Annotated in this window: 110 protein-coding genes, 2 tRNA genes and 1 pseudogene (2 of these 113 cut by a window edge); 41 read left to right on the top strand and 72 right to left on the bottom strand. The window is 36.7% G+C overall.

The genetic code is table 11. The annotated features are described in order from the left end of the window. On the bottom strand, positions 1-529 hold the start of the coding sequence (locus GSB9_01655) for a tetratricopeptide repeat-containing sensor histidine kinase (protein ID UKM65093.2). Its footprint begins 1,541 nt before the window's first position; 529 of the gene's 2,070 nt are visible here — the first part of the coding sequence; it begins with the start codon at positions 527-529; its stop codon lies off the left edge, out of view. Positions 530-1,035: 506 nt separating this feature from the next. Between GSB9_01655 and argS the strand changes: the two genes are divergently transcribed. Continuing rightward, on the top strand, positions 1,036-2,820 hold the full coding sequence (gene argS, locus GSB9_01653) for an arginine--tRNA ligase (protein ID UKM65091.1): 1,785 nt from the start codon (positions 1,036-1,038) through the stop codon (positions 2,818-2,820). 382 nt (positions 2,821-3,202) lie between these two features. Here argS and GSB9_01652 read toward each other — a convergent pair whose 3' ends face one another. The 5 genes from GSB9_01652 to GSB9_01648 form a co-directional block, all read right to left on the bottom strand. Further along, on the bottom strand, positions 3,203-3,991 hold the full coding sequence (locus GSB9_01652; GenBank protein UKM65090.1) for an alpha/beta hydrolase: 789 nt from the start codon (positions 3,989-3,991) through the stop codon (positions 3,203-3,205). A 15-nt stretch (positions 3,992-4,006) separates the two neighbouring features. Next, on the bottom strand, positions 4,007-4,747 hold the full coding sequence (locus GSB9_01651; GenBank protein ID UKM65089.1) for a DUF2071 domain-containing protein: 741 nt from the start codon (positions 4,745-4,747) through the stop codon (positions 4,007-4,009). A 123-nt stretch (positions 4,748-4,870) separates the two neighbouring features. Beyond that, positions 4,871-7,225 (bottom strand): TonB-dependent receptor plug domain-containing protein, encoded by a 2,355-nt coding sequence (locus GSB9_01650; protein ID UKM65088.1) that lies wholly within the window; start codon positions 7,223-7,225, stop codon positions 4,871-4,873. Then, positions 7,218-8,114: a FecR family protein gene (locus tag GSB9_01649; protein ID UKM65087.1), complete on the bottom strand. Its 897-nt coding sequence runs from the start codon at positions 8,112-8,114 to the stop codon at positions 7,218-7,220. The genes GSB9_01650 and GSB9_01649 overlap by 8 nt, the downstream gene beginning before the upstream one ends. A 134-nt stretch (positions 8,115-8,248) precedes the next feature. Beyond that, positions 8,249-8,764 carry an RNA polymerase sigma factor gene (locus GSB9_01648; GenBank protein UKM65086.1) on the bottom strand — a complete coding sequence of 172 codons (516 nt, stop codon included), beginning with the start codon at positions 8,762-8,764 and terminating at the stop codon, positions 8,249-8,251. A gap of 148 nt (positions 8,765-8,912) precedes the next feature. On the opposite strand from GSB9_01648, the gene GSB9_01647 reads away from it, so the two are divergent. The 3 genes from GSB9_01647 to folD all read left to right on the top strand — a co-directional run bounded on the left by GSB9_01647 (position 8,913) and on the right by folD (position 13,163). Then, positions 8,913-10,664 carry a hypothetical protein gene (locus GSB9_01647; protein ID UKM65085.2) on the top strand — a complete coding sequence of 584 codons (1,752 nt, stop codon included), beginning with the start codon at positions 8,913-8,915 and terminating at the stop codon, positions 10,662-10,664. Positions 10,665-10,840: 176 nt separating this feature from the next. Then, positions 10,841-12,169: a signal recognition particle protein gene (gene ffh / locus GSB9_01646; GenBank protein UKM65084.1), complete on the top strand. Its 1,329-nt coding sequence runs from the start codon at positions 10,841-10,843 to the stop codon at positions 12,167-12,169. Between the two features lie 118 nt (positions 12,170-12,287). Continuing rightward, positions 12,288-13,163: a bifunctional methylenetetrahydrofolate dehydrogenase/methenyltetrahydrofolate cyclohydrolase FolD gene (gene folD / locus GSB9_01645; protein UKM65083.1), complete on the top strand. Its 876-nt coding sequence runs from the start codon at positions 12,288-12,290 to the stop codon at positions 13,161-13,163. Positions 13,164-13,229: 66 nt separating this feature from the next. On the opposite strand, the gene rluF is transcribed toward folD, so the two are convergent. The 6 genes from rluF to GSB9_01639 form a co-directional block, all read right to left on the bottom strand. After that, a complete protein-coding gene (rluF, locus tag GSB9_01644) occupies positions 13,230-13,982 on the bottom strand; it encodes a 23S rRNA pseudouridine(2604) synthase RluF (GenBank protein UKM65082.1) in 753 nt (250 codons plus the stop codon). A 20-nt stretch (positions 13,983-14,002) separates the two neighbouring features. After that, the gene (locus GSB9_01643) at positions 14,003-14,827 is read right to left on the bottom strand and encodes an alpha/beta hydrolase (GenBank protein UKM65081.1); all 825 of its coding nucleotides are present in this window, start codon (positions 14,825-14,827) and stop codon (positions 14,003-14,005) included. 3 nt (positions 14,828-14,830) lie between these two features. Beyond that, positions 14,831-15,196 (bottom strand): cupin domain-containing protein, encoded by a 366-nt coding sequence (locus GSB9_01642; protein UKM65080.1) that lies wholly within the window; start codon positions 15,194-15,196, stop codon positions 14,831-14,833. A 75-nt stretch (positions 15,197-15,271) separates the two neighbouring features. Beyond that, positions 15,272-16,249 (bottom strand): YitT family protein, encoded by a 978-nt coding sequence (locus tag GSB9_01641; GenBank protein ID UKM65079.1) that lies wholly within the window; start codon positions 16,247-16,249, stop codon positions 15,272-15,274. Between the two features lie 11 nt (positions 16,250-16,260). Next, positions 16,261-16,818 (bottom strand): hypothetical protein, encoded by a 558-nt coding sequence (locus GSB9_01640; GenBank protein ID UKM65078.1) that lies wholly within the window; start codon positions 16,816-16,818, stop codon positions 16,261-16,263. Positions 16,819-16,869: 51 nt separating this feature from the next. Next, positions 16,870-18,411: a DUF853 domain-containing protein gene (locus GSB9_01639; GenBank protein UKM65077.1), complete on the bottom strand. Its 1,542-nt coding sequence runs from the start codon at positions 18,409-18,411 to the stop codon at positions 16,870-16,872. Between the two features lie 125 nt (positions 18,412-18,536). Between GSB9_01639 and GSB9_01638 the strand changes: the two genes are divergently transcribed. Both GSB9_01638 and GSB9_01637 read left to right on the top strand, forming a co-directional pair. Continuing rightward, the gene (locus GSB9_01638; protein ID UKM65076.1) at positions 18,537-19,166 is read left to right on the top strand and encodes a 7-carboxy-7-deazaguanine synthase QueE; all 630 of its coding nucleotides are present in this window, start codon (positions 18,537-18,539) and stop codon (positions 19,164-19,166) included. Positions 19,167-19,210: 44 nt separating this feature from the next. Further along, positions 19,211-19,558 (top strand): DUF202 domain-containing protein, encoded by a 348-nt coding sequence (locus tag GSB9_01637; protein ID UKM65075.1) that lies wholly within the window; start codon positions 19,211-19,213, stop codon positions 19,556-19,558. 52 nt (positions 19,559-19,610) lie between these two features. Here the strand turns inward: GSB9_01637 and GSB9_01636 are convergent, their stop codons facing one another. The 6 genes from GSB9_01636 to GSB9_01631 form a co-directional block, all read right to left on the bottom strand. Beyond that, positions 19,611-20,141: a DUF2911 domain-containing protein gene (locus GSB9_01636; GenBank protein ID UKM65074.1), complete on the bottom strand. Its 531-nt coding sequence runs from the start codon at positions 20,139-20,141 to the stop codon at positions 19,611-19,613. A gap of 151 nt (positions 20,142-20,292) precedes the next feature. Continuing rightward, positions 20,293-21,810, bottom strand: coding sequence for a fibronectin type III domain-containing protein (locus tag GSB9_01635; GenBank protein UKM65073.1), 1,518 nt, complete (start codon positions 21,808-21,810; stop codon positions 20,293-20,295). A gap of 190 nt (positions 21,811-22,000) precedes the next feature. Further along, on the bottom strand, positions 22,001-25,333 hold the full coding sequence (gatB/aspS, locus tag GSB9_01634; protein UKM65072.1) for a bifunctional amidotransferase subunit GatB/aspartate--tRNA ligase AspS: 3,333 nt from the start codon (positions 25,331-25,333) through the stop codon (positions 22,001-22,003). Beyond that, on the bottom strand, positions 25,333-26,733 hold the full coding sequence (locus GSB9_01633; protein UKM65071.1) for an aspartyl/glutamyl-tRNA amidotransferase subunit A: 1,401 nt from the start codon (positions 26,731-26,733) through the stop codon (positions 25,333-25,335). The genes gatB/aspS and GSB9_01633 overlap by 1 nt, the downstream gene beginning before the upstream one ends. Positions 26,734-26,735: 2 nt before the next feature. Beyond that, positions 26,736-26,999, bottom strand: coding sequence for a hypothetical protein (locus GSB9_01632; GenBank protein ID UKM65070.1), 264 nt, complete (start codon positions 26,997-26,999; stop codon positions 26,736-26,738). Between the two features lie 291 nt (positions 27,000-27,290). After that, positions 27,291-28,553, bottom strand: a complete 1,263-nt coding sequence (locus GSB9_01631) for a porin (GenBank protein ID UKM65069.1) — start codon at positions 28,551-28,553, stop codon at positions 27,291-27,293. Between the two features lie 426 nt (positions 28,554-28,979). On the opposite strand from GSB9_01631, the gene gyrB reads away from it, so the two are divergent. Beyond that, entirely contained in the window at positions 28,980-30,929 is a 1,950-nt protein-coding gene (gyrB, locus tag GSB9_01630; GenBank protein UKM65068.1) for a DNA topoisomerase (ATP-hydrolyzing) subunit B, read from the top strand. A gap of 70 nt (positions 30,930-30,999) precedes the next feature. On the opposite strand, the gene GSB9_01629 is transcribed toward gyrB, so the two are convergent. The 4 genes from GSB9_01629 to GSB9_01626 all read right to left on the bottom strand — a co-directional run bounded on the left by GSB9_01629 (position 31,000) and on the right by GSB9_01626 (position 34,337). Further along, positions 31,000-31,500, bottom strand: coding sequence for a hypothetical protein (locus tag GSB9_01629; GenBank protein UKM65067.1), 501 nt, complete (start codon positions 31,498-31,500; stop codon positions 31,000-31,002). A gap of 288 nt (positions 31,501-31,788) precedes the next feature. Further along, entirely contained in the window at positions 31,789-32,379 is a 591-nt protein-coding gene (locus GSB9_01628) for a PorT family protein (protein ID UKM65066.1), read from the bottom strand. Between the two features lie 29 nt (positions 32,380-32,408). After that, complete coding sequence (locus GSB9_01627) at positions 32,409-33,185, bottom strand: membrane metalloprotease (GenBank protein UKM65065.1); 777 nt, start codon at positions 33,183-33,185, stop codon at positions 32,409-32,411. A gap of 93 nt (positions 33,186-33,278) precedes the next feature. Beyond that, a complete protein-coding gene (locus GSB9_01626) occupies positions 33,279-34,337 on the bottom strand; it encodes a hypothetical protein (GenBank protein ID UKM65064.1) in 1,059 nt (352 codons plus the stop codon). 305 nt (positions 34,338-34,642) lie between these two features. On the opposite strand from GSB9_01626, the gene GSB9_01625 reads away from it, so the two are divergent. The 5 genes from GSB9_01625 (at position 34,643) to GSB9_01621 (ending at position 40,927) form a co-directional block, all read left to right on the top strand. Then, positions 34,643-35,152, top strand: coding sequence for a sigma-70 family RNA polymerase sigma factor (locus tag GSB9_01625; GenBank protein UKM65063.1), 510 nt, complete (start codon positions 34,643-34,645; stop codon positions 35,150-35,152). A gap of 55 nt (positions 35,153-35,207) precedes the next feature. Further along, positions 35,208-36,122 carry a FecR family protein gene (locus tag GSB9_01624; GenBank protein UKM65062.1) on the top strand — a complete coding sequence of 305 codons (915 nt, stop codon included), beginning with the start codon at positions 35,208-35,210 and terminating at the stop codon, positions 36,120-36,122. 64 nt (positions 36,123-36,186) lie between these two features. Next, on the top strand, positions 36,187-38,655 hold the full coding sequence (locus GSB9_01623) for a TonB-dependent receptor (GenBank protein ID UKM65061.2): 2,469 nt from the start codon (positions 36,187-36,189) through the stop codon (positions 38,653-38,655). Positions 38,656-38,745: 90 nt separating this feature from the next. Then, complete coding sequence (locus GSB9_01622; protein ID UKM65060.1) at positions 38,746-39,792, top strand: hypothetical protein; 1,047 nt, start codon at positions 38,746-38,748, stop codon at positions 39,790-39,792. 208 nt (positions 39,793-40,000) lie between these two features. After that, positions 40,001-40,927: a malate dehydrogenase gene (locus GSB9_01621; GenBank protein ID UKM65059.1), complete on the top strand. Its 927-nt coding sequence runs from the start codon at positions 40,001-40,003 to the stop codon at positions 40,925-40,927. 128 nt (positions 40,928-41,055) lie between these two features. On the opposite strand, the gene GSB9_01620 is transcribed toward GSB9_01621, so the two are convergent. Together GSB9_01620 and GSB9_01619 are read right to left on the bottom strand one after the other, a co-directional pair. Continuing rightward, positions 41,056-41,679 carry a hypothetical protein gene (locus GSB9_01620; GenBank protein ID UKM65058.1) on the bottom strand — a complete coding sequence of 208 codons (624 nt, stop codon included), beginning with the start codon at positions 41,677-41,679 and terminating at the stop codon, positions 41,056-41,058. Between the two features lie 10 nt (positions 41,680-41,689). Next, positions 41,690-41,890, bottom strand: coding sequence for a hypothetical protein (locus tag GSB9_01619; GenBank protein ID UKM65057.1), 201 nt, complete (start codon positions 41,888-41,890; stop codon positions 41,690-41,692). Between the two features lie 177 nt (positions 41,891-42,067). Here GSB9_01619 and GSB9_01618 point away from each other — a divergent pair, with 177 nt between their 5' ends. From GSB9_01618 to GSB9_01615, 4 genes are all read left to right on the top strand, one after another. Next, positions 42,068-42,691: a hypothetical protein gene (locus tag GSB9_01618; protein UKM65056.1), complete on the top strand. Its 624-nt coding sequence runs from the start codon at positions 42,068-42,070 to the stop codon at positions 42,689-42,691. Positions 42,692-42,857: 166 nt separating this feature from the next. Then, a complete protein-coding gene (gene secDF, locus GSB9_01617) occupies positions 42,858-45,857 on the top strand; it encodes a protein translocase subunit SecDF (GenBank protein UKM65055.1) in 3,000 nt (999 codons plus the stop codon). A 325-nt stretch (positions 45,858-46,182) separates the two neighbouring features. Next, positions 46,183-48,555 (top strand): TonB-dependent receptor, encoded by a 2,373-nt coding sequence (locus tag GSB9_01616; protein ID UKM65054.1) that lies wholly within the window; start codon positions 46,183-46,185, stop codon positions 48,553-48,555. A gap of 68 nt (positions 48,556-48,623) precedes the next feature. Beyond that, positions 48,624-49,223 (top strand): MCP four helix bundle domain-containing protein, encoded by a 600-nt coding sequence (locus tag GSB9_01615; protein UKM65053.1) that lies wholly within the window; start codon positions 48,624-48,626, stop codon positions 49,221-49,223. A gap of 43 nt (positions 49,224-49,266) precedes the next feature. On the opposite strand, the gene GSB9_01614 is transcribed toward GSB9_01615, so the two are convergent. The 8 genes from GSB9_01614 to GSB9_01607 all read right to left on the bottom strand — a co-directional run bounded on the left by GSB9_01614 (position 49,267) and on the right by GSB9_01607 (position 55,534). Further along, entirely contained in the window at positions 49,267-49,737 is a 471-nt protein-coding gene (locus GSB9_01614) for a hypothetical protein (GenBank protein ID UKM65052.1), read from the bottom strand. Positions 49,738-49,818: 81 nt separating this feature from the next. Continuing rightward, positions 49,819-50,358, bottom strand: coding sequence for a lipocalin-like domain-containing protein (locus tag GSB9_01613; protein UKM65051.1), 540 nt, complete (start codon positions 50,356-50,358; stop codon positions 49,819-49,821). Between the two features lie 133 nt (positions 50,359-50,491). Continuing rightward, positions 50,492-51,256: a hypothetical protein gene (locus tag GSB9_01612; protein ID UKM65050.2), complete on the bottom strand. Its 765-nt coding sequence runs from the start codon at positions 51,254-51,256 to the stop codon at positions 50,492-50,494. A 122-nt stretch (positions 51,257-51,378) separates the two neighbouring features. Beyond that, a complete protein-coding gene (locus tag GSB9_01611) occupies positions 51,379-51,855 on the bottom strand; it encodes a DUF192 domain-containing protein (GenBank protein UKM65049.1) in 477 nt (158 codons plus the stop codon). Position 51,856: 1 nt separating this feature from the next. Continuing rightward, positions 51,857-52,780 (bottom strand): prolipoprotein diacylglyceryl transferase, encoded by a 924-nt coding sequence (gene lgt / locus GSB9_01610; GenBank protein UKM65048.1) that lies wholly within the window; start codon positions 52,778-52,780, stop codon positions 51,857-51,859. A gap of 55 nt (positions 52,781-52,835) precedes the next feature. Next, positions 52,836-53,978 carry a peptidylprolyl isomerase gene (locus GSB9_01609; protein UKM65047.1) on the bottom strand — a complete coding sequence of 381 codons (1,143 nt, stop codon included), beginning with the start codon at positions 53,976-53,978 and terminating at the stop codon, positions 52,836-52,838. Position 53,979: 1 nt separating this feature from the next. After that, on the bottom strand, positions 53,980-54,522 hold the full coding sequence (gene gldI, locus GSB9_01608; protein UKM65046.2) for a gliding motility-associated peptidyl-prolyl isomerase GldI: 543 nt from the start codon (positions 54,520-54,522) through the stop codon (positions 53,980-53,982). Beyond that, on the bottom strand, positions 54,515-55,534 hold the full coding sequence (locus GSB9_01607; protein UKM65045.1) for a bifunctional oligoribonuclease/PAP phosphatase NrnA: 1,020 nt from the start codon (positions 55,532-55,534) through the stop codon (positions 54,515-54,517). The genes gldI and GSB9_01607 overlap by 8 nt, the downstream gene beginning before the upstream one ends. An 87-nt stretch (positions 55,535-55,621) precedes the next feature. Between GSB9_01607 and GSB9_01606 the strand changes: the two genes are divergently transcribed. Further along, complete coding sequence (locus GSB9_01606) at positions 55,622-56,041, top strand: nucleoside-diphosphate kinase (GenBank protein UKM65044.1); 420 nt, start codon at positions 55,622-55,624, stop codon at positions 56,039-56,041. Between the two features lie 126 nt (positions 56,042-56,167). Here GSB9_01606 and GSB9_01605 read toward each other — a convergent pair whose 3' ends face one another. From GSB9_01605 to GSB9_01602, 4 genes are all read right to left on the bottom strand, one after another. Continuing rightward, complete coding sequence (locus tag GSB9_01605; protein ID UKM65043.1) at positions 56,168-56,359, bottom strand: cold shock domain-containing protein; 192 nt, start codon at positions 56,357-56,359, stop codon at positions 56,168-56,170. 98 nt (positions 56,360-56,457) lie between these two features. After that, positions 56,458-56,754, bottom strand: coding sequence for a DUF721 domain-containing protein (locus GSB9_01604; GenBank protein ID UKM65042.1), 297 nt, complete (start codon positions 56,752-56,754; stop codon positions 56,458-56,460). Positions 56,755-56,768: 14 nt separating this feature from the next. After that, on the bottom strand, positions 56,769-57,449 hold the full coding sequence (locus GSB9_01603) for an AKAP7 2'5' RNA ligase-like domain-containing protein (protein UKM65041.1): 681 nt from the start codon (positions 57,447-57,449) through the stop codon (positions 56,769-56,771). 6 nt (positions 57,450-57,455) lie between these two features. Then, positions 57,456-58,535 carry a DNA replication/repair protein RecF gene (locus tag GSB9_01602; protein UKM65040.1) on the bottom strand — a complete coding sequence of 360 codons (1,080 nt, stop codon included), beginning with the start codon at positions 58,533-58,535 and terminating at the stop codon, positions 57,456-57,458. 137 nt (positions 58,536-58,672) lie between these two features. Here GSB9_01602 and GSB9_01601 point away from each other — a divergent pair, with 137 nt between their 5' ends. The 7 genes from GSB9_01601 (at position 58,673) to GSB9_01594 (ending at position 65,307) form a co-directional block, all read left to right on the top strand. Next, the gene (locus GSB9_01601) at positions 58,673-59,443 is read left to right on the top strand and encodes a tetratricopeptide repeat protein (protein UKM65039.1); all 771 of its coding nucleotides are present in this window, start codon (positions 58,673-58,675) and stop codon (positions 59,441-59,443) included. A 2-nt stretch (positions 59,444-59,445) separates the two neighbouring features. Continuing rightward, positions 59,446-59,931, top strand: a complete 486-nt coding sequence (gene ribH, locus GSB9_01600; GenBank protein ID UKM65038.1) for a 6,7-dimethyl-8-ribityllumazine synthase — start codon at positions 59,446-59,448, stop codon at positions 59,929-59,931. A 427-nt stretch (positions 59,932-60,358) separates the two neighbouring features. Continuing rightward, the gene (locus GSB9_01598; GenBank protein ID UKM65036.1) at positions 60,359-60,643 is read left to right on the top strand and encodes a riboflavin synthase subunit beta; all 285 of its coding nucleotides are present in this window, start codon (positions 60,359-60,361) and stop codon (positions 60,641-60,643) included. A 4-nt stretch (positions 60,644-60,647) separates the two neighbouring features. Beyond that, complete coding sequence (gene mutL / locus GSB9_01597; GenBank protein ID UKM65035.1) at positions 60,648-62,498, top strand: DNA mismatch repair endonuclease MutL; 1,851 nt, start codon at positions 60,648-60,650, stop codon at positions 62,496-62,498. 3 nt (positions 62,499-62,501) lie between these two features. Then, entirely contained in the window at positions 62,502-63,338 is an 837-nt protein-coding gene (locus tag GSB9_01596; GenBank protein ID UKM65034.1) for a rhomboid family intramembrane serine protease, read from the top strand. Then, positions 63,338-64,189, top strand: coding sequence for a rhomboid family intramembrane serine protease (locus GSB9_01595; protein ID UKM65033.1), 852 nt, complete (start codon positions 63,338-63,340; stop codon positions 64,187-64,189). The genes GSB9_01596 and GSB9_01595 overlap by 1 nt, the downstream gene beginning before the upstream one ends. A 95-nt stretch (positions 64,190-64,284) precedes the next feature. Then, positions 64,285-65,307 (top strand): endonuclease/exonuclease/phosphatase family protein, encoded by a 1,023-nt coding sequence (locus GSB9_01594; GenBank protein ID UKM65032.1) that lies wholly within the window; start codon positions 64,285-64,287, stop codon positions 65,305-65,307. 19 nt (positions 65,308-65,326) lie between these two features. Here the strand turns inward: GSB9_01594 and GSB9_01593 are convergent, their stop codons facing one another. The 16 genes from GSB9_01593 to GSB9_01578 all read right to left on the bottom strand — a co-directional run bounded on the left by GSB9_01593 (position 65,327) and on the right by GSB9_01578 (position 80,537). Then, complete coding sequence (locus tag GSB9_01593) at positions 65,327-65,635, bottom strand: DUF6122 family protein (GenBank protein ID UKM65031.1); 309 nt, start codon at positions 65,633-65,635, stop codon at positions 65,327-65,329. Continuing rightward, entirely contained in the window at positions 65,635-66,258 is a 624-nt protein-coding gene (locus GSB9_01592; protein ID UKM65030.2) for a WbqC family protein, read from the bottom strand. The genes GSB9_01593 and GSB9_01592 overlap by 1 nt, the downstream gene beginning before the upstream one ends. 92 nt (positions 66,259-66,350) lie before the next feature. Further along, complete coding sequence (gene lepB / locus GSB9_01591) at positions 66,351-67,928, bottom strand: signal peptidase I (GenBank protein UKM65029.1); 1,578 nt, start codon at positions 67,926-67,928, stop codon at positions 66,351-66,353. Between the two features lie 35 nt (positions 67,929-67,963). Then, a complete protein-coding gene (locus GSB9_01590; protein ID UKM65028.1) occupies positions 67,964-68,320 on the bottom strand; it encodes a four helix bundle protein in 357 nt (118 codons plus the stop codon). A 20-nt stretch (positions 68,321-68,340) separates the two neighbouring features. After that, positions 68,341-69,042 carry a 4-hydroxy-tetrahydrodipicolinate reductase gene (gene dapB, locus GSB9_01589; GenBank protein ID UKM65027.1) on the bottom strand — a complete coding sequence of 234 codons (702 nt, stop codon included), beginning with the start codon at positions 69,040-69,042 and terminating at the stop codon, positions 68,341-68,343. A gap of 38 nt (positions 69,043-69,080) precedes the next feature. Continuing rightward, positions 69,081-69,641, bottom strand: coding sequence for a DUF5683 domain-containing protein (locus GSB9_01588; protein ID UKM65026.2), 561 nt, complete (start codon positions 69,639-69,641; stop codon positions 69,081-69,083). A 46-nt stretch (positions 69,642-69,687) separates the two neighbouring features. Next, positions 69,688-70,602 (bottom strand): ParB/RepB/Spo0J family partition protein, encoded by a 915-nt coding sequence (locus GSB9_01587; protein ID UKM65025.1) that lies wholly within the window; start codon positions 70,600-70,602, stop codon positions 69,688-69,690. 3 nt (positions 70,603-70,605) lie between these two features. Further along, positions 70,606-71,370, bottom strand: a complete 765-nt coding sequence (locus GSB9_01586) for an AAA family ATPase (protein UKM65024.1) — start codon at positions 71,368-71,370, stop codon at positions 70,606-70,608. A gap of 106 nt (positions 71,371-71,476) precedes the next feature. Continuing rightward, a complete protein-coding gene (gene scpA / locus GSB9_01585) occupies positions 71,477-73,597 on the bottom strand; it encodes a methylmalonyl-CoA mutase (GenBank protein ID UKM65023.1) in 2,121 nt (706 codons plus the stop codon). Positions 73,598-73,600: 3 nt separating this feature from the next. Beyond that, positions 73,601-74,296: a hypothetical protein gene (locus GSB9_01584; GenBank protein UKM65022.1), complete on the bottom strand. Its 696-nt coding sequence runs from the start codon at positions 74,294-74,296 to the stop codon at positions 73,601-73,603. Beyond that, a complete protein-coding gene (locus tag GSB9_01583) occupies positions 74,286-75,656 on the bottom strand; it encodes a methylmalonyl-CoA mutase subunit beta (protein ID UKM65021.1) in 1,371 nt (456 codons plus the stop codon). Before GSB9_01583 ends, GSB9_01584 begins: the two co-directional genes overlap by 11 nt. Next, positions 75,649-75,972 (bottom strand): septum formation initiator family protein, encoded by a 324-nt coding sequence (locus tag GSB9_01582; protein UKM65020.1) that lies wholly within the window; start codon positions 75,970-75,972, stop codon positions 75,649-75,651. Before GSB9_01582 ends, GSB9_01583 begins: the two co-directional genes overlap by 8 nt. 2 nt (positions 75,973-75,974) lie before the next feature. After that, positions 75,975-76,583 carry a uridine kinase gene (gene udk, locus GSB9_01581; protein ID UKM65019.1) on the bottom strand — a complete coding sequence of 203 codons (609 nt, stop codon included), beginning with the start codon at positions 76,581-76,583 and terminating at the stop codon, positions 75,975-75,977. Positions 76,584-76,647: 64 nt separating this feature from the next. Beyond that, complete coding sequence (locus GSB9_01580) at positions 76,648-77,067, bottom strand: cytochrome c (protein UKM65018.1); 420 nt, start codon at positions 77,065-77,067, stop codon at positions 76,648-76,650. Between the two features lie 13 nt (positions 77,068-77,080). Further along, a complete protein-coding gene (locus GSB9_01579; GenBank protein ID UKM65017.1) occupies positions 77,081-78,205 on the bottom strand; it encodes a PQQ-dependent sugar dehydrogenase in 1,125 nt (374 codons plus the stop codon). Between the two features lie 28 nt (positions 78,206-78,233). Then, on the bottom strand, positions 78,234-80,537 hold the full coding sequence (locus tag GSB9_01578) for a TonB-dependent receptor (protein ID UKM65016.1): 2,304 nt from the start codon (positions 80,535-80,537) through the stop codon (positions 78,234-78,236). A gap of 128 nt (positions 80,538-80,665) precedes the next feature. Here GSB9_01578 and GSB9_01577 point away from each other — a divergent pair. The 3 genes from GSB9_01577 (at position 80,666) to uxuA (ending at position 82,900) form a co-directional block, all read left to right on the top strand. Then, positions 80,666-80,740: transfer RNA gene (locus GSB9_01577), tRNA-Pro, on the top strand. A 170-nt stretch (positions 80,741-80,910) separates the two neighbouring features. Continuing rightward, complete coding sequence (locus GSB9_01576; GenBank protein UKM65015.2) at positions 80,911-81,723, top strand: SDR family oxidoreductase; 813 nt, start codon at positions 80,911-80,913, stop codon at positions 81,721-81,723. 19 nt (positions 81,724-81,742) lie between these two features. Further along, entirely contained in the window at positions 81,743-82,900 is a 1,158-nt protein-coding gene (uxuA, locus tag GSB9_01575) for a mannonate dehydratase (GenBank protein UKM65014.1), read from the top strand. 16 nt (positions 82,901-82,916) lie between these two features. Here uxuA and GSB9_01574 read toward each other — a convergent pair whose 3' ends face one another. Together GSB9_01574 and GSB9_01573 are read right to left on the bottom strand one after the other, a co-directional pair. Further along, positions 82,917-83,882 carry a D-2-hydroxyacid dehydrogenase gene (locus tag GSB9_01574; protein ID UKM65013.1) on the bottom strand — a complete coding sequence of 322 codons (966 nt, stop codon included), beginning with the start codon at positions 83,880-83,882 and terminating at the stop codon, positions 82,917-82,919. A gap of 63 nt (positions 83,883-83,945) precedes the next feature. Then, positions 83,946-84,413, bottom strand: a complete 468-nt coding sequence (locus tag GSB9_01573) for a hypothetical protein (GenBank protein UKM65012.2) — start codon at positions 84,411-84,413, stop codon at positions 83,946-83,948. Positions 84,414-84,575: 162 nt separating this feature from the next. Here GSB9_01573 and trxB point away from each other — a divergent pair, with 162 nt between their 5' ends. Further along, positions 84,576-85,556, top strand: coding sequence for a thioredoxin-disulfide reductase (gene trxB / locus GSB9_01572; GenBank protein ID UKM65011.1), 981 nt, complete (start codon positions 84,576-84,578; stop codon positions 85,554-85,556). 89 nt (positions 85,557-85,645) lie between these two features. After that, positions 85,646-85,720: transfer RNA gene (locus GSB9_01571), tRNA-Pro, on the top strand. Positions 85,721-85,826: 106 nt separating this feature from the next. On the opposite strand, the pseudogene GSB9_03305 reads toward GSB9_01571, so the two are convergent. The 9 genes and pseudogenes from GSB9_03305 to GSB9_01562 all read right to left on the bottom strand — a co-directional run bounded on the left by GSB9_03305 (position 85,827) and on the right by GSB9_01562 (position 95,394). Beyond that, positions 85,827-86,853: pseudogene (locus GSB9_03305) on the bottom strand (LacI family transcriptional regulator). Positions 86,854-87,092: 239 nt separating this feature from the next. Then, positions 87,093-87,872: a glutamate racemase gene (gene murI / locus GSB9_01569; protein ID UKM65009.1), complete on the bottom strand. Its 780-nt coding sequence runs from the start codon at positions 87,870-87,872 to the stop codon at positions 87,093-87,095. A gap of 70 nt (positions 87,873-87,942) precedes the next feature. Beyond that, on the bottom strand, positions 87,943-88,443 hold the full coding sequence (locus GSB9_01568; GenBank protein UKM65008.1) for an OmpH family outer membrane protein: 501 nt from the start codon (positions 88,441-88,443) through the stop codon (positions 87,943-87,945). A 39-nt stretch (positions 88,444-88,482) separates the two neighbouring features. Next, entirely contained in the window at positions 88,483-89,532 is a 1,050-nt protein-coding gene (locus GSB9_01567; protein UKM65007.1) for an OmpH family outer membrane protein, read from the bottom strand. Positions 89,533-89,704: 172 nt separating this feature from the next. Further along, the gene (gene bamA, locus GSB9_01566; GenBank protein ID UKM65006.2) at positions 89,705-92,425 is read right to left on the bottom strand and encodes an outer membrane protein assembly factor BamA; all 2,721 of its coding nucleotides are present in this window, start codon (positions 92,423-92,425) and stop codon (positions 89,705-89,707) included. After that, on the bottom strand, positions 92,322-93,062 hold the full coding sequence (locus tag GSB9_01565; protein ID UKM65005.1) for an isoprenyl transferase: 741 nt from the start codon (positions 93,060-93,062) through the stop codon (positions 92,322-92,324). The genes bamA and GSB9_01565 overlap by 104 nt, the downstream gene beginning before the upstream one ends. A 1-nt stretch (position 93,063) precedes the next feature. Beyond that, positions 93,064-93,750, bottom strand: a complete 687-nt coding sequence (locus GSB9_01564) for a DUF6089 family protein (protein ID UKM65004.2) — start codon at positions 93,748-93,750, stop codon at positions 93,064-93,066. A 100-nt stretch (positions 93,751-93,850) separates the two neighbouring features. Further along, the gene (locus GSB9_01563; protein UKM65003.2) at positions 93,851-94,735 is read right to left on the bottom strand and encodes an NAD kinase; all 885 of its coding nucleotides are present in this window, start codon (positions 94,733-94,735) and stop codon (positions 93,851-93,853) included. Beyond that, entirely contained in the window at positions 94,735-95,394 is a 660-nt protein-coding gene (locus GSB9_01562) for an acetoin utilization protein acuB (GenBank protein UKM65002.1), read from the bottom strand. Before GSB9_01562 ends, GSB9_01563 begins: the two co-directional genes overlap by 1 nt. Before the next feature lie 88 nt (positions 95,395-95,482). Here GSB9_01562 and GSB9_01561 point away from each other — a divergent pair, with 88 nt between their 5' ends. The 8 genes from GSB9_01561 (at position 95,483) to clpX (ending at position 103,523) form a co-directional block, all read left to right on the top strand. Beyond that, a complete protein-coding gene (locus tag GSB9_01561) occupies positions 95,483-96,196 on the top strand; it encodes a pyridoxine 5'-phosphate synthase (protein UKM65001.1) in 714 nt (237 codons plus the stop codon). A gap of 26 nt (positions 96,197-96,222) precedes the next feature. Further along, positions 96,223-96,999 (top strand): alpha/beta fold hydrolase, encoded by a 777-nt coding sequence (locus tag GSB9_01560; protein UKM65000.1) that lies wholly within the window; start codon positions 96,223-96,225, stop codon positions 96,997-96,999. Positions 97,000-97,069: 70 nt separating this feature from the next. Continuing rightward, positions 97,070-98,242 carry an energy transducer TonB gene (locus tag GSB9_01559; protein UKM64999.1) on the top strand — a complete coding sequence of 391 codons (1,173 nt, stop codon included), beginning with the start codon at positions 97,070-97,072 and terminating at the stop codon, positions 98,240-98,242. 78 nt (positions 98,243-98,320) lie between these two features. Continuing rightward, complete coding sequence (locus GSB9_01558; GenBank protein UKM64998.1) at positions 98,321-99,442, top strand: energy transducer TonB; 1,122 nt, start codon at positions 98,321-98,323, stop codon at positions 99,440-99,442. A gap of 44 nt (positions 99,443-99,486) precedes the next feature. Further along, on the top strand, positions 99,487-99,834 hold the full coding sequence (locus GSB9_01557; protein ID UKM64997.1) for a phage holin family protein: 348 nt from the start codon (positions 99,487-99,489) through the stop codon (positions 99,832-99,834). Between the two features lie 230 nt (positions 99,835-100,064). Beyond that, entirely contained in the window at positions 100,065-101,393 is a 1,329-nt protein-coding gene (gene tig, locus GSB9_01556; protein UKM64996.2) for a trigger factor, read from the top strand. 147 nt (positions 101,394-101,540) lie between these two features. After that, entirely contained in the window at positions 101,541-102,215 is a 675-nt protein-coding gene (clpP, locus tag GSB9_01555) for an ATP-dependent Clp endopeptidase proteolytic subunit ClpP (GenBank protein UKM64995.1), read from the top strand. Positions 102,216-102,290: 75 nt separating this feature from the next. Further along, complete coding sequence (clpX, locus tag GSB9_01554; protein ID UKM64994.2) at positions 102,291-103,523, top strand: ATP-dependent Clp protease ATP-binding subunit ClpX; 1,233 nt, start codon at positions 102,291-102,293, stop codon at positions 103,521-103,523. Between the two features lie 315 nt (positions 103,524-103,838). Here the strand turns inward: clpX and GSB9_01553 are convergent, their stop codons facing one another. Continuing rightward, positions 103,839-105,359 carry a GH3 auxin-responsive promoter family protein gene (locus tag GSB9_01553; protein UKM64993.1) on the bottom strand — a complete coding sequence of 507 codons (1,521 nt, stop codon included), beginning with the start codon at positions 105,357-105,359 and terminating at the stop codon, positions 103,839-103,841. 42 nt (positions 105,360-105,401) lie between these two features. On the opposite strand from GSB9_01553, the gene GSB9_01552 reads away from it, so the two are divergent. From GSB9_01552 to GSB9_01550, 3 genes are all read left to right on the top strand, one after another. Then, positions 105,402-106,196, top strand: a complete 795-nt coding sequence (locus GSB9_01552) for a DUF2797 domain-containing protein (protein ID UKM64992.1) — start codon at positions 105,402-105,404, stop codon at positions 106,194-106,196. A 14-nt stretch (positions 106,197-106,210) separates the two neighbouring features. Beyond that, positions 106,211-107,185: a M23 family metallopeptidase gene (locus GSB9_01551; protein ID UKM64991.1), complete on the top strand. Its 975-nt coding sequence runs from the start codon at positions 106,211-106,213 to the stop codon at positions 107,183-107,185. Between the two features lie 65 nt (positions 107,186-107,250). Then, positions 107,251-107,475 (top strand): hypothetical protein, encoded by a 225-nt coding sequence (locus GSB9_01550; GenBank protein ID UKM64990.1) that lies wholly within the window; start codon positions 107,251-107,253, stop codon positions 107,473-107,475. A gap of 38 nt (positions 107,476-107,513) precedes the next feature. Here GSB9_01550 and rpsU read toward each other — a convergent pair whose 3' ends face one another. The 3 genes from rpsU to GSB9_01547 all read right to left on the bottom strand — a co-directional run bounded on the left by rpsU (position 107,514) and on the right by GSB9_01547 (position 109,435). Further along, positions 107,514-107,708, bottom strand: coding sequence for a 30S ribosomal protein S21 (gene rpsU, locus GSB9_01549; GenBank protein UKM64989.1), 195 nt, complete (start codon positions 107,706-107,708; stop codon positions 107,514-107,516). A 32-nt stretch (positions 107,709-107,740) separates the two neighbouring features. After that, the gene (locus GSB9_01548; GenBank protein ID UKM64988.1) at positions 107,741-108,604 is read right to left on the bottom strand and encodes an RNA polymerase sigma factor RpoD/SigA; all 864 of its coding nucleotides are present in this window, start codon (positions 108,602-108,604) and stop codon (positions 107,741-107,743) included. A 315-nt stretch (positions 108,605-108,919) separates the two neighbouring features. Beyond that, the gene (locus tag GSB9_01547; GenBank protein UKM64987.2) at positions 108,920-109,435 is read right to left on the bottom strand and encodes a gamma carbonic anhydrase family protein; all 516 of its coding nucleotides are present in this window, start codon (positions 109,433-109,435) and stop codon (positions 108,920-108,922) included. Positions 109,436-109,508: 73 nt separating this feature from the next. On the opposite strand from GSB9_01547, the gene folK reads away from it, so the two are divergent. Continuing rightward, complete coding sequence (gene folK / locus GSB9_01546) at positions 109,509-110,642, top strand: 2-amino-4-hydroxy-6-hydroxymethyldihydropteridine diphosphokinase (protein UKM64986.1); 1,134 nt, start codon at positions 109,509-109,511, stop codon at positions 110,640-110,642. Positions 110,643-110,659: 17 nt separating this feature from the next. Here folK and GSB9_01545 read toward each other — a convergent pair whose 3' ends face one another. The 5 genes from GSB9_01545 to GSB9_01541 all read right to left on the bottom strand — a co-directional run. Then, positions 110,660-111,331, bottom strand: coding sequence for a hypothetical protein (locus GSB9_01545; GenBank protein UKM64985.1), 672 nt, complete (start codon positions 111,329-111,331; stop codon positions 110,660-110,662). Between the two features lie 508 nt (positions 111,332-111,839). Continuing rightward, positions 111,840-112,844, bottom strand: coding sequence for a sugar kinase (locus GSB9_01543; protein UKM64983.1), 1,005 nt, complete (start codon positions 112,842-112,844; stop codon positions 111,840-111,842). A gap of 182 nt (positions 112,845-113,026) precedes the next feature. After that, positions 113,027-114,085: a porin family protein gene (locus tag GSB9_01542; GenBank protein UKM64982.1), complete on the bottom strand. Its 1,059-nt coding sequence runs from the start codon at positions 114,083-114,085 to the stop codon at positions 113,027-113,029. Between the two features lie 137 nt (positions 114,086-114,222). Beyond that, positions 114,223-114,354 (bottom strand): DUF3365 domain-containing protein, encoded by a 132-nt coding sequence (locus GSB9_03300; GenBank protein UOR30064.1) that lies wholly within the window; start codon positions 114,352-114,354, stop codon positions 114,223-114,225. A gap of 60 nt (positions 114,355-114,414) precedes the next feature. Continuing rightward, a protein-coding gene (locus GSB9_01541) for a glycoside hydrolase family 28 protein (protein UKM64981.1) crosses the window boundary here: on the bottom strand, positions 114,415-115,343 show its 3' portion. It continues 613 nt past the right edge of the window; only the last 929 of its 1,542 coding nucleotides appear in the window; its start codon lies off the right edge, out of view — the gene reads right to left on this strand; the stop codon is at positions 114,415-114,417.

Below are 115,343 nucleotides of genomic sequence, written 5' to 3'. Positions count from 1 at the left end.
CATTGATATTGTAATAGGCTTTAGCTAAGTTGCTGTAGGCGAGGTTAAGATCTTTAGTTAGGTTGCGTCTTTCCAGTTCATTTATTGCAGAAAGTGAAAACTGTAATCCCTTAGCGTAGTTGCCTCGTTTTATTTCAATAAGGCCGATACTATTGTTCACTTTGGCAACCCCTAGTGTGTCTTTTAATTGGTTAAAAAGGCTTTTGGATTTATTATAGCCGCTAACCGCATTTATATAATCGCCTTTGTGAGCATAGATTAATGACTTGTAGTAGGTGATTTCTGCAATAGCTTCAGTATAGTTGAGTGCGTGCGAAAGCTTTTCACTTTCAATAATGTATTTTAACGCACGGTCAAAATCATTGATGTCGTAAAGCGACTTAATAAGTTTTAAGGAGGTATCAACCTTTAAGGAGTCTTGCTCTTGAAAAGCGAGTTTTATAGTCAAGCTATCTATATCATTGTCATTAGCCTGCGAAAAGCTAACAGATATAAACAATAACATAAATAAAGTAATTATTCTCCTCATATAATGGTTAAATCACAACAGAAATAAAGCCACGCTTAAAGGTGTCTTATATTTGAGGGAAAATAAGAAAGCTTTACTAAGCTGTAATTGTTTATTAATTAATTTCAATCCAACTAAAATGGAATAATAGCATTACTACACAAAAGTTGAAAAAAGAGATATAATATTCTAATTTCTGCGTTTTAATACCAATAAATTAGATGAAAGACCATTGGTAAAAAAGCATAAAAATCGACGAATAGACAAACGGCAAAAAACATAGAATAAAGGTATAAAAATCGATAAAAAGCCTACTTTCTCTTTTGGTGTATTTATTGTTTTTATAAGGTTTTGAAAATGTGCTTTTTATAAATTTTTAGAAAGAGCGGCTTTTAATTTAATATGCATTGTTGGTTTTTTAAAAAAAGTTACTTGACAAGTAAAAAGTCTAATGGGTTATCTCTTTTTAAAAGGGTTTAAATCTTTATCTAAAAAGTCTATCTTTGCACACCTAATAAATGCACAAAATGAGTTTGCAACAAACCCTTACCAACAAAGTAAAACAAGCCGTAAAATCCAATTTTGATGTAGAATTGGAAACTGTAGAATTTCAAGCCACCAGAAAGGAATTTGCTGGTGATATTACAGTAGTAGTTTTTCCTATGTTACGTTTTGTGAAAGGCAACCCTGTTCAAATCGGGGAAACCATTGGTAACTATTTAGTTGAACATTCTGAGAACGTAAAAGGGTTTAATGTTGTAAAAGGGTTTTTAAATATTGAAATAGCAGACTCGTATTACATCGATTTTTTCAATAGTATAAAGGCGAATGCCTCTTACGGATTGGTAGAGCCCAGTACTGAAGAAAAAGCTATTATGGTGGAGTATTCATCGCCAAATACCAACAAGCCCTTGCATTTGGGGCACATTCGTAATAACTTGCTGGGATATAGCGTTGCCGAAATTTTAAAGGCTTCAGGAAAAAAAGTATATAAAACCCAAATTATAAACGACCGCGGTATTCATATTTGTAAAAGTATGCTGGCTTGGGAGAAATTTGGTAATGGAGAAACACCAGAAAGTACTGGCTTGAAAGGCGATAAATTGGTTGGTAATTATTACGTAAAGTTTGATCAAGAATATAAAAACGAAATTCAGGAACTGATTGCTAACGGAAGCTCGGAAGAAGACGCCAAAAAGAATGCGCCTCTATTAATAGAAGCCCAAAATATGCTCCGTAAATGGGAAGCAGGCGACAAAGCTACCGTAGCCCTTTGGGAAAAAATGAACGGTTGGGTATACGATGGTTTTGATGAAACCTATAAAAACCTGGGCGTTGATTTCGATACCTTATATTACGAAAGTAATACCTATTTGTTAGGAAAGGAATTTGTGGCAGAAGGTTTAAAATCTGGCGTCTTTCATAAGGAGGAAGATGGTTCGGTGTGGTGCGATTTAACTGAAGAAGGTCTCGATAAAAAAATAGTACAACGTGCCGATGGTACTGCGGTTTATATGACCCAAGATATTGGTACGGCCATACAGCGAATTAAAGATTTTCCGGATGTGGGCGGTATGGTTTATACCGTCGGTAATGAACAAGACTACCACTTTCAGGTACTGTTTTTAATCTTAAAAAAGTTAGGTTTCGATTGGGCCAAAAACCTTTATCATTTAAGTTATGGTATGGTAGATTTGCCCAGTGGTAAAATGAAAAGCCGTGAAGGTACGGTAGTTGATGCCGATGACCTGATTGACGATATGGCCAAAACCGCTGAAGAGATTTCAGAGGAACTGGGCAAACTCGATGGCTATTCTGAAGAAGAAAAGCAAGAGTTGTACAAAATTATAGGTTTGGGTGCGCTGAAGTATTACATTTTAAAAGTAGATCCGAAGAAACGCATTTTATTCGACCCTAAAGAATCTATCGATTTTCAAGGGAATACAGGGCCATTTATTCAATACACCTACGCCCGAATTCAGTCTATTTTACGAAAAGCTAATGTCGATTCAACGGCTACACTAAACGCTATTAAAGTGTCGCTACACGACAAAGAACGCGAGCTTATCAAACAAGTACAATTATTCCCAGAAGTGGTGCAAAACGCTGCCGAAAACCACAGTCCGGCCTTAATTGCTAATTACACTTACGATTTGGTAAAGGAGTTCAATTCATTTTATCAAAATGTCTCCATTTTAGGAGCTGATTCAGAGATTGAAAAAATATTCAGAGTACAGTTATCCAAAACGGTAGCAAATACTATTAAAAATGCGTTTGGGCTTTTAGGTATTCAGGTACCCGAGCGAATGTAAGTGGTGAAATAGTTTAATGGCTAGTATAAGTGTTCGTTTTAGTACCGCTTGTAAAATGTTGTTTTTATTCATTATATAAATACACGGGTTATTCCTATAAATAAAAATGAAGTTATGTATATAAAAATAGTTTTATAAAGCTTATATCGCACATGAAGTTGGATTTTTTCTGAACTTGACACCAAGAATATAGAATAGCATAAACGGGATAAGCATAGCTGCATGAAAAATTCCAATATTATGTCTTCAGTGCCATCTTCATCTTAATTTTTTTTCAATCTATTAGAGTATAAAAAAAGGATATTTACAATCCTAATAGTGTTAATAGAATTTAAATGCGCTATAGTGGTGTATTGTTGGCAAACTTATTTTTTTGGGGGTATTATTTGTTAATCCAATCAACAACAAAGCCTAAAAGGTGCCTGGGGACAACATGGCCTCCATCAAAAGTTTTATAGGTTACATTGTATCCATTATTGCTTAGAAGGTCGCGAGCTGCTTCAGCGAGTTCAGGGGGTACAGCTTTGTCCTTTTTTCCTTGAATAATAAGGGTTCTCACACCATTAGCATCTCTAATATTGTCTGATCCCAGCCAATCTTTGTCTACAACAGATCCAAAAATAATCATACCATCGATTTTATCGTGATGATGAATACCCGTTAGGTAGGTAATAATGCCTCCTTGCGACATTCCTGCGAGATATATTTCTTCTATGTTATATTGTTCTTTTAAGTCCTTTATAACCTGTCCCATTTGGTTTTCTGAGGTCACGCGCATGGCAGCCTTTTCCATTTTAGAAGCAGGTCTTTCAAGCATAATATAGGTGGAAATATCATATAAGAACCATTCGTAGCCAATGGTTCCGTCCCTCCTTAAGTAACTGTAGAGTGCCTCCGGTGTGGCATAGATAAAACCGGCATCAGTAAAGGGTTTGCCTAAACTTTGAAAACTTTCTGCTGTGCCTCCAAATCCGTGAAGTCCAATAACTAGAGTGTGTTTTTTAGTTGAATCGTAATTATCTGGAAGTTTTACTATCGTAGGCGTAAAAGCCTCTACTTTACTCCATAAAACTGAATTGTCTTGTATCGTATCATTTTGGGCTTGGCCGGAATTGAAATTAGACAGGCATAGGCACAGCAATGAATAGATTAATAAATTTGCTTTAGTCATGTTACTATTTTTAATTTATGTGGTTATACGCTGTTGTAGCCAGTTTTTTATTTTACCCCAAGCTACTACTTTTACTCCTTTCGAGTAATGAATTATACTTGGTTTTTCGTTTATTAATTTTTTAAATCTCTGATAATTTAATTCCAACTTTTGCAAGTCAACTTCATTAATTGGCCATTCTAAATGATGTATTTCAAATTCATTAATCGACTCATTAGTATCTTGGAAAAGAGCATGCCTTTCGGTTAACCACTTATCCAATTCCGTTTTATCGGTCAATTCTATTCCAATTTTAAACTCTATGTTGAGTTTGTCATTGAATACTAAATTTTGCGATTGGTAATTTTCGTCTGTTCTTTTAATTTTTGAATATCTATACGGAAGTTCTGAAATTCCTTTTGCGAATTTGCATGATAAACTTTTTCCACCTTCAATGCTCAAAAAGTAAACCCCAGTTTTGTTGTTTGATTTAACATAAGTTCGAATATTTATCTCGTTAAAATCCGATATTGGTGGATAGGCAGGTAAATTTTTCGGTCTAACCTTTTTCATTGTAAAGGCGACAACAGAAACCCAAGGTTTTTCCTCAAAAAGGTCAATCTCTAATTCATTTGGTACGAACTTTTTTAATTCGGTCAAGTCAACTTGATAATGAAGAAATATTACATCATTCCACTCTTGATAAAACTTCCAGCCGTCAGTCGGAATTTCCCAAGGTCTGTGTTTAGTCGTATTTAATATTTCCCGAATTGTCATTTCTCAAATTGGCTACAACGTATAAATAAACACCATTGTGTTTATCGTCATAAAATCTGCACTTGTAAATATAACAACTACAAAATCAAACTAAAAATTTTTCGTACAATTGAAGAGCTGCTTTTAAAAATAAACCCTAAAGCTTACATTGGGTGTAATGCCCAACGATTCGTTTTCTACTTTATTGATGTTGTTGTCGCTGTCTAAAGTGTAGTATGTGTTGAGGATGTTCCTTTTGTTGAGGATATTCCAAATCGAGGTGCCAATAGTAGCCCGAGTGGCATCAGAAATATCAAAGGTGTAGGTAGCCGAGCAATCGGTGCGTAAATAATCATCTAAACGACTGCTATTGGGCGAAGCGTAGGTAATGTTGTCTTCATTGGGGCTGTCGTTAATATGCGGTTCAGTTTTGGGTTTTCCAGAATGCCAATTAACCCCTAAAGCCAATTTAATGTTGTTATTGGTATAAGTACCCGCAACGCTAACAGCATGGTTAATGTCGACATTGTTTGGGAAAGGGGTGCCGTTGTTTAAATCATCAAACTGGTAGTTGTTGGCGCTGTATGAATACGACACCCAACTACTTACTACCTTATTAAATTGCTTGTTAAGTAGTAGGTCAATGCCTTTAATATCATAGCTGCCTATGGCATTTACATATTGGTATTGGTTTTGAAAGCCTTGGCTACGGGTGGTAATACCGTTTACTTTTTTAAAATAGGTTTCGGCACTTACGAGAAATCTGTCTTTATTAAAATGAATGCCAGCAGATATTTGTTTGCTGCGCAAAATTGGGATGGGGTTTATGGTTTGATTGCCATTTACAATAACTTCGGTATTGTTGTTAGAGAGTGCCCAACGGCGTTTTTCAATGCCCAGAAAATCGTTCTGTAAATCGATAATCTGCGAAGTGGTCTGGCTTTTAAACTCGCCCAAAACCTCTAGCCTAAAATGATTTAAAAACCGCTGGCTGAAACTCAATCGGGGTTCGGCCAAAACTAAATCGAATTTCCCAAAATAATTTAAACGCGCGCCCAAATTTAAGCGGGTTTTAGCATCATTTGATAAATATTGTGTCTCAGCGTAGGCTGAATGTGTTCGCAGAACGTCTTTAATGTAACTTCTAAAAACAGGGTTGTTAACATCTTCTAAATTACTAATGCCCACTTCGGTAAATTGGTAACCACCGTTAATCTTAAAATTGAGATTGGGCGTATAGTTGAGGTCCAGTTTTACGGCACCGTCGAACACCTCGTTTTCTTGGATGAGCCGCTGATTGTTTAGAATGTCGAAATTTGTAGCATCCAAATCATAATTAGTTACGTAAACCTGTGTGGTGGTGGCTAGTTTGTTGTTCCAATCTCTGGTATATGTTACACCAAAAGCTAAGTTATTCTGAATTAAATTACTATTAAGTGCTTCGCTTTCATCATTAATAACTGATTGTTCATCATAGTTAAAGTGGTTGTTGACATTTAAAAAATGAAAACGGATTTTGTCTTTAGGAGTGACGTTGTATAGAAATTTGGCCTTGATGTCATAAAAATAGAAGTTTTCGTTCTGGGAGATGAAATTATCGTTTTGTTTGGCATCATTAAAATCAGAATCTTGAAAGATACGTTTAAAGTATTGCTCGTAAGTAACTGTGCTTATGAGGTCTGTTACAGAACGTCTTGCGGAAAATTGCAATTCGGTATTGTGCGATAACGGAATTTTAGCAAAACCATCGACGTTAATAAAATTGAAGCCCATTCCAGCTTTAAATTCATTATTGATTTCATTGGGCAATTGCATATCGATAATACTCGAAACACCGTCACCGTATTTGGCTTGCGAGCCATTTTTAAAGATGGAAACTTTCTTTGTGGTGTATGGGTTAAATGCAGAAATGAGCCCGAAAAAGTGCCCCGATTGATACATTTTTATACCGTCCCAAAGAAACAGGTTTTGGTCGTGTGTGCCACCGCGAATGTTTATGTTGGAGACCGTTTCGTCGGCACTCAAAACGCCCGGAATGGCTTGTATAGTTTGCAATACATCGGGTTCAATCAGCCCAGGTAAGATACCAAAAATTTTGGGTTTTATAGATAGTGAACCATCGTTTAGTTTGTTGATTCCCGTGGTTAAATAATTGGTAACAAAAACTTCTTTTAACTTTTGGGGTAAAAATTCAGCTTCAGTGGATTTCGGAGCTTTAATAACAATGAATTGGTTGTCCAATATTTCAAAATCAAGTTCGGTTTCCATCTCAAGGAATTCCAAAGCGGTTTCCAAAGAAAAATCAACGTTCGGTTTGTAAGCTACTTTGTCCTTTATGGTGTCGTCAATATACGAAAAACTAACACCGTATTGTTCTGAAAGAGTTTTTAAAATTGTGCTAAGCGGTTGCTTTTCTTTTTGAATGTTTTGTGCGCAAAGCGAGGCTACATTCAAAAAAAACAAGGAAAAAACAATAGAAATAATAAGGTTTCTATTCACGCTTTAATGTAATCGTATTGTTGGTTTTACTATAGGTTACATGTAAAGGTAGGGTAATTGATTTTAAGGCTATATCCAAATTGTTGTGGGTAAAGCTACCTGTAAACACTTGATCGGAGTTAATGCCCAAAAGCGTAATGTTGACTTGGTATTGGCGTTCAAACTCAGCAATTACCATTTTATAAGGTACACTTTTAAAGGTACTGGTGTTGTTTAACCACGAAGGCTCGCTGCGGTTTTCTTTTTCTTTAGCAATACTTTTCCCATCGATAATTAAAAAACTGTCACCAGGTTTTAATTTCGTTTCTTGAGAATTGTGGGTTACCCCAACAAGCCCTTCGTAGCAAATAACTTCAAAATAATGGTTCCGCTGTTTTACATTAAACTGCGTACCGTAAACGGTAACGGTACCTGCCGATGTTTTTACTTTAAACGAAGATCCTTTGGCTACTTTAAAAAAGGCTTCGCCTTCAAGCGCTACTTCACGCTCATTTTTCCAGTCTTTTTTGTTAAATACCAAGTACGATTTGGCATTTAGCGATACACTCGAGGCATCGGGCAGTTTTATGGTTGTTTTTTGTGCGTATTCTGTAGATATTCTTGTATCTAAAGTGGTTATATAATAATACATGCCAAAGCAAATGGCTAATACAGCAGCAATACGTAAAACAGGTTTTAACCAATGCGTATTGGACTGTTTTTTACTTTTAATAGTAGATAAAACGGTTTCCAGTTCTTTGGACGTATCGTAATCCTCGGCTTTAAAGGCTTGTAAATTGCTGTTTAACTTAACCAAATCGCCATAGTCTTCAAGCTGTTTAAAAGCTTCAAGTTCCTGCGGATTGAGGTTGTAATCCAGCCATTTTGATATGAGTACTTCTCGGTTCATCGTCGTATATTCAATTATATAACAATTGAGTTTTATTTTTTCCTACCCTGGAGCATTATTTTTTGAAAAAAAAATATTTTCAGAATAAAATAATAGTTTCCAACAACCAACAACCAACAACCAACAACCAACAACTATAACTCCTTGATGTCTTTGCGTAATTTTTCCAACGCACCGTAAATACGCTTTTCAACGGCTTTTGTTGAAATATCCAAAATCTCAGCAATTTCCTTAAACCTTTTGCCCTCAACGCGGTTCATCATAAAAGCTTCACGCTGGGCTTCGGTTAAATTAGCCAAGGCTCTTTGCAGTTTGTCGTTATATTGAGATAGCTGCATTAAAAATTCTGGACTTTCGTTGGTGCTTATTTTAGGTTTGGTCTGTTGATATTTTAAAACCACTTTCTGGTGGGCTGCTTCGTTTAGCATTAAATTATTAGCAGTGGTAAATAAAAAACTCTTGGCTTTATCAGGCGAGATCTTAGCACAGTTTTCCCATAATTTGATAAAAGCTTCCTGCATTTTGTCTTTTGGATTGAGCAATTCGCCAAATTTATAGTATAAAAAGTTGTATAAGTTTTTAGAGTGTTTTTTGAAAATGGAAGAAAATAAATGTTCCTCACAAATATGGTTATGCAGTTGTTTTCCCATTTTTATTGGTAGTTGGTGCCACTAAAATAAGGCTTTTCAAATTTTGAAACTTTGAAATTTTAAAACTTTTTTAGAGTCAAGGGTAGGAATTTTTAAAGTTATCCTGTTTTATAAATAAAAAGCTATGTTTTACCCAAAATCACTAACTATGAAAACTAACATGAAGACGCTATTATTGATTCCTTTTTTTGCCCTATTGATGCTAACGTCTTGTCAGGAGGAAGCCATAGAAATTACGCCTACTGACGAGACCGAAGCACTTGCCCCAGAATCAGAGTTGACCAGTTTAATGCTCTCAACTTCTACCATGGATGGATCTGCTGATAACATTATTGACGGTGCTAGCTGTTTGTCTGTTGAATTACCTATTACTGTTAAGGTAAAAGGGCTGGAAATTATCATCGATTCTAAAGAAGATTTTAAAATCATTGAAGCTATTTTCAAAGAGTTTGATGATGACGATGACGAGCTGGATATCATTTTTCCAATTACGGTTGTACTTTCAAACCATGAAGAAATTGTAATCGAAAACGAAGATGCTTTAGAAGATTTGGTGGCAGATTGTAAAGGAGAAAACGAAGAAGATGACGATATTGAGTGCATCGATTTTCAGTATCCTATTTCATTTTCGGTTTACGATACCGATTTTCAAATAATCGATGTCATTACGATTGAAAATGACACACAATTATACCGTTTTATTAAACGTGTTAAAAATGCAGAAGTATTTGCAAGCCTTAATTTTCCTGTAACTATGGTGTTGGCTGACGGAAGCGAAATAACGGTAAATAATAATATAGAATTGGCACGAACCATAAAGGAGGCCAAAGATTCTTGTGATGAAGATGATGATAACGATTACGGTGACGACGATTTTACTAAAGAGAAACTAGATGAGTATTTAAAATTGTGTCCGTGGGTAGTATACGAATACCAACGAAACAATCAGGATAATACCGAAGAATTTAAGGAGTACGCCTTAAACTTTAAAGAAGAAGGTGTGGTTGTTATGCGAGCCAGAGGCGGCGATATTTTAACCGGTACTTGGAGTACTCGTGTTACAGATAGTGGTGCACTTTTAAAAATGGAGTTTGAAAATCTGGCCGATTTTACGTTAGAGTGGTTTGTTTATGATATTGAATACGGAAAAATTAAGCTTTACGAAGAAGGTGGTAATCGAATCATTATGAAGAAAAATTGTGAAGTGGTTATCGATATTACCAAAGACCGCATTGAAAAATTTCTACAAGAATGTATGTGGCGTATTGCCCGCTTAAATGTTGATGGGGTTGATAACGACAACGAATACATAGGCACACCGTTGAAATTTTATGCCAATAACATTGTAAAATTAAGAATAAATGGCGAGTTGGTTGAAGGGACCTATGAAATTGGTGTGAGAAACATTGGTTTTACACTTAAAATTATGCTTGAAGGCAGGCCAAACCTAAAACTAGAATGGTTAATTACGTTCTTGCAAGAAGATTTAATCAAGCTTGAAAATGCAAGTAATAAAATGATTCTTGAAAGACATTGCCCAGATATTGATGACGATTTAAAGTATGTGGATGATGTGTTAACAAACGGTCTGTGGGAAGTAGCGGCCTATCACGTTGAAAACGAAAACAACCCAGAGCCTTTCTATATGTACACTTTAGATTTTAGAGCTTCTGGAAGAATCGTGGTAACCGATCCCAATAATGGCGTTTTTAGCGGCGCTTGGCTGTCTTACAGAAAAGAAGGCTTAAACTTGGGCTTATATTTTGGAAGCAACGAACCATTTGCACAATTAAATTATAGATGGAAAATAAAAGAAATTACACCAAACAGGATTGAAGTGAAAGATCTAAACGCCAGCGGTGGTATAGAACGCATTTTAGTTCTGGAAAAGAAAGCATAATTATGTTTTTGGTGAAAAGGAAATCTGCATTTTCGGTTGGTTAGGTTAATTATCAGGTTTCCTTTAAAGGCTGTCAATTTAAATTGACAGCCTTTTTTTATACACATTATAGCATGTTTCTTGTCATAATACGCTTCAAATCATTAAATTTGCAACTCTAAAAATTTAGAAGAAATATGTTTAACAATTTAAGTGAAAAATTAGATAAGGCCTTACATGTTTTAAAGGGGCACGGCAGTATTACTGAAGTAAACGTAGCAGAGACTTTAAAGGAAGTTAGGCGCGCACTCTTAGATGCCGATGTTAACTTTAAAATTGCTAAGGAATTTACTAATAAAGTTAAGGAAAAGGCACTTGGACAAAACGTATTAACTACGCTTCAGCCAGGGCAATTGATGGTTAAAATTGTTAAGGATGAATTAACACAACTGATGGGCGGCGATGCAGAAGGTATTGATCTTTCCGGAAACCCAAGTGTTATTCTAATGTCTGGTTTGCAAGGTTCTGGTAAAACTACGTTTTCTGGTAAGCTGGCCAATTATCTTAAAAATAAAAAAACCAAAAAACCTTTATTGGTAGCCTGTGATGTGTATCGTCCTGCGGCGATAAACCAGTTGCATGTTGTTGGAGACCAAATAGGTGTTGAGGTTTTTAGCGATAAAGGAAATAATGACCCTGTAGCTATCTCTCAAGCAGCAATCGCACATGCGAAATCCAATGGACATAACGTCGTTATTATAGATACCGCTGGTCGTTTGGCTGTAGATGAGGCTATGATGACCGAAATATCGAATATCCATAAGGCTATCAATCCAAATGAAACCCTATTCGTTGTCGATTCCATGACGGGTCAGGATGCTGTAAATACGGCCAAAGCCTTTAATGATGTTTTAAATTTCGATGGTGTTATCTTGACTAAGTTAGATGGTGACACGCGTGGTGGAGCAGCTATTTCTATTAAATCTGTTGTCAATAAGCCTATCAAGTTTATCGGTACAGGTGAAAAAATGGAAGCTATCGATGTGTTTTATCCATCTCGTATGGCCGATCGTATTCTGGGCATGGGAGATGTGGTATCGTTAGTTGAGCGTGCCCAAGAGCAGTTTGATGAGCAGGAAGCCAGAAAACTTCAAAAGAAAATAGCTAAAAACCAATTTGGTTTTGACGATTTCTTAAAGCAAATCCAGCAAATTAAAAAAATGGGGAATATGAAAGACCTTATGGGTATGATTCCCGGTGCTGGAAAAATGTTGAAAGATGTTGATATTGACGATGATGCTTTTAAAGGCATTGAAGCGATAATTCATTCCATGACACCCAAAGAGCGTACCAATCCTTCTATCTTAAATGCCAGTAGAAAAAGGCGTGTAGCTAAGGGTTCCGGTACATCGGTTCAGGAAGTAAATCAACTTTTAAAGCAGTTTAACCAAATGAGCAAGATGATGAAAATGATGCAAGGTGGTGGCGGTAAAAAGATGATGCAAATGATGAAGAATATGCGTTAATCTTGTTAAAAGTTAAAAGTGTCATGCTGAATATGTTTCAGCATCTTAAAAATAACCTTTACACCTTAAAGACTTTACGAGAATAAATTCGTGAATTGGTGGTGAAAACTTATATTAAATGACAATCTTAGACGGTAAAAAAGTAAGTAACGACATTAAAGAAGAAATAGCCGACCATGTTAAATCTATGGTGGCTAAAGGTGAAAAAGTGCCGCATTTGGCTGCTGTTTTGGTAGGCTCTGATGGTGCGAGTATGACCTATGTTAATGCCAAGGTAAAGGCTTGTGAACGCATCGGGTTTAAGTCTACACTAATTGAACTTCCAGAATACACTTCTGAAGCCAAACTTCTTGAAAAAATCAATGAATTAAATACCAATGACGATATTGATGGGTTTATTGTGCAATTACCATTGCCCGAACAAATTGATGAGCAAAAAGTGTTAATGGCTATTGACCCCGACAAGGACGTTGATGGTTTTCACCCTGTAAATGTTGGTAAAATGGCCTTAGATTTGCCTACCTTTTTACCTGCAACTCCTTATGGGATTTTAGAGTTGTTGGAGCGTTACCAAGTACAAACTTCGGGTAAAAATGTTGTGGTTATGGGAAGAAGCCATATTGTGGGCCGCCCCATGAGTATTTTAATGAGCCAAAAAAGAACTGCAGGCGATGCCACCGTAACTGTGGTGCACAGCCGAACCAAGAATTTGGCTGAAGTTACTAAAAAGGCCGACATTATTGTGGCTGCCATTGGTATTTCGGAGTTTTTAACTGGTGATATGGTTAAAGAGGACGTAGTGGTTATCGACGTGGGGATTACCCGAGTGCCAGATGCTACTAAGAAAAATGGTTACCGATTGGCTGGCGATGTTGAGTTTTCAAGTGTAAGCCAAAAAGCAAGTTATATTACACCAGTTCCTGGAGGTGTTGGGCCCATGACGATTGCTATGCTTCTAAAAAATACGCTTTTAGCAAGAGAAAGACACGGATAGAAAGAATCACATATATTATTTTGAAAAAGGATTTTAGACTATGTTTGAAATCCTTTTTTTAAGCTTTTATTTTCGGGGTTTACTTTTAAATGTTTTAGTAGAATCTTTTAAAAGTTGATTGAGTTCGGAAAACTCTTCTTTAGTTAATTCGCGGTATTTTCCAACGGGCACATCTAATTTTATATTCATTATTCTTACCCGTTTTAGCGTTTGTACTTCATAATTCAAGTAATCGCACATACGCCGAATTTGCCGGTTTAACCCTTGGGTTAAAACAATTTTGAATTTGTATGTTCCCAGTTTTTCAACCTTGCATTTCTTTGTGGTTTTTTTTAAATCTTCAATATAAATTCCGCCAGCCATGCGTTCAACAAAGGTCTGTGAAATGGGCTTATCGACCGTAACAATATATTCTTTTTCGTGGTTGTTGCTGGCGCGAAGAATTTTATTCACAATATCGCCATCATCAGTTAAAAGAATCAGGCCCTCACTGGGTTTGTCTAATCTACCGATTGGGAATATACGCTTATGGTAATTGATGAAATCAATAATATTATCCTTCTCAACCGATGTGTCGGTTGTGCAAACTATGCCCACAGGTTTGTTGAGCGCTAGATAGACAAATTTTTCCTTAGTGTTTTTTATTTCTTTCCCATCAATGGCAACAATATCATTTGGTGCAATTTTGGTGCCCATTTCAGGTATATTTCCATTAATGGTTACCCTGCCAGCATCAATAAGTTTATCGGCTTCTCTGCGCGAACAGTAGCCTACCTCACTTAAAAATTTGTTGATTCGTTTTAATCCTTCTTCTGCCATAATTCAAAAATACAATAAACTTAATCTTCAAGAAAGTCTAAAATGTGTTGATATACTTTTTCAGATTTAAGACCGTGCCCAAAACCAACGGTTTTTACAAGCTTTGAATTGTCATAGTGCTTATAGATTTGAAGGGCGTCTTTATAAGAAATAATTCGGTCTTTTTTATCGTGAATAATGAGTCCGTCAGCCTTTAGGTTAGACGAAAAATTTTCCACGGTATAGTGCTCAGGAAGGTAGCCAAAGTGTTTTAGATAATACTTGTCCATTGCTTTTACAACGCGTTTGTTATAACCCATCATATTAACGTAATTGGTAATTACTTCATCAAAATTTGAAGGTGCGCCCAACAATATAAGCTTTTCAATTGGCAGTTTGTATTTATTGGCTGCCAGGACCGATGAGGTACCACCAATAGAATGCCCAATAATGATATTGGCATTATGCTGTTTAGCGACAAGATTAATGCATTCTGAATATAAAACGGCATTAAAGATTTTGCTTCCAGAATTGCCATGCGCCGGAGCATCGATGGAAACAATATTGTAGTGTTTTGTTTTTAGTAGTTCAATGAGGTTTTTCCATCTAAAGGAGTTGCTTTCCCAGCCGTGGGCAAGTAAAATGGTGGCGTTTTTACCTTTCCAATGGTAGGTGCTTAGTACAAAATCGTTGTATTGAATAGACTGTTGCTTTGCCGATTTAAGATATTCATTTTCTTCGTTCGTGAGCCTTCCTTTTTGCGGTGTTGAAAAAATTTTTACAGCTAATTTTGCGGCGTAACTAGGTAAGAGGTAACTCAGAAAATTAATTGACTTTCCAATAGTTTTTATGATAATTTTGCCCATGTGCTATTCCTCTCTATTTGCTGAATCCATGGAGAACGCCGGTGTGCAAATAGCAATGTATTCGCATACTTCGGTAAAAGGGTTGGAATATTGAACTCTTGTGTTTTTTTCGATTTTTATAGATTGGCCAGCTTCTAAAACTATGGTTTCATCCTCAATAATAAATCGTTTTTTGCCTTTTATGATGAAGGTATACTCATCAAATTCTGGTGTTTGAAATGGTTCGCTCCATCCGGCAGGGGCTTTCATGTGGGCAATACTGATGTTTTTGGAGCCCGTTGTAGCAAGTCCGAAATGTTCTTTAATTACTTTGCCATTTGAAGCAGGTACAACAAAAGGACTGTTTTGTATGGTGTATTTTTTTTTCACTTATTTCAATAGTCAATAGTCAATAGTCAATAGTCAATAGTCAATAGTCAATAGTCAATAGTCAATAGTCAATGGTCAATGGTCTTTCATGGGCTTCTTCTTTATCATGCCGCCTTTTAAATCTTTTACCATGCCCATAATAATAAAAGCTTTTTTATCGATTTTATCGATTTCAGTTTGCAGTTTAGCAAGTTCAAGGCGCGTTACAACAGTATAGATTATATCTTTATCATAACTGGTGCCGCTATTTCCATAACCGCCTTTTCCGGCATAAATGGTACAGGCACGTTGTAACTTTTTTGTAATCATGAGGCGTAATTCTTCATGTTTTTCAGAGATAATGGTGACCCCAATATATTCTTCAACGCCATCGACTACAAAATCGACCGTTTTTGCAGCCGAGAGGTAAGTCAGTATAGCGTAAAGGGCAATCTCAATAGATAAAACATAAGCGCCCACCGAGAAGATTATAATGTTAATAATTAGCAAAACATCACCAATAGTAAGCGAAAGTTTTCGGCTTAAAAAAATAGCCAGTACTTCGGTGCCGTCGATAACGCTTCCGCCACGCATAGACATGCCAATACCCAATCCCAAAAAGAAACCGCCAAAAACGGCTATCAATAATTTGTCTTCTGTTATGATGGGGTAGTTTACAAAATGCACGACTATGGCCAAAAAGCTAATGGCCGCAATACTTTTTAAGGCAAATTTTCTGCCAATGGTTTTATAGGCCAAGATTAAAAATGGAAGGTTAACCAAAACCAAAAGTAATCCGAGTTGCAGTGATGTTATGTTTTCTAACAATAACGAAATACCTGTAGCGCCACCATCTATAAATTTGTTGGGCAAGAGAAAGCCTTTTAATCCAAATCCAGCTGAAAAAACACCTATAATTATAAAAACATACTCCTTAACCGCGTGCGATAACTCTACTTGAAATTTCCTAACCAAGGGTACAATTTCCTTTTTGCTCACAGGTTTGCCTGCTCGTCTTTTTTCAAGCCTTTTACGAGCGGCATCAACTAATAATTTAGCTAAAAAGGGATTCATGTTTTAGTGTTTCAGTTATTCCAATTTATAAAAAAGTATTTGATTTTTGCATTATCAGGGATGTGGGTGGCCTCAAATTTTAAGTCCATATCAAACCTTAAATTGGCTGGTAATTCTTTTTTGTCTATCGTGAAATTGGCATTTATATCATTAACGGTCACTACAATAGAGTTGATTAAGTTACTGATTTTTGATATTTTATAGTTGTCTTTTATGTCTTTAAATGTACTTAAGGCACCAATGTTTTTATCGGTTTTGTAGCGTTCGTCACAGATCTGAACGTTGCTAATGGTCGATGTAGAATCAAGGCTTCGCTTTGCGGTGAGTACTAACAATTTTTTTCCGCCTTTTTCATAAATTTCAATCTCATTCGGATTTCCAGAAAAAGCATCACCATTTGAATGTTTTACAATAGAATCGTTTGTGTAAATGGTTTTTAGATCTTTTACTTGGGTTGAGTCTGTTAATAGGCCAATATGTTGTTTTGAAACTTCAAAAGGACCTGGTTGATTGTTGCAACTAATTGATAAAAATAATAGGGCTGTTAGGCCGAAAAATGAATAGCGCATGGGGTGATTTCAGATTTTTTAAATTAATATTTAGTATGGTCGGGAGCCGATTTATTTTTTTAAGACTTTGGTTAATATACCAAAAACGCTTCTTATAAATGTAGCGCTGGTTAAAACTTTAACAATGGGGTTCATTCTGGTGCTGCGTCTTCGCGATGTTGAGGTTCTTTTTTTAGATGTCGCTTTTTCAAGAGCTTCTTGCTCTAGTCTGGCTTTTTCTTTAGCCTCCTTAGCTTCGGCTTCTTCTATTTTAGCGTTGAGCATTTCGTAAGCACTCTCTCTATCAATGGTTTCGTTGTATTTTCTAGCCAATTTAGATTGTGATAATAATTGTGCCAATTCGGTATCGGTAAGCACATCCATACGGCTCATGGGCGCACGCATCATGGTAGCGGCCAATGGGGTAGGGCGTCCTTTTTCGTCTAAGGCAGAAACTAAAGCTTCTCCTATGCCTAATGAGGTCAATACTTCGGTGGTATCGTAATATTCAGAATCTGGATAGTTTTGAGCGGTTAATTTAATGGCTTTTCTGTCTTTAGCCGTAAACGCCCTTAAGGCATGCTGCACTTTTAAACCCAGCTGACCAAGGACTTCTTCGGGAACATCGGTGGGATTTTGAGTAACAAAATATAGACCAACACCTTTACTTCGTATCAGTTTTACAATGCTTTCAATTTGATTTAAAAGGGCTTTTGAAGCTTCATCAAAAATTAAATGGGCCTCATCAATAAACATGACTAATTCTGGCCTTCCGGTATCGCCTTGTTCTGGAAGTGTAGAATAAATTTCGGCCAACAAACTCAGCATAAAAGTTGAAAATAACTTAGGGCGGTCTTGAATATCGGTCAATCTTAAAATATTGATGTAACCGCGCCCATCAGCGTCAACTCTTAATAAATCCTGAGTATCGAATGAAGTTTCCCCAAAAAACAAGTCGGCACCTTGTTGCTCCAGTTCTACTATTTTTCTGAGGATAGCACCCGTTGAAGCGGTTGAAATTCTACCATAGGCTTCTTTAAATTCATCTTTTCCCTCATCGGTAGCATATTGAAGAATCTTTTTAAAATCCTTAAGGTCCAAAAGTGGTAACTTATTGTCGTCGCAATATTGAAAAATTACAGAAACAATGCCAGATTGGGTTTCGGTTAAATCTAAAATTCTGGACAACAGTACAGGGCCAAATTCGCTAATGGTGGCACGAAGCCTAACACCATCTTGTTCTGAAAGGGTTAGCACTTCAACAGGAAATGCTTTAGGTACAAAGGGCAAGCCTATTTTTTCATGGCGCTCGTCAATTTTAGGGTGGCCTGGGCTGGCTTGCGCTAAACCACTTAAGTCGCCTTTAATGTCCATCAACAAGACAGGAACACCTTTTTCGCTTAAATTTTCTGCCAATACCTGTAGCGACTTCGTTTTTCCGGTACCTGTAGCTCCAGCAATCAAGCCATGGCGATTCATGGTTTTTAAAGGTATTTTTATATGTGCTCCGGTAATGGTTTCACCATTAAGCATTGCTGCCCCCGCGGATATGTATTCGCCTTTAGTTTGGTAGCCTTTGGTAATGTATTCTTGAAAATTTTCTTTTGTGCCCATGCCTAAATTTTGCATAAAAATACAGAAATTAAAAAAGAAAAAAACAAGGTTTTGTTTATTAAGGTTGAATTGAAGCCCAAAATATTTCTAATCAGTATGGAATACGTATCTTTGCACACTTAATTATGGACAAAGCAATACAATTATTGGTTAACAAGGGCGAAATGCTACCGCTTATGGAAGAGTTTTACACCATACAGGGTGAAGGTTTCCACAAGGGTACAGCGGCCTATTTTATTAGGATTGGAGGCTGCGATGTAGGCTGTCATTGGTGCGATGTAAAAGAAAGCTGGAATGCCAAATTGCACCCGCCAACCCAAACCACCAAGATTGTTGAAAATGCCAAAAAATATAGTGATACTATTGTCGTTACGGGTGGTGAGCCTTTAACTTGGGATATGACCTTTCTGACTTCAAAATTAAAGGAAGAGGGGCTGAAGATTCATATTGAAACTTCGGGTGCCTATAAATTAACAGGGCAGTGGGATTGGATATGTTTATCGCCCAAAAAAATGAAATTGCCTACTGATGAGGTTTACGCCAAGGCTCATGAGCTAAAAATGATTATTTACAATAAAGACGATTTTCGTTTTGCCGAAGAACAGGCTGCCAAAGTAAACGATAATTGTATTTTGTATTTACAGCCCGAGTGGAGCAAGCGTGATAAAATGATTCCGCTGATTGTAGATTATGTGATGAAACACCCCAATTGGAAAGTTTCTCTGCAAACCCACAAGTATTTGAATATTCCTTAAATTTTTGCTTATTTTTAGGTGTACAATCAAAATAGCAATCGCTTATGAAAGCACCTGTAAAGTTGAAAAAAATGAAACTTCTACGTTTTGGGCGCGATTTTAAACCCGATCAAGAAGTTATTCTTAGAGATTATTTGGCTATCGAGCGCACCCGTTTGGCGAATGAACGCACTTTGCTGTCCTATATCAGATCGTCGTTGTATTTGCTTTTGGGCAGTATTGCACTTTTCCAAATAAAGAATTATCCTAATTTTGAATATTTGGCATTGGCCTCATTGGTATTCAGTATTATATTTTTTGTGATTGGAGTTTACAGATTTACCCTGCTTAAGAAGAGCTTAAAGCGCCTGTATTATATGTCTGAAGCTAACGATAATAACGATGATAAATAAAAGAAAAGCCTTGATTAATCAAGGCTTTATTGTTTTTATAATAATATATGTATTAAATACTTACGGGAATGGAAACCCTAACTGTGTCCCAGGCTAAAACCATTTTGCCGTCATCAAAGGCAATTGAAAACGCTTCTATCGATTCGCCGCTGCTTACAGGAACTTTAATGCGTAAAGCATCATTAGTTTCTTTGTAACCGTAAGCACCCCAAACATCGGTGTCTTTGCTTAAAATAATGGTCCATTCGTTTTCTCCAGGAATGGTGTATAACGAATAAGTGCCCGCTTTAACAGTTTCACCTCCAAATTGGATGTCTTGGTAAAATTTAATTTCGGAAGCTTCATTGGCACCCGTTCTCCAAACTTTGCCATTGGGGGCCAATTGGCTTAAATCCCTTCCTTTTAATTGTGGACGGCTGTAAATCACTTTGACCATGGGCGTGGCATTACGGCTGGTACGGTAGTAGCTTATGTCCAACGGACTTTTGTCCAAATTTGCAAACTTCTGTGCCATAACATTGCCCGAAAGCAGCAAAGCAAAAACACAGATAATCATTGTGGTTACTTTTTTCGTCTGTTTCATTCTAATAATTTTAGTGGTTTTTAATGTTTTAAAGTTAAGCCTAAAAACCTTTAAAGTTTTTATAAAAGTGTGGGGATTATGTTAAAGTTTGGGCGTTTTATGAATTGACGCTTTTTATTTGTAATCCGTTGTTGGCTACAATAATTTTATTTTATTTATAATTTCCTTCGGAATCAGTTTTATAAATTAATAGCTCTGGTTTTTCTTCACCATAATAATAATTCTTACTCAAACTACCTGCAACACGATATCCTCCGTCATTTTCAATTAATATTGAACGACCATATAAATATGTGAAAGTCTCTTGATACTTCTTGTTCCATTCTTCAATACCATTACTGGTAAATTTATAAATTCCTAATGCCCCATAATAACCAAAATCAACATGCCCCGTAGTAATGAAACCCCCATCCAAGGTTTCAGCAATAGAAAAAGTTGAAGATAATTCATTAGAAATATTCCATATTTCAGTACCATCGGCATCGATTTCAAATATTCTACCCTCACTTATATCATATGCTCCCCAGCTAAAACCAGCGAACACTATATTGTTGTTACTTTTGATTATTATTTGCTTTGGAAAATCGTGTCTTCCATCGCCGAAAGTGTTTTGCCATATAATATCTCCTTGATTATTCATTTTTACTACCAAAAAATCAATCTCTTTCAAAGAAGAGTCACCAGAAACATGGTCATCCCAAGTAGCTCCTTTAGTTTCAGACGTGCCCAAAACATAAATTTCATTTTGAGAATTAATTACCACATCTTTAAAAGCATCATACAATGATATTTTTAATGTTTTTTCCCAAATTGGAATCCCATTTGAGCTTATTTTTAATAAGACACCTTCATTGCCTTGATGAAATCCTGAATTTCTTATGCCAGCGAGGTAGAAATTCCCTTCGTTATCAAGATTCACAGATGAAATAAATATAGGGTTACTGATAATATCCTGAATATTTTTAGACCATACCGTATTTCCTTCCCAATCGATATTTATCAAAGTATCGTTAGAATTTATTAAAAATCCATTCGAATGTTCGATTACTTTTGGTGTAGCTGAAGTATGAGAGATATGGTTGAAATAAGCCCTCCAAATTTCATCACCATCATAGTTAATTTTTAAGGCAAAAAGCCGATAACCATTTCCATTGTTACTTGATTTCCCTAAAATAAGATAGTTGCTATCTGAAGTTTTTATCATATGATATGGATTACCATGAGCATAACCATTCGGCCCATAATCATATTGACCATAATCGTATTTCTTAATATATTTTAAATAGTATTTTTCTGTACCAAACGAAAAAGTGACTTCTGTATGATTATTGCTGGTATCTTTTGCAACTATTTTTCCAGAATAGTTGGTTAATTCCTTAAGGCCAATAAACTGATAAGTGAGTTCAGAAATGTTCTCAATTATTAATACTTGATTTAAGTAAACATCATATGTCACTGCATCGTTGTCTGGGTCAGTAGACTCGCTCCAATTAATTATTGCGCTGTCATGTGAAATATTTACAAGTTCAACATTAAAATTACTTGGGGGCTGATTTTCTATTTGTTTTTCCGGTTCTTCCAGTTCCTGATTAGTTTCGTTTATGGAATTTTCTTTTGAACAACTAATCAATAGAAAAATAATTAATAGTGTAGAATAAATTCTTTTCATCTATTTGTTTTTATTGTAGCCAACTTGTTATATCCAAACTTTTATTACCGATATCCCGTAAATAAGTCAGGATATCAAAAGTTTTTTGTTGCTGTTATCCTGTAAATATAATCAATTATAACCATAAAAAAATCCCGACAAATTCATGTCGGGATTCCTAATTTATAAAGTATCGCTATTTAAAAAGCAACTATTTTCGCATCACTTTTACATTCATTTCCTCCACTTTTTTATCGGAAAGTAGTGATGGCGCACCAAACAATAAATCGTCGCTCGTTCCTGTTTTTGGGAAGGCCATCACTTCTCTAATCGATGCTTTTTTCTCTAAAATCATCATCAATCGGTCTACGCCCCAAGCAATACCACCGTGTGGTGGCGCCCCGTAATGGAAGGCTTTGTACATGGTGCCAACACTTTTAAGCATCTCTTCTTTGTTGTAGCCCATGTTTTTGTAAGTGGCTTCTAAAATTTCGGGTTTATGGGCACGTACAGAACCGCCACCAATTTCGTAACCGTTTAAAATAAGGTCGTATTGTTGGGCAATGATGCTGCCAATTTCCTCCTCCTTCCCATTCATGTGTTTTTCAATGTCGTAAACGGCAGGCATCGAGAAGGGGTTGTGGGTAAAGGTCCAACGGCCTTCATCGGTTTTTTCGAACATCGGGAAATCAATCACCCACGCTGGGCGCAGTTCCTTCGGATTGATGAGTCGTAACATACTGCCCAATTCCTGCCGAACGGCATCCAAGGCTTTGTTGGCCGTGGCGTAATCGGCAGCCGAAAAGAACACAATATCGCCAACCTGGGCGTTAGTGGTTTTAATGATTCCGGCCGCAATAGCTTCACCTAAAAACTTGATGATGGGCGATTGCAAATCGTTTTCGTTGACGATAATATATGCCAATCCACCTAAACCATGCTGTTGGGCAATGCCTGTTAGTTTTTCAATTTGTCCTTTTGAAAGGCGCTTTTTGCCCTGCTCTTCCGCCGATACTTTTATACATTTTACAATACCGCCTTCCTCAATGGGTTTACTGAATACCTGAAAGGTCGTGTCTTTTACAATATCGGTAATATCCTGTAGCTTTAAACCAAAGCGTAAATCGGGGCGGTCGCAGCCATATTCATCCATCGCTTGTTTGTAGGAGAGTACTTCAAACGGATGTAAAATCCATTTTTTGCCATATATTTTCTGAACAATGTCGTTGAACATTTTAGTGTTCAAATCGATAATTTGCTGCATACTAGCGTAGGCCATTTCAATATCCAACTGTGTAAATTCGGGTTGTCGGTCGCCACGCGAATCTTCATCCCTAAAACAGCGGGCCAATTGGAAATACTTTTCGTAGCCACTTACCATCAGCATTTGTTTGAACTGCTGTGGTGCCTGAGGAAGGGTGTAAAAAGCGCCAGCTTGTTTACGTGAAGGTACAATAAACTCACGCGCCCCTTCATCTGTTCCAGCACTTAAAATGGGCGTTTCAATTTCAAGGAAATTTTCTTCGTCCAAAATATCGCGCATCAGTTTAATCACTTTATGTCGATTTACTATAACGCGGCGCACATCTTCGTTTCGGTGGTCTAAATATTTATATTGAAAACGAGTGTTCTCATTGGTTTTGGTCGCACGTTTTATTTCAAACGGAAGCGTTTTCGAAAGGTTTAAAATATCCAGTTCGGTAGCTTCCAATTCAATTTTTCCGGTACGTAAACTTGGGTTGTAATCGTCTTCTTTTCGTTGCACGATTTTACCGGAAACGGTAATCACCGATTCAGGTTTTAAACGTACCAATTCATCTAAATTAGGGAATGACTCCCGACTTAATCGCACTTGGAATTTTTCGGTACTTGAATCGCGCAAATCGATAAAAATAAGCTCACCGTGGTCACGCACACTAGAAACCCAACCTGAGAATGTTACGGTGTCGTTGATGTTTTCATCGGAAATGTCGATGATTGTGTGCGTGCGGTACTCGTCTTTTACCACGATGGGTATTTGCGGCAGGACTTCTTCCTCTTTGGTTTCTCCTTTTTGGCCTTTAGCTTTTGAAACTTCACCTTTAGTTTGAGGTTCTTGACTTTTAACTTCGCCAGAAAGCTGACCTAAAATACCCTCACGAATGACTTTTCCTGAAGCGCCCTTGCCAATAATTTTAATGACTTTTCCAACCAAAATACCAGCTTTGCCTTGGTTTCCAGCCTTAATGTCGTTGGCAATAGCTTCGTTTTCTGAAATGACTTGGGTTATGGCCGCTTCTATTTTTTCTTTAGAAATGGTGTTGTCATCAAAATACTTGTTATAATCGAAGTGTCTATCTTTTAAATAGGCGGTTATCGCATTTTGGACTAAAACCGATGTGATTTTTTCAGCCTTGAACAATTGGAAAATTTCAATTAAATGTTCGATGCGATGAATATCGCCATAGTCTTCAGCACCAATATTATTAACCAAAGTTTTAGCAACAAACGACGGGTCTTTTATTACCTCGTTTATTTGCATAAAGGTTTTAGAACGCAATGCATCAGCGGTAAAAAATTTGGCATCTTGTGGCAAAACACCACCATTTATTAAAACCCGTTCAACAGCAAAGGGTAGGGCGCTAATATCGACATTAATCGATTCAATCGCGCTTTTTATATTTACAAAAGGAAGGTCGGGCTCCGAAATAAATCGGTAATCGGCCTCGAATTCCTTTTTACGCATGGTTTTGGTTTGCTTTAAATCGGCATCGAAAAGCACGGTGGTCTGGTCGGGCCTAAACGTTTTGTGCTCCAAATAATAGTTGAGTTGTTTCTCGACTTCTTCCTTTAAAGCATCGACCATAAATTTAAATGAGTTGAGGTTTTTAATCTCGGTACGCGGGTTTAGGTCGTAAGTGTGCTTTTTACGGAGTGAAACGGATACATCCGATTTAAATTCCCCTTTTTCAAGGTTGGCGTCAGAAATTTTTAAGTTTTGAACAATACGCTGAATGTACTGTGCATAGGTTGAAGCATCTTCAATGTGGCGAATACAAGGCTCGGTAACAATTTCAATTAAGGGTACGCCCGCTTTATTGAAATCGACTAACGAGATTTTCTTTTCATGCATCAATTTCGCGGCATCTTCTTCAATGTGAACTTGGGTTAAATTTACTGTAAATTGCGAACCGTCATTTCTAAAACATGATACTTGCCCATCAGGTATAATGGGGTTGTGGAATTGCGTGATTTGAATATTTTTTGGGTTGTCGGGGTACTCGTAATGCTTTCTGTCCCAAGAAATGACTTCGTTTTCAAATGTTGATTTAACGGCCTTTCCAAAATAAATGGCTTTTTTAACCGCCTCTTTGTTCACCGCGGGAAGCACACCCATTTGTCCGGTACATACCGGGCAGATGTTTTGGTTTGGGGTTTCTGTTTCTTCATTTGCGCAAGAACAGAACAGTTTGGTTTTAGTATTTAAGCGAACGTGGGTTTCTAGTCCGATGACTAATTCTAGTTCGTATTTTTTTAGTAGCGCGTTTATTTGCTCCAGTTCCATTATAAAGTGTCTTTTAAGAAGTTAGCAAACTTCAAAACAAGTTCGTCGTTGTTTTTTGAGGCCGTAATTTGCAGTCCTGTTTCGGTGCCTTGCGGAACAGTTAATGTGGGCAGTTGCCCCAAACTGAATCCTACCGTGTAGGCATCGCTTAAATACATGGCCAATGGGTCTTTTAAGCTATCGCCAATTTTAGGCGGTGCGCTTGGCGTAACGGGCGAAATAATGATATCGACCGCTTTAAAATCTTCCTCGAAATTATTGGCGATGGCATCACGAAGTGCTAAGCTTTTTAAGTAGATTTCATCTGAAAATCCTTGTGACAGTACTTGGTTTCCACCTACAATCCTTCTTTTGGTTTCTTCTGAGAAATTCTCAGAACGGGTTACGGCGTAAGTTTCTTTCAAATTTTCGGCCTCAATGCGGTTGCCGTAATTGGTGCCATCTAACCGCGATAGGTTAGAGGCTGTTTCGGCCATAGCTAAGGTGTAATATGTTGAAACCAGTGTATTCGATTCAAAGAAATCCAAAACTTTAACTTCAATACCTTTTGCTTTTATTTTTTCAATGCCTGAAAGAAAGTCAGATTTTACTTGGGCATCGATGGCGTCACTTTCAATAAAATTTTTAAAGTAACCAATAGCTTTTATACCTTCGGACGTTGAAAGGCTTTCTTCTAAGATTTCAGTGGAAGAATAAGTGGTTTGGTCTTTTCCATCTTTTCCACTCATTACGTTCAGCACGATACGAATATCTTCAACCGATTTTGCAATCGGGCCAACACAATCTGTAGAAGACGCGTAGGCCATTAATCCGTAACGTGAAATGCGCCCGTAGGTAGGTTTCAAACCATAAACATGATTGTATCCTGCTGGCTGGCGAACTGAACCACCAGTATCACCTCCAATCGAGAATACCGTGTAATCTAAGGCCACGTTAACGGCCGAACCACCACTGGAGCCACCACCAACCAACTCCGGATTAATCGCATTCTTTACAGCGCCAAAAATGGTATTTTCACTTGATGAACCGTGCCCAAAACTATCGCAATTTTCTTTGACGATAGGAATAGCGCCAGCATCCAATAATTTTTGGATGGCCGTGGCCGTGTAGGCCGATTTATAGTCTTTTAGCAATTTTGAGCTCGCCGTTGTAATCGTGCCCTGTACCATATAAACATCTTTAATGCCAAATGGAATGCCTTCTAATAGGCCAATGTCTTCGCCGTTACCTATCTTATCGTCAACTTTTGCCGCTAACTTTAGGGCAATATCAATTAAAAGGCTGTTTACGGTATTATGGCTGTTTTTTGCTAAAAGGTCTAATTTGTCTTGAACCAATTGGGTGCAAGTAATCTCTTTGTTAACCAGTTGTTGGTGAATTTTGCGTATCTGCGAATCCATAATTATTCTTCAATGACTTTAGAAACCACTAAAAAGCCGTTCTTTTCTTTAGGGAAATTTTCAATGATGATTTGTTTTTCGGAATCTGGGCTACTTATAACCACATCGTCTCTTAAATCATCCAACGACACGCTATTATGAAGGTTAGAAGCAACATCGTTTGTTGCATTGGCGTTTTTAATCACCTCAAACAACTTATTAACGGCCTCACTGGGCTTTGCTCCCTTAATACTAGACAATACATCGACTGTCATAATTTTGCTCATGTCTTAATTTTTTAGATTAAAAAAAGCCCTCCGTATTCGGAAGGCTTTATATATTTTTTAAACAACAACCTTCCAACCCTAAAAAATAGGATTATTGAAATTATTATTGTTATTATTGTTCATCATATCGATTTGCGGCTCAAATATATGTAGAAATAATGTACTAAGCACTATTTTTATAGATAACCTATTCGATATTGCTGAATTTTTAAAAAACCATGTTATTATTTACAGGGTTTTTAAGTAAAGATGCTTGTGATTGATTTTGTTTTTTTAAGCTCATCGTTCAAGTTATTTGAACGAAACTTGATACTGTAAAACGGCCATTCCCTTATAATCTTTTTGTTGTAAAGCAGCTGCGTCGAAAATAGGGCGGTGTTGGTAGCCCAAGCTAATTTTATCATCGTGCGAGCCGTTTACAAAAAAGTTAACAGTAAAGTCGTAAACAGTCATGTTGTCGTTCAAAATATCCCAATTAGAATGTTGTATGGCAATATTGGGTTGGATGATGGCCATGTGGTTAAAGATTTTAGTTTCCTTAAAAGCGTATCCGAATTGTCCGTACCATGTTGTGCCTGTACCAATCATGGGGAAGGCTACCCCCGAACCATTAAAATCTGATCCGCCACCTGTTGTGGGGTTGTTGGCACCAACATTTCTAATGTAATCTTTACCAAAATCGTAATCAAAGTAACCTAAATAGGCGGTTATGGCATTGCCGTTGGCCAAAGGTAGATTTAAAAACGAATCGGCCGAAAAGTGTGTGATATCATAAATGTTCGTTTCGGGGAGACGGGCATCGCCATCGCTCATAGCTTCCGGCTGAAACTGAAACCCTGTACCGATATTAAGTACTTTTTTCTTTTGCATGTAGGTGCCGGTTTGATAGGCAGATTTATTCGATTCGTGCTCAAAGAACTGGTATTTTACATAGGCCGAGGTTTTCACCCTGGGTTTGTTATTGGCAAAATTTACAGCACCATCTGGGATAGCTTTTACATAAAAAGGGCGGTTAAAAGCCATTCTGTAATCAAAATTTCCAGCTTGACCTTTAACCCATACTCCAAATAAACGACCAACGTCATCATTAATTTGGACAGAATTTAAAGTAAAAAGCGGGGAATCCAGACCCATTAAGGTTTTGCTGGACCGAATGTTCCAGCGGTTTAAGCCTTGCCAACCCGATTTGCCCATGCCAATTTCTAAATATTTTGCGAAGGCGTATTCGACATATAAGTCTAAGACTTCAATAGGGAAATCATCCCCCTTAAAGTTGTAGTTGTTGCCGCCAAAGATAGCGTAGGCGTAAACTTTAGGCGAGATTTGAGCTGATATAGGAATGCGTAGTCTCCTGATTGAAATATCTAAAAATTCTGAGGTGGGTTCGCCGTGAATGATGGAGCCTTCGTTTAAATCGGAATACCTAAACCAAAACTGTGATGTAAGATTCCATTTAAAAGTCGGTTTGAATTTTTCGTTTTGACCAACGGCTAATGCCGGTAAAATTAGCACTATCGCTAACAAAAAAATAAAGGCTCTTTTTTTAAGTTTCATGTTTGGTTCATTAATGCATTGCAAAATTAAGTTGAACTATTGTACTAAAAAGTGATATACATCATGTTTGTTGCAATAATTCTGTTTTTTCCTGTTAAAGTAAAAATAGCAAAGACTAGCCGTTTTAAAGGCGGATTTTAGTTGGATTTATCTTTAACGCAACTTCAAATAAGCCGCGTTATGAGGTTTAACGTTTTTTGGCTTGGATTAAGAGGGTTGAAATCTCTCGAGATTCATTTTAAGGTGCGTTTTAGGCGTTTTAAGGTGTTTTTAAGTAATCAACAAATGTTGATAATTTTATAGCAACGTCGATGAAATACTTTAAAAAGGGGTGAAAATTTCGTATATTTGTTTGTATTCAAAAGGATGCTTAGAGGCATCTTTTTTTGTGAAAACATCTAACTTATAATTAAGATAAAAGCTAATATGAGCGAAGCAAAAGAAGAATTTAACAAAGAGGGGTACTCGGCGGATAGTATTCAGGCCCTCGAGGGTATGGAACATGTGCGCATGCGTCCATCCATGTACATTGGAGATGTTGGTGTGCGCGGTTTGCACCACTTGGTATATGAGGTTGTCGATAACTCCATTGATGAGGCACTTGCCGGGCATTGTAACAATATTACCGTAACCATTAATGAAGATAATTCTATTACCACAGAAGATGATGGTCGTGGTATTCCGGTAGACTTACATAAAAAAGAAGGTGTTTCGGCGCTGGAGGTTGTTATGACCAAAATTGGTGCTGGAGGTAAATTTGATAAAGATTCCTATAAGGTTTCTGGTGGTTTGCACGGCGTTGGTGTAAGTTGTGTTAATGCTTTGTCTGAGCATTTAAAAGCTACGGTTTATCGTAACGGACAAATTTGGGAACAGGAGTATGAGCGTGGAAAACCGTTATACCCTGTAAAATCTATTGGTGAAACCGATAAGCGAGGAACTATCGTTACCTTTAAGCCAGATCCCACTATCTTTCAGCAAACGCTAGAGTACAGTTACGATACTTTAGCTAGCCGTATGCGTGAGTTGGCCTTTTTAAATAAAGGTATTACTGTACATATAGTTGATAGAAGGCATAAAAAAGAAGATGGTTCTTTTGAAGGGGAAACATTTCATTCTGAAGAAGGTTTAAAAGAATTTATTAAGTATTTAGATGCGACGAGAGAGCCTCTAATGCAAGATGTGATTGCTTTTGAAGGTGAAAAAAATGGTGTGCCTGTAGAGGTGGCCATGGTTTATAATACCTCTTACGCTGAGAATTTACATTCATACGTAAATAATATTAATACACATGAAGGAGGTACACATTTGTCTGGGTTCCGTCGTGGTTTAACGCATACTTTGAAGAAGTATGCCGATGAATCTGGAATGCTAGATAAGTTGAAATTTGACATCTCGGGTGATGATTTCCGTGAAGGCTTAACAGCTATTGTTTCGGTAAAAGTTGCCGAGCCTCAGTTTGAGGGGCAAACCAAAACCAAATTGGGCAACAGAGAGGTGTCTGCTTCCGTTAGTCAAGCGGTTTCTGAAATGCTTACCGACTATTTGGAAGAGCATCCTGATGATGCCAAAACCATTGTTCAAAAAGTAATTTTAGCAGCTCAAGCGCGTCACGCCGCTCAGAAAGCCCGCGAAATGGTACAGCGTAAAACAGCCATGAGCATTGGCGGCTTGCCTGGAAAATTATCCGACTGCTCTGAGCAAGACCCAACAAAATGCGAGGTGTTCTTAGTAGAGGGTGATTCGGCAGGTGGAACGGCAAAACAAGGCCGAGATAGAAATTTTCAGGCCATTCTTCCGTTAAGGGGTAAAATCCTAAACGTTGAAAAAGCCATGCAGCATAAAGTTTTTGAAAATGAAGAAATTAAAAATATTTTTACAGCGCTAGGTGTAACCATAGGTACGGAGGAAGATAGTAAAGCCCTAAACCTTTCAAAATTGCGTTATCACAAAATTGTGATCATGTGTGATGCCGATATTGATGGTAGCCATATTGCTACTTTAATATTGACGTTCTTCTTTAGATACATGAGGGAGTTAATTGAAAACGGGCACATATACATTGCTACACCACCACTATATTTGATTAAAAAGGGTGCAAAAAAACAGTACGCTTGGAGTGATAAAGAGCGCGATGCTATTGTTGAAGAAATGGGAGGTAGTGCAGGTATTCAACGTTACAAAGGTTTAGGTGAGATGAACGCCGAGCAACTTTGGGATACCACTATGAATCCAGACTTTAGAACGCTACGTTTGGTGCAAATTGATAATGGTACCGAAGCCGATAGGATTTTCTCTATGTTAATGGGCGATGAGGTGCCACCACGTCGAGATTTTATTGAGAAAAATGCCGTTTACGCGAATATTGATGCTTAGCGGTCATAAAATATGGTAATGAAAATAGGCTATCCTTCATTTTGGATAGCCTATTTTTTTTGCACTATGCTTAAAAAATCCCTAAGCGAACGCTTGGTGTGCTAACATTTACTCGAGTATTTAAACTTCGTTGTTGAGAGCGGCGTGAATAGTAACTATTGTGCCTGTAATAGTAATATGAAGCATAGTTGTAATAATAATCACCGTGGTGACAATGGTGATTGCAGTGTTCGTAATGCTCGGCGTAAGCATCGCGTTTCCCTTGGATGTACGCTTTATAAGCTTGTTTGTCAGTTTTCTTTAAGTTCTTTTCATAAGCTTTTTGTTCTTTCCAAAAGCTTTTTTCTTCAGCTTTGTTTTCAGCTTTAAATTGTTGTTCGAATTTAGCATCTTCTTCAGCTCGTTTTTGGTAATAGGTTTCTTTGTCCATTTTCACCTCAGTTGTTGATTTTTGTTTCTGGGCTTGCATAGAAAAAGAAAAGGCAATAGCTAAAACGAACAAAGTTGATTTTAATAGGTTCATGACTTTTAGTTTTTTTGGGTTATTACTTCTGCCAGTATCGGCTTTCATTGTTAAGACAACCAAAAGTCATTTTACCCTACCTAAGTGAGTTCAGTATGGCTTATTTAATAAAATATTGAATAGTAATCAAATATAGATTTGTCACTCTGAAACTGTTTCAGAGTCCCATAATAAAAAAATGATTTTCAGGTTATATGAGGTTCTGAATTGAGTTCGGTATGACAAAAAGCAATAGGTCATGTCTAAAAAGTGAATGATTAAGAAAAATACAATAAAAAAGGTTGGTTTATTTATTGTAAACCAACCTTCGAATCCCATATTTTTTAGTTCTCTGTTTTAGAAGTCAAATCCAAGAGAGAATTGCCAGATCCTGTTTTGCGGACTACCTTCGTCATAAATATCGCCCATGCCTAAATGGTAGCGAACGCCTAAAGAAATACCAGATTCGGTTTTGAAACCACCACCAAAATTAAAACCCCAATCGAAGTTGTTGGGTTCAAATTCCTGTGAAGTATCGAAAAGCCCGAAGTTGCTATCAAATTCTTCTTTATGGGAAATGGCTAAGCCTATTTGCGGTCCGGCCTCTAAGTAGAAGGTATTGACCGGATAAATTTTTAAAGACAAAGGTAGGTTGATGTAATCTAGTTTTTGGGTAAAGGTGCCGCTACCGTCCTCTAGCTCATAACCTTGTTGAGAATATAATAATTCAATTTGAAGAGCTGCTGCTTCAGTAACGAACGATTCTCCGTAAAACCCAACGTGAAACCCATGACGTTGGCCTGTATCGGTATCACCATCAAAACTAACGGCTGCTAAATTGTATCCAAATTTTAATCCAGCATTTGATGTGCTATTATTGCTTTCTTGTGCCATGGTACTTATTGAAATAGTAAAAATGGCTAAAATTGATAAAAAATAGGTTTTCATAATTTATAAAGTTTAGGGGTTTGTAAATATTATTTTCCGCCGTTAGCCTTTAAATCGGCAATACATTCGGGGCCAAGTTGAGGTACTGAGCCCGAGTTGACCATTTTGCCAATGCTAGCACCCGATTCGGTTTCCCAGTACATAAGGCAATTGCTATTGTTACAATGTTTAGGGTGTGCGCTATCTTCATGGTCGCTTTGTAGTGGAGCGCCTAAATTGGTTAGACCTAAAATGTGACCAAGTTCGTGATTGATAACGGTAGTTTCTAGTGTACTTCGGTTAGGTTCAATAGGGCTATTGCTAAATTCATGGATAGTTTTTTGGTAAATAACGAAAGATGTGTTCCAGTAGGCCGAGCCTAAAATCACGGTGTTGTCATCATTTTTATCCGATTCACCGTCAACAAAAAGCGCCCAAATAGCTATGGTTTTTTCGTTGTTATACTTGGTGCGGTAAGTGTTTTCAATATCAGCAATTTCCTCAATACTTAACTTGTCTTTCGCCGGTGATGGTATTTTTATTTTTTCAATTGAAATACCATCAGGCTTATTGATTTTGGACTCTAAAAACAATACAAAATTGTTTATGGCGGCTTGTGTTGGTTCGAAACCTTCAACATAAGCTATCTGAATTTCCATTTTGGAAAAAACATTGCCGGACAATAAATCGTTTGAAGAGCTGCCCGTTGCCTGTTTGTTCGCATTGACTCTTATCGTGTCTTTATTGTCTTCTGAATTTTGGTCTTTAGTACAGCTTTGAAAAAAACTAAAAAGAACAACTAGGCATATTGAAATTTTAATTTTCATTTATTTTGATTCAGTAGATTTTAATTTTTAAAAACAGCCGCCTTTTTCGGGCGGCTGTATCATCATAACATACGTAGCAAATGCAAATCTAGTTTATATTTGGGTTAAAACTAAAGTTAAGGCTGCATTTGTTGTGCTTTGCAATTCGATTGAGTTTTCAGAATAACTCGTTACTTTCCATGTGCTGTTTAGTAGTTCGAAAGTGGTGCTTCCAGTAAAATGGAAACTTATAAACACATGCATTTCAGAAGCTACTTCATAAGTGCCTTCAACATCGCTAATGGTACTATTTACAATATTTGTGGCGGTACAATTTAGGTCGTTAGCAAAATCGATAGTGAATTCTGCAAATTCATTGGTTTTATCTATTCCAGAAGAGACTAACGATTGTACTTTAAAAGCCCCTTCAACTAAAATAGTTTCAAGGTTTTCTGCGTTACTTTCAGCATCATCTTTTAGATTATCGTTGGTTAAACATTCATCTATTTTGTTTTGCAAATCCATGTCGCTGCTAATTTCAACCACACTATTGGTTTGTCCGTTTAAACTCGCCGTAATTGGGTAGTTTACAGCAAACAGTTCGTCGTTGTTAAAGTTGTTCATGTAGGTATAAAGTTCTTGCTCAGAATTAACGACTACACTACCAGTTTGCTCAAGGTTTAAACTGTATGTTAAAATGGTAATCGGAAAATCGATATCCAAACAGTTAATAGCGTCCTCGGTATTGTTTTCGGCTTCTTCGCAAGCCGCCATGAGTGCATCAAACTCTGTTTGGTTGGCTACCTGAACTTCGGTATAATTACTTAGCTTAACCGTTAATGGAAACTGAAAGCTTATAACGTCTTCGTCGTTAATAATTTCGCCAAGTATATTTAATACTAAGCTATAATCTAGCTCGTTAACAAGTGTTATTTCGGTTCCATTAATAGTAGCGGTGTAGGGAAAAACTATAGAAGAGCAAGACATGCCATCGATGAAATCATCAACACTACCGTCGTACATTGATGAGCGCTCCAGATTGTTTGCTGTTGGAGATGTAGCCGAATTGGTGTTTGGGTTTTGGCCGTTTTCGTTGTCAATTTCATCTTGGCATGAAGTAAAACCAAAAATTGCGGTTAATAAGATTGCGGTTAAAAATTTTAAATTTTTCATGATTTCAATTTTTAGGGTTTAATTATTTTTTCTTTTTCATAGCGATTTTTTCGCTTTCTGTATTTAAGACAATCGTTTTAAAATTTACCCTACCCAAGTTTTAAAAAATAATTTAAAATTTAAGTAAACAGCCAATAAACAAGATGTGATTAAGGTTATGATTAAAATAATTTTTACTGTTTTTAATTATCGTGTTTGGTTTCATGGGTCTGTATGGTATTTACTTAGAGCCTTATAAGAACGCAAAATAAATTTACCCTACTTTTGTGTAAACAAATATTAAGACCCTAAACTAAAACACAAGTATGCAGAAACCTAATCTTTGCGATGAAGCTTACTTTAACGAATTTTATTTAGAGCATGTTCAGCATGCCAGTAATTTTGCCTTTTATAAATGTGGCGATAAAGACAATGCCTTGGACTTGGTACAGGATGCGTTCTCAAAAATTTGGGAAAACTGTTCTAAAATAGATTTTACTAAAGCTAAAACATATTTGTTTACTACTGTCAATAATCTATTTTTAAACAAGGTGAAGCACCAAAAAGTGGTCATGGAATACGCTAAGGCTTCACCGTATGTTGATGAAAATAACCAAAGTCCCGAATACCTTTTAGAGGAAGAGGAGTTTAAAAAGAAATTGCAGCAAGCCATCGCATTGCTTTCTGTGGCACAGCGCGAAGTTTTTTTGTTAAATAGAATAGAAGGAAAAAAATACCGTGAAATAGCCGAAATGCTTGGTGTTTCGCAAAAAGCTGTTGAAAAGCGGATGTCTGGTGCGTTAAAAATTTTACGCAAACACATAGAAAACATCTAATTAAGGTAGGGTAAAACAATATTAAGGTGTCTTATTTTTAGAAAGTAGTGTGGATATGAATAAAGAAAGCGACATATTAAAATGGTTTAACGGCGAGATTTCGGCTGAGGAAATAAAAAAACGTTACCCCAATGACGATTTTTCGACACTAGAAAAAGTGGGTTTTTATTCCAAGCAATTTGAAGTTCCAACGGTTGATGCCCAGCAAGCTTTGCAGGCCTTTAAAAACAGAAATCATAAAAAAGACGATTCAAAAGTTATTCCGTTAAATTTCAAAATGGTTTTGAAAGTGGCCGCTGTTTTGGTGGTGCTTTTAACGTCCAGTTATTTTTTGTTTTTTAATAATGCCAAAACCTACGAAACAACAATAGCTCAGACTGAAACCTTGAGACTTCCAGACGATTCTGAGGTGGTCTTAAATGCACAATCTAAACTATCTTTTGATAAAAAAGAATGGAAAAATAACCGAATTTTAGGTTTACATGGAGAGGCTTACTTTAAAGTTACCAAAGGAAAAACCTTTATCGTAAAAACCAATGCTGGGAGTGTTCAGGTTTTAGGGACACAATTTAATGTCAAGGAGCGTAAAAATTATTTTGAAGTGATGTGTTATGAAGGTTCCGTAAAAGTAAAATCAGGAAAAAGAGAAACTGTTTTAAAACCGGGAAAATCCTTTAGGCTGGTTAAAGGTGATATGGTAGTCGTCTCAGATTTTAAAGCAAATAAACCTTCTTGGCTAGCACAAGAATCAAGTTTTGTTAACGTACCGCTATGGCAAGTAATTGATGAACTGGAAGCGCAATACGATTTTAAAATTGATGCCTCAAATGTAGATGTTTCAAAACCCTACACGGGAACTTTTACCCATAACGATAAAAATATAGCACTGCAATCTGTAACCGTTCCTTTAAAGTTGAGCTACAAGATAAATGGGAAGCAAGTCGAGTTATACAACTATGCGTCAAAGTAAGCACTTATTCGTTTTATTTTTAGTCTGCACGAGTTTGACTTTTGGTTTTCAAAGGCAATCAAAAGTGTCCTTACTGCAGCTTTTTCCAATATTAGAATCTCGGTTTGATGTCAAGTTCTCCTATACCGAAAGCGATGTAAGAAATGTGATGGTCAATGCACCAGAAACGACTAAAAGCATTGAAGAGGTTATTCAGTATCTTAACCTTTCCACCATTTTGAATTTCAATATTTTGAATGACCGTTACATTACTGTGTCAACAATCGATAAAAAAATCACGATTTGTGGTTCGGTGCTTTCTGCTAAAGATAGTTTGCCGTTAATGGGGGCGTCAGTAGTTATTGAAGACAAGTCCAAAGGTATTATTGCTAATGTTGAGGGAGGTTTTCAGCTATCCGATGTAGCTATAGAAGCACAGGTAGTGGTGTCCTTTTTGGGTTACGAGTCTGTTGTTTTTCCTGCTGAAAACTTAATGAAACTCAATGAAAATTGTAAACCCATTTTTTTGAAGGAAAAGAGCGAAGCGCTGAACCAAATTATAATTTCAAAATTTTTAACTACTGGACTACAGAAGCGTATTGATGGAAGTACAGTATTAAACACTGAACAATTTGGTGTATTGCCGGGTCTGACCGAGCCCGATGTTTTGCAATCCATTCAAGCGCTTCCTGGAGTGGAAAGTGTTAACGAAAGTGTATCAAACATTAATGTTCGTGGTGGCACCAACGATCAAAACCTTATGCTTTGGGATGGCATAAAAATGTACCATTCGGGGCACTTTTTCGGCCTCATTTCAGCCTATAACCCCTATTTGACCAACAAAGTGATTGTAACAAAAAACGGAACACCGGCCGAGTTTAGTAATGGGGTTTCCAGTACTATTAATATGACTACGAAGAATGATGTTAGCCGTGAATTTTCGGGTGGTATTGGAGCTAATTTAATTCACGCCGATACCAATTTCGAAATTCCGATTTCCAAAAAATTGAGTATCCATATTTCAGGTCGAAGGTCGTTTACAGATATGTTCAGTACCCCTACTTACAGCAATTATTTCGAGCGTAGCTTTCAAGATAGTGAGCTTACCACCAATAGCGATAACATTGAAGAAAATAATAGATCTTCAAATTTTTACTTTTACGATTATACCACAAAACTACTTTATGATATAAACAATGACCATAAGTTTAGGGCTAATGTTATAGGTATAACTAATAATTTGGATTATGAAGAAAGCTATACCGATAATAACGGTGAAATCGATTCTAAAACCAGTAATTTGGAGCAACAAAATCTTGGTTTTGGTTCCAGTTGGTCGGCGCATTGGGGGCCATCTTTTACCACATATTTGAGTGCTTTTTATTCAAAGTATAATGTGGATGCTACCGATTATAGAATTGAAACAGATCAACGATTAACCCAAGCTAATGAGGTGCTGGAAACGGGGCTTAAGTTTAAAACAGATTTAAAATTGAGTGATTATTTGGATCTTTTTAATGGTTATGAATTCAGTGAAATTGGCATTTTAAACCAGACCACTGTTAGTGCACCTTCTTACGAAAAAACTAAAAAGGATGTATTGCTAAACCATGCCTTGTTTTCAGAAATGGAGTACCGCAAAGACAAAACCTACTTACGAATTGGTGTGCGAGGTAATTATTTTCAAAAATTCCGAAAGTTTATTTTAGAGCCGCGATTAAATGTTCGTCAAAGACTCAGTAGTCGGTTTGCTGTAAAGCTACAGGGTGAATTTAAAAACCAATCGGCTACACAGATTATCGATTTTCAAGACGATTTTTTAGGTGTTGAAAATCGTCGCTGGATTTTAGCCAATGAAAAAAGCATCCCAATTTCAGAAAGTAAACAAGTATCTTTCGGAGTGACGTTTAATCGCAACAATTTGGTTATTGATGTTGAGGGCTTTTATAAACAGGTTCAAGGTGTAACCGCATCAAACCAAGGGTTTTACAATAATTTTAAATATATTAATACCTCGGGAAACTACACGGCTCGCGGTATTGAATTTTTAATTAACAAAACCGCAAAATCCTATAGTACATGGCTTAGTTATACTTATTGTGTAAACGATTATGAGTTTAAAAACGTTACGCCTTCTGTTTTTCCTAATAACGTTGATATTCGGCACTCTTTATCGTTAGCGTTCAATTACAATGTTTTCGAGCAACTTGAGTTTTCTTTTGGAGGTATTTATCGAACGGGAAGGCCGTATACTAAACCTGTTGCGGGAAAAGAAACCGTGATGGATGGTAATAGGGTGTTAGTGAATTATGATGCGCCCAATAATGAAAACTTAGATGGTTTCTTTAGGTTGGATACTTCGGTTAATTACAATTTTAATATGTCTAATACGATTCTTGCAACGCTGCGGGCAGGGGTTATTAATGTGTTGGACAAAAAAAATAGCATAAACCGCTATTATGAAGTGGATCCAAACAATACTGAAGCCGTAATTTTAATCGATAACAAGTCCATTGGGCTAACACCAAATCTTAGTTTTAGAGTACATTTTTAAAAAATGAAAATCGATTAAAAGCATTTATTTCCGATTAAACGTTGTTTTTTGTAATTTTTTTTCTATGTTTGTATAACCAAATCATTAATAATGAAAAGAGTAACCTTATTTATATTGTTAACCCTAACGGTATTCCTATCCAAAGCTCAAAGTGATATTGATGCTTTATTAATAGCAGGTGTAGATAATGCAGAGCGTTTTGCGAATGATTACTTAGCGCCAGCAACCAACGGATTGATGCATAGTATGAATGCTAGTTGGTTTAATACCGCAGACGCCAAGCCTTTGGGCGGTTTTGAAATTTCTGTAATTGCTAACGCCTCTATTTTCAAAGATGAGCACAAATCGTTTTCGATGAACATTGCAGACTACAATAGTATGGGGCAAGATTACGATATTGAATTTGCAGATGGGGCTACAAGCAAGTTGGTCGCAAGTGCCTTAGGAGAAAATAATCCTAATATAGATATTATTGTTAGATATGACGATCCGTTGTTGCCTGGTGAAGATAGAAATGGAGAGGAAAGAATTACATTGCCAAGCGGTATAGGGGAGTCAAGTGGTAATTTATTGCCAACAGCCTATATTCAAGGTGCCTTAGGGTTGAGTAAAGGCATTGAAATAAAAGCCCGTTTTTTACCAAAAATAGAAACCGACGAAGTGTCGTTGAGCATGTATGGTGCTGGTTTGCAGTTTGAAATGACCAAATGGTTGCCTGCCGATAAGTATATGCCTGTTGCCATTTCTGGGCTTGTGGCTTATGCGCATTTAGGTGGAGAATATGATTTAACTGAGTCTTCAGGGATAAACGGAGATAACCAACGGTTAGAGAGCGATACCAATACTTGGTTGTTTCAGCTTATCGCTTCCACTAAAATGAAGGTCATAAACTTTTATGGTGGTTTAGGAATGATTAGTGGAAAATCGGAGTCTGATTTATTAGGTAATTATGTAGTCTCTACAGGGCCATTTTCTTCTGAAACAATCACAGACCCTTTTTCTGTATCTAGTGAAGTATCTTCATTTAGAGGTACAGCAGGCTTAAAGTTAAAGCTGGGCTTTTTTAGGCTTAATGCCGAATATCACTTATCAGAGTTTGACGCCTTTTCAGTAGGTGTAAACTTTGGGTTTAGGTAATGAAAGCGTAGTAAAAAAAGAATTTATTTAGTTTTAGTTAGTTATATTTAATTTTTGTTTAAAAGTGCGGGAATTTGTCCCGCACTTTTTTATTAAGACCGTTTTAATTCGTAATTTCGCATGATTTAAATCATGAAATATTTGGTGTTTAAGCTGGATATTTGACGAATTGACAATTAATTTAACAAGTAACTAAAAATAAGTAAAAATGAAAGTAACAGTTGTAGGCGCAGGAGCAGTTGGTGCCAGTTGTGCAGAGTATATTGCTATTAAAAATTTTGCCTCAGAGGTTGTATTGCTTGATATTAAAGAAGGCTATGCAGAAGGAAAGGCTATGGATTTAATGCAATGTGCTTCTTTAAACGGATTCGACACAAAAATTACCGGTGTAACGAACGATTACAGTAAAACCGCAAATAGCGATATTTGTGTTATTACTTCTGGTATTCCGCGTAAACCGGGAATGACTCGTGAGGAATTGATTGGGATTAATGCCGGAATCGTAAAATCTGTAGCTACAAGTTTACTTGAACACTCTCCAAATATGATTCTTATCGTGGTGAGTAACCCAATGGACACCATGACATACTTAGCGCACAAGTCGCTCGATATGCCAAAAAATAAAATTATTGGAATGGGTGGAGCTTTAGATTCTGCTCGTTTTAAATACCGCTTAGCTGAAGCTTTAGGTGCGCCTATTAGCGATGTTGACGGTATGGTTATTGGTGGTCACAGCGATACCGGAATGGTACCATTAACATCTCACGCCACAAGAAACAGTATTAAAGTTTCTGAATTTTTAAGTGAAGAGCGTTTAGAGCAAGTTGCTGCCGATACCAAAGTAGGAGGAGCCACCTTAACAAAATTATTGGGTACTTCGGCTTGGTATGCGCCAGGTGCTGCAGTAAGTGGACTGGTACAAGCCATTGCTTGCGACCAAAAGAAAATATTCCCATGCTCTACATTCTTAGAGGGTGAGTATGGTTTGGATAATATCTGTATTGGTGTGCCTGTTGTATTAGGTAAAAATGGTATTGAAAAAATAGTTGATATTCCATTAAGTGATGCTGAAAAAAATCATATGAAAGCTAGTGCCGAAGGTGTTAGAAAAACCAATGGTTTATTGGATGTGTAATTCATCACACTTTATGAGATAGTGTCAAATAAAAAGAGCCTTCAGACTTGAAGGCTCTTTTTTTGTTACAAGATCTACCCAAAATCTTGTTGAATTGGTCATTTAAAAGGCCGACCGTGCCTATTGAATTATTCCTCGTCAGTAAAGATGACTTTTTTTAATTCTTCTTTTTCTTTTTTTATTTTCTCTTTTTGGGTTTTTATTTTTTCTTCCAACTCATTAAGTTTTTCATGAGCCTTTTCTATGGCTTCTTCTTGATTTGTAGCTTCTTCGTCTTCAATATCATCGTTCTTTTTAGCCTCTTCTAAGCGCTCTTTTGCTTTTTTTACCTTATCGCGACCATTCTTCAGAACTTCTTCACTTGCAGTAATTTTATCTTCTTTTTCCTTTACTTTGTTTGTAGCTTGGTCCGATCGGTATTGTCCAAATTGATTGCCGCTTAAGTCGCCTTTATTCTTTCCGTAAGCATTTCCTTTGTTAGCTTTTTCTATTTCATTTTTTGGTTCCCGAACCATTTCTTTTGCTTCTTGTTTTCCTTGAGCTTTTTTCTCTTGGGACATTTCTTTATGGTGCTCTTTCATCTCTTGGGCTTTTTGTTTGCCTTTTTTCTTTAGCTCTTGAGCATTAGCTTGAGAGTTTTGCTCTGTTTTTTCTTGCTTTTTTTCCTGTCCTTTTCCTTGGGCTTCTATAGTTTGTGAACTCACAAAGGCAAAAATTGCAATGGCCGATATTAATAATTTTATGCGTTTCATATTTATAATATTAAATGGTATCTAGTTTTTTTAATTGTTCTTCAACTTCGGTGGTTGTTTTTTCTAAACTTTCAATGCCATTTTTAACAACAGTTTCTAATGAATCTATTTTTTGAATGGCTTTTTCAATTTTCTCCTGCTCTTTCTTTTTGTTATCGGTGCATGATACCAAAAATAACACCCCGAAAAATAAAATGAGTAATTGTTTCATAAATAGTACTTTAAATAGGTTAATTATTTGAACGGTTCCAATTTATTTGAAAGCGCACATTGTTTAGTGTTGTAATATACGTAATAATTGGTCTGTTGGATGTTAGGCAAGTTTTGCTTGTGCTTTGTTTGTTAGGCAAAAGGTATGAATTGATAATTATTTATTTATATTTGGCGCATGATTGCAAGATGGTGCATTAGCATTTTAATTTTCAGCCTTACATTATTTGGGGTGGTGAGCCAACAACAAGTGGTTTTGCCAAACCAGGAAATTGTGTTGCGCTTTACCGAAGTGGATCTGTCTTCACAATATGCGAAAGTCACTATAGATGTTTTAAAAAGGCAATTGCAGGATTTAGGAGCCAAAAACATTAAGGTCAATACCGCAGAGAATGGACAGGTAAACATTGCTTATTACAGCCAATCTGAGGCAACGAGCATAAAGAAAACGCTTACTGAAGGTTCCTTTTTAGCACTAGAATTTTTATCGGATTCTAATTCCGAACATTCACCTGCTCCTTCAAAAGATAAAGATGGCGTCTATTACAATTTTGATGTCTTTGAAATTCAAAAGGGTGACAACCATGGGCGCAGTTTAAAGGGTAATATCGTACTACAGTTCGAGACCAAGAGTGACCGCTTTTTAGAGCCTAACTTTCATATTTGTTGTAATCAAATCGATTCAAAAGAAGAAAATGCACTTCCAGAATTGGCTTATGCCATTCAAAGAAATATAGTTCTTTCTATAAAGGATACTCCATATAAAATACCTGAAGGCCGTGCTGGCCCACGGCTTTCATAAGGGATTTTTTATTTCCCTTATACTTCTAAAAGCGACAAAAACCTAAAGCAACAACCGTTGCGTATCTAAAATTTCAAAAAAAATAAAAATTGTCAAGTTTTTGGGTAAATGATATATTTGCCCGCCCAATTTTGGGATAAGAATATTGACATTAAATAACATAACAATGCAAAACAAAGGATTAGTAAAATTATTTGCGATTTTGTTTGGTTTAGTCAGCCTTTATCAGCTGTCGTTTACCTTCAAAGCCAATTCTGTTGAAAGTGAGGCCGAAGAAATAGCCATCAACAACGTTCCAGAAACCGAAGATGATTACCGTGCTAAGCGTAGCCAAGAGGAGGCTGATTACCTGCAGTCTATCGCTACTGATACGGTTTACAATATAGGAATCGCAAAATTCACATACAACGAAGTGAAACAAAAGGCCATGAACCTTGGTCTTGATTTAAAAGGTGGTATTAACGTAATTCTTCAGGTATCTGTAAAAGATATTTTGAAAGGGTTGGCAAACCATACCAGCGACCCTGTTTTTAATAAAGCCTTAGAGGATGCTTCAGAGCTTCAAAAAAACAGTCAGAATACGTATTTACAAGATTTCTTCATCGCCTTCGATAAGATAAAAGGCGATACCAAATTAGCGTCTCCAGATATTTTCTATACCAAAGCTTTGGATGGTGAAATAGACGGTAATATGAGCGATGATGAGGTTAAAAGTATCATTGAAACTAAAATCGATGAGTCTATCGTTTCAGCGTTTGAAGTATTGCGTAAGCGTATCGACGAGTTTGGTGTAACTTCACCAAACATTCAGCGTTTAGGAGCGTCAGGTCGTATTTTAGTAGAATTGCCAGGTGTTAAAGATGTAGAAAGAGCTAAATCTTTACTACAGAGTACCGCACAACTAGAGTTTTGGGATGCTTATAAAGGCGAGCAGTTTTATCAGTTTATAGCTCAAGCCGATGCAATACTAAAGGATATTGTTGAAGATGAAGACGTTCAAGGTGGAGACATTGAGAGCCAAGATGAAGAAGATGCTCAAGATTCACAAATTGACGATTTATTGGGTGATAGTGAAACGGACTCAACCGCAGTAGATAACAATAATAACCCGCTAGGAAAATTAATTAAAGGTGTGGGGTACCAAGGCGGGCCAATTATCGCCAAGTTTGAAATTAAGGATAAACAGAAAGTCCTTGATTACTTAAACCGCCCAGAAGTTAGATCTTTACTTCCTGCAGAAATGCGCTATACTAAATTTGTTTTTGGTAAGCCAGAAAAAAATAGCGAATTGGTTGACCTATACGGATTAGTAGGTAACCGCGAAAATATTCCACCGTTAAGTGGTGCTGTAGTTACCGATGCTACAAATGAATTTGGCCCAACAGGTAAGCCTGAGGTTTCTATGCAAATGAATTCTAAAGGTGCTAAGATTTGGGAAGAAATGACGGGTAACGCATACCAACAAGGAAGCCAAATTGCCATTGTTTTAGATAATATTGTGTACTCTGCTCCTGGTGTTACTAGCGGAGCAATTGCCGGAGGGCGTTCGTCAATTTCTGGCGATTTTAGTTTAAATGAAGCCATCGATTTAGCAAACGTACTACGTGCAGGTAAATTACCAGCATCTGCAGATATTATTCAAAGTGAAGTAGTTGGGCCATCCCTGGGGCAAGAGGCTATCGATAGCGGTATGACATCTTTCTTAATTGCATTGGCTTTAGTATTGTTATGGATGATTTTCTACTACGGGAAAGCAGGTATTTTCGCCGATATAGCCATGTTATTAAACATTTTGTTGATTTTTGGTGTGCTATCTGGATTGGGAGCTGTTTTAACACTGCCAGGTATCGCCGGTATTGTGCTTACCATTGGTATGTCGGTTGATGCGAACGTACTTATTTTCGAGCGTATTCGAGAAGAATTGGCCAAAGGCAAAGGACAGTTAGAATCTATTAAAGATGGTTTTGGTAATGCCTTGTCTTCTATTTTAGATGCCAACATCACCACAGGCTTAACAGCATTAATTCTATTTGTTTTTGGTACTGGTCCTATTAAAGGATTCGCTACTACTTTACTTATAGGTATCTTAACTTCTCTATTTACAGCTATTTTTATCACCAGATTATTAATTGACTGGTATGCTGAAAAAGGCGGAAAGTTAGATTTCGCAACGGGTATTACTAAAAACTTATTCAGAAATATCAATATTGAATTCTTGAAAAAACGTAAAACAGCGTATATCATTTCAGGAGCACTTATTGTTTTGAGTTTAGGGTCGTTGTTTACCAACGGATTAGATCAAGGTGTTGATTTTGTAGGTGGTAGAACCTACCAAGTACGTTTTGCAAACGATATCAGTGCTGAGGAAATAACAGACTTACTATCGCAACCTGATGTTTTTGCCAGTGCCGATGCCAAAACTTTTGGTAGTGCCAACCAGTTAAAAATCACCACTAAATATAAAGTAAATGAATCTGGAGCTTCTGTTGATGAAGAAATTAGAAAAACTTTGTACGATGCTTTAGTACCTTATTTAGAAGGTGTTTCGTATGAGCAGTTTATAGATTTAAACGATGAAAACAAGCAAGTAGGTTTATTGGAGTCATATAAAGTAACGCCAACCATTGCTGATGATATCAAACAAGCTTCTATTTGGGCGATTTTGGGGTCGTTAATTGTGGTGTTCCTTTACATTTTATTCCGATTTAAAAAATGGCAATATTCATTGGGTGCGGTTGCTGCCGTATTCCACGATGTTTTAATTGTTTTGGGTGTATTCTCTATTACCTATAAATTTATGCCGTTTAATATGGAAATTAACCAAGCCTTCATTGCGGCGATATTAACGGTAATTGGATACTCGTTGAACGATACCGTGGTGGTGTTCGATAGAATACGTGAGTTCTTCAACGAGCATACAGGTTGGCCGTTTAACCGCATTGTTAACTCGTCATTAAGCAGTACATTAAGTAGAACATTAAATACGTCATTAACCACACTTGTAGTGCTTTTGGCTATTTTTATTTTTGGTGGCGATTCTATTAGAGGATTTATGTTTGCATTGATAGTAGGGGTTATTGTAGGTACCTATTCATCGTTGTTTATTGCAACACCAATTATGTACGATTCTGTAAACAGATTGGAAGAAAAGAAGAAAAAAAACTAAAACTAACTAAAACTTTCTTCTTATGAAGCCCATCAATTTTTGTTGATGGGCTTTTTTATGGTCTATCTATAGATGAATTAAAATTGAATGTCCGTAATCAATTATAAAGTTCGATGTCAACCTAAACTTATTTCAGGTTCTCACCATAAAACATTAATATTTAAAGTTGTTATGGGATGCTGAAACGAGTTCATCATGACAGAAAAAAATAACATTACGACACAAAACGGTCAACCATAATAAAAATAAAAACAACTGTTAAAATTAACTTTTTGTTATACCTCATAAATAAATAAATTTAAGATCTTTAAGCTAATTTTTTTATATGAATCAAAAGAAGAATTATAAAATAACGTGGTTTGGAATACTGTTCATTTGGTGCTTAGTAGGTGCTGCACAGACCAAAATTAAGGGCAGGGTAATCGAACAAACTACAAGCCAACCTTTGGCTTATGCTACCGTAATGATAGCCGATAACGAAACCGATAATCCTATTTCGGGAACCACTACAACAGAAACTGGTGATTTTGTTTTAGAAACTGAAGCCACTAATTTTTATATTAAAGTGAGTTTTATAGGCTTTGTAACCAAGAGTTTTCGAGAATTTCAAATTAATAATAATACCATCAATTTAGGCACGATAACGTTAGCCGAAGATGCGGCCCAACTCGATGAGGTTGTTGTACAGGCCGAAGTGTCCCGCACCGAATTTAAACTCGATAAGCGGGTTTTTAACGTTGGTAAAGATATTGCCAGCACGGGTGCAAGTGCCCTAGAGGTGCTTAACAATGTACCGTCGGTAAATGTAAACATTGAAGGTGTTATTAGTCTTCGCGGTAATTCGGGCGTTCAAGTGCTTATAAACGGTAAACCTTCTATTTTAACCGATGATGGAGGCGCCTTGGGAAGTATAACGGCCGATATGATTGAAAGCATCGAAGTGATTACAAATCCATCGGCTAAATACGATGCTGAGGGTACGTCGGGTATTATCAATATCATCATAAAAAAAGAAGAACGAAAAGGCTTGAATGGGTCGGTAAGTTTAAATACCGGTGTGCCCGATAACCATAGTGTTGGGGTGAGCTTAAACCGTCGGTCTGAAAAATTTAATCTCTTTACACAACTCGGTTTGGGGCGCAGAAGTTATCCGCGCGATAGCGAAAACATCAATATCGATATAGAAAACGATACCACACTTTATAACACAGGAACCGATTATAGAAACGAAAAATTCTATAACATTACCTTAGGTACAGACTACTATTTAAACCCCAACAACGTAATAACCCTTTCAGGGAATTTTGCCTACGAAGTGGAAGACCAACCTTCAAATTTTAATTTTCAGCTTTACGACGAAAACAATGTATTAGTGTCTGAATGGAACCGCTCAGAAACTACCGAAGCCACAAATCCTAAATGGCAATATGAGCTGGTTTATAAAAAGGATTTTGATGACCACGACGACCACGATTTGTTGTTTAGCGCAACAGGAAGGTCGTTTGCTAAAGACTTAAGTTCGTTGTTTGACGATGTTAGTGTTTCCGGCGAAAACCGTGATGGTTCGCAACGTACGCGTACCGATTTTGCTGAAGATAACTTTACCTTTAAATTGGACTATATGAAGCCTTTTTCAGAACAATGGAGTGTTGAAACAGGGGCGCAATATGTTATGACCGATGTAAACAACGATTACGAAGTTGAAAATTGGATAAACGGTGAATTTGTTACCGATACTGGGCTGACCAATATTTTTAATTACGACCAAAAAGTATTTGGCGCCTATTTTTCGGCTGCCTACGAAGGTGAAAAGTGGGGGGTAAAAGGCGGTTTACGTTTAGAACAAACCGATTTAAAAACACTTTTAGAAAATACAGATGAACGTAACGACCAAAATTATACAAACTTGTTTCCCAGCGTGCATACGTCTTATAAATTTTCTGAAGTCTTATCTTTGCAAGCAGGTTATTCCAAACGTATTTATAGGCCGCGTCTGTGGGATTTAAATCCGTTTTTCAATATCAGGAATAGTTTCAGTATCCGCCAAGGAAACCCAGAGCTGATACCAGAATTTACCGATTCCTACGAGCTAACCACTATTTTAGATGTTGGGGAAACTTCTTTAAACTTTGGGGTATACCATCGTTATACTACCGATATGATTGAGCGCATCACAACAGCCGAAAACAATGTAAATACCACCAGGCCCGAAAATATAGGAACCAATAGCACGCTAGGTATCGAGTTTAATACCAAATACTCGCCTGTTAATTGGTTAACTTTTAATGTAGATTTTAACTATAACAGTTTTAATCGGGAAGGTACTTTTGAATCTCAGGTATTCGATTTTAAAGGCGACCAATGGAGTTCTAAACTTATGGCAAAATTCAAGTTGCCTGCCAGTATAGATTTTGAAGCCACCGGAAATTATCAATCGGAATATAAAACGGTGCAGGGTAATAATAGTGATATAGCTTTTTTAGATATCGGCTTAAGAAAGAAAATTTTTGATGGAAAAGGCGTTTTTAGCTTTGGTGTTCGTGATGTGTTCGCGACGCGATATTTCGAGAGTTTTACAACTCAAAGCAGTTTTACAAATTTTTCAAAAAGCACTCGTGGGCGTTTTGTGAGTCTTGGCTTTAGCTACGGTTTTGGAAAGGGTGAAGCCATGGAGTATAGTGGAGGAAGACGGCATTGATTCCTTTGGTAAAACATTATTTTACAAGTCGCTATCTTTGTAACTAATTATAAAAAAAAAGTATTGTTATGACGTTTTATAATAAAATTAAATGGGTTTTGGGTATTCTGATGGTTTTCGTTTTAATTGTGGCCACCAATTTAATAGACAGAAACAATTTTGTTAGAGTAAAAGAATCGGTAGAAACCATTTATGAAGACCGATTAATAGCCAAGGACCTAATTTTTGAAATGTCGCAGGCCGTACAGGAAAAAGAACTGGCTTTAGTGCTGCCCGATAGCGTGTTTTATAAAGGTCAAAATGCAAAAGTGAACCAAGCGATTCAAGGATTGATTAGCACTTTTGAGACCACCAAACTTACGCTTGAGGAAGGTGATGTGTTTGATACTTTAAAAGAAAATTTTAAAGCTTTAAAGGAAGAGGAGGCGTCTTTTGTAAATTCCAGTTTTACTGATAAAAATAGAGTTACGAAACGTGTTGCTGAAATAAATGGAAATTTACAAGTACTCTCTGATATCCAAATTACAGAGGGTAAGCGCCAAATGTCTATCACCAAAAGAGCGCTCGATACCGTAGAATTATTTACCCAAATTGAAATTTATATTTTGGTTTTTCTGGCTATTGTTATCCAAATTATTGTGATGTATAAGCCAAAACGAAGTGAATGATTATGTAGTAGCAATACATTAACAAGTAACTGTATAACTTTTTTTAATTATAAAAGTACTTTCCGTTGTGCAATACTTCGTATTCTGCATCTGGATCGTAAGTTGCCGCTTCATATACTATCATTAATTCGTTTGAACTAACAGTAAGATTGTCATATATTTCAAACTCGTCTTCACAGAAAATTATTTTTAGTTGGTTTTGCTTTATAATTTCCCATTCCCAAATCGATTCGGTATTCCCGTTTATTGAAGTAAAACCCGTCCCATTTTGAGAGAAGCTTATTTGATTTCCTGAAACATCTAGATTGGTTTTTGTTTCTATTTCTTGCTGAGTCATCGTAGAGTTTCCGGCATCAATCAAGTTAATCATTTTATAATGTTCAAAAGTCCAAGGGCTTCCCTGAACAAGTAATTCTTCTTTGGCTAATTGTTGTGATTGATCATTGCTTTCAGATGAACAGGAGAAAATCACAAATCCAATTAAAAATCCGATAAAAACTTTCAGTTTTTTCATGCTTGTTGTTTGGTTTTTAATTTTTAACGGTAAGTATAAAATGCGTTTTAATGCAATTTATACAATTTTATAGGTTTTTAATTAGAAGTCAATTTTTCTCCATACCAATTTATGTTTGTTTGAGCCAATAAAATCAGTACTTAAGGTCATTTTATCTTCGTTGAATTCAAATTTTCTTATTTGATTTTGGCCAACCCAATTCGGGAACGAACTTATTTTAATTTGATGGACTACTTGTTTCGAATTAAGATTCACTTCATAATTTCCTGAGTAAGCAATAAATCCATTAAAAGCAACAACAACTTCATCTGATTGGCCTTGAAGGGGGTCCTCTGAAAGAAATTGAGGCCTATTGTTTTTCATAATCATTACTGACATATTTCCATTGCTTTCATAATTTATTTGCCCTATTGCGTCCGCTCCGAAAGGAAATTCTTTTTTTCCATCTTTTGACTCGATAGTCCATTCCAGTAATTCCCAGGAACCAACAAATTGTTGATTTTCCATATTTATGCTCGCAGTAATTGTATCCGCTTCATTATTTTTTATTGAAGAGTTATGTTGTTTGCAACTTGTAAAACATAAGATTATTAAAAATGAAATCGTTTTAAAATCTTTCATTGCGTTTAGTTTTTAAATAACCTATAACAGTTGGGCTATGGTTCCGCCGTAAACCGAAGATAGCAAATTTGCGAGGACTTTCCGAGAGGAAAGTCAGAAGCAATGAACTATAGCCGGTGTTGTGTACAGTTTTTTAGTTCTCATTCTCAGTGAAATGATTCTCTATTGTAGTTTTGTTGTCTAATAAATCTCTTATGATTTCATTGTTAGAGATAACATCAACAAATTTTCTTTGAGCTTCAGTAAATTCTTTTATTAATTTTATTGGGTCAGGAAAACAGATAAGAACTTTTTCCTTTTTATTTAACTTTTTATATAACTCTCTGTTTTTTCTGTCTCCTGAATAAAATTCGTTTACAAAATCGGTGTCAATTGTTGGATTTGACCTCTTTATTTTTTCGGCAACCAAATTGTCATCTTCTTCATTTTTAATTTTTCTTCCTTCAAAAGTCCATTTTGGATGATGAACAAGCATAAAAGATTTAGGGTGCTTTAGAAAATTAGCCCATCGTTTCACATCTTGAAAAATTTTAAAATGTTTGAGTTTGTACGATTCTTGGAGTTGAATTAAATCAAAATATTCATATATCGATTCAACCTGTAAGTATAATAATAGTATAAAGCTTGTGAAAGTTAAGTTTATATCCTTAAAGCTTCTATGTTGAATCAAAAAATTCTCAATACGAAGATTACTATCATTTAAGTTGCAAGCTACACAATTGTGTCCTTTTTGAAAGTTGTTATGTATACTACAAAATAATGTGTTGTATTCGTCGTCATAGTGTTCCGAGATAAATAGGTCAAAAACTTTTTCAAAAATTACAACCAAATTATCTTTTTCCTCATTAAAGCGAGGGTCATTATATACACTTAAAAGATTTTTTGCTATTTGGTTCATATCTAATTGTACAAAACAATTGGATAAGCGCAATTGCGTTTATCTACATTATATTTATTCCGATCTTATAATTGAACCCAACCAATATAGCGAAAATTTTTACAAAACCAAGAAAGATAATCTTAAAACCCTAAACTGTCTCCAATCTTTAGATGCCAAGTGTCGGCAAGCCCTGCATTGACTTCTAAAACATACTGCGCAGGTTCATTAGAGGGTAACGACGACTCGTCATAAGGTTTGGCGTTTTTTTGGAAGCTCACAATTTTTTTATCAGCGCCAACATAAACTAGATCAAGCGGTATTTGGGTATTTTTCATATAAAAATACCTTGGGCGTTCGTCGTCAAAGACAAATAGCATACCCTGTGTGTTTTTCATGCTGTTGCGGTACATAAGTCCGGTTTCGCGGTCAAACTCAGTATCGGCAATTTCAATATCTAAAGTTACTGTTGTTGAGTCTTCGGCCTTATAAATGATGAGCTCACCTTCTTTTTTAAAGGCTACTTCGGTTTGTTTGATGGTTTTCTTTTCGTTTTTACACCCCGATAAAACGATTAAAAAACCAACTGAAACCAGTAATAGCAAGCGTTTTAAAACCATGTTATTTTACTTTGGTTTTGGGCTTGTAAATAAACATAAAATAAAGGCCTATTAGGATGAATGGGATACTTAGCCATTGCCCGGTATTGAGTCCAAACCAATTGATGTACTCGTCGCCTTGGGGCTCTTTTACAAACTCCACAAAAAAGCGAATGGTCCAAAGGAGAATTAAAAACAGCCCAAACAAAAAGCCGGTTTGGTTCTTTTTTTCGGTTTTAGAATAGAAATACCATAAAATTAAGAATACAAAAATATAGCAAAACGATTCGTATAGCTGTGCAGGATGGCGGTAGGGCACTTGCTCCACAAGTTCTGGGTTTGCTGCAATCGCATCATAGGCTTTTTGTACATTTTTGGTGCCTGCCATGCGCATAGCATCGTATTTATTGTAGAAATCTTGGATAAACCGAACGCCTAGAGGGAAATCGCCAGATTCTTTGCCTATAATCTCTGAATTGATAAAATTCCCAATCCTTATAAAAATAGCACCTGAAGCCACAGAAATCACTACGCGATCTAAAATCCAAAGGAGCGATTTGTACTTGTATTTTCGTCGGTACAGATACATACCAATAATAATGCCTATGGCAGCACCGTGGCTAGCTAACCCTTGAAACCCGGTAAACTCAAACCCGCCTTCAAATTTAAACGGCAGGAATATGCTAAAAAAATCTTTAGTAATTAATTCTGATTGATAAAACAATACATGCCCTAATCTGGCACCTAACATCGTGGCCAAAACGGTGTAAATAAAAAGCGGGTCTAGATAATCTAAAGACACTTTTTCTTTGGTAAAGATGCGTTTCATGATATACCAACCAAGAATAAAGGCAATCACCCACATTAGGCTATAAAAGTGAAGTTTAAAATTTCCGGCAATGTCAATGCCCGTTATGGGGTTCCAATCGAATTTTAAAAGTTGCATATGTCTTATTTTACACCGTAAATATAACGGATTGCAATGGGTTTTCTGTTAAAGTTTATTTAAGAAGTTCTATAATTTCAACTTCAAAAATAAGGTTAGACTTTCCTGGAATACCACGTGTGCCCGATTCGCCATAAGCTAGATGGTATGGCACAAACAATGTAGCTTTATCGCCTACATGGAGCTGCTTCAGTCCCTCTTTAAAACCAGGAATCATGCCGGCGTCGGGGCCAATCTGTGCAGTAATGGGTTGGTAACGGTCCATGGCTTTACGGCGGGGGTTAACGGCATCGAGAGCTTCGGCAGTTTCGAGATTGCTGGTTTCTAATAATTTTCCATTCTCAAAATAAACAGCATAATGGACCAGAACTTCGGCATCTTCGGGTAGTTTTTCACCGGTACCTTTTTTGGAAACAAAGTACTGTAAGCCCGATTCAAGAGTTGTAGATTTTGCCTTTTGTTCCTCGAACTTCTTTTTTGTTTTGTTTAAAATGGCTTCTGCCTTGGCCTTTTTTTCTTTTTCAAGGCGTTCGGCTTCAACAAAGTGGTTTTTAAAAACCTCGGGGGCATCAAAGTTTTTGGCAACTTTCCCTTTTCGAATGATTTTTATTTCTTGTATGGTGTCGTTCTGTTTAATAGAGTCGATAACTTCAAGCCCCAAAACTACTTCGCCAAAAACGGTATGGCAACTTACGCGTCTATCTTCGCAATTTTTCAGAAAACCTTCGTCGTCGTATGCATCTAACCATGGTGTGGCTTTATGGGTAATGTAAAATTGACTCCCGTTGGTGCCATAACCAGAGTTGGCCATGGCCAAAATACCTTTTTTGTTGTGTTTTAAACTGGGAGTAAACTCATCATCAAAACGGTAACCCGGGTTGCCAGATCCATCGCCGTTAGGGTCGCCTCCTTGAATCATAAAATCGGGAACAACACGATGGAAGCTCAAGCCATTGTAAAACTTTTTGTTTTTATACGAATCGCTAACCAACTCGTTAGTGCCTTCGGCCAATGATACAAAATTGGCCACAGTAGTAGGTGTTTTTTCCTGTTCGAGCTTAGCCACCATAATCCCTTTGTTTGTGGTGAATTCGGCATACATACCGTCTTCAAGTTCGGGGTAGGGCGCTTTGCAAGATATGAATTGAATAATTAAACTGAGCAATAAAACTTTACAAACAAAACTGCAATTTGTCATTTTAATTGGTTTGATTGGAGGTAATTGAGTTAACGGTAACTTTACATATTAAGGGAACATTGCTGCCTATTCGGTTTTCATCACCATAGTAGCCATATGCTTTTTGTGACGGAAATAAAAAAGTAACGGTTTCGCCCGTTTTCATAAGCTTTAACCCTTCACGAAGCCCTGTGAAAATTTCTTCTTTATCCATGGCATAACGCTGGGTTTTTAGGTCTTCGGCAGAATAAATAACAGTTCCGCTAAGCGATTTTACATCGTAGTTAAAATCTACAATGTCTCCAAATTCTGGTGTGTTTAAGGTGTCGTTTTCAATTTTGGTATTGTAATAGTACCAAAATCCGCTTTCTGAAGCAAAATACTCTTGTTGTTGCTGTTTTAACAGTTTTTCGATAGAGGCTTGCTCTTTGGCGTTCAGTTTTTTGTTACGCTCAACCGAAGCATCAATAAAAGAGCCCGATTTTACAGAAATGGGGCGTCGCGCTTCGGGTGTTTTACAGCTAAAAAGCAATAAAACAAAAGCGATTTTTAGTAGTTTATTCATCATTCAGGGCTTTATTATAACTAGGCAATATACTAATAAATTTTTCAACCGTATCATTTAGAGATAAATAGCTTTTTCCACCAGCGGCATTTATATGGCCGCCACCATTAAAGTGCGCCCTAGACATTTCGTTAACCGAAAAATCACCTTTAGAACGCAACGATATTTTAATGATACCTTCTTGTTTGTCTTCTATAAATATAGCAGCCAGGACGATTCCGTTTAAAGAGAGTCCGTAATTTACCACGCCTTCCGTGTCTCCTTTTTTGTAATTGAATTTATTCAGTTCTTCCTGTGAAAGCGTAATGTAGGCCGTTCTTGATTCAGGAATAACCTTAAGGTTACTCAACGCGCAGCCCAATAGTTGTAGTTTTTCATAACTATTTGAGTCAAAAATTAAGTTATGTATTTCAGAATTATTGGCGCCTTTGTCCATTAAGTCGGCTACCACTCTGTGCGTTGTACTTGAAGTGGATGAGAACCTAAAAGACCCTGTGTCGGTCATGATTCCAACATACAAGCAGGTCGCTATGGTCTTATCAATTAAAGAGGTGTCGTCCAGCATGTCTATAAAATGGTATACCATTTCGCAGGTAGAACTCATATTAACATCGCTGTAAGTATATAAAGCATAATTATCTGGCGATTGATGGTGATCTATCATAATTTTAATGCCCTTACTTTCGGTCAAAACCGTTTCCATATCGCCGGTTCTATGAAAAGCGTTAAAATCTAAAGTGAAGATAATATCGGCATCGCTAATTAAAGCGTCGCACAACCTCGATTGCGAATCGTATTTTAAAATAGTATCGCTTCCGGGAATCCATTTTAAGAACGAAGGGAAATCATTAGGTGTCACTACATGTGCTTTATGGTTACTTTTTAACAAGTAATGGCAGAGCCCCAATGCAGAGCCAATTGCATCGCCATCCGGGTTTTTGTGTGGTACAATCACTATCTTTTTTTTAGTGCCTAATAGCTGCTTAATGCCTGCAATATCTTGTTTTTCCATAGATGGCGAAGATACAATATTTTTAAAATTAGATTACTTGCATTTAAATAGAAATACATTACTTTTGCACACAAATAAAATTGAAAAATGGCAACAAACAGAACATTTACAATGCTTAAGCCCGATGCAGTTGAAAAAGGACACATTGGTGCGATATTAGAAAAAATTTCTGCTTCTGGTTTTAAAATCGTAGCAATGAAATTAACGCAGATGACACAGGCTGATGCTGAGGAGTTTTACGGTATACATAAAGAGCGTCCGTTTTTTGGCGAGTTGGTTGAATACATGACTCGTGGGCCTATTGTTGCTGCCATTTTAGAAAAAGACAATGCCGTTGAAGATTTTAGAACTTTAATTGGAGCAACCAATCCTGCCGATGCTGCAGAAGGTACGATTAGAAAACTATATGCAGATTCTATAAGTGAAAATGCTATCCACGGGAGTGATAGCGATGATAATGCCGCTATTGAAGGTGCTTTCCATTTTTCTGGTCGTGAGACGTTTTAGAGAAAAATAATCTAAATATTTAATAAAAAAGCCCGCTTAATAGCGGGTTTTTTGTGATTTTTATCTCATAAAAAAAGCCTATCAAAATTTGATAGGCTTTAAATGTAATTGTTAAATAGTATATTGTTAGACTACTTTTACGTTTACGGCGTTTAATCCTTTTCTACCTTCTTGTAGATCGAATTCCACTAGATCACCCTCACGAATTTCATCGATAAGTCCTGAAATGTGAACGAAATGTTCTTTGTTGTTGTCCTCTTCAATGATGAATCCAAAACCTTTTGAATCGTTGAAGAATTTTACGGTACCTTTACTCATTGTATTTGTATTATATAAATTAAAGCACCAAAGGTAACGTAAATAATGATCGCTTGTTGGAATTTTGATAATTATTTCTGTTAAATTTAAATATCTAATTATCTTAAAACCAGTTTTTTAATTATTTCCTTTCCTAATTCGTCGTTTAGCATGGTGATTATTTTTTGTTTACCATAGCTTAATTCTTCGCGTAACACACTAGAATTTAATTGAATATATAAGGTCTCTCGTTCTAGGTTTACCGAAGTGGTGTAATTGTTAACGCCGTTGCCCATAAGTTTGGCCCAGGCACCTGCCACATTTACTTTGTCCAACCCTTTTTCGAGTTTGTTGGTTTCAATAAATTCTTTGAGGGCGTCACTAATTTTAATGTGTTCGTTGTTGCGCTTGGCCATGGTAGTTTAAGCTGTTATAAATTAAAATTATAGAGGGTTTTTACGTGTTTTTCTTTTTGGTACCAGTCGTTGTAAACCAGTTCTAGGTTTTGAACATTAAAAGTACCAAAATTATAATTCTTAAACGTTTTTATAGTATTTAAAAATGTGATTTTATTGGCAAGTTTTTTACTAAAGCGAACTACAGTTGCGTGTGCCGTTTGTATGGCGTAACGTTTGTCAAGGCTTTGCTCTAAATCGGAATTCTTAAAATGGGTTCTTAAATTGTCCCTAATTTTGTTAAGACTAGGGGAACTCATAAAACCCTGCACCATAATGCACGATGGCGATGCCGTTAGCCCCTTAAATTGAATTTCGACATTCGTATTAACGGTTATACTTTTTTTTATGATGTCAATATATTTTGAAACATCAATCGCGTTTAAATCGAAGCCATCGTAACAGGAAATGATAGACATTACTGTAATATGTATATCGGAATTTTGATAATAATATTGCTCGGGTTCAACGGCTTTTAGTTCATTCAAAAACTTTTGAATTTCATTTTTAACTTCCTGCGGCGGCCGAATTAAAAGTGTTATGCCAAAGCGGTTGTCGTTTGGTGAATGGATGAGTTCGTCAATCTCGTAAGCATCGTTTTGAATTTTTTCGATGGAAGCGTTATATAGTTCTGTATAATGGGTTCTATAGTCCAATGTTATTTATAGTTTAAAAATCTCATAACTTTGATGCACTTGTTTTACGGCATTTTCGGTACGTTCGGCGTGGGTGTCGCTAATAAAAAGCTGTCCGAAATTTTCATCATCCACCAATTTGATGATTTGTGCTACGCGGTTTTCGTCCAACTTATCGAAAATATCATCCAATAATAAAATGGGATTCACACCGCTTTGTGCTTTAATAAAATCGAACTGCGCTAATTTAAGGGCAATTAAAAACGATTTTTGTTGGCCTTGGCTGCCAAACTTTTTAATCGGGTGTTCTTCAATATTAAAATGTAAGTCGTCTTTATGTATGCCAACACTAGTGTATTGCAGGGCTTTGTCTTTATTAATAGATTGCTGAAAAAGTGTGTTTAGGTCGCCATCAAACAACGGACTGTGGTAAACCAAATCAACCACTTCGTTGCCATTGCTAATGGCTTGATAGCGCGATTTAAAAATAGGAATGAATTCTTTTAAAAAGCTATCGCGTTTTTCAAAAATAATGGTGCCGTAATCGGTCAGCTGGTTGTTATAAACCTCTAAAGTGTCTTTATTAAAGGTGTGGTTAAGCGCAAAATATTTTAACAGTGCATTACGCTGCGCGAGCACCTTATTGTAATTAATTAAATGATTAAGGTAGTTTTTGTCGCTTTGCGAAATCACGCTATCAATAAACTTTCGGCGTGTACTACTGCCTTCAATAATAAGGTCGCGATCGGCCGGAGAAATAATAACCAACGGTAAAAAACCAATGTGTTCGCTAAATTTTTCGTAGGCTTTACCATTGCGCTTAATGACTTTTTTCTGTCCGCGTTTCAAGCTAATGGCTACTTTTTCGGTTTTGTCCTCCTTTTCATATTCTCCATTAATTACAAAAAAATCTTCTTCGTGTTTAATGTTTTGTAATGCAATCGGATTAAAATAGCTTTTTCCGAAAGACAAATGGTAAATAGCGTCCAGTACGTTAGTTTTTCCAATGCCATTATTGCCCACAATACAGTTTATCTTATCGTTAAATGCAAACGATTTGCTCTCAAAATTTTTATAATTTAATAAGGATAGCGATTTTAAAATCATACAAAAAGCAACTTATTGGGTGTTTGGGCGGTTTGTGTCCAAAAAGAACCGCAAATTATTGAAAAATATCAAATAAATACCCTTTTAGTTATGAAGAAAAATTATATTTTTGCGCCACATTAATTTATACTGAATAAATGGCAACTTACAAGAAGAAAGGTTACAAACCAAAAACAAAAGTAGAGAAAGAGCACAACATTGAAGAAGGATCAACAACTGCTGAAGTTTTTAATACCCTTGATGAAACCGCATCAAAAACAGAAGATTTTGTAGCTAAAAACCAAAAATATATATTCATCATTATAGGTGTAGTAGCCTTGGTGGTTTTGGGGTCTTTAGGATATAAAGAGTTTATAGCTAAGCCTAAGCAAACCAATGCAATGAACGATATGTTCCAAGCACAACAATATTTCGACCAAGCTGTTACAGGCGTTGAAAAAGACTCGTTGTACAACTTGGCACTAAACGGAGGTGAAGGTAAATTTGGCATGTTAGATATTATTGAGGAGTACAGCGGAACGCCATCTGCAAACTTGGCAACGTATTATGCTGGTACTGCTTATTTAAGACTAAAAGACTACAAAAAGGCCATTGAGTATTTAAGTGACTTTAAAAGCGACGACGAAATTTTAGCCCCATTGGCAAAAGGAAATATAGGAGATGCTTTTGTGCAGCTAAACCAACCTGAAGATGCATTAGGTTACTACGAGCAAGCAGCCGAACTAAGAGATAACGAGTTTACAACTCCAATGTACTTATTTAAAGCCGGAACGATTGCTTTAGATTTAGGTGAAGCCGATAAGGCACTGAAGTATTTCGAAAGAATAAAAAACGATTATTCAAATTCTACTGAAGCCTCAAAAGTAGAAGTGTTTATTGGAAAAGCTCAAGTATTGGCAAATAAGTAAATATGGCTACGGCAAATAAAAATTTATCAGAATACGATAAAAACACAATCCCAAATGCGAAAGATTTTCGGTTTGGGATTGTTGTTTCAGAATGGAACGATACCATTACCGAAGGCCTTTTTGAAGGCGCTTACCAAGCATTGGTCGATAACGGGGTGGCCGATAAAGACATCGTACGTTGGAATGTGCCCGGTAGTTTCGAGCTTGTTTACGGTTGTAAAAAAATGCAAGAGCAGTATGTTGATGCCGTAATAGCTATTGGTAGTGTTATACAAGGTGAAACTAAACACTTCGATTTTGTTTGCGAAGGGGTAACCCAAGGCATAAAAGACTTGAATGTTTTGAATGATATCCCTGTTGTTTTCTGTGTGTTAACAGATAACACCATGCAGCAGGCCCAAGAGCGCTCTGGTGGAAAACACGGCAATAAAGGTACCGAAGCCGCTATTGCAGCGATAAAAATGGCCGAACTGCGAAAGAACGCCTAAACTAATAGTAATCGCGAACGTAGTGAAGCAATCTGTTTAATTTGCTATTTATAGAGATGCCTTCGGTCATGCTTTCTTCGCAATGAAGGAACGGTTTTGTTAACAATTTTTAGCATTCCGAGCCTCAATTTGTCCCCATTTTTAAGTACTTTTGAAAGATAAGTAGCGCTAGATTTTGTTCAAACAACGTAAACATAGAACCTTTAATTATCAGCCTCGTTTTTCTAATGAAGGTAAAACAAATTCTAGTTCAGAACATAATACAGATAAGAAGGAATTTGTTTCAAAATGGCGGAGATCCAGTAACACGAAAACCAAAGTTAGAGGTGCTATGTCCATAAAAATTCTAATTTTAGTTTTGGTACTATTATTGATTTGTATGTATGTGTTGGAAAAAAAATACATGTAATACAAAAACAGAGACATTATGGGACTTTTAAAATTACGGAAAAACAAGAAATTTAGTTACACACCGCGTTTTTATGATGACAAGGGTGAAGGCAACCCTTATGAAATAAAACATAAATTTGATGAATACCGAAAATCTGTTGGGGCCAATAAAGGTATTAAAGCCAAGTTTAATGATGCCTGGGACGATTATAAAAACCCAGACAGGCAAGTTAACAGGCGTATTTTGATCATTGTCGCTATCTTAATTTTAGTGTTTCTATTCATCATCGAATTCGATTTATCTATTTTCTTACCTAAATAAATTTATGGCAGACATTATACAACTTTTACCCGACCACGTTGCAAACCAAATTGCCGCTGGAGAAGTTGTACAACGCCCGGCTTCAGTTGTTAAAGAGCTTTTAGAAAATGCCATTGATGCCGGTTCAGATACGATAAAACTCATTATAAAAGACGCAGGAAAAACTCTGGTTCAGGTTATCGACAATGGTAAAGGTATGAGCCAAACCGATGCGCGCTTAAGTTTTGAACGCCATGCCACGTCGAAAATCAGAAATGCCGAAGACTTATTCCAGTTAAGTACCAAAGGCTTTCGTGGTGAAGCATTGGCCAGTATTGCCGCCATTGCGCACGTAGAGCTAAAAACGAAACAGGCCGATGACGACGTTGGGACTTGTTTGATTATAGAAGGTAGTCATGTGGCTTCTCAAGACGTCGTAGTTACACCTACGGGCACATCAGTTTCAGTAAAGAACTTATTTTTTAATATTCCGGCGAGAAGGAATTTCTTAAAATCGGATGCCGTCGAGCTAAGGCACGTTGCCGACGAGTTCCACAGGGTGGCTTTGGCCCATCCCAATATTGCATTTGCCATGTACAATAACGGTAGCGAAACTTTTAATTTGCCCGTTAGTAATTTTAGGCAGCGTATTGTTAATATTTTTGGAAATAAAACTAACGAAAAATTAGTGCCAGTTGAAGAAAATACCGAAGTTTTGAAAATCTCAGGTTTTGTTGGTAAACCCGAATTTGCCAAAAAAACCCGTGGTGAACAGTATTTCTTCGTTAATAACCGATTTATAAAAAGCGCTTACCTTAACCACGCCATCGCTTCGGCTTTTGAGGGTTTATTGAAAAATGGTACACATGCCAGCTACTTTCTAAACCTTGAGGTTAATCCGCAAACCATCGATATTAATATCCACCCCACAAAAACCGAAATTAAATTTGACGACGAGCACACGCTTTATGCCTTGTTGCGCTCTGCCGTTAAACATAGTTTAGGGCAGTTTAACATTGCGCCCGTTTTGGATTTTGATAGAGACCCTAATTTAGATACGCCATACAATTATAAAACTGCAGCGGCCAAAGTGCCTAAGATTGAAGTGGACAGTGATTTTAATCCGTTTAAAAACGAAACTGCTTTTTCAGGAAAGCAAACCACTGTTTTTAAACCAACGCCCAATAATTGGGATAGTTTATACGTGGAAATGAAATCTAAAGACGGTGCGTCACAAACCGATTTTAGCGAAGTTCAATTTGAAAGCGAAGAGCAAACTGCTTCTATTTTTGGAGATGAACATGAGGCCGATTCGACCAATACCACCTATCAATTGCATAATAAATATGTGGTGAGTACTATAAAATCTGGTATGCTGCTCATAGACCAACACAGAGCGCACCAACGGATTTTATATGAAGAATTTCTTAAAAATATAACCATCAAGGAAGCCACAAGCCAGCAGCTCTTGTTTCCGTTGCAATTGCATTTTTCTTCGCAAGATATGGCTATCGTAAAACAGCTTAAGGATGATTTAGAACATACTGGGTTTCTGTTTTCGAACATTGAAGATGGGCAAGTGGAAGTTATAGGTGTACCTGCGGGTGTTCCAGAAAGCGAAGTGCCTATCATATTAGAACAACTAATAAGCGACGTAGAAAACGAAGTGCCCGATAGCCATTTTAGTGCCGCCGATTTATTGGCAAAATCACTTGCTAAAAGTCTGGCTATTAAAACGGGGCAGGCCTTAAAAAAAGATGAGCAAGAGCACTTGGTTAATAAGTTGTTTGCCTGCAAAGAACCTAACGTCACACCGGCCAACCGAACCACATTTGTTACAATGAGTGTAGACGAATTGGATAAAAAATTTATTTAAGTTATGATGCGAATTTCAGAAACCGTTAAGCATTTAATAATCATTAATGTGATTATGTTTGTTGGAACACTGGCTATTGGAAATGATGTTTTTTTAAATTGGTTTGCCATGTATTTTCCAGAGAATGATGCTTTTCGCTTTTGGCAAATTGTGACCCATATGTTTATGCATGGTGGGTTTATGCATATTTTCTTTAATATGTTTGCCTTATGGATGTTTGGTACTCCTGTAGAGCAAGTTTTGGGTAGTAAACGCTTTTTGTTTATATATTTTTCAGCTGGTTTGGGTGCCGTGGCTTTACAAGTAGCTTACTATTATTTCGATTATTATCCTCTATTGCAAAATATATCAGAATCAGGGCTAACTTCTGATATGATTAAGAAAATAGTAAATATGGATATTATTGAATATGCGCAAAATGGTAATGGCTATTTTAGTAAAGAGATTTTCTATGAAAAATTGAAGACGTATTTAACAGATGTTAATTTTAATAAGGGTTTTATAGATCAGGCTACATTCTCAAATTTGTACGAAATGAATACAGTGGCAAATAATAGTACCATGGTTGGTGCTTCAGGTTGTATTATGGGGATTTTGGCCGCTTTTGGTATGATGAACCCAGAAGCCAAACTCATGCTCATATTTTTGCCAATACCCATAAAAGCCAAGTATTTTATTCCTGGTATTATTATTTTAGATTTAATCTCTGGGCTTACCGGTCAGTCGTTCTTTAGTCCAAGTAATACGGCCTATATGGCGCACGTAGGCGGAGCATTAACCGGTTTTTTTATTATGTGGTATTGGAAGAAGAATCAGTTTAACCAAAACCGTTGGTACTAATGAGTTCGTTGTCTCAAGACATAAAGTATAAACTTTCCAGACTTAATGTTTTGGAAAAGATTATAGTAATAAATGTGGTCATTTTTATATTAGGTTTACTACTAAAGCCCTATATGACTTGGTTTAAACTGCCCAGTGATTTTGGTGATTTCATATTAAAACCATGGAGCATTATTACTTATGCTTTTCTGCATTTCGATATTTGGCACCTTTTGTTCAATATGTTGTGGTTGTATTTTTTAGCTCGGATGTTTCTCAATCTGTTCAATCCTAAAATGGCACTCAATGTCTATTTTTTGGGCGCCATATTTGGAGGTCTGTTGTTTATGTTGGGCTATACGCTTTTGCCTAGCTTTTTTGAGGGCTATTCTAATTTGGTGGGTGCATCGGCAGCGGTTCGTGCATTGCTCATATTTCTTTGTTCTTATATGCCTAATCTAGAAATTAGATTTTTCACTTTTAATTTAAAATTGTGGTACGTTGGTGCAGTAATAGTTGTATTGGATGTTTTAGGTCTTTTTGGTGCTAATTCGGGTGGAAACTTGGCGCATTTGGGAGGCGCTCTTTTAGGTTATTTTTATGCAAAACAACTTTTAAAAGGCCAAGATATTGGTAAAGGTTTTGAGCGTGTTATGGATACGATTGCAAGTTGGTTTAAAGCCTCTAAAAAAGGGCCTTTAAAAACGGTTCATAAAAATAAAAATAAGGTAGGAGGGTATACTAAAGCCGATTTTAATGAGTTCAATAACCAAAAGAAGATTGATGTTATTTTAGATAAAATCAGTAAAAGTGGCTACGATAGCTTAACTGCAGAGGAGAAAGAGTTTTTGTTTAGGGCAGGGAAAAAATGATGCTGTTTAACAGCAGATTGAAAATTGACAATAAATATTTTGTTGATTCGTTTCCTTTGGGAGTTTCTGATAACCGTCGTGCGCTTCAGTAAAATATGGGTAAGCTAAATTTCACAAATAAAATTATTTATATAGCCAATGCAGTGGTTGCTGTGTTGCTTTTGCTTTCATTCATTTTGCCATTTTTGCCGCCCAAAACGTTTTCTGTATTAGCGGTGCTTAATTTGGGCGTTTCATTACTGATTATTCTTAATGTAGTGTTCTTTTTATATTGGCTTATTAAGCTCAAAAGGCAGTTTATGCTTTCTTTTACGGTTCTTATAATTGGCTATTTTGCGTTTGGTTCGCTTTATAAATTCTCTACTTCAAAAAACATTAAAAGCGCCAAGAACTTTACGGTTATGAACTATAATGTTAGGTTGTTCAATCTTTTTGAATGGATACCAGAAAAGGGCGTTGAAACCAAGATCAAGGATTTTATAAAAGAAGAAGCTCCAGATGTTTTGTGTTTACAGGAATACCACCCGCACAAAAATATCGATTTGTCGTTTTTTAAGTATAAGTACGAAAAGCTATGGGGTAAAAAGGCTAAATCCGGACAAGCTATTTTTTCAAATTTTCCCATAATCCATTCTGGGTCTATCGAATTTCCAAATACAACCAATAACGCCATTTATGCCGATGTGGTTAAAGGTACCGATACGATTCGCGTATACAATATCCATCTAGAGTCGCTTCGCATAAATACCAATCCTGAAAGTTTACAGAATGAAGGTTCTGAAAGACTTCTTAAACGCGTGGGCAATTCATTTAAAATGCAGCAGTCTCAAGTGGAATTGTTTTTGGCACACAAAAAGCAATGCCACTATAAAATGATTGTTTGTGGCGATTTTAACAATACGGCCTTTTCTTATGTGTACCGAAAGGTAAAAGGCGATTTAAATGACGCCTTTAAGGAAGCTGGAAATGGTTTTGGTCGCACTTACGATTTTAAATTCTTCCCGGTGCGGATTGATTTTATATTTTCTGATGATGCCTTTGCGGTGAATGGATTTAGAACTTACAATCAGCATTACTCTGATCATTATCCGATAATGGCGACTTTGAGCCTAGACTAATCCGAGCAAAAGTGAACCATTACATAAAGGCACAATCCACATAATCTGAAATTATGTGTATGACTAAGCCTAATCCAATTAAGCGCGTTTTCTTTGGAAATAATAGAGCCACATAAACGACCATAGCGTAATACGTATGTAGCGGGTGGAAATTTATACTACAACGATTGGGGACGAAAATTGGGTTGGCCAACAGGTGGTCCAAATCAATTAACATGCCTGCAAACATTATTAAAAAAGCCATACCCCATTGTGGCCTATACCAAATTAAGGCTACAGCTAAAGGAAGTAGAATATGGCAGCCGTAATGGGCTAACGTTTGAAACATTAAGGTAAATTTAATTGTTGCGACTCTAAATAGTTAAGTGCGTTTGGCCCCTCGTTAAAAAGTAAATCCAAAATACTCAAATTGGAAATAAAGCCATGTTTGTTACAAAATACCTGCGTGTAGCGTTCAAAATTTTGTAAAACTTCTTTTTTTGCATTTGCCAAAATACGTGCATCGGTTTTGTTTTTAACCGTTTTTTCAAAAATGTTGGTTTTTGAACTATTTAAATCCAACTGCAAACAATCGCAAATGGTCTCGATACATTTTAGGTTAAAATCTAAAATATATTCAGCTTTTTGCGTAAACAAGGGCTGAAGTTCATCTTCGTAAAATTCAAAAAATGGAGACGTTCTGTATGCAGAAAGCAACGATTTCCAATGCTGGCTTTGCCAATTTTCTTCATTGAAAATCTTAACATCTCGGTACTTTTGCCTGTTTTTTTGCGAATGTACCACCGGAATATTTAAAGCCAACTTTCCGTTAGCACCGTAAATGTAAGTGCGGTTTCGGTAGGTTTGTTTTACGAAATTATCTTCCATTTCAAAAACAACCTCCTTAGCCTGGGCCATAGCCACAAAATGGGCTATGTTAGGGAAGTATGTGGGATGCAGTATTACCTTCATTTTTATTGTCATTCCTGCGAATGCAGGAATCTCATATATAGGAAACAAAATTTTACAAAAGTGGATTCCGCAACAAGTGTAGAATCACAAAACTAATTATTTGCCTTCTTGCGTTTTCTTATTTTGTTAAATACAATCCATCCAAATAGTAAAACTAAAAATGGAATTAAATACGAAGTGGCTTTGCCCTTGCCGCTAACGGTGGTAAAGAAACGTTCCCATCTTCCATTGGGGAAGCCATCCCAACTCATCCAGATAAATACGGGTTTCCCAACAACATGGTCAAACGGTACAAAGCCCCAAGCTCTGGCATCTATCGAGTTGTGGCGGTTATCGCCCATCATCCAATAGTAATTTTGCTTAAAGGTATATTGGTCGGTTACCTTGCCGTTTATTAAAACTTGATTGCCTTTTACTTGCAATGTGTTGCCTTCGTATTCTGTGATAACTCGTTTGTAAAGCGGTAAATTCTCAATATTGATATTGATGGTTTTACCTGCTTCTGGAATGTATAGCGGGCCAAATTGGTCTACATTCCAATTGTAATCGGGGTGGTGTGGAAAAATATTTGGGTCGCGAACACCTTTTTCTTTTATGTTTGGTGTTATACTAACAACATTGGGATTATTTTTAAATTTAGCCAATGCTTCATCTGAAATAGCAGAAAAGTAGTAAGTGTTTTGGTTATTAATAATGCCAAAGCCATCGGTAATGTCGTAAAGTTTTTTCACTACACTTGGGTTAAACCTATTGGTTTTTGGCTGTACGTAGTAACTAAACTGCAAGTGTGCTCTATCGGGCAATTCGTTTTTCTTGCCATTAATATATACAAAACCATCTCGTACCTCTAAAGTGTCACCAGCAATACCTACACAACGTTTTACGAGGTTGGTTTTTTTGTCGATAGGCTTGTAATAGTTCCTGTCGGGGTGAAAATCGTTCATGTCCAGCAGTGTATCGGCCGGCTGGTTGAACACCACAATGTCGTTACGTTCAATATCTTCAAAACCGGGCAATCGTAAATAGGGCAATTGAAGTTTGTTTTTCCAAGATTTACTGCCTTTAGAGTCATCAAACAAATATGATTTTTTTCCAATAATAGGAATTGTATCATGCACCATGGGGGCGGCAACGGTGGTCATTGGAACTCTTGCTCCGTAATGAAATTTACTAACAAACAGAAAGTCGCCCACTAATAACGATTTTTCCAAAGAAGACGATGGAATGGTAAACGGTTGAATAAAATAGGTATGCACAATAGTTGCCGCCACAATAGCGAAAAGTATCGAACTGGTCCATTCGCCAGTACTCGATTTAGGCTGCAAACTGCGATCTTCAATATAGTTTACATCGGCAGCATAATTCAAATAGTAATTATAGAAGCCTAAAGTGATAACGGCCAGTAATGTGTCTAAAGAGGTGTTTTTTCCAAAGCTTCTGGCGGTTTCTACCCAAATTACGGGAAACATAATCAAATTAACGATGGGCAAAAACAATAGTAGCGTCCACCACCAAGGGCGATTAATAATTTTCATTAAAACTACGGCATTGTAAACCGGTATAAAAGCTTCCCAGGCTTGTCGACTGGCTTTAACATAAAGCTTCCATGTACCTAAACCATGAATAACTTGTATTACTAAAATGAAAATAAACCACTGTGTCCACGTCATAACTTTTTTATTGATAATTGTTCAATGACAATTGATTAATTTTTTGAATTCAAATTTGCAGTTTTTCTTGATGAAATGAAAATTCTTGTTAATTGATTTGCTTCATTTAACAAAGATTTACAGTTATCTTTTGATAAATTTTTTTCATCAACTAGAAAATCAATCCAAAAATGACTTTCATCTACTTCTTCAATAACTATGCTTATTTTTGATATGAAGCTTTTTTTTGATTGCGCAAGACGTGTAGCTCTATAATTAGCTGCAACAGAAGTGCTACATCTTATTAATTGACCCTTTATATGGTTTCCAAGAAAAGTGTTTGGCAACGATATGGCTAATTTAACACAATCATGGGCAAACGTTTTCGTTCTTGATTTGAGGTCATTAATCATTATTGAATAATCATTATTAATTAAAGTCCAAGCACGTCGTTCATGGTGAACACGCCTGATCTTCCTGTAATCCATTCGGCAGCAATAACGGCGCCTAAAGCAAAACCTTGCCTGTTATGGGCTTCGTGTTCTATAGTAATGGTATCCACCTCACTTTGGTAAGTTACGGTGTGCGTTCCGGGAACATCTTCAATACGTTTTGCTACTATAGAAATCGTGTTGGTATCGCTTTCGTCCAATTTCCAGTTTTTATAGCTTCCGTGGTTGGCAATAATATCTTCGGCCAATGATATGGCTGTTCCACTAGGTGCATCCAATTTTTGGGTGTGGTGGATTTCTTCCATCGAAATATTATACTGCTTTAAGGCACTCATCATCTTGGCCAAAGTTTTGTTGAGCTCAAAAAATATGTTTACTCCCAAACTGTAATTTGAAGCGTAAATAAAGGCTCCATTTTTTTCTTTACAAAGCGCTACAGCGTCGTCATATTTGTCAAGCCAGCCTGTTGTGCCCGAAATTACGGGAACGCCATTGTTTAAGCAGTTTGAAATATTGTTAAAAGCGACGTTTGGGATGCTGAAATCGATAGCTACATCGGCTTTGGTTATGTCGTAATCATGATCATCTTTGTCAATGGTTAATACCACATCGTGCCCACGTTTTAAAGCAATTTGCTCTATGGTTTTTCCCATCTTTCCGTATCCAAGTAATGCTATTTTCATCTTTCTTTTTTTTGAGTTTGTTGTATTTTCTGCCTAATTTAAAACTTAAAATTCAGGGTAAGCCCCAAATTGCTTGTGGCATCCATTTCGTTAAATTTATAATGTGGTGCCAAAGATAGGTTTTCATCTACATTATATTGCATTAAATGTGCATCAACATTGGCATCGATAATATTTAAAGCATAAAGTCCAAAGGTGACCAATAATGAAATTTCCTTGTTTCTTCGATAAAATTTTTGAGCATCTTCTAGCCTATTGGTGCTAATTCTGGGCGTAGCTAATTTTTTGCCTTGGCTATCAAAATAAAACTCATCGGTTTCAAAACCGGCTAACCGACTTTTGTACGCATCGCGGTATCGGTTATACTCTTTATTGTTGTTTATGTAGAAGTATACGCCCGTTCCAATAGCGCCGTAAACAATAGGGATTTTCCAATATTTTTTGTTATAGGCTTGTCCCAAACCAGGTAAAATAGCCGATAGAAACGCTGCTTTTGCAGGTGCTAATGGATTAATACGCTCGCGAACTTTGGCAACGGAATCGATGGCAACAATAGGGTCGGGTAGTGGTTCTTGGTTGGTGGGGTTATCTTGAGCCATTATTGAGATGCTCCACAGAAGCGTGAAAGCAGCAGCCCTTAATAATTTATTTGGAATCACCTTGAACGAGTTTTTTAATGCGGTTAAAGTCTTCTTCAGAATGAAACGGAATGGTTATTTTTCCTTTTCCATTTTTAGAAACTTTAACGTCAATTTTATGTCCAAAGTATTCAGAAAATGCTGTAATACCTTTTTTTACAAATTTTGGTATATCTTCTTTTTCTGGTTTTTTAGAAGGTACCTCAATGGTTTTAGAGGCATTATAATTTCTTATTAAGTTTTCGGTTTCTCTAACCGAAAGTTTATTTGAAAGTATTTTTTCGTAAATATCCAATTGAATACTTTGGTCTTCTACCGCTATCAATGCACGACCGTGCCCCATAGAGATAAAACCATCGCGCATGCCTGTCTGTATAATAGGATCTAGCTTTAACAAACGTAGATAGTTGGTAATGGTAGAGCGTTTTTTACCTACACGTTCACTCATTTGTTCTTGCGTCAAGTTGATTTCATCAATTAATCGCTGGTAAGACAAGGCGATTTCAATTGGGTCTAAATCCTGGCGCTGAATGTTTTCAACCAAGGCCATTTCCAACGATTCTTGGTCATTTGCAATCCTTACATACGCCGGTATGGTTTCAAGGCCCAATAATTTTGAAGCCCTAAAACGGCGCTCACCAGAAACCAACTGGTATTTGTTGTGCTCCACTTTTCTAACCGTAATGGGCTGGATAATACCTAATTCTTTAACTGAAGACGCTAATTCGCGAAGCGATTCTTCACTAAAATTGGTTCGTGGCTGAAAGGGATTGACTTCAATAAAATCTAAATCTAGCTCAACTATATTTCCAATAACCTTGTCGGCATTAGTGTCTTGTGCCGATTGTATATCGTTGTTCGGGTCTTTTAATAGCGCCGACAAACCTCTACCCAAAGCCTGTTTTTTAGTTGCCTTAGCCATATTTTAGGAGTTTTTATTGATAATTTCTTTTGCCAAACTTAAATAATTGTTGGCACCCTTGCTACTGGCATCATAATCTATAATGCTTTCTCCGTAGCTTGGTGCTTCGCTTAAACGCACGTTTCTTTGAATTATGGTTTGGAATACCATATCGTTAAAATGCTTTTGCACTTCCTCAACCACTTGGTTTGATAAGCGTAAGCGCGAATCGTACATGGTTAAGAGCAGTCCTTCAATATCCAATTCAGCATTGTGTATTTTTTGAACACTTTTAATAGTATTCAACAGTTTGCCTAAACCTTCCAAAGCAAAATATTCACATTGAATAGGGATAATTACCGCATTTGAAGCCGTAAGTGCATTTAACGTTAACAAACCTAATGATGGTGCACAATCTATCAAAATATAATCATAATCGTCCTTGATGGGGTCGAGTGCTTTTTTTAACATGTACTCGCGTTCATCTTTATCAACAAGCTCAATTTCAATAGCAACTAAGTCTATATGCGCAGGAATGATATCCAAATTTGGTGTTTCTGTTTTAACGATGGCGTCTTTGGCCATGTTGGAATGTTCTAAAAGCTGATATGTGCCAATTTCAACAGACTCTACGTCAATACCAATTCCAGAAGTTGCATTGGCTTGGGGGTCGGCATCAATTAACAATACTTTTTTCTCAAGAACACCTAGTGAGGCCGCTAAATTAACAGAAGTGGTAGTTTTACCTACGCCCCCTTTTTGATTAGCAATAGCAATGATTTTACCCATTAATTAATCAGGTTTGATGAAGAGCAAAAATACGATTATTTATTAGGAATAAAAATCGAACAGGTTAATTAATCGATAAGTTGAAAAACGCCAATAAACTAAAGGTTTAATCCATTAAAATTTCAAGAACCTTAATAGCAGTGTCACTGATTTTTGTTCCTGGGCCAAAAATAGCAGTAACGCCAGCATCAAATAAAAATTGATAATCTTGTTTTGGAATTACACCGCCAACAATTACCAATATGTCATCTCTGTCATAGGTTTTTAATGCTTCAATAACTTGTGGTACAAGTGTTTTGTGGCCTGCAGCCTGGGATGAAACCCCTAAAATATGAACATCGTTTTCAACGGCTTGTTTGGCTACTTCTTTTGGGGTTTGAAATAGAGGGCCAATATCAACATCAAAACCTACATCGGCATAGCCGGTAGCCACAACTTTTGCGCCACGATCGTGCCCGTCTTGCCCCATTTTTGCAATCATTATGCGTGGTCGTCGCCCATCTTGTTCTGCAAAAATATCGGCTAATTCTTGAGCTTTTTTAAAACTTTGATCGTCTTTTATTTCTTTACTGTACACACCATAAAATGATTTTGTTTGCGCTCGGTATCTACCATATATAGTTTCTAGAGCTTGGCTTATTTCGCCAAGTGTTGCACGCGCTCTAGCGGCATCAACAGCTAAAGCTAATAAATTTTCTTTACCATCTTGGGCTGCAATGGTTAATTTTTCCAGAGCTTCCTTTACTTTTTCTGGATGTCGTGCGGCTTTTATTCTTTTTAGGTTTTCGATCTGTTGATTTCTAACCTTTTTGTTGTCTACTTCAAGAATAGATAGTGGTGATTCTTCGCTAATTAGGTATTTGTTTACACCAATAATATAGTCTTTCCCAGAGTCTATACGAGCTTGTTTTTTGGCAGCGGCTTCTTCAATCCTAAGCTTTGGTATGCCAGCTTCAATGGCTTTGGTCATACCGCCAAGTTGTTCAATTTCTTCAATAAGTTGCCATGCTTTTTGCGCAATGTCATGGGTTAATTTTTCAACATAATAGCTTCCGGCCCAAGGGTCGACCGTTTTGGTGATTTTCGTTTCTTCCCGTAATAATATTTGGGTATTGCGGGCAATTCTTGCCGAAAAATCGGTGGGCAGTGCTATGGCTTCATCTAATGCATTGGTATGCAAGCTTTGGGTGCCACCAAAAACCGCCGCAGCTGCTTCAATTGTGGTTCGGGCGACATTGTTAAAAGGGTCCTGCTCGGTTAAACTCCAACCAGAGGTTTGACAATGGGTACGCAAAGATAAAGATTTTTCGTTTTTAGGGTTAAACTGTTTAACCAGTTTGGCCCATAGCATTCTGGCTGCCCTCATTTTGGCGATTTCCATAAAATGATTCATGCCAATACCCCAAAAAAATGACAGACGCGGTGCAAAACTATCAATATCTAAACCAGCCTTAAGGCCTGTTCTGATATATTCCAGCCCATCGGCGAGGGTGTAGGCCAATTCTATATCGCAGGTGGCACCAGCTTCTTGCATGTGGTAACCAGAAATGCTAATACTGTTGAACTTGGGCATATGTTTACTCGTGTACTCAAAAATATCCGATATGATTTTCATGGACGGCTTGGGCGGATAAATGTAAGTGTTACGTACCATGAACTCTTTTAAAATATCGTTTTGAATAGTACCGGCCAATTGTTCTGGTTTGACGCTCTGCTCTTCGGCAGCCACAATATAAAAAGCCATGATAGGCAAAACGGCACCGTTCATGGTCATGGAAACACTCATTTTTTCCAAAGGGATGTCGTTGAAAAGGACTTTCATGTCTTCAACAGTGTCTATGGCGACACCGGCCTTTCCTACGTCACCTAACACGCGTTCGTGGTCGCTGTCGTAACCGCGGTGCGTCGGTAAATCGAAGGCTACCGAAAGGCCTTTTTGTCCCGCTTCTAAATTCCTTTTATAAAAAGCATTGCTCTCTTTTGCTGTTGAAAACCCAGCATACTGTCTTATGGTCCAGGGCCTGCGAACGTACATTGTGCTGTATGGCCCACGAAGGTTGGGAGCTATACCAGCAACAAAATTTAAATGGTGTAAATGTTCAATATCCTCCTTGGAATACGCCGATTTTATAGCAATACCTTCAGCAGATATAATTGTTTTATTGGCGACTGCTTTGCTATCTGTATATTCAGATTTAAGAGTGATATGTTGAACGTTTTTTCTCAAGTTTTAGTTGTGATTATGACCGGCATGCGAATCTATCGGAGCTGGTTTAGGACGTTTGTTAAAGTCTACTTTCTGTTCTTCAACGGGTCTGTCAAAATTGACATTCGAAAAATCGACATCAAACATTTTAGCATAGAATAAATCTAATGCGATATAAAGTGCTAAATATTTATCGTTCATTGCAGAACTGTATTTTGTGGTTAATGGTACGCCAAATAGTTTGGGGCTCATGGTGTTTGTTGACAACAGTGCATTTAACGTGGTTTTTAATGCGTCATTTTCTAGGTTGCTCGAGATACATTCCATGGTTTTGCCATTGTAGTTTAAATGGCTTTTTGGATTGTTGGCATCCCAAAGATCGTTTTCTTGTTTTAGGGCTTCAAATACCTCATAGGTGTGTTTTGAAACAATGTCTTCAAATTTTAATTGTGAATAAACCGATGTTCTTATGGTTTGAATATAGGCTCTTACCAAAGTTGCGTTTGGGTTTTTTTGTTTTTGATAATTCAAAATATCATTTTCAAAAGCATAAACAGCTTCGTTGTAGAGTTTTGAGTTTAATCCGTTGCAAGCAATGACCGTAGGCTTGTCAGCATACTTAAAATCAGTGAAAGCGCTGGATTGCTTTTTACATCCTGTTAAAACTATTGCAAGTAGCATTACAAAAAGGGTGAATTTTGGGTTCATTTTAATTTTCATTTTTTAATCGTTTTTGTTCTAATGGTTCTGCTAATCGTTTTTCTATTATGGGTTCAATTAATGTTTTTCTTGGGTTTACTTTTACAAAAGGAAAAAGTTCGAGTTCTTTTTTCATTCGATCATCTGGGTTTATAAAGCTGTTGGTGCCTACTAAAACCTTTTCTTTTTTGTTGAACTGTTCTTGTTCTTTTAGAGCACTTTCTTTTATTTTTCGTTGGATAGTACCATTTTTTAGTTGTTTTAAAAAACCACCTTGATTTTCTATATCTTTAAAAAGGCTTAAAGCTTTTTCCGCCAGTTGCTCGGTTAGCTTTTCTATATAGTACGAACCATCTGAAGGGTTGTCTACGGCGTTAAAATAACTTTCGTGCTTTAATATCAACAATTGATTTCTTGCAATACGCTCGGCAAAGGCATTTGTTTTGTGGTAAATGACATCATAGGGCAAATTACAAATGATGTTAGATCCACCAAGTATGGCACTCATGCATTCGGTAGTAGTTCGCAGCATGTTGGTGTTGTAATCGTAAAGCGTTTTGTTGCGTTTTGTTGGTGTGGTGTAAATGTAGCAATTTAGGGGAGCTTGATATTCTGCAGCTAAGGTTCGCCAAAGCTTTCGTAAGGCTCTCAATTTTGCAATCTCAAAAAAATAATTAGTTCCCACCGAAACATTAAAAATCATTTTTAAATCCTGTAACACACTTTTGTTTTGGTTTTCAAAATGATTTAAATATTCGTTGGTGTGGGCCAGGCCATAAGCGATTTGCTGTACCATGGTTGCTCCTGCATTTTGGTAAAGCGATAGGTTAACGTTTATGGTTTTTGTGGATTTAATTATGGGATTGAATTGGATGAAGTCGTCGTTTAAATTTTTAAAAAAATTCCCTGTTTTTGCCAGATTTCCAATAATGTCGGTGTTTACCGTGATTTGTGCTTTTTCGGAATAGTCTAAAATCTTTTCTACGAATGTTTCTGAAAGAAATAGCGGTTGAATATTAAGCGAAACATGTTTTATATCGATGTTTTTAAGCAAGCTTTCAAGAGCAAAATTTTCAGAAGGAATTATAAAATTGATATTTTCTGCTCCACGCTCAATGGCATCGATAGCGTTTAAATTCGATTTTTCAACATCGGCCACATAAATAGATTGTGAAATTTTCCATTTAGAGGCTTCAGTGTTTGAAGGTTCTGGACACGTTTTAAAATCGTCGGCATGGTAAAAAGGTTTAACATCAATACCCTGGTTCGACTTCCATACAAGCGCATCGTTATAGTTAGCGCCTTGTAAGTCGAACTGTATTTTTTGCTTCCACTGTTTGGCAGAAACTTCGTTAAATTCGCTAAATAGCGATTTACTCATCGTCTTTGGTTTTTAAACTGTCTTCGTATTCAATAATATAAATTTCTTCGTTATCACGTTTCATGTAATATTCTTCGCGGGCAAATTTTTCCAGGCCTTCTTCTGTACTTAGCTTTTTTAAAGCAGCTTTGTCTTTTTCTATTTCCTTTTTGTAATATTCTTTTTCGTTTTCCAAATCTTCAATTTCTGTGTTCAGTTCGTGGTGTATTAACCAAGAATTGGCATCAAAAAATAGCATCCAAACACAGAATACTGCCAAAATCAGGAGGAATATATTTCTAAATGGTTTTAAATACTTATTTTTTTTGAGGTTCATGGTTAAAGTAGCTTTTGGGTTATTATGGTTCTAACAATATCGATGGCGACTGTGTTGTATTTGTTGTTAGGAATAATAATATCGGCATACTCCTTCATGGGTTCAATAAATTGATCGTGCATAGGTTTTAGAGTAGTTTGGTAACGGGTCAGCACTTCGTTTAAATCTCTGCCACGTTCTGATATATCGCGTTTTAAACGTCTAATTAATCGTTCGTCTGTGTCGGCATGCACAAATATTTTTATATCGAACATATCCCGCAATTCAGGGTTGGTAAGAATTAAAATACCCTCAACAATCATAACCTTTCTGGGGTGGGTTAAAATCGTATCGCCAGTTCTGTTGTGTTTAACAAACGAATATACCGGTTGATATATGGGTTTATTGAGTTTTAGCTCTTTTAAATGATTGGCCAGAAGGTCAAAATCGATAGACCTGGGGTGGTCAAAATTAATTTTTACACGTTCGTCGTAGCTTAAATGTGAGGTGTCTTTATAATAGGAATCCTGTGATAGGATGCCAACTTCACCCTCTGGAAGTTCATTTAATATTTGATTGACAACGGTTGTCTTTCCGCAACCCGTACCACCTGCAATGCCTATTATTAACATGGTTTTTTATTGACTTTTTACAAAGTTAGTTAAATGAAAAAAGCATTACGATTTAAAATAGTTTTTATTTTTTAACCTTTGCAACTTCTTCCTTGGTAATAATCTCCTCGTTTTTATTGCCCCAGCTGTTGGTAATGTAATTCATGACATCGGCAACTTCATCATCGCTTAATCCCATGGGCGGCATAAACCCATTGTATTTTTGTCCATTAACAACAATTTCCCCTTTTTGCCCATATTTAATACCTTTTATGCTGGCTGTTCTATTGTTTTTTAGATAGTCAGATTTTGCCAGTGGTGGATAGGTTTTTCTAACGCCTTCTCCTGTGGGAAGATGGCAACTCACACAAAAATCTTGGTAAATTTCGCTTCCTCGCTCAATGCTTTCTTCTAAAGGAGTGGTTTGCTTATATGTGGTTTTGTGAGTTTTGTTTTTTGATATGCATGATAAAATTGCAAGACAGATAACCATTATTAATTTCATGTTTTTTTTTGATTTATTTTTTCGGAACAATTTTAAAAATACCTTGACCTTCAACGGCGATATAAATGTAGCCGTCAGGAGCTTCAACAACATTTCTTAAGCGGCCAATACCTTCAAATAGTTTTTCACGCTTTGTTACTTTTTTGTTTTCTATAACCAAGCGTTCTAAATATTCAAATTTTAAGGACCCAACTAGTGCATTACCTTTCCATTCTGGATAGTTTTCAGAAGAGACAATCGACATACCGCTGGGCGCAATTGAAGGTGCCCAATAAAACAAGGGTTGTTCCATGCCTTCTTTTTCGGTGATATCTGTAAAGGTAGTTCCGCTATAATTAATGCCGTATGAGATAACGGGCCACCCATAGTTTTTGCCTTTTTCAACAATATTGATTTCGTCACCTCCGCGAGGGCCGTGTTCGTTCACCCAAATGGCTCCAGTAACCGGGTGTTTAACCATACCTTGCGGATTGCGGTGGCCATAGCTGAAAATAGCCGTTTTAGCACCTTCTGAATCTACAAAAGGGTTGTTGGACGGAACAGAGCCATCATCGTTTAAACGGTATATTTTACCGCAATCTCGGGTAATGTCCTGAGGGTTTACATCTCGATTGCCACGATCGCCTATAGAAAAATATAAATAGCCATCATTGTCAAACGCTATACGTGAGCCCCAGTGTTGCCCTTTTTTAGAATTGGGCTCTGCCTTATACAGTAGTTGCTTTTCAATGAGTATGTTGTCTTTTAATTTGGCTCGCATTAATGCGGTATTGCCTCCTTCGCCACTGCCTTCGGAAGAACTATAGGTGATATATATCCATCCATTTTCTGAATAATTGGGATGGACTTTAATATCCAGTAGCCCACCTTGCCCGCGTAGATAAACTTCAGGGACCCCTTCAATATTTGTTTTTGTGCCTTTTTTAAAGTGGATTATTTCGCCTGTTTTCTCTGTAATGAGCATACTGCCGTCGGGTAAAAAAGTCATGCCCCAAGGAATATATAAATCAGGAACGACTAATTCTGTTGTATAATTTAAATCTTGTGGATTCTGCGCTTTTACACCGGATTCTTGTTGCTGCGCACATGCAGATATTGTTATAAATATCAGGGCTAAAAAAGAATGTATGTTTTTCATAGTAAATGTTTTATTTACAAATAGTACCTTAAAATAAGTAATTTACATTAATTCCCGCATAATAATTAGTAGGATTTCCCGGATAGTAGTATCGTGGTGCTGCACCACCAAAACTAGTTGCGTTAACCAATATTTGCGAGGCATAGTGCGTATCAAATATATTGTTTAAGCCAAAGAAACCGTTAAGTTTTAAGTTTTTATTAAGATTTGTTTTGAAGCCAAACTTGAGGTTTGTAAGGTTATAGCTTTCAGAATATAGGCTGTTGCTATCGGTTATGGGCATTTTTCCAACGTGTTGAAAGTTTATATAGCCGTAAAACCCGTAAGAAGAATTTATATCGATTCCACTATTGAAAACCTGTGATGGTACACCCGTTAAGTCGTTACCCGAATAATTTTGATCCTCTTCTATAAACTCTTTAAACGTGTAATGGTTAAGGCTATGGTTTAGAAATATATTGAAAACCGTTTTTTTGTTTTTGTTAATTAGGTAGTTTAGTGAGGATTCTAGTCCGTCATGTTGAGTTTTTCCAGCGTTAACACCAATAAATTGATCCTCAGCTGTTCGTCGCGACACTAGTAGGTTTTTTATGTTTAACCGATAAAAGGAAATGCTATATGCCAATCGATTTTTTAGTGTTGCACCACGTGAGCCAACTTCAAAATTCCACCCTGTTTCGGGTTTTATTTTTTTATTGATTTGGCCATTTGGCAGTAATGTTTCGTTTAAGGTGATTGGAGAAAAACCATGGCTGATGTTAGCATAAATAGTTGCTGTTTTAGAAATAAGGTGGGAAATACCAAATTTGGGTGAAAATAAGGTTTTGAAATGGTGCTCTCCTGACTGGTCGGGGTTTGTGCTTGAAGTGGGAAACTGGTCGTAAAGCGTGTAGTTTGTGTTGTTAATATTAAGGCCTACAGATAATGTTGTTTTTTCCAGAATATCATAATCGGTTTCTGCAAAAATGTTGTAATAGCGTCTTTTCTCTTTGAAATTTGAAATCTGGTTTCCTGCAACACTACCAGTACCTTGTGGGTAGTCCTTGTATAAATTTTCGTATGTTTTGTAGCGGTAAACATCTTTAAACAATTCACCGCCAAATGTATAATTTAGTGTATTGCTGAAGATTTTAGTGTGTCCAGATAGACGACTTCTTAAGCCATAGGCGAGTGTTTTTTCTTCTAAAATGTTAAATGGTCTAGGCTCGTAAGATTTTTTGAATGAAGTAAAAATGCTAGAAACTACGTCCGTTTTATGGTTTATGCTATAATTCCACGAAGCGCCAAAAATCCCTCTGTTCGAATCTTCATGGCCTTTTGAGTCTTTCCAGTTTGTATCCGCCGATTTTGGACTGTTGAGATAGGTGGTTTTGTTAATCGAGCTTGGTATGAATGCTTTTAAGTCTACATAACTGGCCAATAAGGATAGGTTGCTTTTTAAATTTATAAAATGATTAGAGTTTAAGGTAAGGGTTTGTCTCCTGTACTGGTTGTTCTCTCGGTAGCCGTTGCTTTTCGTGTTGCTGTGAACCAAGGCCATGCTATTTTTTTTAAAGCCAAAATGAGCTTTCGTTGTATTTTTTAATAAGTCAAATGAACCTATTGTTAATCCTGAATTTATTTTGGTATGGTTCAAAGAGGCTTCTGTAGGAAACAGAGTTATAGTGCCCCCAAGACCGGCACCATAAGTGGTGGCAATAGCGCTTTTTATAATCTCCATTTTAGAAATTGAAGCCAGTTCAAAGTCTTCAATGTTGGTCTCACCACTACCGTTGGTAAGAGGGATGTCTTTAAAGTACGCTCTTATTTTAGCTGTTCCATAAAGGTTCCTAGAGCCTATTCCGCGTACGGTTATCCTATTGGTGTTAAGGGCTCCAGTTTGCATAAAAACCCCCGGGACTCTATTTAGTGTTCCATTAAAATTAGTAGTATTTGAACGCTCGATGGCAGCATTAGTTATAATGTTAACGGTTGCAGGAGTGTTTCTGTAGATGTTGTGAGGTGTTTTTGAGGTGATTACAATTTCATTGAGTCTAGATGGGGTTATTTGTAAAGCTATAAGAGTAACTTTATTGCCTGTGATTTTAATCGCTTTATCAAGATAGCCATGCTTTTTAAATATAAATCTACTTCCAGTATTATTTATTTCAAAGTATCCGTATTGGTTTGAAATTACGCTGTCTTTTGTTTTCAGGTTAATAATTAAAGTGTTGGGGATGGCGATTTTCGTGTCGGCATCAATTACTTTTCCTGTTATAATTGTTTGTCCAAAAGACACCCATAAAGGGCATATAAAAAACACTATATATAAGTAGATTTGTTTAAAACACATGCTTTTTTAAATGGCTAGCGTAAATATGAATAAATTCTTGAAATAGTACAATATAAATATTTTAAAAATATAATTTGTGAAACGAATAAAAGGACTATATTTGCATCCCGTTACAGATAACCATAAATCGGGGTGTAGCGTAGCCCGGTTATCGCGCCGCGTTTGGGACGCGGAGGTCGCAGGTTCGAATCCTGCCACCCCGACAAGAAAAAGCCTTTTAAGTTAAACTTAAAAGGCTTTTTTGTATTTTAATAAATTTTAAACTATTGCTCGCTTTTTGCTAATAAGTCATACTTAAACAAAGTATATTCTTAAACTTTGCATAAATTTGTTTGTTCCAAACAATTCAGATAAACTAAATTATCCAAAAACAATGAATTTATTCGATTTAAAAGACAAAGTAGCATTGGTTACAGGTGGTGGCGGTGTGCTTGGTGGGAGTATGGCAGAATACCTGCTGTTAAATGGGGCTAGAGTTATAATTTTACATTATAAAGAGAAAACGGTTGATGAAACGGTTCAAAGAATGGCGTCAATCAGTAATAAGGTTGATGGTTTTGTTTGTAATGTGGTTGAAGAGAAAAGTGTACAGGAGGCATCAAACGCCATTATAGAAAAATACGGACGAATAGATATTTTAATTAATGCAGCAGGTGGCAACATGCCGGGGGCAACTGTTGGGCCAGACCAATCGTTTTTTGATATGAAAATGACCGATTTTAAAAAAGTGGTCGATTTAAATCTTTTTGGAAGTATCATCCCGTCAATGGTTTTCGGAAAAGAAATGGCTAAGCAAAAACAAGGTATTATCATCAATATCTCATCAATGGCTTCAGACAGAGCCATAACTAGGGTTGCAGGATATTCAGCTTCAAAAGCAGCTATAGATAACTATACGAAATGGCTTTCGGTGGAGTTAGCTTTAAAATATGGTGACGGCTTGCGAGTTAATGCCATAGCGCCTGGTTTTTTTATCGGAAACCAAAACAGGGCTTTATTGCTTAATGAAGATGGCAGTTATACCGATAGAGGAAATACCATTATTAGCAATACACCAATGAAACGATTTGGTGAGGCAGAAGAGCTACACGGGGCTTTACACTTTTTATGTAGCGAGGCTTCAAAATTTGTAACCGGAATTGTTATTCCTGTTGATGGTGGGTTCAGTGCGTTCAGTGGTGTTTAATTAAATAATAGAAAAGAAGATGCAAGAAACATTCAGGTGGTTTGGTGTTACCGACCCAGTAAAATTGTCACATATTAAACAAGCGGGTGCTAAAGGGGTTGTTACGGCGTTGCACCATGTAGCCAATGGCGAGGTATGGGAAATTGAGGAAATACAAAAAGTTAAGGATGCCATTGAAGCTGTAGGTTTACAATGGACGTTTATTGAGAGTATTCCCATCCATGAGAATATCAAATTGCGTAAAGGTGATTATTTAAAGCGTATAGAAAATTATAAACAAAGTTTGCGAAATGTGGCGGCTTGCGGTATTAAAAACGTATGTTACAATTTTATGCCTGTATTGGATTGGACGCGCACACAACTCTTTTGGAAGCTGCAAGATGGTAGTACGGCATTGCGTTTCGATAAGGTTGAAATGGCTGTTTTTGAAAAATTTATTATGCAACGCGAAGATGTTGATCAAGCCTATACTCCAGAAATTTTAAAACAGGCTGAAATTCGTTTTTCTGAAATGACTTCCGAAGAAAAGCAACAGTTGGAAGATAATGTTTTAAAAGGCCTTCCAGGAACGGTTGATGATTTAACCATTCCAGTTTTTAAAGAGATGATTGCCCAATATGACAATTTATCGCACGCCGATTTAAAGGCTAACTTGTCCTTTTTTCTAAATGAAGTTATTCCCGTTTGTGAAGAACATGCTATTGTAATGGCCATTCATCCTGACGATCCGCCAATGGATATTATGGGCTTACCCCGGATAATAAAATCTGAAAAGGATTTAGATGATTTGGTGAATTTTATAGATAGCCCGTCCAACGGTATAACTTTTTGTACGGGTTCACTTGGTGCCAATGGAGATAACGACCTACCTAAAATGATAAGAAAGTTTGCTGACCGTATTCACTTTTTGCACCTTAGAAATGTTAAACGCGAAGACGACGGTAGCTTTTTTGAAGATAACCATTTGGAAGGCTCTACCGATATGTACGAAGTGGTAAAGGCCGTTTTGGAAATTGAAAAGCAACGCGGTGTACAGTTGCCTATGCGTCCAGATCATGGGCATCAAATGCTAAACGATTTAGAAGACAATGATGCTTATGCTGGCTATACAGCTATAGGGCGATTAAGAGGATTGGCTGAAATACGTGGATTAGCGCTTGGTATTTCCAAAAGTTAAATACAATAGATCCTTTTTATGGGTTCACTACGTTTTTTGGGTTACCGTTTATAAAAGCTTCTAAATTTCCAACAGTAGTTTGCATTAGTCGCATACGGGCTTCTTTGGGAGCCCATGCAATGTGCGGAGTGATAATACAGTTTTTGGCTTTTAACAATGGATTATTAGCTTCCATAGGTTCTTTTGAAATCACATCAACGGCTGCGGCAGACAGTTTTCCACTGTTGAGAGCGTTTGCCAAATCTTCTTCATTTATCAACGGACCCCGAGAGGTGTTGATGAGCATAGCACCGTCTTTCATTTTTACAATATTATCTTTGTTGATGACACCCTCGGTTTCGGGTGTCAATGGACAATGGAGGCTAAAGATGTCCGAAGTTTTAAGTAATTCTTCTAGCGTAACAAATTCTAAATGCTCATTTTCAAACTCACTATAAACTGTACGATTATAAACTTTAATGTTTAACCCGAAAGCTTGTGCAATTTTAGCCGTGGCTTTTCCAATTTTACCAAAACCTATAAGCCCTAAGGTTTTGCCAGACAGCTCTATTAATGGGTGATTCCAAAACGAAAAATCTTTACTGGCTATCCAATCACCTTTCTTTACAGCCTGGTTGTGATTGCCCACGTGGTGGCATAGCTCTAACAGTAGAGCCAAAGTAAATTGGGCCACAGCAGTTGAACTGTAATCGGGCACGTTGGTAACAATTATGTTGTTTTTTTTAGCAAACGCAACATCAATAATATTAAAGCCAGTAGCCAACACACCAATGTATTTTAAGTTAGGGGCACTTTCAATAACTGCACGGTTAATTGGTGTTTTGTTCGTGAAAATTATTTCGGCGTCACCAATATTTTCAATAATAGCACTGTCAATGTAAGGTGTTCGGTCAAAAATGGTTACATTTCCAAATTGCTTTAAGCCATTCCAGTTTAAATCGCCTGGGTTTAGGGTGTACCCATCTAACACAACTATTCTCATAAAAATTTAATTAATTTTTATAAAGATAATGGGGTGCAATAATAAAACAATTATAAGTTGGATTTATTTTACCCTGTGGTAGGTTTCTGCATAAATAGGGTGACCTAAACTGTCTTTTTCAATTTGGGTAAACGAATTTTCATCAATAATGATTTCAAAATCAAAAATTTTGTTGGCTTCAATACGTTTTCTCATCGCTTTTGAGCCATAATCGAGGTTTTCAGTTAAAATGCCGTTCTCAAACGTATAGTCACCAACGCCAAACCAATCCAAAGAATCACCAGTACGAAGTCTGCTCCACATAATTTTTGTTTCAGAAAACATTTTCATCTGTTTAAAGGTATTAGATGTTTTTATGGTATCAACCGTTCCATCTCCACTATAATTTAAAAAGCTTACCAATTCCCATGCGCCTTTAATGGATGGGGTGGTGGTAGGGGCAACAGTATCGGCCATGGCGGTTTCGTTATTGTTTTTGCAACTTAAAAATGCGAGGAGTAGTATTAGCAAAAGGGATAGTTTTTTTTTCATGACGTACGTTGTTTGTTTAGTTACACTTAAATTTACAAAAAAAATTAACATGAATTTTAGTTGCAATAAATTTTAAATATCGGATAATAAGAAAGTGTTAATAACTTCTGTATTGGTTTTACATCAAAAATTCTACATTTGTTGTTCTAAAATGATTACGATATGGCAGAGGAAATAGAAAGAGTGAAATGTTTGATTATTGGGTCTGGACCAGCTGGTTATACAGCGGCAATTTATGCAGCAAGAGCTAACATGAGCCCAGTATTGTACCAAGGTGCGCAACCTGGTGGGCAGTTAACCACAACTAACGAAGTGGAGAATTTTCCTGGGTATCCTGAAGGCATTACAGGGCCAGAAATGATGATGCAGCTCCAGGCACAGGCAGAACGTTTTGAAACAGATGTGCGCAATGGTTGGATAACTAAAGTAGATTTTTCTGGTGAAGTCCACAAAGTTTGGGTTAACGATGAAAAAGAAATCCATGCAGATACCATAATAATATCTACTGGTGCCTCGGCAAAGTATTTAGGGTTGGAATCTGAACAAAAATATTTAAATCTAGGAGGTGGTGTTTCAGCATGTGCTGTTTGTGACGGCTTTTTCTACAGAAACCAAGAAGTGGTTATTGTTGGTGCTGGTGATTCAGCTTGCGAAGAGGCGCACTACTTATCCAAACTTTGTAAAAAGGTTACCATGTTGGTAAGACGAGATGAGTTTAGAGCGTCTAAAATCATGGAAGCCCGCGTTAGAAATACTGAAAACATTGAAATCTTGTTCAATACAGAAACCGATGAGGTTTTAGGAGATGGTCAAGTGGTTACCGGTGTTCGTGTATTTAATAATAAAACGGATGAAAAACATGAAATTCCTGCAACAGGATTTTTCGTGGCTATTGGACATAAGCCAAACACCGATATTTTTAAAGATTATTTAGAGTTGGACGAAACAGGGTACATCATCAATAAACCAGGGACATCAAAAACCAATGTTGAAGGGGTTTTTGTTTCCGGCGATGCAGCAGACCACGTTTACCGCCAAGCAGTTACTGCAGCTGGAACAGGTTGTATGGCAGCACTTGATGCTGAACGTTATTTGGCAGCCAAAGATTCAAGCTTTGAGGTTTCAACGTCTACGTATAACTAAAAGGAAACACTACATCAATTAAGAAATGCTTTTCTTGATTTAAAGCTTTTAAATTGTTTTAAAAATTGTTTTCTTTGCCTCAATAAAATCGGGATGTGGCGCAGTCCGGTTAGCGTACACGGCTGGGGGCCGTGTGGTCGCAGGTTCAAATCCTGTCATCCCGACAAAATAGGCATTTAAAATTAATTAATGTGAAAAACCAGCAATACTTATCTTGCTGGTTTTTTTGTGCATATTAATTAGGATGTTCGTTATTTTGAAATAACGATTTTATCTTCTTTTGGAAGAGCCTCGAATCAGCATTTCGGTGTTTAAAAATGTGATTTCTTTAGCCTTGTCCTTTTTAGGAGATTTTATGCTTTTGAGAATAATTTCTGCTGAAGCTTGACCCATTTTTGAGGCGGGATGGGTTATTGTAGATAGGTTAGGGTCTATAATTTCAGAAATGGGATCGTTTTAAAACCAATAACCGCTAGTTTTTCAGGAACTTTAATGCCTCTTTTTTTTGCGCATTGAATGGCACTGACACCTAAAATATCACCAGGAGCAAAAATGCCATCAGGACGTTTTTTTAAACGCAACAGTTTGTTGCTTGCTTTTTTAGCTTCATCGTAAGTTACCCCCTTCAGTTTTATTATAAGGTCTTCGTCAATGGGCAGGTTGGCCTCTTTCAAAGCATCCATATATCCTCTTTTCCTTTCGTTGTAAATACTAAATTTCAATCCCGCCGTGAGGTGTGCAATACGTTTGCAGCCTTGTTCAATTAAGTGTTTTGTCGCTTTATAGGCCGCAGCGTAATTATCAATAACTACACGAAACGTGTTAAAAGCTTTTGGAACCCTATCTACAAACACTAAAGGGATGTTGTTGTCAATAAACAGTTGGAAATAATCAGTTTTGCGTGTTTCCATTGCTAACGAACAAATAACGCCACTAACCCTGTTGTTGTACATGGATTTTGCCATTTCAACTTCATCTTTGTAAGAATTGTGCGATTGCATGATAACAACATGATAACCGGATTTTTGGGCCGTAATTTCAATACCGGAAATTAATGATGATAAAAACGGTTGCGTAATGGTTGGAACTAATACTCCAATGGTTTTAGTTCTTTCGCTTCGTAAACTTGCTGCAAGGTTTTGGGTCTGTAACCCATTTTTTCTGCTGTTTTTTTTACTTTTTTTATTGTTTTTTTGCCGATGCTATGATGGTCTTTTAGCGCTCTGGAGATTGTTGAAGTTGCAAGCCCCAGTTTTTCTGCTATATGGTAGATGGTAACTTCTGTGTTCTTTTTCATTGGAAGGGCACATTGTCCAAATGCATAGCTTTTTAGCGCTATGAAACCGTTTTGGTTAAATTCTTAATCTGTAGGTTGAAACTCTAATTGACTTGTAATAAGTAAAAATAGAAAAATTAAGTAAAAAGGCAACCGATTGTCTTCTTCGTTTCATAAATACTAGCCTTTTGTTAAATTGGCTTCTTTTAAGTTGTGAATACTTGATAAAGCTATTAATTTTTTTGTGAAGGAAATAATAGTTAAAAGTCGAGGTGTTCAACGTTGTATTTATCGCAAAGTAATGCAGCCATAACTTCTGGTCTTCCGTTGGTTAAAAACTGTAACGCACCTTTTTTAGATTCTGTGTTAAGTAAGTTATGTCTTTCTAAAACAGCTTTTGTCTGTCTTGCAACGGCGGTTCCAGAGTCTATTATTTTTACGTTGTTGGGTAAGAGATCAACCAAAATAGGAATTAAATAAGCATAGTGCGTGCAACCCAAAACTAAGTAATCGATGTTGGTGTCAATCATTGGTTTTAGGTAGATTTTTAAAAGCGATTTCATTTCTTCCGAATGCAGTTTCCCACTTTCTATGAGTTCAACAATGCCATTACCAATGCGTTCAATTACCCTTATGTTTTTAGCAAACAGATTCGAGGTTTTGTGAAACAATTCGCTGCTTAACGTGCCTTCGGTTGCCAAAATACCCACAACACTGGTTTTTGTTTGTAGGGCAGCAGGTTTTATTGCGGGCTCTATACCGATAAACGGAACATTATAATGGCCCCTTAAAAAATCGATAGCATTGGTTGTGGCTGTATTGCACGCTACTACAATGAGTTTGCAGTTATTTTTTATTAAGTACTCGGTGTTTTTTACACTAAGGTCTGTAATTACCTTTTTGCCTTTGGGGCCGTAGGGGGCATTTATGCTATCGGCCAGATAAATGGTGTTTTCTTGGGGCAGTAACGCATGGATTTCTTTCCAAATGGAAGTGCCACCAACACCCGAATCAAAAATGCCAATAGGTTGCTTGCTCATAGTTTAACAAAAATAAAAAAGCTGCCTTTTTAAAAGACAGCTTTTTAGATTATTTTATTGACTTGTTTTTTTATTGGATGCCTAATTTCTTTTTAACATCTTCTAAAATGTCTTTTCCGTCAGCTACAATTAGAGTCGCTCTATCCAATACATACTCGTAACCTTGCTCTTTGGCCACTTCATTGATGGCTTTCATCGCTTTTTCTTGGATAGGCTTAAACAATTCGGCCTCTTTTTGAGCTAAATCTTTTTGCGCATCGGCTCTAAACTGTTGGATACGTTGTTGTTTTTCTTGCAACTCTAAACCTCTTTTTTGGTTTTCTTCATCGGTTTTAGTACCCGCTTCAGCTTCATATTGTTTTACAGTGTTTTGGTACTCTGAAATAGAAGCTTGAATGTCGGTTTGGTAGGTTTTGCCCAAAGTTTCTATTTCAGATTGAGCCGCTTTAGCTTCTGGCATAGCCGCAATTAACTCTTGGGTGTTTATATGGGCAACCTTTTGCGCTTGTGCAAAGCTAACAGTGATTATACATAAAGCGGTTGCTAATAATAGAGTTCTTAATTGTTTCATTTTTAAATAGTGTTAAGTGTGTTATAAATTTATTGTTGTTTAATTTTTCCTAGCATCAATTATGCTATCTCTTCGTCTTTGTCTTTCTTCTAAAATTCGTTGTTTTCTTTCTTCTAATTCTTTTTTTCTAGCTTCTCTTTCAGCCAATTTGCGTTGTCTATTTTCTTCTATAAGTTCGGCTTGAGTTTTTGTTTCATTGTCAGTCTTGGTCTCGACTTCTGTTTTGGTTTCGTCATACGTCTTTCCTTCGCTTACACTTTCATCTTCGTTTTCTTCTGATTTTGTTGATGAAGATGTTGTTTGCTGTCTAGCTTCCAACTTGGCCTGTCTGGCTTTTTCCCTTTCGGCCAATATTTTTTCCCGACGTTCCTGGGCCTCTTTTTTCTTAGCTTCGCGAGCAGCAAGTATTTCTTGGCGACGTTTTTCAACAGCTTCAGCTCTGGCTTGTTTCTTTTCCTCCAAAGCCTTTTCTCTTGCATCAAGTTCTTCGTTTACCTCAGGGATGAGTTCTTCTTCCTCAGCAGCCTTTCGCTCGGCTCTGTTTTGCACTTGTTTACGTTTGGCTGTTCGGTTAATGCTTCTTAATACCTGCTCGCTCAAATCGAATCGTTTCGCTGAAAAAAGCATGGTAGCGTCAGACGATTTATCAAAAATGAAATCATATTTTCTGCCTTCGGCCAAATCTTGAACTGCTGCAAATATTTGATCTTGAATGGGCTGCATGAGTTGTTTTTTTTGAATAAACAAATCACCGTTTGGTCCAAATCGCTTTTGTTGATAGTCCAGTATTTCAGCTTCTTCAAATTCAATATCCTCTTGGCGTTCTTCAATAAGTTCGGTGGTTAAAAGCGCCTTTTCGTTATTTAGAGCGGTTCGTTTTTGGTCTACAATAGCTAATTTTTTCTGAATTTCATTTTTCCACTCTTGTGCTTTGGCGTTCAATTGCTGCGTGGCTTCTTGATATTCTGGAACATTCTCTAAAATATACTCGGTGTCTATATAAGCAATTCTAACACCGCGCTGAGCCTGAATGGTAGAAAAACTTAACATAAAAACGAATGTCAGTAAAAAAAGAACGTTGTTTTGCATTGGTTTAGTTATTTTATGATTTATAGATTGCCAATTCTAAAACGACAGATGTTTGTACAGCCTTTTCGAATGGTGTTTTCAAAATTAACGAAATTTAATCTTAAAAATTTTATTCTCATGCAAATCATCAAGGTGTTAATAGAAAATATCGTGCCAAAAATAATTATTGTGTTTAAAATTGTTGTCCAATTATAAAGTGTGTTTCCCAACCATGTTTCTCTGTTTCGCCTGGTAATGGGTCGAAACCATGGCCAAAATCGATTCCCAATAAACCAAATGCAGGCATGAAAATACGAAGCCCTAAACCAGCAGAACGTTTAATGTTAAACGGGTTGAAATCTCTAAAATCATTAAATGCTCCACCGCCTTCTAAAAATGCCAAGGCGTAAATTTTAGCAGAAGCTTTTAGTGTGATAGGGTATCGCAGTTCTAAGGAGTATTTGTTATAAATAGTGGCTCCATCGTTTGACAGTCGACCCGTTGCTCTATCAAAAGGCTGAATAGATTGATTAGGGTAGCCACGTAATTGAATGGCTTCCCTACCGTCTAAACTGTAGTTGCCCAAACCGTCTCCACCTACAAAATAACGCTCGAAAGGAATAATGCCACGGTATTGGTTGTAGGCGCCTAAAAAACCATATTCTATGCTTGGCCTCAATACTAAGTTTTTGGCGAGTTGGGTATACCATTCGCCCTTAAAGTTAACCTTGTAAAATTCTAACCACTTATAGCGTTCTTGGTCAATTTCGGTAATCTTTTCGTTGGCTTGGATATAGGCTAAATCTGTTGGTGTGTCTGCATACTCTGCACGCGTTTCTAAAGCAGCATCATATTCTTCAGAAAGTTCCTCATAATCTACGCCATTAAATAAAGAGTAGGGTATCGACATTTTTGCGGTTACCGAAAATTTTGAACCTCCCGTTGGGAAAATAGGGTCTACACTGGTATTATTTCTGCTCAATCCAACAGTATACGAAAGGTTGTTGGAATAACCATCACCAAAAGTAAATAACCCCGTATTGTAATTGTTTAAGTCGTAACGTTGAAAGCTAATAGCTTGTGATAATGTAAAGAAATCATCAGGAACCGTTAAGCGTTTTGCCAGACCAAAGGTAATACCTGTAATATTAAAGCTTCTGCTTTTATCTGCATTACGGGTTTGGAAATTGTATAAAAACTGTTTGGTATGCGATAGCGATGTAGAAAATTGTACAGGACGCTTGCCACCTAACCATGGTTCGGAAAATGAAAAACTATAGGTTTGGTAAAAGCGGCTGGCCTGTAAACGTAGTGCCAATTTTTGTCCGTCGCCCATAGGGATGGGTTTGTAGGCTTCCTTTTTAAAGATATCTTTTATGGAAAAGTTATTGAACGATAGGCCCAATGTGCCAATAAAGCCACCGCCACCATAACCACCTTGCAGTTCTATTTGGCTCGATCCGGTTTCTTTTACCGAATATTCCATGTCAATAGTACCCTCGTTGGGGTTGGGGTTAATAAAGTTTGGCGATATTTCCTGGGCATCAAAAAAGCCCAATTGCCCCAATTCCCTGACCGTACGGACTACATTTGATTTACTGTATAGCTGCCCTGGGCGGGTGCGAAGTTCGCGATATATAACATGGTCGTTAGTTTTATCATTTCCTACAACGGTAACACTATTAAAATACGCTGGTTTTCCTTCAGAAATCCGTATTTCCATATCAATAACATTGTTGTCGGCACTTACTTCAACAGGATTGATGGTGGAGAACAAATATCCGTTGTTTTGGTATTCATTGGTAATATCGAAAGCATCAGGTTTAGATTGGTCTGCAATGCGTTTTTGTAGTAAAACACCATTATAGGTGTCGCCTTTTTTGATGCGAAGCAAACGACTTAAATATTCATTTGAGTAAACCGTATTGCCTATAAACTCAATATCACCAAAGGTATATTGCTCTCCTTCGTTTACGTCTATAAAAAGCGAAATGGTTTTGTCGTTGTTTACCACTAAACTGTCTGAAAGTACACGTGCATCACGGTAACCATTTTCTTTATAGGTGTCTACTATGTGTCCTAAATCAGCTTGGTAGGCCGAATCGATAAATTTTGAACGCTTCAAAATTCGCAAACGATTAATTTTCTTCGTGCTTTTCATTGCTTTTCTAAGCTTTTTGTCGCTTAAAACGTCATTGCCATTAAAAACAATGTCTTTTATTTTTACTTTTTCGCCTTTATCGATGTTCAGTACCATGTTAACTCTAGCTGTTTTTAGCGAGTCGTTTTTAACCTCAATGGTATTGATATGAACTTTGGTATTGTAATAGCCTTCCTTTTTGTATTTTTTTATTAGGTGGTTTTTAGTAGTGGTGATTAGGTTTTCGGTAACTTTTACGCCTTTTTTAAGCTTATTGTCGTTAACTATACCTTCAATTTTTCCCTTTTTTACACCATTTACTTTGAGTTCGTTAAGTTGAGGTAAATCGGAAAGTTGGATTTGTAAATACGCCTTGTCGCCTTCAATTTTGGTAACATAAACTTCAATGTCGCTAAAAAGGTTTGAGTTCCAAAGTTTTTTTATGGCATTGGCAATATCTTCACCGGGAATAGTAATTTCTTTTCCTTTTCTAAGCCCCGAATAGGTTATTATGGTTTGCTCGCCAAAAGAGGTGTTGCCTAAAACAGAAATGCCCTCTAAGGTGTATTTCTTACCTTTAATGTAGTTAACATCTTGCGCCTGAACAGCAAGACATCCCGCAAAAAAGGCTATAGTAAAAAAGTACTTTATGTATGTTATTGCAGATAACTTAACTAAGTTGTTCGCTTGTTTTCCCAAATCTTCGTTCTCTTTTTTGATATTCAATAATAGCTTCGTACAAATGCTGTTTTTTAAAATCTGGCCAAAGCACATTTGTGAAAAATAGTTCGGCATAAGCTATTTGCCATAGCAAAAAGTTACTTATTCGTTGCTCTCCGCTAGTCCTAATAAGCAAATCTACGTCTGGTAAATTTTGCGTGTAAAGATGCTCATTTATAATTGATTCATCAATATTATCGGGCGAAATTATATTATTTTTAACTTTAATGCTAATTTCTTTTATGCTGTTTATCAATTCTTCCCTCGAACCATAGCTTAAAGCTAGTGTTAAGGTCATTCTAGTATTGTTTTCAGTGCTTTTTATAACTTCAAAAAGCTCTTTATGGACTTTTTTGGGCAACGTATTTAGCGAGCCAATGGCATTAAGCTTTATATTGTTGTCTTGAAGTGTTTTAATTTCCTTTTTTAATGAAGACACCAAAAGTTTCATTAGGGTTTGTACTTCAAGTTTTGGGCGCTTCCAGTTTTCTGTTGAAAACGCATAAAGTGTAAGGTTGCCAATACCGAGTTCGGCACAGGCTTCAACGGTCTCTCTTACAGATTTTGTGCCGTTTTCGTGTCCAAACGCTCGAGCCATGCCCTGCTGTTTGGCCCAACGGCCATTACCATCCATAATAATGGCAATGTGTTTAGGTAGTTTGTTACTGTTTATTTTGCTTTTTAAATCCATTTTATTCTACACAATAACATGGGTTTTCTCCAAAGGTATAGGTTAGGGTTAAACCCGAAAAAACATACCAGTCGTTGTTGTTTATATTACCAAAGCGGTATTGGCTTCTCCATTGGTCGTCGGGTAAGCTGCCATCAATTTCATCTGAAAACGTATAGCGGGCACCAACCTCAAGGCCTAAAATAAAATTACCCAAGATATTGGTTTTAAAGCCCAAAGCCATGGGGATACCGTAAGCCCAGCTCGATGAATTTTCAGAAGTTTGAACGCCATTTAAAAAATAATAATTGTCGTGATGTGCCACGCTAATTCCTGAATATAGATAAGGGGTGGCTACGGTTCTGCCAGAGTGTAGGTTGAAATCCACAAACGTAAACTCCATGCCTGCCGAAATCTCTACTAGATTTGAATCAAAATCATAATCTCGTTGAATTCTTCTTGGGGCGTCAGATTTGCTGTCGTAGGCTTTTAAATCTGAAAAAATTACCGATGCACGCCAAGAGTGCCTTTTGCTGCGGTTCCACTTAAACATTAAGCCCAGAGCTGGTGCGTTGGGGTTAATATAGTTCGTAGCTCCAACATCTGCAATCAAATTACTGCCGCCGGCAAAACCACCGATTTCAAAAATTTGAGAATAGCTAAATTGAATGCTTAATATGCTAATTATCACTATGCTTAAATGCCTCATAAATATCCAAAAGTTTGCAAATATAATAAATAAGATGTGTCCGAGATAATCTGAACAAAATAGTCTGGTTTTAAAACAGAATTTCTTTTGAATTATTGTTTTAGTTGCGTTTGTCTTCGCCCCAAAGTAGTTTTTTTCTAAGGGTATCCAAAAAGCTTTCATCAAAAAGATCGATCATTTTAATTTTAAAATCGGCTTTTTTGATTTTGATTAGTGTGCCGTTATCCAAAGTGGCTATTCTAGAATCTAACGATACCAAGTGTTGTTCTTCGCGGCCATCAACCCGAAGTTGTATTTCTGTAGAGTCTGGAATAATTAGTGGGCGGGCACTAAGGTTGTGCGGCGCAATGGGGGTAAGGGCAAAACTGTTGGTGCTTGGTGTTATTACAGGACCACCGCAGCTTAGCGAGTACCCGGTAGAGCCTGTTGGTGTTGATACTATTAGGCCATCGCTCCAATATGAGGTAAGGTATTCGCCATCTAAATAGGTTTCAACCGTAATCATCGACGTGGTGTTTTTTCGGCTAACAGCAATTTCGTTTAATGCGAAATTTAACGATTTAATATTACTGTTTTCTGGGGTGGTTTCAACAGACAACAGACTGCGCTCCGAAATTTTATATTTACCATCAATGATGCTTTGCATAGCGCGCTCGATAACATCAACCTGAATAGTGGCCAAAAAGCCTAACCGGCCTGTGTTAATGCCAATTATAGGGATATCGATGTCTTTTACAAAGGTTATGGCCCGTAAAATGGTACCATCACCGCCAACGCTTACCAATAAATCAAAAGAAGTATCAAGCGTGTCGAATGTTTTAAACGAATTGAAATCTTTTATATTCGGTGAATTATCGCTTATAATTTCGAAAAAATGACTTTCAATATAAGCATCGATATCGTTTTTTAGCAGATACTGAAAAAGTGTTTCAACGGAAGCCGATGTGGTTTTGTTATAAAATCGTCCGAAAATGGCAACCTTCATCATATGTTTAAATATCTTTTTAAATAGTTGGAGCGTTCTTTTAAGGTTTCAAGGTAACCATCTTCTTCATGGCCAGAAACAATGTTATAGCTATACCTCCTAAACGTTTGGATGATTTCGGTAAGGCCCGTGTTTCCAATCTTTAGGGTAACCTGAACCAAATCTGAGTTCATTTTTGAAATGAATGCTCCGAGCAGTTTACCACCGTTTGTTTCAACAATTTGGCTAATTTCGCTAAAGGAATAATCGTTGATGCCCTTTTCGACCACCAATATACCGCCAGCTTCAGCAAAAAATGGTGATTCGCTAAACAAGCCAATAATGTCGTTAAGCTCATAATAGCCTAAATAGTTGTTTTTAGCATCTAAAACAGGCATCAAATTTGTAGAGTTTACGGCAAATTCTTCTAAAACATCAAGCCAAAGCGTGCTGTCTCTCACAAAGAAATCTTCAAGGGCATATAGGCATTCTCTTAAGGGCTCATCGTTATTAAAGCAATGGGCGTCTGTTTCAGAAAAACACCCCAAATACCTGTTGTTTTTATCCTTAACGGGAATGTGCGAAAAAGTTAGCTGATTAAAAAGAAGCTGTAGTTCACTAGCCCTGCTGCTAAGGTTTAAAGGTTTTACATCGTTAATTATGTATTCCGAAAGTTGCATAATCTCTTTTTAATGATGCTGCAAATTAATCAAAAAAATACGATGTAAGCGTGTTCTACTTTGTATTTTTGCTGAATAAAACCGATTTATGACCAAGTTAAGCGTTAATATAAACAAGATAGCCACGTTACGAAATTCAAGAGGTGGCGATGTGCCCAATGTGGTACAATTTGCTAAAGACGTGCAGCGTTTTGGAGCCGAGGGGGTTACCATACACCCTAGACCCGATGAACGTCACATCCGCTACCAGGATGCTCGCGATTTAAAACCAGAAGTTTACACTGAGTATAATATCGAGGGCAACCCGATAAAGTCGTTTATGGATTTGGTTTTAGAGGTGAAGCCCACTCAGGTTACTCTGGTGCCCGATGCCGAAGATGCTATTACAAGTAATGCGGGTTGGGATACGATAAAGCACAAAGACTTTTTGGTTGAAGTAATTAAGGAATTTCAGCAAAACGGTATTCGAACGTCTATATTTGTCGATCCCGTTTTAAAGCAAATAGAAGGTGCCAAAGAAACTGGAACCGATCGCATTGAATTGTATACTGAAGGCTTTGCGCATCAATACGGTTTGGGTAATTTTGACGGTGTTAAACCGTATCACGAAAGTGCGGAGTTAGCCGATGAATTGGGCTTAGGTATTAATGCCGGGCACGATTTGTCATTAGATAACATCAAGTTTTTTAAAGAAAACATTCCCAATTTATTGGAAGTCTCCATTGGGCATGCCTTAGTGGCCGAAAGTTTGTATTTGGGGGTTGAGAATGTTATTCAAATGTATTTGGGTAAGCTAAAGTAAATTGTAACATTAAAATTTTTGAGTTCGTGGCAGAAGAAAAAATATTGTATTCAAACATAATAGGCGAAGGAAAACCATTTATAATCTTGCACGGTTTTTTAGGTATGGGCGATAATTGGAAAACTTTGGGCGGTGAGCTCAGCGAATTGGGGTTCGAGGTACATTTGCTCGACCAGCGAAACCATGGTCGCAGTTTCCATAGCGACGATTTTAGTTACGAACTATTGGCCGAAGATTTAAAAAACTACTGCGAAGCCAAAAACCTAGAGGACATTGTTTTGTTAGGCCATTCCATGGGCGGGAAAACAGCCATGCTATTTGCAACGCTATATCCAGAAATGGTATCGAAATTAATGGTTGCCGATATTTCACCACGGTTTTATCCGGTGCACCACGATGTTATTTTAAACGGCTTGAGCGCATTGAATTTTGATGAAATAAAAAGTCGCGGTAAGGCCGATAAAGTTTTAAGTGAGTATATACCTGAAGTCGGTATACGTCAGTTTTTGCTTAAAAACCTCTATTGGGTAGAAAAAGGAACATTGGCACTGCGCATCAATTTAGAGGTGCTAAAAAATGAAGTTGCCGAAATTGGTGAGCCATTGCCGGCGCACGCAATATTTGAAAAAGATACGCTTTTTCTACGCGGAGACCGTTCAGAATATATTGGTGTGGGTGACGAAAATATTATTAAAAGGCATTTTCCAAGTTTCGAAATTGTAACCATTGCCAATTCAGGTCACTGGCTACACGCCGAAAATCCAAAAGACTTTTTTGAAGCGGTTGAAAGATTTGTAAAATAGACTTGTAAAAAATCTTACCTTTTTTAGGAAAAAACCTATATTTACCTTATTTAAAAACCAAACTATTTAAATGAGGCAAATTATTCTATTTCTGTTTTTGGCATTTTCGATTTGTGCCATATCTCAAAACAGACACCCCGATGGACCATACAAAGAATACCATAAAAATGGTCAGTTAAGAAAAGAAGGGTTCTATAAAAACAATAATAAAATTAGTGTTTGGAAAGAGTATTACGATAGCGGACAGCTAAAAAGAGTTTATACATTTGGCACAGATGGCAGGTCTACGGGAATTGAAGAGCTGTATTCTAAAAACGGCCATTTAATCAGTGAAAAAAAGCCGGTGCAAAATGGAGGTTTAATTTATAGGGGATATTTTGAAAATGGAAATATGTCTGTTACTTATGCCTTAATGCCTTCAAATAATAAAAAATATTTTGTTAAGGCTGGAGGGTATAAAGACTTCTATGAAAATGGAACTTTAAAAACAGAATGTATTTATTCTAATAATGAGTTATCTGGCCCTTGGAAACAGTTTTATGATACAGGAGAAAAAGAATGGGAGGTTGAATATTTTAAAGGGTACAAACAAGGGGTGTATAAACAATTTTATAAAAGTGGCCAGTTAAAGTTAGAAGGTTCCCATGTTACAGATTTTCTGGATGGCGAAGAAAAGCGATATAACGAAAGCGGGCATTTAATATGGAAAGGGGAGTATTCAAATGGTGATTTTGATGGTGTTTGGAGTCAATACGATTCCTTAGGAAATATTGTTAATGAATTGAAATATAAAAAAGGGAAATTAAAGAGAGGGGGTAAGTCCGTAAAATTAGAGTCTACTAAAATTCCCGATGGTTTATTGGAGCGTGTTCCCGTTTATCCTGGTTGCGAATTATTTCCTGGCAATAATGCCAAACGAAAATGTATGTCCGAAAAAATAGCCGAATTTATCAATAAAGAGTTTAATCCAGATGTCGTTGTTGGTACGGGTATTTACGGTAAACAGCTTGTTAATGTGATTTTTAAAATTGATAAAACAGGCTCAATAACGGGTGTTAGGGTTAGAGCAAAGCATCCAGATTTAGAAAAAGAAGCTATTCGAGCTGTTAGGCAATTACCAAAAATGGTGCCTGGCTATCAAAAAGGAAAGGCGGTTATTGTACCCTATAGCTTGCCCATTTTTGTTAGTGCTACGGTGCCAAGAAGTAAGTTGACAGAACACTACAAGACGTTTTCAGAATAATTCCATTCTATAAAAAGAATTTGAGCAATCTCTATCGCTTTCCACCAGATAAAATTTTAACAAGTCAATATTTATTAAATGAAAAAACGTATAACATTACTTGCTCTTTTTATTGCGATTCATAGCTTTTCACAAATCAATCACCCCGATGGGGCTTATCAAGAATTCTATGATAGTGGTGAAGTGAAAAAGGAAGGTTTTTACAAAGACAACAAGAAGAATGGTGTATTTAAAGAATACTATAAAAGTGGTCAATTAAAGTTAACGGGCTTTTATAACAACGGAAATAAAATTCGTAACTGGCAGGGCTATTATGAAAATGGTCACCTTAGAACAGTAAATGCTTATGGCTCCAATGGGAAGCCGACTGGTATAGGGCAATCTTATTCTAAAACAGGGGTGTTGACCAAAGAAACCAAGCGTGCTGCCAATGGAGGTCTTGTTACCAAAGAATATCAAGAAACGGGTGAACTGCTTGCAGTTTACGGTCGAATTCTTTCGCAAACTAGAAGTTTTGTTAAAGCTGGTGGTTACAAAGAGTATTATAAAAAAGGAACGTTGAAGGTTGACGCTATGTATGAAGAAAATGAGCTCAAGGGTATTTGGAGGCAATTTTATGAGACTGGAGAAAAGGAATGGGAGGTTTATTATGTGGAGGGCTACAAAGAAGGTTCGTACAAACAGTATTATAAAAATGGCCAAATAAAATTGGAAGGTTTGTGCAAGTTGAATGAAAAGGACGGGGAAGAGCATCAGTACAACGAAGAAGGCAAATATATTAACACCCTTAAATACAAAAAGGGAGAACTTAAAAAGGTGTCCAGTAAAACATCGCTTCGGGTTGTTGAAATACCCGATGGTGTCCTTGTGAACCTTCCTGTTTATCCAGGGTGCGAAATTTACCTTAGAAATACAGAGCTTAGAAATTGCATGTCTCAAAGGGTGTCTGGTTTTATTATGAAAAAGTTTAATACGTCTTTTGCGAGAGATATGAACTTAAAAGGAAAGCAAAAAATCTATGTGATTTTTAAAATAGATGAAGATGGCCATGTAGCAAATATAAGAGCTAGGGCTGCCCATAGGGCTTTGGAGGCCGAGGCAACTAGGGTTATTGCCCTATTGCCTAAAATGAAACCAGGGCTTATAAGAGGAAAGCCTGTAAAAGTGCCGTATTCATTACCAATTGTTTTTAAGATATAAGTCCAGTTAAAATTTATTAACTTTATTTTCAAAATAAAAAATATATGAATCTCATTTTAAGACTTCTTTTAAATGCCGTAGCCGTTTTCGTTTTGGCTTATGCGCTATCGGGTGTACATGTAGACAGCTATCTAACCGCTTTTATCGTAGCTTTAGTATTGGCCGTGCTCAATTTACTGGTAAAACCGATTTTGGTCATTTTTACATTACCGGCAACCATCTTAACTTTAGGGCTGTTTCTATTGGTAATAAACGCCGTCATTATTCTTCTGGCTGACCAACTAATAAGTGGTTTTTCGGTCGATAATTTTTGGTGGGCATTGTTCTTTAGTGTCCTTTTGTCTATTTTACAATCTATACTGCATTCTTTGCTGAAAGACGAAGAAAAATAGCCTAAAAATCAAGCAATTAAAAACTTTGTTGGGTGGTAAAAATATTGTACTTTTGCCACCCAATTTTAGTCGCTGTGGGCGCTGCGTGTTATGTTAAACGTGTAGTAACGACTAAAATGGCCGTTTCCTGCAAATCGTTCAGATGGCTTTTCGGGAAACAGAAGTTTGTTAAAAATTGAAGTTGAAAAACTTTTTTGTTAATTGCCTTAAAAGGCTTCATATCATTTAAAATGAATATTACAAGAGAAAACGTTGATGCATTAAATGCTGTTGTAAAAGTAGATATCGCCAAAGAAGATTACAGCGATAAAGTTGAAAAAATCTTATCAGATTACCGAAAAACAGCAAACATTCCTGGTTTTAGAAAAGGGCACGTGCCTATGGGCATGGTGAAAAAACAATACGGTAAAGCCGTGTTGGTTGATGAGGTGAATAAATTGCTTCAAGATGCTTTAAACAAATATTTAACTGAAGAGAAGTTAGATGTTTTAGGACAGCCACTACCAAAAACCCAAGATGAAATTGATTGGGAAGCTGAAAAATTTTCTTTTGAATTCGAATTAGGGCTGGCTCCTGAGTTTGAGGTAGATTTAAAAAGCAAAAAGACGATTACGCAATACAATATTGTTGCCGACGATAAAATGATCGACGAGCAAATTGAGCGTATCCAAAAACAATACGGAAAGTTAGTGTCTCAGGATGTAGTTGAAAAAGACAGTGAAATTACCGGTACTTTCAAAAACGAAGAAAAGGAGATTGAAAATACGGTAACCTTAACTTTGGATAAATTCAAAGGAAAAGCTACCGAAAAACAATTCATAGGAGCAAAAGTTGGTGACGTAATCACGCTAAAAACCAAAGGACTTTATGATGATGATCACGAATTGATGCACGCTTTAAAATTAGGACATGACGAGGTTCATGGTCTTGATATAGAAGTGACTTTTGAAATCACTGAAATCAATGAGCGCGAATTGGCCGATTTAGACCAAGAGTTGTTCGATAAATTATTCGGTAAAGGAGAAGTAGCTTCAGTAACCGAATTAAAGGCTAAAATAAAAGAAGATGCTGAAAAACAATTTGTTCAGCAAGCAGACCAAAAATTACTGAACGATGTAACCGAGCATTTGGTAGAAAATACTAAGTTCGATTTACCGGCAGAATTCTTAACAAAATGGTTGCAAACAGCTGGTGAAAAAGAATTGGATTCTGAAGAAGCAAGAGAAGAATACGAGAAATCTGAAAAAAGCTTGCGTTACCAATTAATTGAAGGTAAATTGATAGAAGAGCACGATATTAAAGTAACCATGGACGATATAAAAAACCATGCGCGCGAAATGATTAAAGGGCAAATGGCTCAATTTGGCCAAATGAATCCTTCTGATAAAGAATTGGATGATATTGCAGCCCGCGTGCTTTCTAACCAAGATGAGGCACGCCGTATTTCAGAGCAGTTAATCAGCCAAAAATTACTGGCTCTTTACAAAGAAAAAGCCAATCTTAAAGTAAAGGAATTGAGCTATGAAAACTTTGTAAAAGAGGTTTATGGAGACAAATAAGTAAATAATAAATGCTTATATTTAGGCGCTTAAATCGTATTGATTTAAGCGCCTTTTCATTCAAAATAAACCATCAATAACAAAACATATTAACGCACGTAGATTTTGTTTATCAGAGCGTTAATAAAATAAATTTCAGTTTAAACTATGGATTACGCAAAAGAGTTTGAAAAATTCGCGATAAAAGATCAAGGTATCAGCAGTACATATTACAACAAAATAATCAGTAGTATGTACCCCACTAACCTTACGCCAAACATTATTGAAGAACGCCAAATGAACATAGCGGTTTTCGATGTGTTCTCTCGATTAATGATGGATAGAATCATTTTCTTGGGAACAGGTATTAACGATCAAGTGGCTAATATTGTTCAGGCACAATTACTGTTTTTGGAAAGTACCGACGCTTCAAAAGACATTCAAATATATATCAATTCACCTGGCGGAAGCGTTTATGCAGGTTTAGGTATTTATGATACCATGCAATTTATAAAACCAGATGTTGCCACAATCTGTACCGGTATGGCGGCCTCAATGGGTGCGGTGTTGTTATGTGCTGGAGAAAAGGGTAAGCGTAGCGGATTAACACACTCGCGCGTTATGATTCACCAGCCGTTAGGTGGTGCTCAAGGGCAAGCGAGTGACATTGAAATTACAGCAAGAGAGATTTTAACCCTAAAAGAAGAACTTTATAAAATTATAAGTAAGCATTCCGGACAGGATTACGACAAAGTATATGCCGATAGTGATCGCGATTACTGGATGAAAGCCGATAAGGCCAAGGAATATGGTATGATAGACGAAATCTTAGCGCGCAATTAAATAAAAATTTGTAATTTTAATGGATTATAAAACAGTGAATTGTTAAAATTACACTCTCGAAAACAGATTAGATTAATGGCAAAAGAAGAACTAGAATGTTCGTTTTGTGGTCGTAAAAAACCAGAAACAAATTTATTAATAGCGGGATTAGATGCTCATATATGCGATCGATGCATTGAGCAGGCACATGGCATTGTTTTAGAGGAATCAAAACAAAATGATAGCAGCGATCTCTCAGCAGAATTAAAACTCCGCAAACCGCAGCAAATAAAATCTTTCCTAGACGAGTATATTATTGGTCAAGACTCTACTAAAAAGGTGATGTCTGTGGCTGTATATAACCACTATAAACGCTTGTTACAACCGGCATCAAATGACGATATTGATATCCAAAAAAGTAATATCGTTATGGTTGGGCAAACCGGTACAGGAAAAACCTTAATGGCAAAAACCATCGCTAAAATGTTAAATGTGCCTTTGGCCATCGTTGATGCAACGGTTTTAACCGAAGCTGGTTATGTAGGTGAAGATGTTGAGAGTATTTTAACGCGTTTGTTGCAAGCTGCCGATTATAATTTAGAAAAAGCAGAAAAGGGAATTGTTTTTATTGATGAGATAGACAAAATTGCAAGAAAAAGCGATAACCCATCCATAACCAGAGATGTGTCAGGCGAAGGCGTACAGCAAGCATTGTTAAAGCTTTTAGAAGGAACAGTGGTTAATGTGCCACCAAAAGGAGGGCGTAAGCATCCTGACCAAAAGTTTATTGAAGTCAACACTGAAAACATTCTTTTTATTGCAGGTGGGGCCTTTGATGGTATTGAGCGTGTAATCTCTAAACGATTGAATATGCAGGCGGTAGGGTACAGTGCTTCCATGTCTGATGATGTTGTAGACCAAGAAAACTTATTGCAATACATTATACCAAAAGATTTAAAGGATTTTGGTTTAATTCCTGAGATTATTGGGCGTTTACCAGTATTAACGCATATGAATCCTCTAGATGCTAAAACACTTAGGGCCATTCTTACAGAGCCAAAAAATGCCATCATAAAACAGTACAAAAAGTTGTTTGAAATGGACGATATTGAGTTTTCAATAACTGATGGTGCTTTAGGTTTTATAGTTGATAAAGCCATACAGTATAAATTGGGTGCTAGAGGTCTACGCTCGTTATGTGAGGAAATTTTAACCGATGCTATGTTTGAATTGCCAAGTAGCGATGAGAAAAAATTAAACGTAACCAAAGCGTATGCCGAGGATAAGTTGACAAAAACTACACTGAAAAAGCTAAAAGCAGTTTCATAGAACATTACAATAATATAAAAGTAAAAAACCACACTTATTTTAGTGTGGTTTTTTTATTTATGGATATTAATTAATAATGGATTTGCTATCTAAACTTTATAAGTTTTTCTTATTTTTTTTAAAAGTATTGCTTATTTGAGAACACACAAAGCTTTTAAAATTCTTTTAGACTATAAGACGAAATACTCGTTTAAAAAACTTTTTACAATACACTTAATCGATAATTTCGTTTTTTGATAATTTGAATTTAAAACAGACAGTTCTTCCAATTGATTGGAAAATAAAAAAAATTCTATTTATATGTGGTTTTTTGGGCTAATGCTTTTGGTTCAAACTTAAAAGTTCATCCATGTAGCATCTAGTATTTGATAGTCTTGGTATTTTATGTTGGCCACCTAGTTTATTGTTTTGTTTTAACCAATCGTAAAACAGGTTTTTGCGCGCAAGATTAATTTTAGGCTTGTTTAAAGTTATGTTATTATAACGCTTGGCTTCGTAATCAGAGTTTAGAGCTTTTAACGCATTGTCAAACAGTTCGTTAAAATAGTTGATGTCTTTTGGAGGTGTTTTAAATTCGATTAACCATTCGTGTGCTCCCTTTTCTTTGCCAAGCATAAAAATAGGCGCTGCGGTAAAATCTACAATTTCAGCCTTGGTACGTTTGCAAACTTTTTTAAGTGCAGCTTCTGCGTTTTCAATAATTAGTTCTTCACCAAAAACATTAATATGGTGCTTTGTTCGACCAGAAACTTTTATCCGGTACGGGTTTAGTGATGTAAACCTAATGGTGTCGCCAATTTTATAGCGCCATAAGCCTGCGTTTGTAGTAATGATTACGGCGTAATTTTGGCCAAGTTGTACTTCGCTAAGCGGAATGGCCTTTTCTTCTAAAGTTCCATAAACGTTCATGGGGATAAATTCATAAAAGATGCCGTAATCCAACATAAGCAAAAGTTCGTTGGAATTGTTTTGGTCTTGTATGGCAAAAAAACCTTCCGAAGCATTATAAATTTCGTAATATCGAAATGATTTTTTTGGTAGTATCTTTTTGTATTGGTCTTTATAAGGAATAAAGCTAACCCCGCCGTGAAAATAGACTTCCAGATTTGGCCAAACTTCAAGGATGCTTTCTTTTCCTGTGGTTTCCAAAACATTGTTTAATAAAACCAACATCCAAGATGGTACACCAGCCAAACTGGTTACTTTTTCATTTATCGTTTCGTTTACAATAGCTTGCATTTTATGTTCCCAGTCACTCATTAAAGATACTTTATTGCTGGGCGTACTGCTAAATTCTGCCCAAAAGGGCATGTTGTCAATTAAAATAGCCGACAAATCGCCAAATACTGTACCGTTTTCTTTGTAAAGTTCTTTGCTGCCTCCAAGCCTTAGGCTTTTACCTGTAAACAATTGCGAATCTTCGTTATTGTTCAAATACATACAAAGCAAATCTTTACTGGCGGCGTAGTGGCAATCTTCCAACGATTCTTCGCTTACCGGAATAAACTTGCTTTTGGCACGTGTAGTGCCACTAGATTTGGCAAACCATTTAATGGGTGTGGGCCAAAAAATATTGTTCTCGCCCCTCCGGCTACGTTCAATATCTTCTTGCCAACCGTCGTAGTTTTTTATGGGAACGCGTTCTGCGAAAGTTCGATAATTTTTTATTGAGCCAAAATCGTAAGTCTTGCCAAACTCTGTGTTTTTGGCTTTGTTGATAAGGCTTAATAGCAATTCGTTTTGTACTTCATTGGGGTATTTTAAAAACAGTTCAATTTGATGGAAACGTTTTTTTAAAAACCAAGAAGCAATGGAATTTACTATGGGTATTGGCATTTTTAAATTATCTTTAAGATTTTAAAAATAATACTTTTTTTTATGACCTACCAAGGTGTTTTAACAAAAATGGAAACAGAGTTTGCAAGCCCCATTCAATACTATTTGGTGTTTGAAAACGACTTTATAAGCTTAAACCAATTGCTTGATAAAACCATTGGTTTGCAATTTGTTAAATATCAGTGTTTAAACTGTAGTTTGAATAAGCCCATTTACCGACAAGGATTTTGTAAAAGTTGTTTTTTCGATGTGCCGCAGGCAGCGGATTGGGTAATGCGTCCAGAATTGAGTACAGCGCATTTAGGCAAGGAAGATCGCGATTTGGAATATGAAAAAAAAGTGCAGTTGCAACCCCATATTGTGTATTTGGCAAATTCGAGTAACGTAAAAGTGGGGGTGACTCGAAAAAGCCAAGTGCCAACACGCTGGATAGACCAAGGAGCCCATGAGGCCATTGAAATAGTTGAAGCACCCAATCGCTACTTGGCAGGTATAACGGAGGTAGCTTTAAAAGGGCATGTAAGCGATAAAACCAATTGGCGTACCATGTTGAAGAACGAGATAAAAGACGAAAATTTAGTGGAGTGGCGTGAAAAATTAAAAGGTTTTGTGCCCGATGAAGCCCAAGAATATTTTATTGAAAGTAACCGTGAAACCAATTTAGAGTTTCCAGTGTTGAAATACCCCGAAAAGCCCAAAAGTTTAAATATTAAAAAAGAAAAGGAATATTCAGGAAAACTGGTGGGAGTAAAGGGACAATACCTCATTTTTGAAGATAACACCGTTTTTAATGTGCGCGCAAATGAAGGGTTGGTGGTTAATATTTTAGTGACGTAAAGAGACTAATTTATATGAGGCTTAAAACAGGAAAATTAGTCTTGGTTTTGCTTTTTGCATTTATTTTACAAACTGCATATTCTGGAGCACAACCCACGGGAATTAAGTTTGTGAGAAATAAAGATAAATCGGTTACATTTTCGTATTATAAGAATACGCCGGGCAGCGTTTTTGTTGTTTTTAAGTTAACCAATTTAAAGAATACAACCGAAGGTGTTATTAAAACCTCTGTTTATGGCCATGGGGGCCGGTTAACAACGCTTTATCCAACATATAAAAACGAAAGGATAAGCTTTTCTTATTCGCCGAAAACCGTCAAAACCTTTTGGGGCGATATCGATGCCAAACCGGATTTAGAATTTAAATATATTTTGCCATTAAAATCAACTTCAACAGTAGAGGTGGTAGATTTAGATTGGAAGTTTAACAAAGAGCCTAGGCCCAATTACAAAGGGCGGGTGTGGTATGAGTTCGAGGCGCTTCCAAACGATACCGTATTAGCTGTTAGAAAAGGGGTGGTTGTCAGTTTAAAAAAAGGAGAAAGGCTAATCAATTTGAAAACGCAGGGATTAAAAAAAACCCAGAGTTCAATTATTATAGAGCATGAAGACGGAACAATGGCAAAATATAAGTTTTTGATGTTCGATGAATTTAAGGTTGGTTTAGGAGAGGTTGTTTGTCCTTCAACACCTTTGGGTTTAGTTGGCGTTAACGCTAATCAACAAAAGGGCCAATTACATTTTTCAATAGGTTACCTTAAAAAAAGTGCAAAGGACATTGATTATTTTAAAGACAAATACAAAGGCGAACATGTTATCTATGATATTTTTAACTATGTAAATGCATGGTTTTATGTTAATGACAATCAAGTGCTAAAGCTGGAGACAGATAAAAGCTATTACACATTTTATAACGACGAAATTGTAACTTTTGAAATGACCAAGCGAGAAAAAAAGCGATGGAGGAAACGGAAGTTGCTTATTGAATAATAAGTAGTTTTAACAAATTGATAAGAAGTTTTCTGGTAATTTATCATTAAATTATAAATAAAAAAATGAAAATTCCAGTTATGTTTTTTGTTGGGTTGGCCACTTTTTTACTTGTGATGTTGACCGTTATGGTGAGTCTGGATATGCCCTTCGGAATGGTATTTTACACAATGTGCTTCGGGCAGTTGATGGTTTTAGTCATGGTGTACAAAGTACTTAAAGATGATTACAGTACAGACAAAACTTTCGATGATTTCTATGAAGATAGACCTATTAATCGATTAAAATAAAATGCCCTATCTTAAGTAAAAGACAAGGCATTTTGGTGTTATATTTCTTCTTGGTCCCTTAAGCTTTGAATATAAGCCGCTTTCTGGATTTCGCGACGTCTTTTAACCGAAGGTTTAGTGAAAAACTGATTTTCCCTTAGGTTTTGCATCACTTTAATATTGCGGTGTTTACGTTTGTAGCGTTTTAAGGCACGCTCTATGTTTTCGCCATCTTTTACAATAATTTTTAACATATATCGATTTTAGTTTATTTAATGACTTAGGTTTATCCTAAATACGTTTTTAATACTTTGCTTTTAGAGGTGTGTCGCAATCTGCGAATCCCTTTTTCTTTTATTTGCCTTACGCGCTCTCTGGTCAATCCAAAGGCATCGCCTATTTCCTGTAGGCTCATAGGGTGTTTTTTGCTTATCCCGTAATAGTGTCTAATAACTTCAGCTTCTTTTTCAGATAAGGTATCTAAAGCACGGTTAACCTCAACATTCAAAGAATCTTGAATTAAATCTGAATCGGGGCTCGGCATCTCTTCCGTTTTTACCACATCGTACAAACTGAAATCTTCGCCATCCTTTAATGGTGCATCCATAGATACATGACGGCCCGAAATTTTCATCGATTGCTTAACATTACTTTCCGTAAGGTCTAAATTGTTGGCAATTTCATGGGCGCTTGGCGCTCTTTCGTGTGTTTGTTCTAAATGCGAATAAGCCTTGTTGATTTTATTTATAGATCCAATTTTGTTCAAAGGTAATCTAACTATTCGAGATTGTTCGGCTAAAGCTTGAAGAATTGCTTGACGAATCCACCAAACAGCATAGGAAATAAATTTAAAACCACGGGTTTCGTCGAAGCGTTTGGCTGCTTTTACCAGTCCAGCATTGCCTTCGTTGATTAAATCGGGCAATTTTAAACCTTGGTTTTGGTATTGTTTTGAGACGGAAACAACAAAACGTAAATTAGCGGTTGTAAGCTTGTCCAATGCTTTTTGGTCTCCTTTTTTAATGCGTTGTGCTAATTCTACCTCCTCCTCGGCGGTAATTAATGGTATTTTGCTTATGTCTTGAAGGTATTTGTCTAAGGATTTCGATTCGCGATTGGTAACTTGTTTTGTTATTTTTAATTGCCTCATGTACTGCGTGTATGTTTATTATAGTTATATATAGTATAACATAAACGATTTAACCAAAAATCCTAATAAATTGACGATTTTATTTTCAAAAAGGCTATTTTTTAATAAAAATTAACTATATTTTAAGGTTTTTGGACTATAATTGAAAAAAACTGGAAAATAATGGTTTCCATTTTTGAGCATAAACTGTCATTAAGAGAAGTTCCGATAATTATCGGGACAACGAAGTAATCTATTAAATAGAGTTCGTAAGCAAACAGATTGCGTCAGTCGTGCCTCCTTCGCAACGACATAAAGTATTGCGGATAGTCTGAATTATTCTTTAAACCAGCTAGAGTATGTAATGTAGTTGTTGGCGATACGGTCTATTTCGCCCGAAATGAGTTCTTCGCTTATGTCTTTTATTTTTTTTGCGGGCACACCTGCATAAATACTGCCGGCTTTAACGATGGTGTTTTGCGGTACTACGGCTCCTGCTGCAATGATGCTGTTGCTTTCTACCACACAACCATCCATGATTATACTGCCCATGCCCACCAAAACGTTGTCTTTTATTGTACAACCATGAACCAAAGCATTGTGGCCAATAGATACATTGTTGCCAATGGTGGTGCCGTATTTTTGATACGTGCAGTGTATTACCGCACCGTCTTGAATGTTTACTTTGTTGCCTATCTTTATAAAATTAACATCGCCCCGAACCACGGCATTAAACCACACGCTGCATTGGTCTCCCATGGAAACATAGCCTACAATAGTGGCGTTTTCGGCAATAAAACAATTTTTAGGTATTTGCGGTGTGGCTCCGTTTACTGATTTTATTATTGGCATAGCTTGTTTTGTGAATAAATTACGTTCTGTAAATATAAAGTAAACCATTTACTTTTCATTATTTTGCTTCATAATGAATGCACCTAACAAATTTTATATTGCCTTGGGCAGTAACAAGGGAGATAAGTTTGCAAACTTGCAAAAAGCCATTGATACTATTTACACAGAAATTGGTCATGTTTCTAAAATTTCAAGGGTTTACAAATCGCCTGCGTTGGGTTTTGATAGTGATGATTTTTTAAACTGTTGTTTGGAATTGTACAGTCGGTTTGGTCCTCAAGAAACTCTTGGAAAGTTGTTGGGTATTGAAACCCAGATGGGAAGAATTCGAGCTGAAGGAGTTGGCTACGAAGCGCGTTCCATAGATTTGGATATTATTTTTGCCGAAGATTTTATAGTTAATACCGAAAGCCTTCAGGTACCACACCCCGAAATGGAAAAAAGACGTTTTGTGCTGATGCCGCTTAACGATATTGCCGAAAAAGTGAAGCATCCAATTTCGCAGAAAATAGTAGCTGTTTTATTGGAAGAATGCGAAGACCAATCGGAATTAGTTCCTATAAATATATGGCTTAAAAACCCAAGTAAAACTTTCAGCTTTTCAAACTATAATTACATCGCTATTGAAGGTAATATTGGTGCGGGGAAAACCAGTTTGGCTAACAAAATAGCAAACGATTTTAATGCCAAGCTTATCCTAGAGCGCTTTGCAGATAACCCATTCTTACCTAAATTTTACGAAGATGCCAACCGTTATGCTTTTGCTCTGGAAATGTCTTTTCTGGCTGATCGCTATCAGCAAATAAGCGACGATTTGGCCCAACTTGACTTGTTCAAGGATTTTATTGTGAGTGATTATGATGTGTTTAAATCGCTAATTTTTTCGAAAATTACTTTACAGGAAGATGAATTTATGCTGTACCGGAAGTTATTCAATTTGATGTACAAAGATTTAAAAACGCCAGATCTATACGTATATCTCTATCAAAATACCGAAAGGTTACAGGAAAATATAAAGAAGCGCGGACGCGAATACGAACAAAATATTGCCAACGAGTATCTGGAAAAAATAAACTCGGGCTATTTGGAGTTCTTAAAATCGCAGACCGACTTTAACGTGAAAATCATTGACGTTTCTGAAAAAGATTTTGTCGAATCGAGAGCCGATTATCTGTGGGTTTTGGGCGAGATTTGTGGAGCGCAATAATTGTGACCTTGTTTTGGTTATCTTCCACCACTTAATATTTTTAATGGTTCGTATTTCTTAGTAATTAAAAACAGAAGGAAAACCACAACAATGGCCAGTGCAATTTGCGTGACAATATTAAGGATGGGGTCATCGACAAGTAGGTTTATAATCGGGTAGCTTATTACCATTATTGGTGAATGGTATAGATGTAATAAATACGAAAATCTTCCTGTATTATAAAACTTAAATTTGAGGTCAATCAATAAAAGAAAAAACAATAAAGCCGAAGGGAATTTCAAATATTTAAAAAACCAAACCCAAACGAGAAGTGTGCAGGCTATAGTGCCTATCAGTAAAAACCTTTTGCTTAGTTTAGGTTTAAATTTTGCATAAGTACAACCAACTAAAAAAAGAAATGCGACATCCATTCTTAAAATAAGTGTGCCGAAAGCTAAAACAGGTATCAATACAAATAACGTTTTAAATTCTTTTTGGGTGAACAGGGCAATGATGCAAAAAATCATAAAAATATCCCTAATAAAGTAAGTGGGAGGGTTTATGGGTGGACTATTTAAAGCAAAGATGCCTTCTGAGATTAATGAAAAACCCATTGATAGGCGGTTAAGTGCATTATGTCCAAATACATAATTAAAAATCAAAACTAAGGCCAGAACGGCAACATTGGCTATCAAGAACGGAATAGCCAAACTCTTAATTTTTTTTTTGAAATAAGTGATCTTTCTTTTTTGAAACGGTGTAGTAAAGATAGCCCGATATTATAGAAAGAATGGCGGTGCCATACGTAGGAAGTTGCTCAATAATAAAATATGCGACGCCTGCACCCAAACTATTTCTTGTGTGTGTGAATGTAATCATTATAACGGCAAGGAGTCGAATTAATTCAATGCTCGGGTTCATTTCAAATCTTTCCTTGGTTGTATGATTGATGCAGAAGTTTTTAAGAAAGAGCCAAATTTAATGGTTTTGTTTTTGTTAATCAAAGAAAAACATGTTGCGGATTACAATTACACTAATAAATGTTATGATTAGCGATGTTTTTGAAAAACTTTATAAAACCCACAAGCTGATTATTTGTGGGTTTTTTATGTGAAATTTGTGAGGGTAAATTGTTGTGAAATGCTACGGCATATTTCGCTTAGAGCAGTATTTAAAGACTTTTCAAAAAAAAGTATTGCACTTTAGAACATACATACATTACCTTTTTATTGCGCCCGAAGTATCACCTTCCATCAAGTCAATTACGTTTTCTAGTGAAACTAAATTTACATCTCCAGGAACAGTATGTTTTAGTGCGCAGGCCGCTGTAGCAAAGTTCAAGGCCTGTAAATCATCATCATAATGTAACAACCCATAAATAAGGCCAGAAGCAAAGGCGTCTCCGGTGCCTACACGGTCGATTACATGGGTTATGTTTAATAATTCAGCCTTAATATACTCTTTGCCATTCCATATTTTTCCTTGTATTTGTTGGTGTGATGCACTGATAGATCTTCTTGTTTTTTTTGCTACTTTTTGAATTCTAGGAAAGGTATCCATTAATCTTTCAGCGCAAGTTTGAAATTTGTCATCTGAGGTGCATAGCCCAAACATCTCTCGAATTCCACGGCTACTTGTAATTACAATATCGCAATTTTTAACTAGGTTTGGCATAACATCTTGCATGGATTTTCCGTAGTTCCACATGTTATCTCTAGAATTAATATCGCCAGATACTGTAATGCCCATTTTATTGGCGGTTTTTATGGCTTCTAAACAGCTCATCGCTGCTCCTTCAGAAATGGCAGGGGTAATACCTGTCCAATGAAACCAATCGGCATCTTTTAGCACGTCTTCCCAGTTTATCATTGAAGGTTCTATTAAAGAAAACGCGGAGCCTGCTCTTTCGTAAATAACTTCACTAGGCCGGTGCACTGCACCTTTTTCAAGAAAATATTTACCCATCATTTTGTCACCATAAATAACATGCTCTGTGCTAAGCCAGTGTTTGCGTAAAAATTGTGTGGCTGCTTTTCCGAGAGCATTATCTGGGAATCGGGTTGCATGTGCTGCTTTCATGCCAAGATAAGCGCACGAAATGGCTACATTGGCCTCGCCGCCACCGTAAACCAGTTCTAAAGAATTGGCTTGTGCAAATTTTGAGTATCCCGGTGGGGATAAACGCATCATAACTTCTCCAAATGTGATTAGTTTTTTTGCCATATTTAAGTTTAGTTTTAGTGTTTTTGTGTAAAATGATTTGCGAGTAGCATACCCTGGTAAGCATAAATTTAATAAAAAGGATTTAAAACTCTAAAATGGAATATAGGCATGGCGAAACTGATAACTAAATCCTTTATATTTTTTGATTAGTTTAAGGGGCCAAATTTTGAAGTAAAAGTTAATCATTTCGAAAAATTATAGCCTATACCAAAAAGAATGGGGTGCGAGAAAGTTTCATGTCTGTATTCACTTTTTAGCATTAAGCCTTTATAAAGATCTATTTCTAAGCCTATACCGTATAAGAAATCTACTCCAAAGTTTTTTTGAAATCCTTTATCCAAATTAAGCCTATTGTCGCTGCTATCTCTATTTAGGTAACTAAAGTTTGGCCCAACAAACAAATAAGGGCGAATATTCTTGCTTAATAAATTTTGTTGAAATTGTAAAGGCACGGAAATCAACGATTGTTCAATGCTAAACCCCTCTTTGGAGTATTCGTAGTTAAAATAATTAACCCCTAAATTTACCGAGATGCTACGGCTTATTTTGGGGTTGTATATTCTGTACATGGCTTGGTAATAGAATTCTTGTTCGTATTTTCCGGTTCCTACGCCAGCCATAGCGATAAAGTATTTAATTGTTTTTTCTTTATATCGAACGTCTCTACTTTCATAACCTTTTAGTGTATTGAATTTGGTTACGGTTTCAATAAAATCACTTTCTTTGAATGAAACTTTAGTATTTGTTTCCGTTAGCATATTTTCTGTAACTAAATTTAATATGCCATAGTAATTATATCTAGTGATTTTTGAATCCCCTGTTTGCAGCTTGTCTTCCTGTAAAGCAAAATTTTCATTGGTTTTAGAAATGATGTAAAAGTTAGAAGATTTATAAACGCTTTTGTATAATGCTGTTTTACCTTCTAGAATCAAGTTGGCAAAAACAGAAATTTCTATTTGGTTGTTGTTTATTTTAACTTTCAATAGATCGAATATCTTCCCTGTTTCTGTTCTAAATGATTTTACATCAGAAGTACTGTAAATAGTGCATTCTTCCTTTTGCTGGTTTATTGTAAAGCAAACATGGGTAGACAATCCTTTGAGGTCATCTGTTTTAATGTAGCCGTGAAGGGTGTCGTTGTTGGTTTTTACAACAAATCCTTTTTCATATGAGTCACTTAGTTGGGCGTGTGCAAAGTAGGTGAGTAGGCAAATAGATAGGTAGAATAATTTTTTTAACATAGTTGCGTTGGATTTATTTAAAACCAAAGTAGAAAATAAACCCTTTAGATTGATTATAAACTGTAAGAAAATAAACTAACGACTTAAGAAAATTGATTCTTCGCTATAAAATAAGGTTAAGTTATAGTTGCTAATGGCTAAAAAAGTGTTAATCTGTTTTTTGCCGTATTGAAAGCAATACTCCAAATAGCTCTTATTTGGTTTTCGGTATAGCCCATAGCCAAATCATTTGGGTAAAGTTTTAAAATTTTTTCAGCTACTCTAGGCATAATGTCGTTCTTAGAGCCGTGGCACTGCAAGGACGTACTGTTCGCAACGAATGGGTAATATTATTCGATTTTACAATCTTGAAACAAAATATCGCTTGGTTTTTCCAATTTAGCGCCATTTATATTGAAATTTACCTTTTCAAAACGGATATTGTTACTGCCCAGAACATCAATGACCGAATCGGGTGTTTTGATGCTACTGTTTTTAACCGTTACGTTTTTAGCATCGTGAATAATGGCCAGGTTGCTGCAGTTGGCATCAACATTATCTATGGTTAAATTGGTAAGAGGGGATTCGGGAATGCCGTAAATTTTTAAAAAGTGGGTGCCATTTTCAATAATAATATTACTAATGGAGATGTCGCGGTAAAACGGCGTTAATGCATTTATCTCGCGCGCGGGCAAACGTTCGGCCAGTTCGCCAACATAGGCCGGGGTGCCCAGCATGTCCCATTTTATACAGGTGGCCTCTAGGTTCATTCGTATTCTGTCATAATACAAATGTTCGCCACCACCACCTCGAGGTCTTCGGGTTTTAAAACGAATACCAACTACGGTGCCTTCAAACACGCAATCGTGAACGTAAAGATTTTTGATGGTTCCTGCTGTTTCGCTTCCGCAGGTAATACCGCCGTGGCCTTTTTGGGCCAAACAGTTTCTAACTACCACATTTTCGGTGGGTTTGTTAACTTTCAATCCGTCTTCTCCACGACCCGATTTCATGGTAAAACAATCGTCTCCCGTATTTAGCGTGCAGTATTCGATAAGCACATTTTTTGAAGATTCTACATCAATACCATCGCCACGCGGAATACCATACGAATTTACATAGACGCCGCGAATAATAACATTGTCGCAGTACGTAGGTACAATGTTCCAAAAGGCTGTGTTTTCTAATGAAACCCCTTCGATGTAAACATTTTTGCAATTTATGGGTGAAATAAATTTAGGAGGGAAAATCCAATCTTCTTTAGAACCATCGTGAATAC

The organism is Flavobacteriaceae bacterium GSB9 (genome assembly GCA_022749295.1).
GTDB lineage: Bacteria > Bacteroidota > Bacteroidia > Flavobacteriales > Flavobacteriaceae > Flavisericum.
The sequence above is the reverse complement of the archived record's forward strand: the minus strand, read 5'-3'. Positions and strand labels throughout refer to the sequence as shown.

Bases quoted from the DNA above. Each gene is read 5' to 3' on its own strand.
- argS (UKM65091.1), top strand. From the start codon at position 1,036: ATGAGTTTGCAACAAACCCTTACCAACAAAGTAAAACAAGCCGTAAAA.
- GSB9_01652 (UKM65090.1), bottom strand. From the start codon at position 3,991: ATGACTAAAGCAAATTTATTAATCTATTCATTGCTGTGCCTATGCCTG.
- GSB9_01651 (UKM65089.1), bottom strand. From the start codon at position 4,747: ATGACAATTCGGGAAATATTAAATACGACTAAACACAGACCTTGGGAA.
- GSB9_01649 (UKM65087.1), bottom strand. From the start codon at position 8,114: ATGAACCGAGAAGTACTCATATCAAAATGGCTGGATTACAACCTCAAT.
- GSB9_01648 (UKM65086.1), bottom strand. From the start codon at position 8,764: ATGGGAAAACAACTGCATAACCATATTTGTGAGGAACATTTATTTTCT.
- GSB9_01647 (UKM65085.2), top strand. From the start codon at position 8,913: ATGAAAACTAACATGAAGACGCTATTATTGATTCCTTTTTTTGCCCTA.
- ffh (UKM65084.1), top strand. From the start codon at position 10,841: ATGTTTAACAATTTAAGTGAAAAATTAGATAAGGCCTTACATGTTTTA.
- folD (UKM65083.1), top strand. From the start codon at position 12,288: ATGACAATCTTAGACGGTAAAAAAGTAAGTAACGACATTAAAGAAGAA.
- rluF (UKM65082.1), bottom strand. From the start codon at position 13,982: ATGGCAGAAGAAGGATTAAAACGAATCAACAAATTTTTAAGTGAGGTA.
- GSB9_01643 (UKM65081.1), bottom strand. From the start codon at position 14,827: ATGGGCAAAATTATCATAAAAACTATTGGAAAGTCAATTAATTTTCTG.
- GSB9_01641 (UKM65079.1), bottom strand. From the start codon at position 16,249: ATGAATCCCTTTTTAGCTAAATTATTAGTTGATGCCGCTCGTAAAAGG.
- GSB9_01640 (UKM65078.1), bottom strand. From the start codon at position 16,818: ATGCGCTATTCATTTTTCGGCCTAACAGCCCTATTATTTTTATCAATT.
- GSB9_01639 (UKM65077.1), bottom strand. From the start codon at position 18,411: ATGGGCACAAAAGAAAATTTTCAAGAATACATTACCAAAGGCTACCAA.
- GSB9_01638 (UKM65076.1), top strand. From the start codon at position 18,537: ATGGACAAAGCAATACAATTATTGGTTAACAAGGGCGAAATGCTACCG.
- GSB9_01637 (UKM65075.1), top strand. From the start codon at position 19,211: ATGAAAGCACCTGTAAAGTTGAAAAAAATGAAACTTCTACGTTTTGGG.
- GSB9_01636 (UKM65074.1), bottom strand. From the start codon at position 20,141: ATGAAACAGACGAAAAAAGTAACCACAATGATTATCTGTGTTTTTGCT.
- GSB9_01635 (UKM65073.1), bottom strand. From the start codon at position 21,810: ATGAAAAGAATTTATTCTACACTATTAATTATTTTTCTATTGATTAGT.
- gatB/aspS (UKM65072.1), bottom strand. From the start codon at position 25,333: ATGGAACTGGAGCAAATAAACGCGCTACTAAAAAAATACGAACTAGAA.
- GSB9_01633 (UKM65071.1), bottom strand. From the start codon at position 26,733: ATGGATTCGCAGATACGCAAAATTCACCAACAACTGGTTAACAAAGAG.
- GSB9_01632 (UKM65070.1), bottom strand. From the start codon at position 26,999: ATGAGCAAAATTATGACAGTCGATGTATTGTCTAGTATTAAGGGAGCA.
- GSB9_01631 (UKM65069.1), bottom strand. From the start codon at position 28,553: ATGAAACTTAAAAAAAGAGCCTTTATTTTTTTGTTAGCGATAGTGCTA.
- gyrB (UKM65068.1), top strand. From the start codon at position 28,980: ATGAGCGAAGCAAAAGAAGAATTTAACAAAGAGGGGTACTCGGCGGAT.
- GSB9_01629 (UKM65067.1), bottom strand. From the start codon at position 31,500: ATGAAAGCCGATACTGGCAGAAGTAATAACCCAAAAAAACTAAAAGTC.
- GSB9_01628 (UKM65066.1), bottom strand. From the start codon at position 32,379: ATGAAAACCTATTTTTTATCAATTTTAGCCATTTTTACTATTTCAATA.
- GSB9_01627 (UKM65065.1), bottom strand. From the start codon at position 33,185: ATGAAAATTAAAATTTCAATATGCCTAGTTGTTCTTTTTAGTTTTTTT.
- GSB9_01626 (UKM65064.1), bottom strand. From the start codon at position 34,337: ATGAAAAATTTAAAATTTTTAACCGCAATCTTATTAACCGCAATTTTT.
- GSB9_01625 (UKM65063.1), top strand. From the start codon at position 34,643: ATGCAGAAACCTAATCTTTGCGATGAAGCTTACTTTAACGAATTTTAT.
- GSB9_01624 (UKM65062.1), top strand. From the start codon at position 35,208: ATGAATAAAGAAAGCGACATATTAAAATGGTTTAACGGCGAGATTTCG.
- GSB9_01622 (UKM65060.1), top strand. From the start codon at position 38,746: ATGAAAAGAGTAACCTTATTTATATTGTTAACCCTAACGGTATTCCTA.
- GSB9_01621 (UKM65059.1), top strand. From the start codon at position 40,001: ATGAAAGTAACAGTTGTAGGCGCAGGAGCAGTTGGTGCCAGTTGTGCA.
- GSB9_01620 (UKM65058.1), bottom strand. From the start codon at position 41,679: ATGAAACGCATAAAATTATTAATATCGGCCATTGCAATTTTTGCCTTT.
- GSB9_01619 (UKM65057.1), bottom strand. From the start codon at position 41,890: ATGAAACAATTACTCATTTTATTTTTCGGGGTGTTATTTTTGGTATCA.
- GSB9_01618 (UKM65056.1), top strand. From the start codon at position 42,068: ATGATTGCAAGATGGTGCATTAGCATTTTAATTTTCAGCCTTACATTA.
- secDF (UKM65055.1), top strand. From the start codon at position 42,858: ATGCAAAACAAAGGATTAGTAAAATTATTTGCGATTTTGTTTGGTTTA.
- GSB9_01616 (UKM65054.1), top strand. From the start codon at position 46,183: ATGAATCAAAAGAAGAATTATAAAATAACGTGGTTTGGAATACTGTTC.
- GSB9_01615 (UKM65053.1), top strand. From the start codon at position 48,624: ATGACGTTTTATAATAAAATTAAATGGGTTTTGGGTATTCTGATGGTT.
- GSB9_01614 (UKM65052.1), bottom strand. From the start codon at position 49,737: ATGAAAAAACTGAAAGTTTTTATCGGATTTTTAATTGGATTTGTGATT.
- GSB9_01613 (UKM65051.1), bottom strand. From the start codon at position 50,358: ATGAAAGATTTTAAAACGATTTCATTTTTAATAATCTTATGTTTTACA.
- GSB9_01612 (UKM65050.2), bottom strand. From the start codon at position 51,256: ATGAACCAAATAGCAAAAAATCTTTTAAGTGTATATAATGACCCTCGC.
- GSB9_01611 (UKM65049.1), bottom strand. From the start codon at position 51,855: ATGGTTTTAAAACGCTTGCTATTACTGGTTTCAGTTGGTTTTTTAATC.
- lgt (UKM65048.1), bottom strand. From the start codon at position 52,780: ATGCAACTTTTAAAATTCGATTGGAACCCCATAACGGGCATTGACATT.
- GSB9_01609 (UKM65047.1), bottom strand. From the start codon at position 53,978: ATGACAAATTGCAGTTTTGTTTGTAAAGTTTTATTGCTCAGTTTAATT.
- gldI (UKM65046.2), bottom strand. From the start codon at position 54,522: ATGAATAAACTACTAAAAATCGCTTTTGTTTTATTGCTTTTTAGCTGT.
- GSB9_01607 (UKM65045.1), bottom strand. From the start codon at position 55,534: ATGGAAAAACAAGATATTGCAGGCATTAAGCAGCTATTAGGCACTAAA.
- GSB9_01606 (UKM65044.1), top strand. From the start codon at position 55,622: ATGGCAACAAACAGAACATTTACAATGCTTAAGCCCGATGCAGTTGAA.
- GSB9_01605 (UKM65043.1), bottom strand. From the start codon at position 56,359: ATGAGTAAAGGTACCGTAAAATTCTTCAACGATTCAAAAGGTTTTGGA.
- GSB9_01604 (UKM65042.1), bottom strand. From the start codon at position 56,754: ATGGCCAAGCGCAACAACGAACACATTAAAATTAGTGACGCCCTCAAA.
- GSB9_01602 (UKM65040.1), bottom strand. From the start codon at position 58,535: ATGATTTTAAAATCGCTATCCTTATTAAATTATAAAAATTTTGAGAGC.
- GSB9_01601 (UKM65039.1), top strand. From the start codon at position 58,673: ATGGCAACTTACAAGAAGAAAGGTTACAAACCAAAAACAAAAGTAGAG.
- ribH (UKM65038.1), top strand. From the start codon at position 59,446: ATGGCTACGGCAAATAAAAATTTATCAGAATACGATAAAAACACAATC.
- GSB9_01598 (UKM65036.1), top strand. From the start codon at position 60,359: ATGGGACTTTTAAAATTACGGAAAAACAAGAAATTTAGTTACACACCG.
- mutL (UKM65035.1), top strand. From the start codon at position 60,648: ATGGCAGACATTATACAACTTTTACCCGACCACGTTGCAAACCAAATT.
- GSB9_01596 (UKM65034.1), top strand. From the start codon at position 62,502: ATGATGCGAATTTCAGAAACCGTTAAGCATTTAATAATCATTAATGTG.
- GSB9_01595 (UKM65033.1), top strand. From the start codon at position 63,338: ATGAGTTCGTTGTCTCAAGACATAAAGTATAAACTTTCCAGACTTAAT.
- GSB9_01594 (UKM65032.1), top strand. From the start codon at position 64,285: ATGGGTAAGCTAAATTTCACAAATAAAATTATTTATATAGCCAATGCA.
- GSB9_01593 (UKM65031.1), bottom strand. From the start codon at position 65,635: ATGTTTCAAACGTTAGCCCATTACGGCTGCCATATTCTACTTCCTTTA.
- GSB9_01592 (UKM65030.2), bottom strand. From the start codon at position 66,258: ATGAAGGTAATACTGCATCCCACATACTTCCCTAACATAGCCCATTTT.
- lepB (UKM65029.1), bottom strand. From the start codon at position 67,928: ATGACGTGGACACAGTGGTTTATTTTCATTTTAGTAATACAAGTTATT.
- GSB9_01590 (UKM65028.1), bottom strand. From the start codon at position 68,320: ATGATTAATGACCTCAAATCAAGAACGAAAACGTTTGCCCATGATTGT.
- dapB (UKM65027.1), bottom strand. From the start codon at position 69,042: ATGAAAATAGCATTACTTGGATACGGAAAGATGGGAAAAACCATAGAG.
- GSB9_01588 (UKM65026.2), bottom strand. From the start codon at position 69,641: ATGGCTCAAGATAACCCCACCAACCAAGAACCACTACCCGACCCTATT.
- GSB9_01587 (UKM65025.1), bottom strand. From the start codon at position 70,602: ATGGCTAAGGCAACTAAAAAACAGGCTTTGGGTAGAGGTTTGTCGGCG.
- GSB9_01586 (UKM65024.1), bottom strand. From the start codon at position 71,370: ATGGGTAAAATCATTGCTATTGCTAATCAAAAAGGGGGCGTAGGTAAA.
- GSB9_01584 (UKM65022.1), bottom strand. From the start codon at position 74,296: ATGAAAATTAAAATGAACCCAAAATTCACCCTTTTTGTAATGCTACTT.
- GSB9_01583 (UKM65021.1), bottom strand. From the start codon at position 75,656: ATGAGTAAATCGCTATTTAGCGAATTTAACGAAGTTTCTGCCAAACAG.
- GSB9_01582 (UKM65020.1), bottom strand. From the start codon at position 75,972: ATGAACCTCAAAAAAAATAAGTATTTAAAACCATTTAGAAATATATTC.
- udk (UKM65019.1), bottom strand. From the start codon at position 76,583: ATGTTAATAATAGGCATTGCAGGTGGTACGGGTTGCGGAAAGACAACC.
- GSB9_01580 (UKM65018.1), bottom strand. From the start codon at position 77,067: ATGAAATTAATAATGGTTATCTGTCTTGCAATTTTATCATGCATATCA.
- GSB9_01579 (UKM65017.1), bottom strand. From the start codon at position 78,205: ATGAAAAACATACATTCTTTTTTAGCCCTGATATTTATAACAATATCT.
- GSB9_01578 (UKM65016.1), bottom strand. From the start codon at position 80,537: ATGTGTTTTAAACAAATCTACTTATATATAGTGTTTTTTATATGCCCT.
- GSB9_01576 (UKM65015.2), top strand. From the start codon at position 80,911: ATGAATTTATTCGATTTAAAAGACAAAGTAGCATTGGTTACAGGTGGT.
- uxuA (UKM65014.1), top strand. From the start codon at position 81,743: ATGCAAGAAACATTCAGGTGGTTTGGTGTTACCGACCCAGTAAAATTG.
- GSB9_01574 (UKM65013.1), bottom strand. From the start codon at position 83,882: ATGAGAATAGTTGTGTTAGATGGGTACACCCTAAACCCAGGCGATTTA.
- GSB9_01573 (UKM65012.2), bottom strand. From the start codon at position 84,413: ATGAAAAAAAAACTATCCCTTTTGCTAATACTACTCCTCGCATTTTTA.
- trxB (UKM65011.1), top strand. From the start codon at position 84,576: ATGGCAGAGGAAATAGAAAGAGTGAAATGTTTGATTATTGGGTCTGGA.
- murI (UKM65009.1), bottom strand. From the start codon at position 87,872: ATGAGCAAGCAACCTATTGGCATTTTTGATTCGGGTGTTGGTGGCACT.
- GSB9_01568 (UKM65008.1), bottom strand. From the start codon at position 88,443: ATGAAACAATTAAGAACTCTATTATTAGCAACCGCTTTATGTATAATC.
- GSB9_01567 (UKM65007.1), bottom strand. From the start codon at position 89,532: ATGCAAAACAACGTTCTTTTTTTACTGACATTCGTTTTTATGTTAAGT.
- bamA (UKM65006.2), bottom strand. From the start codon at position 92,425: ATGTGCTTTGGCCAGATTTTAAAAAACAGCATTTGTACGAAGCTATTA.
- GSB9_01565 (UKM65005.1), bottom strand. From the start codon at position 93,062: ATGGATTTAAAAAGCAAAATAAACAGTAACAAACTACCTAAACACATT.
- GSB9_01564 (UKM65004.2), bottom strand. From the start codon at position 93,750: ATGAGGCATTTAAGCATAGTGATAATTAGCATATTAAGCATTCAATTT.
- GSB9_01563 (UKM65003.2), bottom strand. From the start codon at position 94,735: ATGAAGGTTGCCATTTTCGGACGATTTTATAACAAAACCACATCGGCT.
- GSB9_01562 (UKM65002.1), bottom strand. From the start codon at position 95,394: ATGCAACTTTCGGAATACATAATTAACGATGTAAAACCTTTAAACCTT.
- GSB9_01561 (UKM65001.1), top strand. From the start codon at position 95,483: ATGACCAAGTTAAGCGTTAATATAAACAAGATAGCCACGTTACGAAAT.
- GSB9_01559 (UKM64999.1), top strand. From the start codon at position 97,070: ATGAGGCAAATTATTCTATTTCTGTTTTTGGCATTTTCGATTTGTGCC.
- GSB9_01558 (UKM64998.1), top strand. From the start codon at position 98,321: ATGAAAAAACGTATAACATTACTTGCTCTTTTTATTGCGATTCATAGC.
- GSB9_01557 (UKM64997.1), top strand. From the start codon at position 99,487: ATGAATCTCATTTTAAGACTTCTTTTAAATGCCGTAGCCGTTTTCGTT.
- tig (UKM64996.2), top strand. From the start codon at position 100,065: ATGAATATTACAAGAGAAAACGTTGATGCATTAAATGCTGTTGTAAAA.
- clpP (UKM64995.1), top strand. From the start codon at position 101,541: ATGGATTACGCAAAAGAGTTTGAAAAATTCGCGATAAAAGATCAAGGT.
- clpX (UKM64994.2), top strand. From the start codon at position 102,291: ATGGCAAAAGAAGAACTAGAATGTTCGTTTTGTGGTCGTAAAAAACCA.
- GSB9_01553 (UKM64993.1), bottom strand. From the start codon at position 105,359: ATGCCAATACCCATAGTAAATTCCATTGCTTCTTGGTTTTTAAAAAAA.
- GSB9_01552 (UKM64992.1), top strand. From the start codon at position 105,402: ATGACCTACCAAGGTGTTTTAACAAAAATGGAAACAGAGTTTGCAAGC.
- GSB9_01551 (UKM64991.1), top strand. From the start codon at position 106,211: ATGAGGCTTAAAACAGGAAAATTAGTCTTGGTTTTGCTTTTTGCATTT.
- GSB9_01550 (UKM64990.1), top strand. From the start codon at position 107,251: ATGAAAATTCCAGTTATGTTTTTTGTTGGGTTGGCCACTTTTTTACTT.
- rpsU (UKM64989.1), bottom strand. From the start codon at position 107,708: ATGTTAAAAATTATTGTAAAAGATGGCGAAAACATAGAGCGTGCCTTA.
- GSB9_01548 (UKM64988.1), bottom strand. From the start codon at position 108,604: ATGAGGCAATTAAAAATAACAAAACAAGTTACCAATCGCGAATCGAAA.
- GSB9_01547 (UKM64987.2), bottom strand. From the start codon at position 109,435: ATGCCAATAATAAAATCAGTAAACGGAGCCACACCGCAAATACCTAAA.
- folK (UKM64986.1), top strand. From the start codon at position 109,509: ATGAATGCACCTAACAAATTTTATATTGCCTTGGGCAGTAACAAGGGA.
- GSB9_01543 (UKM64983.1), bottom strand. From the start codon at position 112,844: ATGGCAAAAAAACTAATCACATTTGGAGAAGTTATGATGCGTTTATCC.
- GSB9_01542 (UKM64982.1), bottom strand. From the start codon at position 114,085: ATGTTAAAAAAATTATTCTACCTATCTATTTGCCTACTCACCTACTTT.
- GSB9_03300 (UOR30064.1), bottom strand. From the start codon at position 114,354: ATGCCTAGAGTAGCTGAAAAAATTTTAAAACTTTACCCAAATGATTTG.